At 59.1% G+C, this 115,343-nt stretch carries 102 protein-coding genes and 5 pseudogenes (1 of these 107 running past the window's edge); 27 read left to right on the forward strand and 80 right to left on the reverse strand.

All coding sequences use genetic code 11. The features are described from left to right. Window positions 1-156: 156 nt before the first annotated feature. The 25 genes from FFI89_RS23120 to FFI89_RS23240 form a co-directional block, all read right to left on the reverse strand. Entirely contained in the window at window positions 157-1,068 is a 912-nt protein-coding gene (locus FFI89_RS23120) for a hypothetical protein (protein ID WP_138829926.1), read from the reverse strand. A 99-nt stretch (window positions 1,069-1,167) separates the two neighbouring features. Further along, window positions 1,168-2,400: a glycosyltransferase family 4 protein gene (locus FFI89_RS23125; protein WP_138829927.1), complete on the reverse strand. Its 1,233-nt coding sequence runs from the start codon at window positions 2,398-2,400 to the stop codon at window positions 1,168-1,170. Window positions 2,401-2,409: 9 nt separating this feature from the next. Next, window positions 2,410-3,543: a UDP-N-acetyl glucosamine 2-epimerase gene (locus FFI89_RS23130; RefSeq protein WP_138829928.1), complete on the reverse strand. Its 1,134-nt coding sequence runs from the start codon at window positions 3,541-3,543 to the stop codon at window positions 2,410-2,412. Next, window positions 3,540-4,652, reverse strand: coding sequence for a capsular polysaccharide biosynthesis protein CapF (locus FFI89_RS23135; protein ID WP_138829929.1), 1,113 nt, complete (start codon window positions 4,650-4,652; stop codon window positions 3,540-3,542). Before FFI89_RS23135 ends, FFI89_RS23130 begins: the two co-directional genes overlap by 4 nt. Window positions 4,653-4,657: 5 nt before the next feature. Then, on the reverse strand, window positions 4,658-5,686 hold the full coding sequence (locus FFI89_RS23140) for a polysaccharide biosynthesis protein (RefSeq protein WP_138829930.1): 1,029 nt from the start codon (window positions 5,684-5,686) through the stop codon (window positions 4,658-4,660). A gap of 101 nt (window positions 5,687-5,787) precedes the next feature. Further along, window positions 5,788-6,564, reverse strand: coding sequence for an AglZ/HisF2 family acetamidino modification protein (locus FFI89_RS23145; protein WP_138829931.1), 777 nt, complete (start codon window positions 6,562-6,564; stop codon window positions 5,788-5,790). 2 nt (window positions 6,565-6,566) lie between these two features. Continuing rightward, entirely contained in the window at window positions 6,567-7,181 is a 615-nt protein-coding gene (gene hisH, locus FFI89_RS23150; RefSeq protein WP_138829932.1) for an imidazole glycerol phosphate synthase subunit HisH, read from the reverse strand. Then, window positions 7,178-8,326, reverse strand: a complete 1,149-nt coding sequence (locus FFI89_RS23155; protein ID WP_138829933.1) for an N-acetyl sugar amidotransferase — start codon at window positions 8,324-8,326, stop codon at window positions 7,178-7,180. Before FFI89_RS23155 ends, hisH (FFI89_RS23150) begins: the two co-directional genes overlap by 4 nt. A gap of 42 nt (window positions 8,327-8,368) precedes the next feature. Next, a complete protein-coding gene (locus FFI89_RS23160; protein ID WP_138829934.1) occupies window positions 8,369-9,592 on the reverse strand; it encodes a glycosyltransferase family 4 protein in 1,224 nt (407 codons plus the stop codon). Between the two features lie 56 nt (window positions 9,593-9,648). Next, window positions 9,649-10,302, reverse strand: coding sequence for an acyltransferase (locus tag FFI89_RS23165; protein ID WP_138829935.1), 654 nt, complete (start codon window positions 10,300-10,302; stop codon window positions 9,649-9,651). Between the two features lie 2 nt (window positions 10,303-10,304). Further along, entirely contained in the window at window positions 10,305-11,630 is a 1,326-nt protein-coding gene (locus FFI89_RS23170) for a hypothetical protein (RefSeq protein WP_138829936.1), read from the reverse strand. Continuing rightward, complete coding sequence (locus tag FFI89_RS23175) at window positions 11,627-12,949, reverse strand: hypothetical protein (protein ID WP_138829937.1); 1,323 nt, start codon at window positions 12,947-12,949, stop codon at window positions 11,627-11,629. The genes FFI89_RS23170 and FFI89_RS23175 overlap by 4 nt, the downstream gene beginning before the upstream one ends. A gap of 151 nt (window positions 12,950-13,100) precedes the next feature. Continuing rightward, window positions 13,101-14,066, reverse strand: a complete 966-nt coding sequence (locus FFI89_RS23180) for a Gfo/Idh/MocA family protein (RefSeq protein WP_210249021.1) — start codon at window positions 14,064-14,066, stop codon at window positions 13,101-13,103. Beyond that, window positions 14,057-15,097, reverse strand: coding sequence for a Gfo/Idh/MocA family protein (locus tag FFI89_RS23185; protein WP_138829938.1), 1,041 nt, complete (start codon window positions 15,095-15,097; stop codon window positions 14,057-14,059). The genes FFI89_RS23180 and FFI89_RS23185 overlap by 10 nt, the downstream gene beginning before the upstream one ends. A gap of 19 nt (window positions 15,098-15,116) precedes the next feature. Continuing rightward, entirely contained in the window at window positions 15,117-16,421 is a 1,305-nt protein-coding gene (locus tag FFI89_RS23190) for a lipopolysaccharide biosynthesis protein (RefSeq protein ID WP_138829939.1), read from the reverse strand. A 16-nt stretch (window positions 16,422-16,437) separates the two neighbouring features. Continuing rightward, window positions 16,438-17,064 (reverse strand): imidazole glycerol phosphate synthase subunit HisH, encoded by a 627-nt coding sequence (hisH, locus tag FFI89_RS23195; protein ID WP_138829940.1) that lies wholly within the window; start codon window positions 17,062-17,064, stop codon window positions 16,438-16,440. A gap of 3 nt (window positions 17,065-17,067) precedes the next feature. Continuing rightward, window positions 17,068-17,829 (reverse strand): imidazole glycerol phosphate synthase subunit HisF, encoded by a 762-nt coding sequence (hisF, locus tag FFI89_RS23200; protein WP_138829941.1) that lies wholly within the window; start codon window positions 17,827-17,829, stop codon window positions 17,068-17,070. Then, window positions 17,826-19,007: an N-acetyl sugar amidotransferase gene (locus FFI89_RS23205; RefSeq protein ID WP_138829942.1), complete on the reverse strand. Its 1,182-nt coding sequence runs from the start codon at window positions 19,005-19,007 to the stop codon at window positions 17,826-17,828. Before FFI89_RS23205 ends, hisF begins: the two co-directional genes overlap by 4 nt. Before the next feature lie 438 nt (window positions 19,008-19,445). Next, window positions 19,446-20,879, reverse strand: a complete 1,434-nt coding sequence (locus FFI89_RS23210) for an aminotransferase class I/II-fold pyridoxal phosphate-dependent enzyme (protein WP_138829943.1) — start codon at window positions 20,877-20,879, stop codon at window positions 19,446-19,448. 50 nt (window positions 20,880-20,929) lie between these two features. Next, window positions 20,930-21,556, reverse strand: coding sequence for an acetyltransferase (locus tag FFI89_RS23215; RefSeq protein WP_168213002.1), 627 nt, complete (start codon window positions 21,554-21,556; stop codon window positions 20,930-20,932). Then, window positions 21,546-22,682, reverse strand: coding sequence for a UDP-N-acetylglucosamine 2-epimerase (gene neuC / locus FFI89_RS23220; protein WP_138829945.1), 1,137 nt, complete (start codon window positions 22,680-22,682; stop codon window positions 21,546-21,548). The genes FFI89_RS23215 and neuC overlap by 11 nt, the downstream gene beginning before the upstream one ends. Next, on the reverse strand, window positions 22,679-23,710 hold the full coding sequence (gene neuB, locus FFI89_RS23225) for an N-acetylneuraminate synthase (RefSeq protein ID WP_138829946.1): 1,032 nt from the start codon (window positions 23,708-23,710) through the stop codon (window positions 22,679-22,681). Before neuB ends, neuC begins: the two co-directional genes overlap by 4 nt. After that, window positions 23,707-24,492 (reverse strand): cytidylyltransferase domain-containing protein, encoded by a 786-nt coding sequence (locus FFI89_RS23230; protein WP_168213003.1) that lies wholly within the window; start codon window positions 24,490-24,492, stop codon window positions 23,707-23,709. Before FFI89_RS23230 ends, neuB begins: the two co-directional genes overlap by 4 nt. A 180-nt stretch (window positions 24,493-24,672) precedes the next feature. Continuing rightward, window positions 24,673-25,119: a transcription termination/antitermination protein NusG gene (locus FFI89_RS23235; protein ID WP_246669526.1), complete on the reverse strand. Its 447-nt coding sequence runs from the start codon at window positions 25,117-25,119 to the stop codon at window positions 24,673-24,675. A 59-nt stretch (window positions 25,120-25,178) separates the two neighbouring features. After that, window positions 25,179-25,817 (reverse strand): winged helix-turn-helix transcriptional regulator, encoded by a 639-nt coding sequence (locus FFI89_RS23240; RefSeq protein WP_138829949.1) that lies wholly within the window; start codon window positions 25,815-25,817, stop codon window positions 25,179-25,181. 196 nt (window positions 25,818-26,013) lie between these two features. Here FFI89_RS23240 and FFI89_RS23245 point away from each other — a divergent pair, with 196 nt between their 5' ends. Both FFI89_RS23245 and FFI89_RS35245 read left to right on the forward strand, forming a co-directional pair. Further along, window positions 26,014-28,080, forward strand: coding sequence for an acyltransferase family protein (locus FFI89_RS23245; RefSeq protein WP_168213004.1), 2,067 nt, complete (start codon window positions 26,014-26,016; stop codon window positions 28,078-28,080). A gap of 410 nt (window positions 28,081-28,490) precedes the next feature. Beyond that, window positions 28,491-28,625: a hypothetical protein gene (locus FFI89_RS35245; protein WP_256379149.1), complete on the forward strand. Its 135-nt coding sequence runs from the start codon at window positions 28,491-28,493 to the stop codon at window positions 28,623-28,625. A gap of 23 nt (window positions 28,626-28,648) precedes the next feature. Here FFI89_RS35245 and FFI89_RS34735 read toward each other — a convergent pair whose 3' ends face one another. Further along, window positions 28,649-31,048 carry an NF038122 family metalloprotease gene (locus FFI89_RS34735; RefSeq protein ID WP_210249022.1) on the reverse strand — a complete coding sequence of 800 codons (2,400 nt, stop codon included), beginning with the start codon at window positions 31,046-31,048 and terminating at the stop codon, window positions 28,649-28,651. Window positions 31,049-31,496: 448 nt separating this feature from the next. On the opposite strand from FFI89_RS34735, the gene FFI89_RS34530 reads away from it, so the two are divergent. Then, complete coding sequence (locus tag FFI89_RS34530) at window positions 31,497-31,670, forward strand: hypothetical protein (RefSeq protein ID WP_168213005.1); 174 nt, start codon at window positions 31,497-31,499, stop codon at window positions 31,668-31,670. 110 nt (window positions 31,671-31,780) lie between these two features. Here FFI89_RS34530 and FFI89_RS35250 read toward each other — a convergent pair whose 3' ends face one another. Then, complete coding sequence (locus FFI89_RS35250) at window positions 31,781-31,912, reverse strand: hypothetical protein (protein WP_256379150.1); 132 nt, start codon at window positions 31,910-31,912, stop codon at window positions 31,781-31,783. A gap of 412 nt (window positions 31,913-32,324) precedes the next feature. Between FFI89_RS35250 and FFI89_RS23255 the strand changes: the two genes are divergently transcribed. Both FFI89_RS23255 and FFI89_RS23260 read left to right on the forward strand, forming a co-directional pair. Beyond that, window positions 32,325-32,843 (forward strand): NUDIX domain-containing protein, encoded by a 519-nt coding sequence (locus FFI89_RS23255; RefSeq protein WP_138829951.1) that lies wholly within the window; start codon window positions 32,325-32,327, stop codon window positions 32,841-32,843. 521 nt (window positions 32,844-33,364) lie between these two features. After that, on the forward strand, window positions 33,365-34,558 hold the full coding sequence (locus tag FFI89_RS23260; protein WP_138829952.1) for a CaiB/BaiF CoA-transferase family protein: 1,194 nt from the start codon (window positions 33,365-33,367) through the stop codon (window positions 34,556-34,558). A gap of 119 nt (window positions 34,559-34,677) precedes the next feature. On the opposite strand, the gene FFI89_RS23265 is transcribed toward FFI89_RS23260, so the two are convergent. Continuing rightward, a complete protein-coding gene (locus tag FFI89_RS23265) occupies window positions 34,678-34,914 on the reverse strand; it encodes a hypothetical protein (protein ID WP_138829953.1) in 237 nt (78 codons plus the stop codon). Between the two features lie 797 nt (window positions 34,915-35,711). After that, window positions 35,712-36,545: a hypothetical protein gene (locus FFI89_RS23270; protein WP_138829954.1), complete on the reverse strand. Its 834-nt coding sequence runs from the start codon at window positions 36,543-36,545 to the stop codon at window positions 35,712-35,714. Window positions 36,546-36,995: 450 nt separating this feature from the next. Here FFI89_RS23270 and FFI89_RS23275 point away from each other — a divergent pair, with 450 nt between their 5' ends. Then, window positions 36,996-39,314 carry a lysylphosphatidylglycerol synthase transmembrane domain-containing protein gene (locus FFI89_RS23275; protein WP_138829955.1) on the forward strand — a complete coding sequence of 773 codons (2,319 nt, stop codon included), beginning with the start codon at window positions 36,996-36,998 and terminating at the stop codon, window positions 39,312-39,314. 848 nt (window positions 39,315-40,162) lie between these two features. Here the strand turns inward: FFI89_RS23275 and FFI89_RS23285 are convergent. From FFI89_RS23285 to FFI89_RS23300, 4 genes are all read right to left on the reverse strand, one after another. Next, window positions 40,163-41,680, reverse strand: coding sequence for a tripartite tricarboxylate transporter permease (locus tag FFI89_RS23285; protein ID WP_138829956.1), 1,518 nt, complete (start codon window positions 41,678-41,680; stop codon window positions 40,163-40,165). Between the two features lie 21 nt (window positions 41,681-41,701). Continuing rightward, window positions 41,702-42,244 carry a tripartite tricarboxylate transporter TctB family protein gene (locus FFI89_RS23290; protein ID WP_138829957.1) on the reverse strand — a complete coding sequence of 181 codons (543 nt, stop codon included), beginning with the start codon at window positions 42,242-42,244 and terminating at the stop codon, window positions 41,702-41,704. A 72-nt stretch (window positions 42,245-42,316) separates the two neighbouring features. Further along, window positions 42,317-43,411: an S-methyl-5-thioribose-1-phosphate isomerase gene (gene mtnA / locus FFI89_RS23295; RefSeq protein ID WP_138829958.1), complete on the reverse strand. Its 1,095-nt coding sequence runs from the start codon at window positions 43,409-43,411 to the stop codon at window positions 42,317-42,319. Continuing rightward, window positions 43,408-44,295 (reverse strand): S-methyl-5'-thioadenosine phosphorylase, encoded by an 888-nt coding sequence (locus FFI89_RS23300; protein WP_138829959.1) that lies wholly within the window; start codon window positions 44,293-44,295, stop codon window positions 43,408-43,410. The genes mtnA and FFI89_RS23300 overlap by 4 nt, the downstream gene beginning before the upstream one ends. 91 nt (window positions 44,296-44,386) lie before the next feature. On the opposite strand from FFI89_RS23300, the gene FFI89_RS23305 reads away from it, so the two are divergent. Beyond that, window positions 44,387-45,037, forward strand: a complete 651-nt coding sequence (locus FFI89_RS23305; RefSeq protein WP_138829960.1) for a class II aldolase/adducin family protein — start codon at window positions 44,387-44,389, stop codon at window positions 45,035-45,037. Between the two features lie 38 nt (window positions 45,038-45,075). Here FFI89_RS23305 and FFI89_RS23310 read toward each other — a convergent pair whose 3' ends face one another. Next, on the reverse strand, window positions 45,076-46,050 hold the full coding sequence (locus tag FFI89_RS23310; protein ID WP_371722526.1) for a Bug family tripartite tricarboxylate transporter substrate binding protein: 975 nt from the start codon (window positions 46,048-46,050) through the stop codon (window positions 45,076-45,078). 222 nt (window positions 46,051-46,272) lie between these two features. Beyond that, window positions 46,273-46,407 carry a hypothetical protein gene (locus FFI89_RS35255; protein WP_256379151.1) on the reverse strand — a complete coding sequence of 45 codons (135 nt, stop codon included), beginning with the start codon at window positions 46,405-46,407 and terminating at the stop codon, window positions 46,273-46,275. Between the two features lie 845 nt (window positions 46,408-47,252). Between FFI89_RS35255 and wecB the strand changes: the two genes are divergently transcribed. After that, entirely contained in the window at window positions 47,253-48,398 is a 1,146-nt protein-coding gene (wecB, locus tag FFI89_RS23315; protein ID WP_138835595.1) for a non-hydrolyzing UDP-N-acetylglucosamine 2-epimerase, read from the forward strand. Between the two features lie 214 nt (window positions 48,399-48,612). On the opposite strand, the pseudogene FFI89_RS23320 reads toward wecB, so the two are convergent. The 3 genes and pseudogenes from FFI89_RS23320 to FFI89_RS23330 all read right to left on the reverse strand — a co-directional run bounded on the left by FFI89_RS23320 (window position 48,613) and on the right by FFI89_RS23330 (window position 50,435). After that, window positions 48,613-48,812 (reverse strand): annotated as a pseudogene (locus FFI89_RS23320) (cold-shock protein). Between the two features lie 96 nt (window positions 48,813-48,908). After that, a complete protein-coding gene (locus tag FFI89_RS23325; RefSeq protein WP_246669231.1) occupies window positions 48,909-49,814 on the reverse strand; it encodes a metallophosphoesterase in 906 nt (301 codons plus the stop codon). Window positions 49,815-50,066: 252 nt separating this feature from the next. Next, complete coding sequence (locus tag FFI89_RS23330) at window positions 50,067-50,435, reverse strand: recombinase family protein (protein WP_371722527.1); 369 nt, start codon at window positions 50,433-50,435, stop codon at window positions 50,067-50,069. A gap of 472 nt (window positions 50,436-50,907) precedes the next feature. On the opposite strand from FFI89_RS23330, the gene FFI89_RS23335 reads away from it, so the two are divergent. From FFI89_RS23335 to FFI89_RS35395, 5 genes and pseudogenes are all read left to right on the forward strand, one after another. Beyond that, window positions 50,908-52,884: an acyltransferase family protein gene (locus tag FFI89_RS23335; RefSeq protein WP_168213006.1), complete on the forward strand. Its 1,977-nt coding sequence runs from the start codon at window positions 50,908-50,910 to the stop codon at window positions 52,882-52,884. A gap of 454 nt (window positions 52,885-53,338) precedes the next feature. Then, window positions 53,339-53,926: a 3'-5' exonuclease gene (locus tag FFI89_RS23340; RefSeq protein WP_246669233.1), complete on the forward strand. Its 588-nt coding sequence runs from the start codon at window positions 53,339-53,341 to the stop codon at window positions 53,924-53,926. Between the two features lie 54 nt (window positions 53,927-53,980). Then, window positions 53,981-54,133: pseudogene (locus FFI89_RS35385) on the forward strand (glucose-1-phosphate thymidylyltransferase); the annotation flags it as partial. Window positions 54,134-54,196: 63 nt separating this feature from the next. Further along, window positions 54,197-54,637, forward strand: coding sequence for a GDP-mannose 4,6-dehydratase (locus tag FFI89_RS35390; protein WP_371722528.1), 441 nt, complete (start codon window positions 54,197-54,199; stop codon window positions 54,635-54,637). Then, window positions 54,618-55,235: pseudogene (locus tag FFI89_RS35395) on the forward strand (dTDP-glucose 4,6-dehydratase); the annotation flags it as partial. The gene FFI89_RS35390 and the pseudogene FFI89_RS35395, both read left to right, overlap by 20 nt. A gap of 269 nt (window positions 55,236-55,504) precedes the next feature. On the opposite strand, the gene FFI89_RS23350 reads toward FFI89_RS35395, so the two are convergent. The 5 genes from FFI89_RS23350 to FFI89_RS23370 all read right to left on the reverse strand — a co-directional run bounded on the left by FFI89_RS23350 (window position 55,505) and on the right by FFI89_RS23370 (window position 62,281). Beyond that, window positions 55,505-56,302: an enoyl-CoA hydratase/isomerase family protein gene (locus FFI89_RS23350; protein WP_138829963.1), complete on the reverse strand. Its 798-nt coding sequence runs from the start codon at window positions 56,300-56,302 to the stop codon at window positions 55,505-55,507. A 42-nt stretch (window positions 56,303-56,344) separates the two neighbouring features. Then, window positions 56,345-57,544 (reverse strand): alanine--glyoxylate aminotransferase family protein, encoded by a 1,200-nt coding sequence (locus FFI89_RS23355; RefSeq protein ID WP_138829964.1) that lies wholly within the window; start codon window positions 57,542-57,544, stop codon window positions 56,345-56,347. A 967-nt stretch (window positions 57,545-58,511) separates the two neighbouring features. Further along, window positions 58,512-59,585, reverse strand: a complete 1,074-nt coding sequence (locus tag FFI89_RS23360; protein WP_138829965.1) for a hypothetical protein — start codon at window positions 59,583-59,585, stop codon at window positions 58,512-58,514. 108 nt (window positions 59,586-59,693) lie between these two features. Then, a complete protein-coding gene (locus tag FFI89_RS23365) occupies window positions 59,694-60,986 on the reverse strand; it encodes an MFS transporter (protein ID WP_138829966.1) in 1,293 nt (430 codons plus the stop codon). A gap of 92 nt (window positions 60,987-61,078) precedes the next feature. Beyond that, a complete protein-coding gene (locus FFI89_RS23370) occupies window positions 61,079-62,281 on the reverse strand; it encodes an alanine--glyoxylate aminotransferase family protein (RefSeq protein ID WP_138829967.1) in 1,203 nt (400 codons plus the stop codon). Between the two features lie 119 nt (window positions 62,282-62,400). Here FFI89_RS23370 and FFI89_RS23375 point away from each other — a divergent pair, with 119 nt between their 5' ends. The 3 genes from FFI89_RS23375 (at window position 62,401) to FFI89_RS23385 (ending at window position 66,656) form a co-directional block, all read left to right on the forward strand. Then, window positions 62,401-63,123 carry a GntR family transcriptional regulator gene (locus tag FFI89_RS23375; RefSeq protein ID WP_138835598.1) on the forward strand — a complete coding sequence of 241 codons (723 nt, stop codon included), beginning with the start codon at window positions 62,401-62,403 and terminating at the stop codon, window positions 63,121-63,123. A 127-nt stretch (window positions 63,124-63,250) separates the two neighbouring features. Beyond that, on the forward strand, window positions 63,251-66,235 hold the full coding sequence (locus FFI89_RS23380; protein ID WP_138829968.1) for an FAD-binding and (Fe-S)-binding domain-containing protein: 2,985 nt from the start codon (window positions 63,251-63,253) through the stop codon (window positions 66,233-66,235). Continuing rightward, a complete protein-coding gene (locus tag FFI89_RS23385; protein ID WP_092509616.1) occupies window positions 66,228-66,656 on the forward strand; it encodes a heme-binding protein in 429 nt (142 codons plus the stop codon). Before FFI89_RS23380 ends, FFI89_RS23385 begins: the two co-directional genes overlap by 8 nt. 1,031 nt (window positions 66,657-67,687) lie before the next feature. Here the strand turns inward: FFI89_RS23385 and FFI89_RS35400 are convergent. The 11 genes and pseudogenes from FFI89_RS35400 to FFI89_RS23430 form a co-directional block, all read right to left on the reverse strand. Continuing rightward, window positions 67,688-67,831: an SDR family oxidoreductase gene (locus FFI89_RS35400; protein WP_371721617.1), complete on the reverse strand. Its 144-nt coding sequence runs from the start codon at window positions 67,829-67,831 to the stop codon at window positions 67,688-67,690. Next, window positions 67,828-68,469 (reverse strand): annotated as a pseudogene (locus tag FFI89_RS23390) (SDR family NAD(P)-dependent oxidoreductase). The gene FFI89_RS35400 and the pseudogene FFI89_RS23390 overlap by 4 nt, the downstream one beginning before the upstream one ends. After that, the gene (locus FFI89_RS23395; protein WP_256379153.1) at window positions 68,456-69,121 is read right to left on the reverse strand and encodes a phosphotransferase family protein; all 666 of its coding nucleotides are present in this window, start codon (window positions 69,119-69,121) and stop codon (window positions 68,456-68,458) included. Before FFI89_RS23395 ends, FFI89_RS23390 begins: the two are co-directional and overlap by 14 nt. Window positions 69,122-69,153: 32 nt before the next feature. Further along, window positions 69,154-69,366: a phosphotransferase gene (locus FFI89_RS35260; protein ID WP_256379154.1), complete on the reverse strand. Its 213-nt coding sequence runs from the start codon at window positions 69,364-69,366 to the stop codon at window positions 69,154-69,156. A 570-nt stretch (window positions 69,367-69,936) separates the two neighbouring features. Continuing rightward, complete coding sequence (locus tag FFI89_RS23400; protein WP_138829969.1) at window positions 69,937-71,508, reverse strand: porin; 1,572 nt, start codon at window positions 71,506-71,508, stop codon at window positions 69,937-69,939. Window positions 71,509-72,161: 653 nt separating this feature from the next. Beyond that, window positions 72,162-72,881, reverse strand: coding sequence for a Crp/Fnr family transcriptional regulator (locus tag FFI89_RS23405; protein WP_138829970.1), 720 nt, complete (start codon window positions 72,879-72,881; stop codon window positions 72,162-72,164). Window positions 72,882-73,305: 424 nt separating this feature from the next. After that, complete coding sequence (locus FFI89_RS23410; protein WP_168213007.1) at window positions 73,306-74,097, reverse strand: VOC family protein; 792 nt, start codon at window positions 74,095-74,097, stop codon at window positions 73,306-73,308. A 2-nt stretch (window positions 74,098-74,099) separates the two neighbouring features. Continuing rightward, complete coding sequence (locus FFI89_RS23415; RefSeq protein ID WP_138829972.1) at window positions 74,100-75,209, reverse strand: acyl-CoA dehydrogenase family protein; 1,110 nt, start codon at window positions 75,207-75,209, stop codon at window positions 74,100-74,102. 1 nt (window position 75,210) lies between these two features. Further along, window positions 75,211-76,419 (reverse strand): acyl-CoA dehydrogenase family protein, encoded by a 1,209-nt coding sequence (locus FFI89_RS23420; RefSeq protein ID WP_138829973.1) that lies wholly within the window; start codon window positions 76,417-76,419, stop codon window positions 75,211-75,213. A gap of 11 nt (window positions 76,420-76,430) precedes the next feature. Further along, complete coding sequence (locus tag FFI89_RS23425) at window positions 76,431-77,183, reverse strand: SDR family NAD(P)-dependent oxidoreductase (RefSeq protein WP_138829974.1); 753 nt, start codon at window positions 77,181-77,183, stop codon at window positions 76,431-76,433. A gap of 33 nt (window positions 77,184-77,216) precedes the next feature. Continuing rightward, window positions 77,217-78,770: a class I adenylate-forming enzyme family protein gene (locus FFI89_RS23430; RefSeq protein WP_210249023.1), complete on the reverse strand. Its 1,554-nt coding sequence runs from the start codon at window positions 78,768-78,770 to the stop codon at window positions 77,217-77,219. Between the two features lie 178 nt (window positions 78,771-78,948). Here FFI89_RS23430 and FFI89_RS23435 point away from each other — a divergent pair, with 178 nt between their 5' ends. Both FFI89_RS23435 and FFI89_RS23440 read left to right on the forward strand, forming a co-directional pair. Further along, complete coding sequence (locus FFI89_RS23435; protein WP_138829975.1) at window positions 78,949-79,743, forward strand: enoyl-CoA hydratase/isomerase family protein; 795 nt, start codon at window positions 78,949-78,951, stop codon at window positions 79,741-79,743. A gap of 134 nt (window positions 79,744-79,877) precedes the next feature. Continuing rightward, entirely contained in the window at window positions 79,878-80,660 is a 783-nt protein-coding gene (locus FFI89_RS23440) for an IclR family transcriptional regulator (RefSeq protein WP_138829976.1), read from the forward strand. A 24-nt stretch (window positions 80,661-80,684) separates the two neighbouring features. On the opposite strand, the gene FFI89_RS23445 is transcribed toward FFI89_RS23440, so the two are convergent. Next, entirely contained in the window at window positions 80,685-82,058 is a 1,374-nt protein-coding gene (locus FFI89_RS23445; protein ID WP_138829977.1) for an MFS transporter, read from the reverse strand. A 402-nt stretch (window positions 82,059-82,460) separates the two neighbouring features. Between FFI89_RS23445 and FFI89_RS23450 the strand changes: the two genes are divergently transcribed. From FFI89_RS23450 to FFI89_RS23460, 3 genes are all read left to right on the forward strand, one after another. Then, window positions 82,461-83,180 carry a LuxR family transcriptional regulator gene (locus FFI89_RS23450; RefSeq protein WP_138829978.1) on the forward strand — a complete coding sequence of 240 codons (720 nt, stop codon included), beginning with the start codon at window positions 82,461-82,463 and terminating at the stop codon, window positions 83,178-83,180. Window positions 83,181-83,275: 95 nt separating this feature from the next. Then, window positions 83,276-83,908, forward strand: a complete 633-nt coding sequence (locus tag FFI89_RS23455) for an acyl-homoserine-lactone synthase (protein WP_138829979.1) — start codon at window positions 83,276-83,278, stop codon at window positions 83,906-83,908. Window positions 83,909-83,995: 87 nt separating this feature from the next. Then, entirely contained in the window at window positions 83,996-84,949 is a 954-nt protein-coding gene (locus FFI89_RS23460; protein ID WP_138829980.1) for a LysR family transcriptional regulator, read from the forward strand. Here the strand turns inward: FFI89_RS23460 and FFI89_RS23465 are convergent. The 9 genes and pseudogenes from FFI89_RS23465 to FFI89_RS23510 form a co-directional block, all read right to left on the reverse strand. Next, window positions 84,916-85,161 carry a DUF2274 domain-containing protein gene (locus FFI89_RS23465; RefSeq protein ID WP_138829981.1) on the reverse strand — a complete coding sequence of 82 codons (246 nt, stop codon included), beginning with the start codon at window positions 85,159-85,161 and terminating at the stop codon, window positions 84,916-84,918. The genes FFI89_RS23460 and FFI89_RS23465 overlap by 34 nt on opposite strands. A 7-nt stretch (window positions 85,162-85,168) precedes the next feature. After that, window positions 85,169-86,389, reverse strand: coding sequence for a TrbI/VirB10 family protein (locus FFI89_RS23470; RefSeq protein ID WP_138829982.1), 1,221 nt, complete (start codon window positions 86,387-86,389; stop codon window positions 85,169-85,171). Further along, window positions 86,386-87,420, reverse strand: coding sequence for a P-type conjugative transfer protein TrbG (gene trbG, locus FFI89_RS23475; RefSeq protein WP_168213008.1), 1,035 nt, complete (start codon window positions 87,418-87,420; stop codon window positions 86,386-86,388). Before trbG ends, FFI89_RS23470 begins: the two co-directional genes overlap by 4 nt. A 5-nt stretch (window positions 87,421-87,425) precedes the next feature. Continuing rightward, window positions 87,426-87,833 (reverse strand): annotated as a pseudogene (locus tag FFI89_RS23480) (P-type conjugative transfer ATPase TrbB); the annotation flags it as partial. A 275-nt stretch (window positions 87,834-88,108) separates the two neighbouring features. Beyond that, window positions 88,109-89,416 (reverse strand): nitrate/nitrite transporter, encoded by a 1,308-nt coding sequence (locus FFI89_RS23485; protein WP_138829983.1) that lies wholly within the window; start codon window positions 89,414-89,416, stop codon window positions 88,109-88,111. An 85-nt stretch (window positions 89,417-89,501) separates the two neighbouring features. After that, on the reverse strand, window positions 89,502-90,059 hold the full coding sequence (locus tag FFI89_RS23490; RefSeq protein WP_138829984.1) for a hypothetical protein: 558 nt from the start codon (window positions 90,057-90,059) through the stop codon (window positions 89,502-89,504). Between the two features lie 1,004 nt (window positions 90,060-91,063). Further along, complete coding sequence (locus tag FFI89_RS23500) at window positions 91,064-91,492, reverse strand: CopG family transcriptional regulator (protein WP_138829985.1); 429 nt, start codon at window positions 91,490-91,492, stop codon at window positions 91,064-91,066. 6 nt (window positions 91,493-91,498) lie between these two features. Continuing rightward, window positions 91,499-93,487: a conjugal transfer protein TraG gene (locus FFI89_RS23505; RefSeq protein WP_138829986.1), complete on the reverse strand. Its 1,989-nt coding sequence runs from the start codon at window positions 93,485-93,487 to the stop codon at window positions 91,499-91,501. A gap of 40 nt (window positions 93,488-93,527) precedes the next feature. Further along, window positions 93,528-95,291 carry a DUF3363 domain-containing protein gene (locus FFI89_RS23510; protein WP_138829987.1) on the reverse strand — a complete coding sequence of 588 codons (1,764 nt, stop codon included), beginning with the start codon at window positions 95,289-95,291 and terminating at the stop codon, window positions 93,528-93,530. Window positions 95,292-95,552: 261 nt separating this feature from the next. On the opposite strand from FFI89_RS23510, the gene FFI89_RS23515 reads away from it, so the two are divergent. The 4 genes from FFI89_RS23515 (at window position 95,553) to FFI89_RS23530 (ending at window position 99,080) form a co-directional block, all read left to right on the forward strand. Then, complete coding sequence (locus FFI89_RS23515) at window positions 95,553-96,431, forward strand: transposase (RefSeq protein WP_138829988.1); 879 nt, start codon at window positions 95,553-95,555, stop codon at window positions 96,429-96,431. Next, window positions 96,425-96,778 (forward strand): IS66 family insertion sequence element accessory protein TnpB, encoded by a 354-nt coding sequence (tnpB, locus tag FFI89_RS23520; protein ID WP_138829989.1) that lies wholly within the window; start codon window positions 96,425-96,427, stop codon window positions 96,776-96,778. Before FFI89_RS23515 ends, tnpB begins: the two co-directional genes overlap by 7 nt. 69 nt (window positions 96,779-96,847) lie before the next feature. Then, complete coding sequence (locus FFI89_RS23525) at window positions 96,848-98,371, forward strand: IS66 family transposase (protein ID WP_138829990.1); 1,524 nt, start codon at window positions 96,848-96,850, stop codon at window positions 98,369-98,371. 484 nt (window positions 98,372-98,855) lie between these two features. Then, window positions 98,856-99,080 carry a hypothetical protein gene (locus tag FFI89_RS23530; RefSeq protein WP_092509690.1) on the forward strand — a complete coding sequence of 75 codons (225 nt, stop codon included), beginning with the start codon at window positions 98,856-98,858 and terminating at the stop codon, window positions 99,078-99,080. A gap of 162 nt (window positions 99,081-99,242) precedes the next feature. Here the strand turns inward: FFI89_RS23530 and FFI89_RS23535 are convergent, their stop codons facing one another. From FFI89_RS23535 to FFI89_RS35005, 8 genes are all read right to left on the reverse strand, one after another. After that, the gene (locus FFI89_RS23535; RefSeq protein ID WP_371722529.1) at window positions 99,243-99,914 is read right to left on the reverse strand and encodes a lytic transglycosylase domain-containing protein; all 672 of its coding nucleotides are present in this window, start codon (window positions 99,912-99,914) and stop codon (window positions 99,243-99,245) included. Window positions 99,915-100,138: 224 nt separating this feature from the next. Further along, on the reverse strand, window positions 100,139-100,651 hold the full coding sequence (locus tag FFI89_RS23540) for a S26 family signal peptidase (protein ID WP_138829991.1): 513 nt from the start codon (window positions 100,649-100,651) through the stop codon (window positions 100,139-100,141). Further along, on the reverse strand, window positions 100,648-101,112 hold the full coding sequence (locus FFI89_RS23545; protein WP_138829992.1) for a DUF2840 domain-containing protein: 465 nt from the start codon (window positions 101,110-101,112) through the stop codon (window positions 100,648-100,650). Before FFI89_RS23545 ends, FFI89_RS23540 begins: the two co-directional genes overlap by 4 nt. Continuing rightward, a complete protein-coding gene (locus tag FFI89_RS23550; RefSeq protein ID WP_138835607.1) occupies window positions 101,109-102,041 on the reverse strand; it encodes a replication initiator protein A in 933 nt (310 codons plus the stop codon). Before FFI89_RS23550 ends, FFI89_RS23545 begins: the two co-directional genes overlap by 4 nt. Before the next feature lie 21 nt (window positions 102,042-102,062). Beyond that, window positions 102,063-102,344 (reverse strand): AlpA family transcriptional regulator, encoded by a 282-nt coding sequence (locus FFI89_RS23555; protein ID WP_074816293.1) that lies wholly within the window; start codon window positions 102,342-102,344, stop codon window positions 102,063-102,065. 129 nt (window positions 102,345-102,473) lie between these two features. Beyond that, a complete protein-coding gene (locus FFI89_RS23560; protein ID WP_138829993.1) occupies window positions 102,474-103,106 on the reverse strand; it encodes a DUF2285 domain-containing protein in 633 nt (210 codons plus the stop codon). Next, the gene (locus FFI89_RS23565) at window positions 103,051-103,245 is read right to left on the reverse strand and encodes a transcriptional regulator domain-containing protein (protein ID WP_138829994.1); all 195 of its coding nucleotides are present in this window, start codon (window positions 103,243-103,245) and stop codon (window positions 103,051-103,053) included. Before FFI89_RS23565 ends, FFI89_RS23560 begins: the two co-directional genes overlap by 56 nt. A gap of 164 nt (window positions 103,246-103,409) precedes the next feature. Continuing rightward, window positions 103,410-103,682: a DUF2285 domain-containing protein gene (locus FFI89_RS35005; protein ID WP_138835609.1), complete on the reverse strand. Its 273-nt coding sequence runs from the start codon at window positions 103,680-103,682 to the stop codon at window positions 103,410-103,412. Window positions 103,683-103,794: 112 nt separating this feature from the next. Between FFI89_RS35005 and FFI89_RS23575 the strand changes: the two genes are divergently transcribed. After that, complete coding sequence (locus FFI89_RS23575) at window positions 103,795-104,076, forward strand: helix-turn-helix domain-containing protein (RefSeq protein ID WP_138829995.1); 282 nt, start codon at window positions 103,795-103,797, stop codon at window positions 104,074-104,076. Between the two features lie 294 nt (window positions 104,077-104,370). On the opposite strand, the gene FFI89_RS23580 is transcribed toward FFI89_RS23575, so the two are convergent. The 6 genes from FFI89_RS23580 to FFI89_RS23610 all read right to left on the reverse strand — a co-directional run bounded on the left by FFI89_RS23580 (window position 104,371) and on the right by FFI89_RS23610 (window position 111,726). After that, window positions 104,371-105,651: a type II toxin-antitoxin system HipA family toxin gene (locus FFI89_RS23580; protein ID WP_138829996.1), complete on the reverse strand. Its 1,281-nt coding sequence runs from the start codon at window positions 105,649-105,651 to the stop codon at window positions 104,371-104,373. Continuing rightward, window positions 105,641-105,976: a helix-turn-helix transcriptional regulator gene (locus tag FFI89_RS23585; protein WP_138829997.1), complete on the reverse strand. Its 336-nt coding sequence runs from the start codon at window positions 105,974-105,976 to the stop codon at window positions 105,641-105,643. Before FFI89_RS23585 ends, FFI89_RS23580 begins: the two co-directional genes overlap by 11 nt. A gap of 806 nt (window positions 105,977-106,782) precedes the next feature. Beyond that, the gene (locus FFI89_RS23590) at window positions 106,783-107,106 is read right to left on the reverse strand and encodes a DUF736 domain-containing protein (RefSeq protein ID WP_074816318.1); all 324 of its coding nucleotides are present in this window, start codon (window positions 107,104-107,106) and stop codon (window positions 106,783-106,785) included. A 1,009-nt stretch (window positions 107,107-108,115) separates the two neighbouring features. After that, on the reverse strand, window positions 108,116-109,054 hold the full coding sequence (locus FFI89_RS23600) for a DUF2493 domain-containing protein (protein ID WP_138829998.1): 939 nt from the start codon (window positions 109,052-109,054) through the stop codon (window positions 108,116-108,118). Window positions 109,055-109,395: 341 nt separating this feature from the next. Beyond that, a complete protein-coding gene (locus FFI89_RS23605; protein ID WP_138829999.1) occupies window positions 109,396-110,421 on the reverse strand; it encodes a toprim domain-containing protein in 1,026 nt (341 codons plus the stop codon). 255 nt (window positions 110,422-110,676) lie between these two features. Further along, window positions 110,677-111,726: an ArdC family protein gene (locus FFI89_RS23610; protein ID WP_138830000.1), complete on the reverse strand. Its 1,050-nt coding sequence runs from the start codon at window positions 111,724-111,726 to the stop codon at window positions 110,677-110,679. Window positions 111,727-112,951: 1,225 nt separating this feature from the next. Between FFI89_RS23610 and FFI89_RS23615 the strand changes: the two genes are divergently transcribed. Next, window positions 112,952-114,226 carry a hypothetical protein gene (locus FFI89_RS23615; RefSeq protein ID WP_138830001.1) on the forward strand — a complete coding sequence of 425 codons (1,275 nt, stop codon included), beginning with the start codon at window positions 112,952-112,954 and terminating at the stop codon, window positions 114,224-114,226. A 58-nt stretch (window positions 114,227-114,284) separates the two neighbouring features. Here the strand turns inward: FFI89_RS23615 and FFI89_RS23620 are convergent, their stop codons facing one another. Together FFI89_RS23620 and FFI89_RS23625 are read right to left on the reverse strand one after the other, a co-directional pair. Then, window positions 114,285-115,067, reverse strand: coding sequence for an enoyl-CoA hydratase/isomerase family protein (locus FFI89_RS23620; RefSeq protein WP_138830002.1), 783 nt, complete (start codon window positions 115,065-115,067; stop codon window positions 114,285-114,287). Between the two features lie 71 nt (window positions 115,068-115,138). Continuing rightward, window positions 115,139-115,343 carry the 3' portion of a molybdopterin-dependent oxidoreductase gene (locus FFI89_RS23625; protein ID WP_138830003.1) on the reverse strand. Its footprint extends 1,892 nt past the window's final position, so 205 of the gene's 2,097 nt are visible here — the last part of the coding sequence; its start codon lies off the right edge, out of view; it ends in the stop codon at window positions 115,139-115,141.

Below are 115,343 nucleotides of genomic sequence, written 5' to 3' on the forward strand. Positions count from 1 at the left end.
GAAAGAGAACTGCGCAATTATGGCCAGCACATCTTAGCCTACTGACAGAGCTGATGAACGAAGTGCTGAAATGATCCCGGCCGGGGCGAACCCAAAGCCCAGATCTTCTCCTTTATCGACGCAATCCGATCGACGAGTTTATCGACTGCTTCGTAGCTAACGAAAAGCTCTGGCGATTTCGCGAAAGCTCGGCGCATACTTGGAGCGATTGAGGACAGGCACGAGAACACCACGAAAAACGACGACAAGCAGAAGTGCGACGAATGTAATCCCTACGGCCATAAGGGCGATCTCGTATTTGGCGGGACCTACCGGCTCCGCCGGGACGATTGGTGGCACAACAACGATATCACGCCCCAATCCCGCGATGCTCGACTTAAGGTCTTCGCTTTTGACAATCCCATCTGTTCGAAGCTTGATCATATCGGCAACATTATTTGGCATGCTTCCGGACTTTATATCCGCTTTTAACAACTCCGGATGGGTCAACAACAGCGCTATTGCCTGCGACACGTCCACGGACTGAGCTTCGAATGCTTCTTGCATTCGTTGCAGAGAAGCCAACTTTTCCGGTGGAGGCTTCATCGCAGTTAGCCAAGCATCAATGATCGCACTTAACAAGCCGTGCGCGCGCGACGGCTCCGCGTCCAACACCTCCAAGACGTACAACGAGGTTAACTTTGAATCCGCCCCCTGAAGCGACCGAAACCGTATCCTTTGCGTCAAATATCTCATGCCCTCATCAGGAGTCATGGCGGGAAGCGACTTAGAAAGCTTCCTCAGCGCGGCATCAACGACTGGTGGCGACACGATAAGCGCAGAGCTTTTCCTGGCCATTTCATCATTCAGCGGACCAACATAAGCGTAGCTAATATAAGATTTCGGCAGAAGAAAGCTGCCAGCCAAGGCTATGATCCCTATGATCAACGGGCCAAAGACCAGCAGCTTCCAGTGCCGCAAACTAACAAGCAGCGCGGCAAGCAGTAATCCCCAGAAGTCCAGCTCAGCTTTATTTGGCAAATCGTCACACGACTGCGGATTTTCAGTTGATGAGATGGTCTGGTTCATATCTCGCCTTACATTCATAGACACGATATTTTGGACGGTTGGGACGCCCAAACACCAACGCCGCGATCGCCCAACTATCCCTTCCCTGCTGTCAAGAATTTACAAGGGGTTTTTCACCAGTTCGGATAAAATCTGCTCCAGCTTGCCCACCACCAATTCACGATTGAATTCGCGCGCCGCATAGGCTCGACCGCGCGTACCCATCTCGGCTCGTTCAGAAGCTGGCATTTCGATCAAGCGCCGAACTTGACGTGCCAAGCCTAATCCATCTCCGGCAGGACAAACTAACCCAGCGCCCGCTTCTTCAATGACCCTGGCTCCCTCTCCATCGAGCATGCCGAGGATCGGCACCCCCGCGGCGAGATAGCTCTGCACTTTCCCAGGAATCGTCATGCTGAAGACTGAGCCGGCCTTCAGCGAAACCAACAACGCATCGGCAGCACGAAAAAAAGATGGCATGCGTTCAATCGGGTGCTGGCCTAGCAAAGATACGACATCACCAAGGCCGCGCGCCTCGACTTCTGCGACCACCTGCGCCTTCGCACGCCCATCGCCGACGATAATCCAGCGCACGTCGATTCTATCGCGCAAAGCTTCGATTGCGGTAAGGATCGATGGAAAATCCTGAGCTTCACCAATATTACCGGCGAAAAGGATTTTCATCTTTCCGTCATTTGGTGCAAATTCGGGAACAGCGGTCGGGCTGACGCTAGTCGGATCAAACACCTGCTCCGCCCAGCCGGGTAGATAGCTCACGCGGTTGGCGTCTCCGCCATATTGCAGAACATTGGGAACAAACGCCATCGATTGCACAAAAATGCGCGCAGAACCGCGATAAATAACACCTATCAGACGTCCCACCCAACGCAATACTGACTTGGAGCGGACTGCACCCACAGCCGCAAGAGTCTCGGGCCAGAGGTCCAGCACCCAAATAGTAACAGGGATACGCTTTAAGCGACCGATCAGCAATGCCGGCAAAGCAGTAGTCATCGGCGAAACCAAATAGCAAAAAATAACATCGTAGTTCTTGCCACGCAGCCGCCAAACGCCAACGGTCGCCCCGGAAATCACGAAGCTGAGATAGTTCAAGACGAGTCGCACTTTGCTCTGGCCGCGCGAGACAAGAGGCACGCGAATGATAGAAGCGCCGCCATACTTCGAGAAATGTCGAGGATTTTGAATGTATTCCGGATAGGTTCGGCCCGAAGGATAGTTCGGCTGCCCGGTTAAAACCGTGACCTCGTGCCCTCGTGCAAAAAGCTCCATCACGAGTTCATTGATGCGAAAATTCTCTGGCCAAAAATATTGGCTGACAATCAAAATACGCAACGGCCTAACTCAATCGTATTTTCGCCAGACTACACGATTTACGTAGTCGGTATAGCTGTGAATAACACGAACAACCTTATCTGAGACGTTCGGCACGTTGTAATCGCGAACTACACCGACATTTCTTAGTGACCCTCGAACTTGCTGTTCCAGAATAGACAAACCCTGCCTTACCCGATCAATTTCAAGACCGACCATCATCACTGCCGCCTCCTCCATCGCTTCAGGACGCTCGTGAGCCTCCCGCAGATTCAAGGCCGGAAAGTTTAGAATGGAAGATTCTTCGCTGATAGTTCCGCTGTCGGAAAGCACTGCCCGAGCAGACATTTGCAATTTCACATAGTCGCTGAAGCCTAGCGGCTTGAGCAGGCTGATCCGATGATGAAATTTTGCGTCATCCTCTTCGATCCGCTTACGAGTGCGAGGATGCGTCGAGACTATCACCGGCCGACCGTAATCCTCCGCAATGCCATTAAGCAGAGCAACTAGCTTGTTGAACATGTGTGAAGTCTCAATATTTTCTTCGCGGTGCGCGCTGACTACAAAGAATCCCTCCGGGGTCAATCCCAACCGTTTCACGACATCAGAGGAATCAATTTTAGATCTATAATGCGAAAGCACCTCGAACATCGGACTGCCAGTATTTATGACCAAATCCGGCGACAGACCTTCACGTAACAAATATTCGCGCGCAATCGAACTGTAGGTAAGGTTGACGTCGGCGGTGTGATCGACGATACGACGGTTAGTTTCCTCGGGAACCCGCTGATCGAAGCAACGGTTGCCTGCCTCCATGTGGAAAATTGGAACTTTGCGACGTTTCGCTGGAATCACGGCGAGGCAGCTGTTGGTATCGCCAAGCACCAACATCGCATCGGGCTGCTCCTCTACAAGCGCCAGATCGACCTTGGCTATGAGATTGCCGATCGTCTGCGCGGCGCTGTCGCCCGCTGCTTCCAAAAATCGGTCAGGATTTCGAACTCCAAGATCCTCAAAAAAGATCGCGTTGAGTTCGTAGTCGTAATTCTGACCAGTGTGGACCAGAATCTGATGGCAATAGAGGTCCAGCTTCGCAATCACTCGCGAAAGCCGTATAATTTCCGGCCGGGTTCCAACGACCGTCATAACCTTAAGCTTCTTCACTCTACTACTTTCTTAGCTATCGTATCTGGCCGCGCACGATCGAATATCTCGTTCGCCCAAAGCATCACGATCAGTTCGTCGCCCCCGGTATTGGTAATGTCGTGCGCCCAGCCCGGGATAGTTTCGACGACGTACCCCTCGCCGCCCCGTACTACGATTTCATGAAATTCGCCAGTCTCGATCTGCCTGAAGCGAAATTTCGCGGTGCCGCGAATAACCACGAACTTTTCGGATTTAGAGTGATGATAGTGCTCGCCGCGGGTGACGCCGGGATGTGCGGTGAAATACGAGAACTGGCCGCAATCCGGCGTCTTCAGAACTTCCGCGAAGGCGCCTCGGGGATCGACATACTGCGGCACCTGGTAGGCAAACGCGGTAACCGGAAGATGGCTGACGTACGTCGCGTAAAGCGCCCTAGCCAACCCGACGCCGACCGGCGGACTCATCAGCGTGGAACGGATGGCGAGGAAGCTGCGGATGATGTCCGCGACTTCGCCGACCGTGGTCTCATAAACGGGTCCCGCCTCGATCTGGCCAGCTACCGGTCCCGGCGAGGTCAGACAGCGGATGAAGGCATCCACCACGTCGTCGATATAGACCAGCCCGAGCCTGGCAGCTGGATCGTCAACACGGATCGGAAGGCCGCGAGCGACGTTATGGCAGAAGGTTGCGATTGCCGAATTATAGTCAGGCCGCGCCCACTTGCCGAACACGTTGGTCAGCCGAAACACGAATACCGGCGCTCCGCTCTCGCGGCCGTACCGTAACAAGATCTCTTCCGCGGCACGCTTGCTTCGGCCGTAGGGATTGTCCAGCGCGGCTTGCGTCGACGAGGAAAACACCGCCGGCGTCCGGCGGCCGGCGCTGCGGAGCGCCTGGCAGAGTTGCTCGGTGAAATCCCGGTTGCCGGCGACGAATTCATCCGCCGTCTTTGGTCGGTTGACCCCGGCAAGGTGAAACACGAAATCGGCGGAGGCGAGCCCGGCGGCCAAGTCTTCGCGCGTGGAGGACCGCGTAATGCCGACGATGTCGCGATAGCCGGCTTCGCCTAGGCGAAGCCGCAGGTTCGCTCCAATGAATCCGTCTACTCCGGTAATCAGGATGCGCATCGGATTCAATCTTCTAGGGCGATCCGCTCGCCGCGCGCGACGCGCTGCACGAACTCCAGCCGAAGCAGCAATTCCTTCATGGCGGGCACGTCAAGCTGAACTGTGTTCTCCGAATTGTAGTCATGCTCCACGCTGATGCGGCGCTCGCCTTCTTCGACGAATTTCGAGTAGTTCAAATCCCGACCGTCCGGTGGTACCCTATAATAGTTACCGCGGCTCTCGGCGTGACTCATCTCCTCCCGACTGAGTAGAGTTTCGTGGAGCTTCTCGCCGTGCCGCGTCCCGATCTCCAAAATCGGGTGGTTCGGCCGCCCCATCACCTCCAGCAGGGCGCGCGCCAGCACCGCTACGGTCGCGGCCGGTGCCTTCTGGACGAAGATGTCACCGTTCTGCCCGTGAGTGAACGCGTGCAGCACCAATTCCACTGATTCGTCGAGCGTCATCATGAATCTGGTCATTGCAGGATCGGTTATAGTGATCGGCTTGCCCGCAGCGATCTGCTCGACGAACAGCGGGATCACCGAGCCTCGGGATGCCATCACATTGCCATAGCGTGTTCCGCACATCACGATACCCTGCAGATTGCGCGAAACCGCGACCAGGACCTTTTCCATCATGGCCTTGGACATCCCCATCGCGTTGACGGGATAAACAGCCTTGTCGGTGCTCAGGCACACCACGCGCTTGACATTCGCGGCAATGGCGGCTTCGAGAACGTTCTCGGTACCGAGAACGTTGGTGCGGACCGCCTCCATCGGATAGAATTCGCAGGACGGTACCTGCTTCAGCGCCGCGGCATGAAAGCAGTAGTCCACCCCGCGCATGGCCGCGGCGACACTGCGCGGTTCCCGCACGTCGCCGATATAGAATTTCAGCTTCGGATCAGGATACTTCTTCCGCAGGTCATCCTGCTTCTTCTCATCCCTGCTGAAGATTCTGACTTCGCGTACCTCCGATTTAAGGAAGCGCTTCAGCACCGCCTTGCCAAACGAACCGGTTCCGCCCGTTATCAATAAAACCCGGTCATCAAACATGCGAAATTCCGAACATCAGGCCTATCTCTCGCCTATCGCGCCCATTCCTGGCTGTGTACTTCGTCAGACCACGTTAACCGGAGCAAGTCGTCCAGCAATTCCTACCGCAAAGCAAGCTGAAAAAGCTCGTCCCTTTTTGCCGGTTCGGGATAGTTAATCAGCACCGCCCGGTACGGTCCCTTGAACACAAAAAGGCTACCGGCAGCTGCCCCGACCACGCCACACGACGCCACCAGCTCGCCGATGTGCGCGAGCGAGCCGGCGCCGCCCAGCAGCGTTACCGGAAGCTTCACGGCCTGCCGCACGGATCGCGCCAACGCCAGGTCGTAGCCCTTCATCCGGCCGTCGTTATCGATGGAATTAACCACGATTTCGCCAGCCCCGCGCGACTCGGCCTCCAGCGCCATCTCGATGACCGAGCGCCCGGAATTGCGCGTGCCGTTGTGGGTCCAGGCCAGATCGCTGCCGGTTCGCGAGTCCTTCTTCGCGTCGATCACAACGACCACGCTTTGCCCACCGATTTCCTGGGCCGCGGCCGAAACAAGCTCGGGTGTCTCGATCGCAGCCGAACTGATCGCGATCTTCTCGACCCCGAGACCGATGATACGCTTGGCCTGCGCGACCGTCTTGACGCCGCCGCCGTAACACAGCGGCATCCGGCATTCCGCTGCAAGGTTGGCAACCATCTTGAAGTCGGGCTCGGCACCGCGAGCCGTCGCGTCGATATCGAAAACCGCAAGCTCGTCCGCCTGCTTCTCGTTGAATATCTTGACGGCGTTGATCGGATCGCCGACGTATTTTGGTTCTTTGAACGCGACCGTCTTCACGAGCCCCCCGTTGTGGACCAGCAGACAGGGTATAATTCTCGGACGCAGCATGCTCAGAGCTCCGCGAAGTTTCGCAACAGACGGTTGCCGAAACCGTGGCTCTTTTCTGGATGAAACTGCACCCCATAGATGTTGGAAGACTGCACCGCGCAGACGAATTCCGTCCCGTAACTGCAAGTTGCCAGTGCATCTTCATCGCGATCGCAGCTCATGTAGTACGAATGCAGAAAATAGAATCTCGCCTTGTCGTGAAGTTCATCGAACAGCTTACCTTGCAACAGCGGCCGCACGTCGTTCCAGCCCATATGCGGCACCGGCAAGTTACTCGTGGCCTCGTTCGACTTGAACGCCCTGACTTCGCCGTCGATCCAGCCGAGGCCTGGCAGACTGCCCTCCTCGCTGGAGCGGGCAAGGATCTGCATGCCGACACACACCCCGATCACCGGCACCTTGTCCCCGAGCACCATCTCATCGAGCGCGGCGCGCATCCCCGACTCCTGGAGCAGCCGCATCGCGTGATCGAAATGCCCCACACCCGGCAGAACTAGCTTCGAGGCGCCCTTCAGGTCGGCGGCGGTTCTGGCCACCGAGACCTTGATGTTGGCCCGGTTGTAGACGCTGGCAAACGCTGCAATGTTGCCGAGCCCGTAATCGACGATGGCAATCATCGCACCATCATCTTTTGCACGCCCAACGCGCGCAGCACCTTGGTCCCGAGATTGATCAGTGGCATGCTGGACTTGTAGTTTCGGTAGCTCTTGTTCGGCCCGTTCATCAGCGCGCGCAGTTCCGCGACGGTCAGGTCGAGCTTGGTTGCGACATACTCGAACTCGTGCGCCATTGTCTCCTCGTCATAGGCGGGCCGTGCGATCCGCCGCAGCGCCTCGTCCCGCGACAGCTGCCCGGTCAGGATCAGGCTGGAAAAATGCGCGCGGCGCTTGTCGTAGCCGAATTTGACCGGGAGCCAATAGCCCTCATAGAAGCGGGTGAAGCGGGATTCGTAGTGCTTGTGGGCGTATTTTTGCCAGCCGAAACGGTCGGCCAGCTCCTGCATCGCCTCTTCCTTGATGTAGGGGAAGTTGTTGAGCGGCTTTACGATCCGCATACCCTTGACAAAGCGGTGGTAGAGCTTGTGGGTAAAGATATCGGTCAGCGGAAACGTCTTCAGTGGACGGGTGCCGAACCGGGCGTGAATGTCCTTCAACTGTCGCAGGTCGGTGGCGTGATAGTGCCACTCGAGCGGCTCGCGCACGCACTCGGTGGAATAGTTCGCACCGGTAATGACGTATTTGAAGCCGTGGCTGGCCGCAAAATTGTACAGAGCGGCGAAGAAGGCGTGATCCTGCGGCGTATCGAGATGCGGAACCTGGGCCTTAATGAAGGCGAGCTGAAGATCCTTCATCTCCTGCCAGTCGATCACCTCAGTGTGCAGGTCGAGGCCGAGACCGTCAACCATCTTCTCGATGTTGTTGACCGATTGCTGGGAATTCCACCCCGCATCGACGTGAAAGATCAGGGGGCGCAACTCGAGCTTTTCCTTGGCGAGCATGGCGACATAGGAGCTGTCGACGCCGCCGCTGACCCCGATGATGCAGTCGTGCTCGCGATCCCGACCCTCGTTGCGGATGGTTTTGGCGACCGCGAGCATCTCGCGCTCGCCGCGCGCATCCGGATGCCAGTTCGGCAGAATGTTCTGGTGGAAGTTGTTGCAGTAGTCGCACCAGCCGCGGCTATCAAAGGTGATGTTCGAGTCCGACGTATCCATAATGCAGCTGGCGCAGATCTTGTACGCGCGCTTCGAAGAATCATTCATAACGGTCTGACTTCGGTCAATGTTGGACAAAGTTGATTGATCTCAGGCGCGGGTACGGTCGAACTGCACGACCCGCGCATAGACCGCCAGCAATTTCCTAGCATTCGCCTCGGGATTGAAGTTCTTTTCCGCCAGTTTCCTGGCGTTGGCGCCCATCCGGCGGACATGCTCGGGATGATCGGCAAGATGCATGATCGCCGCAGCGAGCTTTTGAGGGTTCCGGCCCGGAATGGCAAGTCCTGTCTCACCGTCGACGAGCGTATCGGGGAACGGATTTTCCACCGCGACAATCGACGGAACCGAGGAAAACGCCGCCTCGAACACCGGCCGCCCCGGTGCATCGAAGTGCGACGGGAAGGCGATGACGTCGATCCGTTCATAGACACGCTGAATGTCAACGGTCGGACCGAGCAGGTGAAAGCTACCGGAGAGGCCCTCTTCCCCGACCCGGACCGCGAGTTCCTCCTGGACGTTTTGCGCCAACCCAGCGGCGTCCAGCAGGCGCGCTTTCAGCCCCTGATCGACGACGGTTACGCCGCCGACGATCACATACTCTACGTCGCGGCCGGCCGCCCGTACGAGCCGTGCCGCCTCCAGCAGATCGAACAACCCCTTTGAATGATGCAGGTTGCCGACGAAGCCGATCTTAAGCGACGTCGGGCGGAGCGCGTCGAGCTTGGCCTGCATCGCCTCGTCCGGCCGGGCCAGCTTCTTCGGCGTGAACGAATTCTGGATTACGTCCACATCAAGCGACGTGGGCAAGGTCGCCCGAGTCGTTTCATTGATCGCGATGATCGCGGCTGCCTTCCTGCGCAGCCGCTCGAATAGCCAACGGCACCTTATCGACTCTTCGTCCATCCGCGTCGGCGAGCGCACATGGACCACGAGCGGGGCACGGAACAGCCAGCGCGCAATCAAGCCTGGGATGATGCACAATACCTCGTTGACGTGAATGACGTCGACGGTCTTCCAGCGGGCACGCGCCCGCAAAAGGGCTAAAATGGTGAAAGGGAAATAGAACATTTCCCTGATCAAGATCAGCCAGCGCACGCCGCGATAGTAGCTGTAGCGCGTGTTGTCGAATTTCGTGAGCCCGCGCGTCACCACCATGTCTTTCGCGATCTGCGAATAGAAATTCAGCGCCGTGCCCTGCACCGCGACAAAATACGGATCGACGGCGCCGGCCGACAGCGGCCTTACCACCTCAAAAAGGCTGCGGGACGCGCCACCTAGCGGTCCATCGCTGTCCAGATACAAGACCTTCATCAGTTTTCCACTCACATTCGCAACGTCAGCGCCCCTGCCCGAAGCGGCTCCCCAAATCAAGCCTCATTGGCCAGCAGTCTCGCGAGCTTCCTGCCGGGGATATAGCGCAGGATGTCGTCAGGTCCAGGGAGTCTCGACAACTCGGTACCGTCGAGAACGTAGAGGTCACCGGTATGCTGGCATCGCCACTCACCGGATCCGGAAAGTGGGAGTTCCACCCGCTCGCCGAACGCGCTGACCCAGCCCACCTGGCGCGCGGGAGCACCGAGCATCAACGACCAGTCCTTCGCGCTCTTGGTGAGCACGGCGCCGGCACCCAGAAAGGTTCCGGTGCCGACCGTGATACCCGGAACCACAGTTGAGTTTGCCCCAAGGGTCACCCCGGTTCGGACCAGCGTCTTTTGGAATATCTCGCGCCTGTTGACGGCAGCGCGCGGGAACGAAATATGCGTGAACACCATGAACGGGGCACAGAATACGAAATCCTCGAGTTCGACATGCGAAAATACCGAGACGGAATTTCCGAGCCGGCAGGCGTTCCCCACGATAGCGCTGTTTCCGATGTAGTTGTTTTGTCCGAGGTTACAGTTCTCACCGACGACTGCGCCAGCCTCAAGGTGGGAAAAATGCCATACCGAACTGAAGGCGCCGATCTTTGCCCCCGCATCGACCACCGCGGTAGGGTGCACATAAGTCGTCGCGTTTTGCATTCTCATCCTGCCTGTAAACTATCTGGAGGCGCGCCTTTGGCCCAGTCGGATTCGCTGGTTGCAGTTTTTGCGAAGGTAAAGCCCTTGGCGCCCTTTGTCATGATCAATAGAAAAATCAAAAACATGGCATCCGATGGGTGGAACACGCTGCCCCAGGTCATCATCAGCGTGAACAATGGCGGAAAGCACGCGCACGCCCACCGATCGTCCGTCCGCGCCAGTGCTCGCAGACGCGCCACCAGGTAGACAGTAAACAGAAGGCCCGGCAGCCCGTAGACGACGAGCAGCCTGGTCGGCAACGCTTCCGATCCCTCGCTGATGATGATCGTATCGGGATTCTCTACAGTTTTCGCAACGAGCCCGTAGAAATCGGCACTCCCCCATCCCATCAGCCAACGACTAGATGCGAACAGACTCCATTGCTGGTCCCACAGCCATGGCCGATAGAGTTGGTAGGCGATCGCATCAACTGTAAGATTTTTTTCGCCGCGCAGCAGAAGCGTCGATACCCAGGAATATTCCTGGATTCTGTAGAGAATATTCGCGGATACGCCCATCGCGATGACAAAGCCAAAGGCAACGAAAAGCGCGATCCAGAACATGAGTCGTGGCCGCGGTTCCCGCCATCTGCCGAACCACAGTCGCAGGACGACATACATCAACGCGGCGATCAATGCGGCACGCACAAAGGAAAACACCAGAAAATAGCCTGCGACCGCTATTAGCACCGACCGACCACGCATTGGCTCCGCGTCCCTCGTGAGGACTAGCAGGAGCGCGAGCGACAGCATGCCGGAATAAGCGATGTTGGGGAAGAACGACACCCGCCATATCCCGAAGTCAGGTAACGCCCTTCCCGGGATGAGACTGTACGGATTCAGCGTCGCGGCGCTCAGAATAATGACACCGGTCAGAATCAGCGCGATGTAGAGCCTCGCCAAATCCCTCGTATCGAGCGCCGCGCGATCCGTAGAGACCCATGCGGTTATGAAAACCAGCAGCAAAAGTTGCGCGGCGGCACGGACATCGCCGGTGAAAATCTCCCACGATCCCGCCAGCAACAGCATAACGAACAAAGGACCGCATCGGCCAAACAGGATCCGGAAGATCTCCGGAAAGCTGACCAGCAGCGGCAGGATCGCGAGACTAACGTAAGCGAAATATTGCCAGGACCCCCGTTCGATTGCGGTGGTCTGGAGAACCGACATCGTCATGAACAGCGAAAGCGTGACATAGACCAGCATCGTGACATTGCGTCGCGGATGCTTTAGCTCCGCTGCAGGGCGATAAGGCACCGCCGGCACCTGCGAAACGAGGGTGGTCGTCATTTCGGACACTGCCTTCCCGGGCTATCACCGCAGGCAACCGGCTGATCGGAAATGCGCGATTCCGCTAGGCCGATTGCCAGCTTTCGCATATTGGCAACGAAGCCGGGCTCCGAGAACCGGTAGATATCTTCGAACCCGAAGTCGACCGGCGATGCGGCGATCGCCCAGACATCGGCGGGGTCTCGGGCGAGGAAGATCTGAGTTCCGTCAACCGCCGGGAGCAATTGTTCATGGCCCGCCAGCGGAATGACGATGGTCCGGACACCGAGCGCGGCAGCGTCGAAGTGACATGCCGAGGCAATGCTGAAATGCAGATCCGCTTTGACGAGCAGGTCGAACACGTTTGGTTGCTCGGAACCGCCGATTACCCTAATCCGCTCACTAGTCTGCAAGCCCGCAAAATCCAGATTGTCGCGATCGTAGACCGGATGGAGCTTGATCGATAGTCGCCAATCCACCTCCGGGGGAGCCACCGCGATCATTTCCTTGATCCAGCTCACCAGCCGCTTGCTATCCAGACCCTGGGTCGTCAGCACAAAATGCACCGACTTGTCGCCCGCGCGCGCGCGCCTGCGAAGCCTCGCTTCATCGATCAATTCGCTTCCCACCGCGACGGCGTGATCCCGGCCTTGGCGCGTTCCTGCCAATTGCTCGATCCAATAGCGCCCCCGGCTGGCGAGGACGTCGGGAAGTATCAGATCCGCAGCCGGGCCCGTCACCCAGGCAGGTATCGCGTCGGGGTGACTGGCGTCGAATATACCATGCTGGAGCTCGACGAAGAGCACGTTTTGCCTATGCGATGCAATCCGCAATGCATATTCGCCGGTATCCGAAACGAGCACCGCTTTCGGCCGGACTCGCGCGAGAAGCAGTCGGTAGAGCCGGACCTGCCAGTAGACCGTCGAAAGCCGCAGCCGCAGGATCGTGGGGCTGATCTCCAGCCCAAGTTCCCGCTGCAGCGTGTCGGCCAACCGCCAACAAAGCTCCTTGGCCCTGACCGGCATCAACAGGCCTAGAATGCGCCCCCAAAATGTGAACACCACGGGATCGAGTTCCGCCGGCTTCGATGCCCGAGCGGCCTGCTCGTCAAAATCCGGGCTGTTAATTTCCTCCATCTTTAGAAAGGTGCCTCCGTCCTCAAGCAGGCCGTCGAAATAGACGTCCCGGAACCGGTCACCCTCCTTGATGCGCAATCCCGAACGGCAGGTCTTCACCAGCAAGTCGCGGGCCTCGCCACGGAGCAGAACCTTGACAAGCCCGAAAGTCGCCAAAATCGCCTCGATGCTGCGTACCGCTGCCGGTCTCGCCGGCTGCGACAACGGCACATCTTCCAGCTTTCGAAACACCATGTTCCGCATCACACGCCAGGCGCACCAGCCGTCAATCCGGGACGAGAACAGATCGTTTCGCCGTTCCATGGCGACGAACGCCTGCTGCCGCGCCGTCCACGAATCATCACCGCTCACCTGATCATCTCAATCCATAGATGTCGGCGCAAAGCGCCATCGAACGTGCCGCATCCCCGACGGAGGCGAGCGTCGTCTCGCCGCTGACCAGAAAACGGACGAACTGCTCTGCCTGATGGCGAAGTCCCGGCTTGAAATCGCGGTCGATTGCGTCGATCGCGACTTCGACAAGCTGGCGCTCGCCGCGGCGCTGTACTCCCAGCTTTTCTAGCGGGCGCAATTCGAAACGCGCAGACTGGTTGGTCACCGTCACCGACCATGGCCCCGGTCCGTCCCATACCGCCTGGTAGACGCCGACGTCACCGCTTGAAAACCGGATCGTAGCCACCACGAATCTCGGCCGCCGGGAATCCCACGAAACGGCCGGCGAAACCGAGGCGATCTCGCCGCGGCCGAATGCACAGAAGTAGTCGACCAGATGAATGGAGTTGGCAAACATATAGTTGTTCACCACCCTTTCCGGCTGTCCGGAGTCGCGAACCGCGGTCAGATCCTGCTGGTCGAGAACGGAAATCAGCCGCGGACTATCGTCTTGCGCCAGTCCTTCCAGGGCATGCCGCGTCGCCGAATAGGATCGCCGATTGAGCGCGACAAACGCCCTCGCCGCCGCCGCACCGCTGGCGGCGAGAATTTGCCAAGCCTCAGCAAGATCAATTCCGATCGGTTTTTCGAGCAGGCAGGCCCACGGCTGGCGAAAGCATTCCAGGGAGACGTCCAGCATCGACAATTCGTTGACAGCGACCACGACGGCGTCGGCCTGAGTCTCCCGATACATCGCAGCGACGGTCTCGAACACCGGCGCTCGGTACTCTGCGGCGAGCGCCTCCGCCCGCGCACGGCTTCGCCCGCAGACCCCAACGATCGACACCCCTGGGAGCGATACAAAGGCCTTGGCGTGCTGGCCCGCCATGTAGCCGGCGCCAACGATGGCTATTTTCCACGTCTTCATTGGAACGGCATTCAGGCCCATTTAAACATCCGGGGGCGAGGCAGCGAAACATCGTCCAGCAGGACTTCGCTGCCGTCCTTTTCATGCGACACATGCGCCGCCACGCAGCAGGCGAGCGCCTGTGCCCCGATCATGCCGTCGGGAAACGGCCTGCCGGCGAGCATCGCAGACCACACGCCCATCGTCGGCGACACCGCGTCAGTCGGCTCCACATGCTCGACCCGCACGTCGGCAGGCATGCCGTAACGGGCGGTGGGCAACCCCCGAAACTCCGGCTTTCGCGCAGCGACGCGTATCTCGCCGCTCAGTTCGTCCATGACGACCTGCCCTTGCCGGCAGATGAAGACGATTTGCAGGCCGTACCCGGCCCTCGCCGAGAAATCGATATACATCGCCGCGTCGTCCGTACCCCGCACCAGCATTCTGCCGGAAGAATCCTCAAACTGCGAACCCCGTGGGTTGGACAGTGGATCGTTCTCGAGCCAGGCGCGCACCGAGCGAACGCCGCTGCCGCTGATGTACCGAAACATCTCGAAATAGTGGCTGGCATTCATCGCAAGGCCGAAGTTGGAACCTGCAACCAGCACGCTGACTAGGGGGCCGAGTTCATCGCCGCCGATCAGTGCCTTCACGCGCATGTAGTGTGGCATGAACTGCATTTGATGGTTAACCGCCAACAGCGCGCTAGCGCGCTCGCAAGCTGCCCGCATCGCGTCCGTCTCAGCCAAGGAGGTCGCCATCGGCTTCTCGCACAAGATATACTTTGCTCCGCATTCCGCGGCCATGACGACGAAACCGAAATGGGATTCGGCGGTTGTGGCGACGACGACTGCATCCGGCCTGACGGTACGCAACATGCCGGTCGGGTCGGTAAAGCACGCTGACGGGGAAATATCCTGTGACAGGCGCGCCGCCTCGATCGCTTGCTGGGACACATCGGCGACGCCGCAGATCGTCATTCCGAGATTCTTGGCCGCTTGGAGGTGCCGGACACCCATCCGGCCCAGCCCGATCACGGCGACCCGCAATCCTGCGGGAGATTTAGTCGACATGCCCAAGTTTCCCCAACTCTTACACCGGCTGACGGGCCGTATAACCCAAGGCCCGATGTGACCAGACCTCGATCGCCTTGCGGCCCTCGCCCCACGGTAAATCAAACGACTTCACCGCGAAGCCGCCGACGAACAGCGCAAGCAGCGCCTGGGTGAACGAGTAGCCCATTGCTGCCCCGACCACGCCATATCGGGCGACGAGTATCCAGGTAAACATGGTGCCGAGGATCGCGGACGGCAGCGTCACCGATGAAAGCAGCGCAGTTCGGCCCGAATAGAAGAACAGCACTGAGGTGCAAACGTAGACACCGGTGAACGCACCTCCCAGCATGAACCAGGGCAGCAACGGCACCGCATCCTGGAACCGCGGCCCGAGCAATATGCTGCTAGCAAAGTGCAGGATGATCCAGAGCACCGCCGCGCCGCACAGGAACGCCGGAATCATCGCGTAGATGGCCCCGACCGCGTAATGCTTGTCCACGGCCTTGGTCGAGGCCAGCTTTTCGTACATCCAGGGACCATATGCCTTGACGAAGGCGTCGGCGAGGATCGCCATCGTCATTCCAAGCTGGGCGCCGGCACCGTAGACGCCGAGCGAACCCGACCCCAGTTGGATCGAAATGATCCATCGGTCAGCGGTGCCGAGCAACACGCCCGCCAGGGTGTGGAAGATTAACGGCAGTCCGAACGCCAGCAGCATTTTGACCTGATCGCGGCGCGCCGACCAGCGGACCTCATCTCCAGCCATAAACAGGTAAATCGCCGCGCACGCCAGCAGACCCGCCGACACCGCGATGCCGGCATTGCGCCCGGCACCGCCCCAACCGAGCAGAAACACCGCGGCGAGCGACAGTCCGACGTTCAACGCGCTTGCGATCAGTTGGAGGGTAGCGCTTTGCAGCGCCTTTTGTTGGCTCTGCCACAACACCAGGCGGCACTGCAGGATGACATTGGCGCCCGCGGTCAGTGCAGCCACGATGCCCCAGACCGGCATCAGGCCGCTTCCCAGTCCGGGCCACGTCCGGAGCACGATCCCAACACCGAGCGCGACAACGGCCGTGCTCAGCAGCGCGAGAAGGAGCGCAGCTCCGACATAGGACGGCATCTCGTCCCTTGGCTGCCTGAACCAGATAACCCCGAGCGCGGCATGCGCGTTGAGGCCGGACAAGGTCAGACACAGCGTCACCAGCAACGCAAACCCGACGATATGCCCGTATTCGTCCGGACCGAGCGCGCGCGTCAAGATCGGCAGAAGCAGGAAGGGTATCGCAGCGGACAACAGATTCGCGACGACATAGATCGCGCCGCTTCGGAGGACTTTCATCGGACCCTGACGGCGCTCATTGGCGGAGAAAGGCCGCGATCATGCGCAGTCCCGCCTCTCCGCTCTTTTCAGGGTGGAACTGGCAGGCCGTCATATTGTTCAAACGAACGGCGGCCGCGATGCGGTGGCCGCCGTAGAAGCAATCAGCGAGCCGGTGGCCGGCGGCATCCGGCTCGAACTTGAACGAATGCACGAGATAGACGGAAGTCCCCTCCGGCGTGTCCTCGAAAATGGTACCGGCCCGGTCGGCCGCCGGCACTAGCTCGGCCCAGCCGATATGCGGAATCTTGTGCGGAACTCCGTCGACATCATGCGACGGGATCGGGACGACGCGCCCCGGCATTAGATTCAATCCCTCGTTCACGCCGAATTCCTCGCTGCTGGTGGCGAGCATCTGCATTCCCAAGCAGATCCCGAGAAACGGTCGTCCCGATTGCACGAAACGGCGGATCGGCTCGATCAAGCCGCGCTCGCGCAGGCTGCGCATGCCGTCCGCGAACGCACCTACTCCCGGCAGCACCAGCCGATCGGCATTCACGACCACCGCCGAATCCGCGGTCAACACGGGTTCGGCGCCGCAGTGCTCGAAGGCGCGCTGGACGCTGTGAACGTTGCCGGCGCCGTAATCGATGATCGCAATCATGCTTCACACATTTCTTGTTGCCAGTCCCGCGGCATGCGCCGCGTCGCGCATTTCAGGAATTGTCAGGCGCTTATAGTGCAGGACATCCGCCATCGCCACGGCGTCGGCCGCCCCTTCCAGCACCACTTGCCCGATGTCCTCGAGCTTACCCATGCCGCCGCTGGCTATCACGGGAACCGGCACCGCGTTCGAGACGCCGGCGACCAATTCGAGATCGAAGCCGCCACGGGTGCCCTCGCGATCGATCGACGTCAGGAGGATTTCGCCCGCACCGAGCTCCGCACCGCGCCTGGCCCACTCCACCACATCGATGCCGGTGCGTTCGCGGCCATTGTCGGTGTAGACTTCCCAACGGCCGGCGGCGACGTGCTTCGCCTCGATCGACAACACCATGCACTGGGATCCGAACTTCCGCGCGATCTCGCTGATGAGTTCGGGGCGCTTGGTCGCTGCGGTATTAACCCCTATCTTGTCGGCGCCCGAGCGAAGCAGCGTGACGACATCGTCGACGGACCTGATACCACCGGTCACGGTTAGGGGAACAAATATATCGCGCGCGGCCCGCGCGACGATGTCATGCAAACTGTTGCGGCCGTACAGGCTGGCAACGACATCGACATACAACAGTTCATCGGCTCCCTGCTCGTAGTAACGCCGCGCATGGGCTTGCGGCTCTCCGACGACACGAAGTCCCTCCAAGTGCACGCCTTTGATCAGGTTGGGTCCCTTGATGTCAAGGCGTGGTATGAGCCGTATCCGCTTCATGCCGAGCCGGTCGCCGTCTCGCGTTCATGCCAGACCGGACGCTTAAGCTCCCACCCGTTGCCGACCTTTCGCCAGAGGTGATCGGAGCGCCAGGCATCGATGACCGCGTGAAATTCCTCGTTAGTGATTCCGCAATAATCCAGAAACTCGTGATAATATTTCTGCGGAAATTCACCGTCGTAGCGCTTGACCAGCGCAACGCCTTCTTCTCGCGTAATCTTGTTGTCCCTGATCTCGTGAGCAGCGTCCGACGTCGTGCGGCCGATGCCGAATTTGATGTAGGCGAGATAATAGTGAAAGCCGTCGATGCGATCATCGAGACTGGCATATTTCGAATAGGTTCCCTCGGAATGTTCCGAGTTGGGCTGAAAGCCGGTGTGCTCACGGCAGTAGTAGAAATTCTCCTGCGGATCCCAGAATTTGTAGTAGCCGAAGAAATGGATTTCGGTCCTGTTTTTCTTGATGGATTCGAACGGCGGCGCCATGAATGGCTTGAGCTCCCCGGCGGTAATGCCGTGCTCTGTCCAGAATTCGGGGGGCAAGCCTGAGAAATAGTGCTTGTCGTGATCCGCGATTTCTCGCGTCGGCCGAAACGCGTTCTTCATGTCGCCGCCATATTCGACCTCACCGTTCTCGCCGTACATGATCAGCGGAATCTTGTGCTTCACCGAGATATGCATCGGGAAGTTGGTCTGACCGTAGATGAAGGGCTGAAAAGGATCACCGACCTCTTGGAAAGCCAGTCGGGTCAGCTTTCGGGTCGTGCTGCCATTTGGCGTCCCGAGAATGTTGTCGAAGCCCGATCGGATGAACGCGTCGAGATTCCGGCGGCCAATTTCAGTAGGGCTCAGTGGCGCCCAGGTAACGGTCAGCGGGTTCATTCCATATTTGTGCTTGAGCTGGTGGGCGACGAAGCTGCCATCCTTTCCTCCGCTGCACGGGACGATGACGTCGAATTCGCCGTCGCTCCTGCGGAATCGATTGCACAAGTCGACCAGCTCCCTCTCGCGCTCCGACCAATCAATCTTTTCGCGCTTGAAAGTTGCAAAGTTGCACGCCGAGCACACGCCGTTGTCATCGAACGCGATGCGCGGCCGCTGGTTCGATACGGTGCAAAGCTTGCAGAACCGTACGGTTCGCGGCAGGTTATACTTGGTGATGACGTCTTGTTGCTGCATTTCGGATTACCTTGAGCTTCCGTCGCCTGTTGTTGGTGTGTCGTGCATTTCGGCTATATGCCGATGCAATTGCTGGATGCCCTCGAACGTGTCGATGCCGAGCGACCGATCCGCCGGCATCGGATATCGAACCCTAGCGGAAAGAAACTTCCGGTTTTCCGAAGAAACCAGTCGCTGCTAGCCGCGTAAACCGCGCCGTCAAACGACCATACCGGGGGTAGATCGTGACGGCGTAACGGCACGCCGCCGGCAGCTCTGCTCCGGTAATTAGGACTACCGTATTCCCGATCATCGACTCTCCGCATTTTCCAATCTGCGCCGGCCTGCTCCGAATTCCGGAACAGCATCCTTCGAGATGGCCCTATGGAGGCCATGTCGTCCCGCGAGTTCGACTGTCCCGAAGTGATTGAGAGTCGAGGCATCGGCCGAGCCAAGCTGCTAGGCCAAACGCCGGCCGATTTTTAAGATAGTATCAGCAACCCTATCGACCTGGTCCATAGTCAAGTTAGAACCGGAGGGAAGGCAAACACCCTGTTTGAACAGTAGGTCGGACACAGAGCTATTTCCATGGGGAAAGTACGAGCAGTGCGCGAAGACGGGTTGGAGGTGCATTGGTTTCCAAACTGGGCGAGCCTCTACAAATTCTGCGAAGAGTTGTTGTACGAGCATCAAGCCGGTGATCCTTGATTCGGGCGCGAGAGAGACGGCCGAAATCCAGTGTGTAGAGCGGCTCCATTCCGGCTCAGGCATAGGCTGTATCCAGTTCTGGTCTCCAAATGCTTCTGAATAGCGCCGAAATATTGCGCGGCGAGCCTCAACCCGTTGGTCAAGCACCTTGAGCTGCCCGCGTCCGACCCCCGCCAAGATGTTGCTCATGCGATAATTGTAGCCGATAATGCTGTGTTGATAGTGCGGCGCCGGATCACGCGCCTGCGTTGCCAAGAAACGGGCTCGGTCAGCCAACTCCTTCTCCTCGGTAACCAACATGCCGCCGCCGGAGGTCGTGATGATCTTGTTACCGTTGAACGAGTAAATGCCGACCCTTCCGAAATTTCCTGAGGCTTTGCCCCGATAGCTTGCACCAAGCGATTCGGCCGCATCCTCAACTAACTGCACGCCGTGGCCATTGCAAAGCGAGACAATCGGATCCATGTCCGCGCTTTGGCCGTAAAGATTCACAACGATGACGGCCTTGGGAAGGCGTCCCTTCTTGCGAGCAGCCTCAAGCGCGCGTTCGAGGGCCGCCGGAGACATGTTCCAGCTTTCCGGTTCGGAATCGATCAGAACCGGCTCGGCTCCCTGATACACGATCGGATTGACGCTCGCCGCAAAGGTCAGCGAAGAACAGAACACGCTGTCTCCGGGTCCGACATCCAACAGTACCAAGGCGAGGTGGATCGCCGCCGTTCCTGAACTCAGCGCCACAGCATGTTTAGCGCCGACCTTTTCAGCCAGTTCGGTTTCAAAAGCGTCGACGTTGGGACCAAGCGGCGCAATCCAATTGGTACGAAATGCTTCTTCGATGTAGTCGCGCTCTGTCTCGCCCATGTGGGGGGTAGAGAGCAATATCTGATCGTCAATGCCTCTTCTTTCCACCAGGTCGATGACTCTTCCTGCGACATCGACCACCGGCAAATGATCGATCGTGTGCTGTTGCATTAGGGCGAGCGCTTCTCGCCTGGTATGGTTTTCAGCGATAACGATCGGACGCCTCTCTGGCAAATTTGCCAAGGTATGATCGAGCAGTGCTCCCCCTAGCAGCAGCCTCCGCAGATCACCATCGGTCACGGTGCGCTCAAGCTTGCGTTCACTGCTGACGAGCAAAAGAACTCCGAGACCGCTTCGATCCAGCAAATCCAGCGCCTCGCGCATGGTCGACTGCCGTGTTAAGCAGATTCCGGTGATATCCAAGGTATAGCCCCTCAATGGATCCTGCGAGCGGGCACGCCCACATGTGTTGCACCCGGCGGCACATCAGCAGTTACGACGGCGCCGGCGCCGATGGTCGCCGCATCTCCGATTCGGACACCGGGAAGTATATTCGCGCCAGCACCGACGAGAACGCCCGCTCCAACTCTTACGTTTCCGGCAAGGGTAGAACCCGGCGCCAAGTGACAGAAGCCACCAACAACGCATTCGTGATCAATAATTGCACCGTGATTGACGATGCAGCCTCCCCCGACTATGGCGGCGGGAGCAATGATGGCACGAGCGGCAACAAATGTCCCACTTCCGATGCTCGCGCTAGCCGCAATTGAGGCAACCGGGTGGATCACCGTTCGTGCCAGGCCGCCGGCCCCCGCCAGTTTCTTAAACAGCCTTTCCCGCGCGAGATTATCACCAATGCTGATGTGAAATTGTTCGCCGGCAACCACCATATCTGGCGAGAAATGCTGAACAGTCAAATTCAGAATTCTTTGCCCGATCCGTTTCGGGGAATCGTCAAAAATGGAAATTGAACATGGTCCAATCACACTTTTTTCAAGCGCATCGAGTACCACCATGGCATGCCCGCCTGCGCCAATGAGAAGGATACGATCAATAGACATTGGCCTTCGCCACTGATGATTCGGATAGATCAATGCTGACCAGAAGCCTCGCAATGCGCTCTCCAGACTTCCCGTCACCATAGACGTTGGAGCTTTCAGACCGAGGCAGGGCAAGGGCGCGCTCAACCGCGGCTTCGAGTCCATCGCGATCCATCGGACAATCGATAACATTGGCGTTTCGCTGGCGAAGATTCTGCCGCGATCCGACATTCACCACGGGCGTGCCAAAGGTAGCAGCCTCGATGATACCGCTGCTGGAATTTCCAACTAGGATATCGGACGCTGCAAGCCAAGACAGGTACTCCTCTCGTCGCAGATGCGTAGCGACTCGGATCTCCCCAGCAGAAGCGCGAACTTCCAATGCCGCCCGCACGTAACCGCTGCCGGCGTCGGAATTAGGCTCAAGCGCCATGACTTGAAGGCCCTTTGCCAAGACTGCATCGACTATCATCGCCACATATGACCCGGAGCGGTCGGCTTCCTGCAGCACCGGATGGTAAACCAGCAGAGCGACCGGGCGCGCGGGATCGAGTCCAACCCCGGCGCAAAGGGTTGAGCGGTTCACCCGCTTCGTTTCGCGCAAGCCGTCAATGCCAGGCGCCCCGACGACGGCGATGCGGTTTTCAGCTTCACCCATACGGACGAGTCGCGATTTGCTTTCGTCGGTGGCGACAAAATGGAAATGCGCTAGCTTAGAGATGGCATGGCGCACCGGTTCGTCAACGGTACCTGATCGCTCGCCGCCATGAATATGGACAACAGCAATGTTCAGATGAATCGCAGCCAACGCTGCCGCTAACATCTCGCCACGATCCCCTAATACCAGAACGATGTTCGGTCGAATCGTTTCGAACTCCTCGACTAGTCCGATCAGCATCCGCCCAATGTTCTTTGCCATCAAGGCCCCGCTGGGCGGGCCGTCTTGAACCGCGATTCGCGCCGTGACTGGCAGGCCGGCGGCCTCGATTTGGCGAACTGTGAGTCCGTACTTGGGCAGTAGATGCATCCCTGTCGCAATGATCGAAAGCTCCAGGAGATCGGAACGATGAATCCGCTGCAGCGTCGACTGCATCAGGCCAAAATCGGCGCGTGCCCCCGTAACGTAGCAGATCTTGCGTCTGCTCATACAATGTCCGACCAACTTATTGTTTCGCCCGCAGCAAGATGGCGAACCGATTTTCGTCCAATGACCTTTTCAAGGTCGATCGGCGGAATACCTGTTCCCGGCCGCAGCAGGGCGACGTCGTCCTTGCCAACCGTCGTGCCGGCGGCAATTGAACGCAGTGTGGTAACGCTGCGCCGAACCAGATCACGTATCGGAAGCTCAGACGCCGTGGGCGCTTTGACGGCGGACCCAAGCGCCACCTCCATGTCGCGGATCTGCTGGACAAGCGCGCCAAGTTGAGCTGGTTCGAGCGAGGCCTTGTGATCCGGACCAGGTAAGTTGGTGTCAAGGGTGAAGTGCTTTTCGATCACAGTTGCGCCCAATGCAACTGCGCCCGTCGCCACTGCGAGTCCCAACGTGTGATCGGAATACCCCACCGGTAGGCCGGTCGCGCCCGCCATAGTTCGCATGGCGCGAAGATTGACGTCCGCGATTGCTGTTGGATAGTTCGACGTACAATGGAGAATGGTGACGACGTCAGTCAACGGTTCGACAAAACCACGCGCAGCGCGAGCTGAGCCGATGATATCGACGGCAGCGACGACCTCACTTAGTTCTGCCATCCCGGTCGAGATGATAAGTGGAAGCCCCTTGCTCGCCATACGCGTGAGCAGCGGGACGTTTGTGATTTCTCCAGACGGCACCTTGATACGCTTGATGCCGAGGTCAATGAGAAAGTCGAGCGCGTCTTCATCGAACGCTGTCGACATGAATTCGATGCCAAGGTGCCGGCAATGCGCGAACAGCCGACGGTGGAGGCTCTCCGACATCTCAAGCGCCCTGAGCATACCATGCTGATCTCCGTCACCTGTTCCCTGCTTCTGATATTCGGCCTTCTCGACGCCCTTTCGCGTGAGTTTATCGGCGGAGAAAGTTTGGAACTTGACTGCATCCGCGCCACTCTTCGCGGCAGCATCGACCAGCGCCAACGCTAGGTTCTCGTCGCCATTATGGTTGACCCCGGCTTCGGCGATGACAAAAGTTTTCATGGCCGCTTGCCGTAATGTTTGGACAAGGCTTCGGCAGCGACCCAGTCATCCTCGGTGTCGATGTCGATGTCCTCGCAGGGCTGGTCACAGAGAACCCCGACAGTTCCGGGCGGGAAGAAGCTTCGGTGGCTCTTTAGCATGGACGAACGGATAAGGTACAGATTGCCGGCAATGCAGACTGCCTGCGGCAGGTCTTGTGACCGCAAATGAAGCCCTGCTGTATCCCCGAAGGGCCGCAAAGCACCCCCCTCCTCTTGGTGAAAAATATGGAACGGGTGCGTGTGTATGGGCGCAACGCCAACCACCGCGTCACAATCGCCGCTCTCGATGCGAGCGAATGCTTCTTGCCAGCGCGACATTTCACGCACTGGCGAGGTTGGTTGCAGCAGCGCGACTAGATCATAGATCCGATTACTTTCCCATTCTCGGGCCAAGATATCGAGCACAACTTCTACCGAGGTCGCCACGTCAGTCGCAAGTGCGGGTGATCGAAGGTATGGCACCTCAACGCCCGCCAACCGGCTCACATTCGCGATCTCCTCGGAATCGGTAGAGACAATCACTTTGTCGAACCTGTTCATCCTCTGCGCAAAGCGGATCGACCAGGTGATCAGAGGAACGCCAAGAAAGCTCCGCATATTCTTGCCGGGCAAGCGCCTCGAACCACCACGCGCTGGAATAATAGCCAATGTCTGCACAGGAAACCACGCTATCGCGAAAGGAATTTTTTCAGCGGCCGAACGACTTCGGTCGGGATGAAACTGAGTGGCATTCTTGACCATCGCGCTGATACGGTGACATCCATCAAGACCCGCTTGCCTTGCGATCCAATGGACGCGGCGGTCGGATCTCCAGCCGCAGCTCCCACTTGGACAATTTTTCCATGCTACCGCCATCCGGGTGAATCGGAGATCGCTCTTCCCCTCACCCGACCATTTCAGACTGGCGATCGAAGACAGGGACTAAGCCGCTTCAATCACGTTGATATTCATCACCGCCCGGACCTTGCGGCCGAGTAGGTCAAGCAATACAGCCACGCGCTCGCTATCGCCCATGGCCTCGAACATGCCGAGATGATCGGCGAAAGCGCCGCCGACGACCCTCACCTTCTCACCCGGCCTGAAAGCGCTGCGATTCAACTGGATCAGGCCGCGATCATCCTCGCGGCTGCGCAATTCAGCGACGATACCGTCGGCAAGCGGCGCAGGCCGATCGCCATGGCAAACCAGTTGCGCAACACCGACGGTCGACCGGATCACTCGCCACTGCTGCTTGGTGAGATCGATTGAGACGAAAACATACCGCGAGAACAGCGCAGCGGCCACCATGTCGACCTTGCCGGCATGGCTGCGCCGCTTGAGATAACGCGGGAAATACACATCGAATCCCTGGCGGGCCAAATGTGCCACCGCCCTGCGCTCCGAATTCGGCTGGGTCTGGACGACGAACCATTGCCGCGCGGACGCCGTCATTGCCCCACGCTTTCCTGGTTCTTCACGACGCCGAGAAGGCGGGGCAGCAGCACGCGGCTTTCGCCAAAATGCAACCTGGCGCGGTCCCAGCTCTCGTAAGTACTTTCGAGATCGGTAATCGCCACCGCATCGAAGCTCTTCGTCAGCACGTCGAACGACGAGACAATGGGGATGCCAAGAAAATGCCCCGGCACCGATTTTGGATCAACGAGCGCCACGATCTCGATCTGGCATTCCATAGCGCAAATCACTGCGATCTCGGCAAGATCGGAGCGCCCCACCAGCACGACGGATCTGAAGCCCCGTGATCTGCCCACCTCGAACAAGACTAAGCAGTCGGCCTTGGCCTCCCGGAAAAATCCAAAAGACGACGTTAGATAGTTGACCGTGAGACGAGACTTTTCGGCGAAACCCTTCGGTGTCAAATAATAGGCGTAACGTCGCGCCGGAACGTTCTGGACCTTGACCAACCCCTTACTCACACACCGCTTCAGGTAGGCGTTGACGAGGCCGAGCGCGATGCCCAGTTCCGCCGCCAGCCGGCGTTGCGAGCGCCCCCCGTCCTGTTCCACTGACTTGAGAAGCCCGAGAATAATCCCGTTATCCGCTTCCCGATCCTGAACCGTCTCCGGCACCGATTATCCCCATCGAAAGACAGTTATCAGCTACCGCGTTCATACCATGAACGTCAAGCATATCTGTTCATACGATGAACGGAACCAAGCCCCGGATCGAGGGCAAGACACAGTTTCAAGGCTTAACCGGCTGGTTTCGACCCGATACGGGATATACAGGCTGGCAGACCGAACAACCGGAGTGAGTGGAAGCTGGATGTTAAAAGCATTTTTGGACCGATTCGGGCGAGCCGGCAGGGTGAGTGCGGCAACTCTTGGCGGCATTACTTACCGACCCGAAATCGACGGTCTGCGCGCCGTCGCGGTGGTCTCGGTTCTGTTTTTCCACGCCCATCTTCGATTTGCCGGCATCGAGCCCTTCAAGGGCGGCTATCTTGGCGTCGATATCTTCTTTGTCATCTCCGGCTACCTGATCGCCGGCATCATCTTCAGCGACCTCGACGGGGAATCGTTCTCACTCGCTCGCTTCTACGAGCGTCGCGCCCGTCGCATTTTGCCGGCGTTGCTGCTCGTTATTGCAGCCAGCGCCATCGTCGGTCTGCTGTTCATGACCCCGGAGCCAATTTCCCAATTCGCGCGCAGCATCTTCGCGGTCATCTTCTTCGTCGCGAACATTTTTTTCTACCAGCGCGACAATTATTTCTCCGAGCCGAGCGATCTGACGCCGCTGCTGCACACCTGGTCACTTTCGGTCGAAGAGCAGTTCTATGTTTTTTTTCCGCTACTGATGATCCTGATGTGGAGATTTGCCCGAAGGTCGCTGGCGCTCGTTCTGATCGCCGGCGCCGCCGTCTCGTTTTCCCTAGCGCTGCACACTGACAAGACCGATCCTTCCGCGGCGTTCTATCTCCTGCAAAACCGGGCCTGGGAGATCCTGACCGGTTCGGTTCTGGCCAGAATCGAGCAGGCGCGTGCGCGGCCGACATTCGATGCGATCGCACGGATGCTGCCAGCCCTTGGGCTAGGCCTGATCTTCGCGTCTATATGTCTACTCGGGGCCCAGGAGACTTCCGTGGGGTGGAACACCGTCCTTGCGGTATCCGGCACGGCCCTGATCATCCGCTTCGGAGAGGGAGGCGACCTTGTCTCCCGGCTGCTCGCGACCCGTCCACTGGTCGGCCTCGGTCTTTTCTCCTATTCACTTTATCTCTGGCATCAGCCCGTATTCGCCTTCACGCGACTGTTTCTCATCGACGCACCCGGCAATTTCATATCCTGTGTTCTGATCTTGACGTGTCTGGTCCTGGCCTATCTGAGTTGGCGATTCGTGGAGGTGCCGTTCCGCAACCGCACCACTGTAACGCGCCGGAAGCTTGTCGTCGCGGTAATCGGCATATCGGCAGCGCTTCTGGTTCTTGCCGGGTCCAGCGAATTCACCGGGGGCTTTCCGCAGCGCTTCTCGGCCGATCAACTTGCCTTGCTCGCACTCAAACCGCAGCGCGGGACCGCCATCGCGGACGGCCGGGACTGCCGGCGGCAAAGCATCGACGACGCGTGCGTCATCGGTAGGCCGCATACCGCCCCGACATTCGCCGTCCTCGGCGACAGCCACGCAGAGACGCTCACCGGGCCGCTTAACGATTTGTTCTACGAACTATCCATCGCTGCCTACGTCTATGCCTATCCAGCATGCCCCTTCGTTGCAGGCGTCGAGACGGTGGGGAAAAAAGCGCCCTGCCTCGAGTTCCAGGAGAACGTCTTCGCGGCGCTTCGGCAGCACCGCATCACCAGTGTGATCATCAACGACCGCAGCACCGCCTATATTTCGGGTACGACCTTCGACAACGGCGAAGGTGGCATCGAACCCGGGCCTCTCGCCGCCATCCGGCCTGTCGGCTTCACCGGAAGCGAAGCCGAACGCATGAGCCGTTCGGCGGAAGCGCTGCGCGCAACACTGTTGCGCGTGCTGGAGATGGGCATTACGGTCTATTATATCTTGCCGGTACCGGAAGTGGGTTGGCACGTGCCGAGAACGCTCGTCAAGCTGATTGCGCAAAACAGACTACCGCTGACGACAAGCCTGCAACGATATCTTGAACGCAACCGGGTCGTTCTTGGGATAGCTCGCGACATCCAGGATGAAACAGGATTCGTGCCTATTTATCCTCAACGGGTGTTCTGCCGAACGGACACGGCGCGCTGCTACACCCACGACGGCGCCACCATTTTCTACACCGATACCGACCACCTCAGCCGCGAGGGCGCCGAAAAGCTAGTTGCCGTCATAGCCCCGGAAATCAAATTCCGGCTGCACGCGCCCTAGCTAAGTGGCTCGGGTAACTCGCCCAGCACCCCGGCGGACGACTTCAGAACGCGCGGATCAATTCAATCACGGTGTGCTGGTGATTCGACGTAATCCCTGCAAACATCGGCAGCGACAATATCGTGCCCTGCTGAGCGAACGCGTTGGTAAACTGCTCGGGAGGACAGTTGAGCCGGCTGTAGACCGCTAGGAACGGCAAGGCGGACGGGTAGTTGACCGCGGTCTGTACCCGATGGCCCCCAGATGCGCCGCCAGCGCATCGCGGCGGCCATGCCTGATGGTATAGAGGTGATACGGGAACGGTCCGCTCGGATCGCAGGCACCACGACGTCCTCGATCTGGTTGAGGCCAGCGTCATAGACCTTCCCGGCCTGCCGGCGCGCCTCGGTCCAGTGAGGCAATGCGGCAATTTGGCCGACAGGATCGTCGCCTCCATGGCGTCGAACCGGCTGTTGATTCCCTCGATACGCGGCCTCTGGGCGAAGCTCATGGCGCTGCTACGAATGGCGCTTTCGCTGAAGGAGATTGGCGACGACGGCGTTTGACCGATTCAGCTGGTCGCCGAGCGTCAATGCAGCAGCCAATCGGGCAAAGGTGGACTACCCGCCGCAGGTTGATAGGCGGTGTCAAAAATCAGTTGATCGATGGCCGCCGACGGCTGCGGCCCCGTGGCCGAGGCTGGTGACGCGGTAAAATGGACCGGGCTGCTCCAGGCGGTGCCATCGGACACCACCGCCCAGATTTCGTGAGCGGCGGACACTGACTGAATCGTCGCCGCGGCGAACTGCGCCTGCGTGACTTCGACCGGTGCGGCTCCCGGCGCCAGCAACATGCCATTGACCATTACCGCTCCTGTCGAATCCGAGGAAACATCCTGGATGCGCCAGTGGAACGCCTGGTCACCGTCGGCGTCGCTGTATTGTAGCTGCGCACTCAACGCAGAGGCCATCATGCCGTGCGTTTCCTGGAGATTGGACGCCGTTACCACCGGCGCATGGTTGGCGGCGGGCGCTGACACGGTAAAATGGACCGGGCTGCTCCAGGCGGTGCCATCGGACACCACCGCCCAGATTTCGTGAGCGGCGGACACTGACTGAATCGTCGCCGCGGCGAACTGCGCCTGCGTGACTTCGACCGGTGCGGCTCCCGGCGCCAGCAACATGCCATTGACCATTACCGCTCCTGTCGAATCCGAGGAAACATCCTGGATGCGCCAGTGGAACGCCTGGTCACCGTCGGCGTCGCTGTATTGTAGCTGCGCACTCAACGCAGAGGCCATCATGCCGTGCGTTTCCTGGAGATTGGACGCCGTTACCACCGGCGCATGGTTGGCGGCGGGCGCTGACACGGTAAAATGGACCGGGCTGCTCCAGGCGGTGCCATCGGACACCACCGCCCAGATTTCGTGAGCGGCGGACACTGACTGAATCGTCGCCGCGGCGAACTGCGCCTGCGTGACTTCGACCGGTGCGGCTCCCGGCGCCAGCAACATGCCATTGACCATTACCGCTCCTGTCGAATCCGAGGAAACATCCTGGATACGCCAGTGGAACGCCTGGTCACCGTCGGCGTCGCTGTATTGAAGTTGCGCGCTCAACGCAGAGGCCATCATGCCGCGCGTTTCCTGGAGATTGGACGCCGTTACCACCGGCGCATGGTTGGCGGCGGGTGCTGACACGGTAAAATGGACCGGGCTGCTCCAGGCGGTGCCATCGGATACCACCGCCCAGATTTCGTGAGCGGCGGACACTGACTGAATCGTGGCCGCGGCGAACTGCGCCTGCGTGACTTCGACTGGTGCAGCTCCCGGCGCCAGCAACACGCCATTGACCATTACCGCTCCTGTCGAATCCGAGGAAACGTCCTGGATGCGCCAGTGGAACGCCTGGTCACCGTCGGCGTCGCTGTATTGAAGTTGCGCGCTCAACGCAGAGGCCATCATGCCGTGCGTTTCCTGGAGATTGGACGCCGTTACCACCGGCGGATAGTTCACCACCGCAAGGTGGAAGCCGAGGGCATCCATAAGTGCCTTGTCGGCAGCCGTAAGCCTCTGAAGCGTACCGCCGGTATAGTATTCGTTGAACGGATCGGTGCCGCCCTGCACGCCGCTGTTGAGGAAGTCGCTCGGGTCCGAATTCTGGCCGAAGTCGGCCAGTTTCGTGTTGCCGCCATCGAGCGAAAAGTAGGCGGCCGGCGCGGTGCTGGCACCGTTGATCAGCTGCGTGCCGGAGTTCGTGAAGCGGTACAGATCGAAAATATCGGGCGAGCCGCTGTACGGCGGACCATAGGGGACCCGGCCCATCGCGTGGGTCAGTTCGTGCAGGGCAACGCCGACCAGCAGGCTCGAATTGATGTCGGTGGCAAAGGTGGCGCTCCCGTCGTCGGTGGTGGTGTCGTTGGCGCCCAGGAGCCCGAACAGCTTTAACTGCGCATTCCAGACCGCGACCTTGGATTGCCCCTGGACTGACGATCCGATCGGCAAGGCATTGAAAGTCGTGTCGCTCGGCGTTTCGCTGTTGATCAGATCGGTCCTGACCGAAGAATAGCTTTCGTACAGGCCGTTATCGGGGCCGGCGGCAGCCCCGCCGCCAGTGCCGCTGTAGTCGATCTTGATGTTGACCGTGATCTTGTCCGATATCGCTGAGGTCAAAATCGACGCCGCCTGCTGGATACCCGCCCGGAAGCTCGCAGGCGCTGCCATGGCCGCCGCATCGAATTGGAGATTGATTGTGATGCCGCCCGAGGTCAGCGAGGTCGTGGTGATGGTGCCGCTCTGGGCGCTGGAGGATTGGACGGCTTCGCTGACGAGCGCTGGGCTCGCGGCGGGAGTGTTGACCGGTCCATTCCCGGACGGGGTTCCGTGATCCTTGACGGTTGGAAGCGAGAAGAGCGCATAGATCTGGTCGCCGTCCAGATTGAGAAAGCGGTCGGAGGGATCGTCCAGGTCAGTGACGAATTTCGACCTCATCGCTTAGCCTTTGGTCTTCCACAACAATTCAGGTCGTCCAGGGGCAAGCATGTTTTCGGTACGCTAAAGTGCTCGAATGGGGTCACCGTCAGTCGCGATAGGTTAACTCTTTTATTCCGCGCCTTCCGGTGCCGATATAATAATGCTTCGCCCACATTAATTTGTGGTTTCGAACCACCGTTTAATTCGACGCGCTCGTCCCGTTCAGGCGACGGAAACGGTCCTCCAACGACGGTTAAGGGTCTCTGAACGCATCACGCCATCGCGTCAGGCCGAACCACCCCGTTTCCGGTACTCTCCTGGCAAGAAAGAATACTGAAATGCCTCTTGGCGAGAATCCCATTAAATTTGAGCTGTATTTGAACGGCCAATACTGAACCCAGATACGCCCTATCCGTCCCGGCGTTCCCAGAATGCCTTTCCTGCGCGCCTCGCAGGCCGCTTCACCGTGCTCGATCTCACCCGCGTCCCTTCCGGGCCCACCTTCGTGCTGCAAAAGGCGGACTGGAGCGCCAATGTCATCAAGATCGATGCGCTGCTGGAAGGTGCGGCTGGCGAGCAACCAGGCGGCCCGTCCCAGGGCTCGACTTTCAGAATTTGCACCGCAACAAACGCGCTATGACGCTGAACTTAACGGACCCATCGGCCTCAAAGTGTTCACGCACTAGCGAAACAGGCCGAAGTCATGGTCGAGAACTTCTGCCCTGATATCAAGCCCAAGCTCGGGATCGACTATGAAAAATGCGCCAAATCAACCTGCGGATCGTCCATGACAGCATCTCCCGCTTCGAAAGGACGGTTCTGATCGAAGCGGCCGGGCTTTGATCGGATCGCGCATGCCATGGGCGGACTGATGTCGGCCACCAGCGATCCCGGCAGAAACTCCGTAGCCGACCTCGCAGTCGCGGGCTGTTGTGCGCCAGAGACACTTCTCACCGCTGGGAACAGGGACTAGGACCAGTTGGTACAGACCTCGCTGCTGCGGGCAGGCCAAGCTTCGTGCCTTCCAGGCGGCCTGCTGGCTAACGAAAAAGGATGTGGCCAAGCAGGCCGGCAAGACCATCCGACAATATTCCAAACCAATAGCAAATCCTGTACATCTCAGCCTCCAGATCGAAGAAGCAGCTCGCAAACTTTCGACCGACTAATTTGTCTAGCAACTACTGGAACGATCGCGTGTTGCGAGACGTCCCGGTTCGCTTAGCTGTATGGTGGTGGCGCTGGGACAGCCGTAGCTGTCGCCCTAAATGCAGAGGGTGAGAAGGATCAATTGGAAATGCCAAAAAGACCTCAAGACGAACTCAATGAGATTTCGTTTAACTTAGTTTTGGACAAGTTTACTCGACGCGCCGCAACAGCACGGAAGGACGAACAACGCCAAAATCTTCGCGAGATCGCAGCCGCTGTAATCTTCGACACATCGGATCGCTTGCTCCTGCAGTTGCGAGACGATAAGCCGGATATCCTCTACCCGGGCAAGGTCGCCCTGTTTGGGGGACATCGGGAGGGAGACGAGACCTTTCTGGAATGCGTTGTTCGCGAAATTCACGAAGAGCTTGGTTACTTCATCCCTCCCGCACGGTTTGAAAAAATCGCTCAACGCTCCGGCCCGGACTTTGAGATACCTGGTGGCACATTTTGCGCAGAGTTTTTTGTCGTGCGTGACGTTCCAGCTGAGCAGCTCATTGTTACTGAAGGCACACTAAAAATCGTTGAGCTTAACGATCTTCCCGCGATTGTGGGCGAACTGACACCTTCCGCACTGTTTGCGCTGACAACTCTTGCACTCACTTGATCAATACGCACGATTCGGGATCGTCGGTAGGTTCGACCCGCGGCGAATTGAGGCGAGATCATCAACTTTAACAAAGGTATATGCGGATAGCTCGCCGGACGCCCGACATCGTCGACTTATCATATCTTTTCGTTCACTGATTTCGGCTGGCCGTATGCGCGTTATTTTGACGACAGTGTTTTATTTAAACCTCTGGGCTACCACTGCTAATGCACAGTACGCCGGTACGGTCCCCCGGGCACCAGCGCAATTCTTCCCGGGCAGAGTCAACGAAAAATGAGGCCAGAAGCACTGTCGTAAATTGGGTAAGGGGCTGCTCTCCGACGGCCGCAACCAAGTCTCGCGGTTTTTCATATGGACGATCAACTCTTCGACTTGGCAAATCGATAGCCTCGATCGATTGCGCGATCTAGAAACGTTATGGCGATTGCCCACGTGACCGCCGGTTGGAATTCAAGGCCAAACTGTATAACTCAGATGGCAGCAGATCTTGTCCGCATTCGAAAAAAGAAGGTTTCTCAATGCCTTTCCCACGCGCCTCGCAGGCCCTTACCCGCTTCACTGTGCTCGATCTCACCCGCGTTCGTTCCGGGCCGACCTGCGTGCGGCAACTGGCGGACTGGGGTGCCAATGTCATCAAGATCGATGCGCTGCTGGAAGACGCCGCTGGCGAGCAGCCAGGCGGCCCGCGCCAGGGCTCGGACTTCCAGAATTTGCACCGCAACAAGCGGGCGATGACGCTCAATCTGAAGGACCCCAAGGGCCTCGAAGTGTTCAAGCGCCTCGCCGAACAGGCCGACGTCGTCGTCGAGAACTTCCGCCCCGACGTCAAGGCCAAACTCGGGATCGACTATGAGAGCCTGCGCCAGATCAATCCGCGTATCGTCTACGGCAGCATCTCCGGCTTCGGACAGGACGGGCCCTATCACAAGCGGCCGGGCTTCGATCAGATCGCGCAGGGTATGGGCGGGCTGATGTCGGTCACCGGCGCGCCGGGCGAAGGGCCGATGCGGGTCGGCATCCCCGTTGCCGACCTTACCGCCGGGCTGTTCTGCGCCATCGGCATCCTGACCGCCCTTCTGGAGCGCGACGTCTCCGGCCAGGGCCAGTGGGTGCAGACCTCGCTGCTGCAGGCCCAGATCTTCATGCTCGACTTCCAGGCTTCGCGCTGGCTGATGGAAAAGGAAGTCGCCAGGCAGGCCGGTAACAACCACCCGACCAGCATTCCGACCGGCGTGTTCAAGACCTCCGACGGCTACATCAATATCGCCACCACCGGTGGGCGGATATGGGAGCGCTGCGCGCAAGCGATCGGCGCACCCGAACTCGTCACCGATCCCGATTACGCCACTGCGCCGTTACGCTCGAAGAATCGCGATGCGCTGAACGCAGTGATCGACAAGCTGACGCAGGAAAAATCCACGGAGACATGGGTCAATGAACTGAACGGCGCCGGCGTACCCTGCGGCCCGATCTATTCGATCGACCAGATGTTCGACGATGCCCAGGTCAAGCATCTCGGCATCGCGCAACACGTCCCCAATGACGAGAACCGGCACATCCAGTTGGTCGGCCAGCCGGTGACGCTGTCGCGCACCCCGAGTTCGATGGCCGCACGTCCGCCGGAATTGGGCGAGCAGACCGAGGAAGTGCTTGCCGAGTTCGGCTTCGGCAAGGACGAGATCGCGGAGCTCCGCCAGCGCAAGGTGGTGTGAACTGCGTTAGAATCTGGGGCGATCGATATCAATAATACCTCTCGAAAGAAATGGTATGCCTACTAATTTGATCAGGGTTCCAGGAATCCATATTGGCGACGCCGCCTTCCATTAAGTCGTCAGCCGTAATTTTTATCAAATCCGCCGGCGACGAAGTCGTACTGATCGACATCTTGCCGGGTGTCAGCACCACCTTGATGGTCCATCGCGCGTGGGGAGGCAAGGTTTGAACGTGGGGGCAACTTTGCCGTCGGTCTGGCGGCATAGCGCGATCCAGCTTTGTGATCTAAGGCGAGCGATATTGCCGGGGTGCTGATCGCATTGTCGGTGCTCTGGTCGACCTCGCTGGCGGGCATTCTCGGCGTGGAGTTCCGCGCTGCGCGAACGTCATCATCTTAGTCAGACGCGGATGGCTGCTTTACGACGCTCGCTCGTTTCCGCGACTCGAAGAATTCGATCAGCTCGCACATAGTGATCGATATCGCCGGCCGCGCTACATTGAGTATGTCAAAACCGGCTGGAAGGTCAGCTGGAAAATGGACGAGGGACATCTAAACTTTGAGATCTCGGTGTTAAAGCGCAAGTTGCGCTACCGATAGATTGACTCATAAATTGCAGGATGCCGAGTGCAGCCCCTTATCGCGGTCACCGCGGGCATCTCTTCCTGCGATGTCGCCACGCTACAGTTGTTCAAAAGCCTCGTGTGAGCACCAATGAGCGTCATCGACGCGTCGACGCTCCTGGACCTGATCGTGAATGATGTTGACGAGAAATGTCTCTGTGCCGAGCGATCGACCCGAAATGCCGGTGGCTACGGCCCTCACACATGTCGTCCATCCGCCGTATTTGGCTGGGACCGGAAATGAGACACTGATGTCGTTCGGCATTGCGGTCACCATGAAAATTTTAGAAATGCCGTCGCGCACAACGCGGTGTACATCGGGCGGCCGCTCCGTCTCTTGCGGAGGGGCCTTCTGTCGAAAGGACTCTGGTACGTAGGTCACCTGACTATCGACGGCGCCGCAGCCGAACAAAGGGACGGCTAGGCCAATCACGAAGCAAGCATGGCTAGGGCGCATCCTCGAGCCTATCGAGTTCGATCAAGACGATCTGACTTCTTTCCAGAGCGAGTGTCAGTCCGCACACCAACACGCTAAGCAACACGCAGCTCCGATAATGCACTGTTCGGTGATTTTGCGACGTTCCTATTTGCTCGCCTTTGGCGCCAAGAATGGCGAAAGATTGCGCCAAAGATCATCAACCCAACGGATCCAATCGCCAACGACAGTAGTTTCGCGAGCAAGCCTTTTGGATCTGGCTTGTTCGGAAGCGTCGGCCGAACGAGAACATCTTCAAGACTTGTTCCTTCCAGGTAATTCCTCAGCTGCCATAGCTTGCTTTTCTTCGCCGCAATATCTGAAACGAGAACCGCTAGGGCGCGCGCATACAGTTCGCCCTCGCCTCCGTCCTTCACCCGGTTTGTATTGCCGGTCAATGTCGTAGCGAGAGCCTCAAGGTCACTTTTCGCTTTCACCAACGTTTCTAGCTGCTGCAGAGCTTCCGCCCTTGCCGATCCAGTAGGTTTGGACGCCGTCAGTATCGTTTCAACGATATTGTTGAGCACGGCTTGGGCTGCCGTTGGCGATTGATCAGTAAACGTGAGTGTATACAACCCCGAGCCAGGATTAAGTTCAGACGATAGAGTGATTGCGGAAGCCAGAGATTGTCGGCGACGTTCAACGTCTAGCACCTCATCAGGTGGATTAACTTTTCGCGCCACGGGGTCAAGGATCACTTCGGTCGTAAGGATAGCTTTGCCGTGGGCCGACAGCGGCAGCACGGAATGCGAAGAATATGTTGTCGGCAGAAGTAGCAAAAGAGACGCTGTACCCACCGTAAAAAGGGTGATTGATCCAGTTAACACCAACTTCCAACACGAAAAAATCAAAGCTGCTCTATTCAAAAACCAATCAAAATCGTCTTCCATTCGCCGCCGCTCCCAATGCGCACTCGAACCTGCTCATGTACAGCTCTGATTCCAACCCAAAGTAACGCCAAATATACGCCGTTGGGCTGGATGCTCGCAATGGTATATGTGCAGGGGAACACACTACTTTCGACGCTCGAACGGAACTCTTCGGGACAGCCAAAACCTAAGCGCGAACCGAACTAGGCTCGGGCGAAAACTATCCTTTCTCCGCCTGCTCGTGTCTTCCGCCTCGAGGACGGCTTCGGCGACCGACAGCCCGCCCATTGGACGATGCTACTTAGCTCGCCTTCCCGCGATGGTTACGTGTCATCCAATGGAGCAAATGACAAATCCAACTGACTGGCACAGCCAGAAAATCCGCTTGCCAACGCTGCCGCAAGCAGAAGGGCCTGGAGTGCAGATGCGTTTCAAGCTAATGGAACTAATGACACATATTTGCATGCAAGAATGATAGCCAGAAAATCGCTCGCGATCGGGCTGCTGACCCTAATTTACCTAGGCTCGCTTGCTTACTACCTAAGCTTGGATGGCATTATCGCATCAACTATGCGAATTTCGAAGGGCGCGATACTAGCCGCGCTGGGGTTTGTAATTCTTGCACATCTTTTAGCGTTCTGGAGGTCGGCTTCCGTTCTAACCGCGCTTGGACATTCAGCGGATCGCCGAAGTCTCCTGCTCGCCTTTTCCGCAGGAAACATAACAAACCTATCGCTCAACGTATTTGGGCAAAGCGTTTCACGAGCGCTTGTTCTCGCAAAAGCTGGGGTTCCGTTCAGCGCCAGCGTTATTGGGACGTATATCGAAAGGATACTTGCCGCCGGCATCTTATTTGCGCTCAGCCTTATCGCGCTGTGGGTTTTATTTCATCAAATTTCTGTCGACTACGATGGCGGCGCGGGCGCGATCCTGTCCACCGCGATTGCGGTAGCCATCACCATGGCGGTCGTGGCCACAACTCTTTATCGGCGGCAGATCCCCTTACGTGCTGCGCAGTCAGCACGATGGTTAAAACGATTATGGTTGCCTGCAGCTATTACGATTTGCGCTCACGCAATGGGCCTGGCAGCCTATCTGACCCTGCTCTCTTCGAGCGAGCCCGCGTCGATCTCGTGGACGATCGTTGCTGCTGTCACAATCATCATGTTCATCACGAGTCTGCCGATTAGTTTTGCAGGTTTCGGATTGCGAGAGTTGAGCGCAGTGAGCACCCTTGCCTTAGTTGGTGTAAAACCGGAAATCTCCTTCGCTGTGGCGCTGCTTATTGGATTGCTCTACATCTGCGTCACTGGACTGATCAGCGCCGTTGCAATCACTATCATTGTTCGGGATCGTATGAGAGGTACTGAGCCTACGCCCACTGGTCCGGGCGTTAGGCTGTTCGAGAACACACGCGTAGATAACCACGTTATCAAAGTGCTCGCGATCGCATGTTCCGTTCTCATGTTTTTTCGAGTAAACACACAAGTCGCAAGTAGCGACGTGCTGGTGAATATCAACCTTGCTGATATCGTCGTCTGCGTTGCCCTTTCTGTAGTTACTCTCATGGTGGGGGTCGGCCGTTTAACCGCGCTGTTTCCGCGCTTGACTGCTTTCGCTTTAGCTTCGTTAACGATCGCCATCATCACCGGTCTCTTAGTCTCCTACGCGCGATCAAATTTGGGCAACTGGGCAACTTATACCAGAGGCGTTGGCTGGCTGCTCATGCTCGGATACGTCTCTTTGGGCGCTGCTTATGCCAAAGTCTCGGGTCGAGGTGGACGAGATCTAATCATCAAGGCCTTAATCCTCGCGGTAGTAACGATTTGCGTGCTGCAACTCGGATTGCTTGCTGTGACGTCATGGTTTTATCCGCTGCCAAAGTATCTTTTGTCGGTCCCCCTTCAGGGGTACGCCAACAATGAAAACGCATTCTGCTTTGAGCTCGCGAACGCTGTCCTTCTCCTCATCGTCGCTCGCTTGTTGGGAGTATTCAATCGGCAGCTGATCCTTTGTTACTTAGCTATGACGATCATAGCGCTGACCGTCTATTTCACCTCGTCGCGAACGGGGGCCATCTTTATTGTGCTCATGCTGTGCTTCGATGCAGCTTTGTGGTGGGCGCCTCTCCGAAATTCTTTTTTCCCTTGGGTAAAAGCTGCGTCTTTGACGACGCTATGTTTGGTCGTTGCGACCATTGCGCTGGTGGCATACATGCATACCCCAATAGAGAACAACACACCCTTTGCTCCATCGAGTATTCCGGCAAAAGCTGGCGTCACAAATCAACCCACAATACGAGCACTGTCAGAACGGCTTCGACTGCCCCAAGAATCCGACAACGAGCGTTGGGCTACCATTGTAGCGGGCTTCCGGTACTGGGCAGAAAACCCGCTTCTTGGTGCCGGCATCGGCGCTCAGTACGAGCAATCGAAGCGCGAGGCTCCGAAGGCGCAAGGCATCCATTCCATCTTCGTTGCTTTTCTCGGTGAAACCGGAACATTAGGCTTCTCAGCTCTAGTTCTCGCATCCGTGTGTTTAGCGATACAGGCATGGAAGTTAATTCAAGAAACTGGCGACAAGCCTTGGGGTATACTGCTATTTGGCGCCATGATGTTGATGTTAGTCGGTGGCATTGTTCAAGACTTTTTCTATCAGCGCGTTTTTTGGTTCACACTTGGCCTTGGATCTGCTGGGGGAATGCGCGGGTCATCAGACTTACTTAGCGACCGAATTTATCTCGGGTGTGTGATTTTGTTCGGGCTCGTAGTATTCGCAATTAGGTTCTAAGGTGCCCTGAGACATATCTCTTAACGTCATAGCCCGGCTCTCTAGTATATGCGTTAACAACCGTACCGAGTATGCCGACGGCAAAGCAGTAGAGAAGCCCCTGCGTCACTGTGGACAGATAACTACTAAAGAGTGAGCCAACGATACTCTGCAATACTGCCTGACCCCAGATACCGGCAAAATGGCCACCGACAAACGTGGAAAAGTGCACGGCCCACATAGCCAATCGCAAGATTGCCTCCAACGAGGCCGACCTGAATCGCAATTGCGAGAAATTGATTGTGTGGATCAGGAGTCGCCTCACTATAAGGGGACGGCCTCAACACTTTCAAGGATTGGTACAGCGATTTAGTGCTTTCGACTCCGTTACAAGGCCGGGAGTCTTGGGGCGGAGCCCGGCGGCTAAGTTGCTGAAAAAGGAAAAGAAGCCGTTGGTGCCCAGCTCAATTCGCGGATGGGGCGATCTCAGTTCTGCTGGAAGCAGGCAGCATTCGCAAGTGTTACGAACACGGCTGGACACAAGACCCGGCCGATCCGCACGCCGTGAGCGCATCTTCGAAATCGTCCGCCAGAATACACCACCTGGGGTCTCGTCCGACGCGGCCGGCATTGCGATCGAGGAAGTCCTCGACTCGATCGGCGATACCTGCCCAGAATGTCCGCCCGAAGACTAAAAGAACTGGCGAGCACAAGCGTCGGTGTCGACGTCGCTTAGGAGCGTCGGCCGACGTACAGCTCGATGTCGTGCGTGCCGCAGGGATGGCCCGCGCCGCATCGGCGCCCTCGGACCTCTGTGCCCAGTTGGCCGGCAGATAACTTCATTTTCCCAGAAAAATTTCTATGCACCCCTATCCGTGTGCCTTAGCCGGCCGCAGCATTCGCGTGACGCTACCAAACGCCTTGTCGATCACAGGCCAGAACAGCAGCACGATGGCCAGCGTCGTGATCGAGCCGACGAGGCCGTTCGACCAGAACACCTTCATGTCGCCGCCGGAGCCGATCATCGACAATCGGAACGCGTCCTCGGCGCGGTTGCCGAGCACCAGAGCCAGCGTGAACGGCGCCAGCGGAATACCAATCTTCTTGAAGGCGTAACCGACGACGCCAAAGCCGAGCATCAGCCAGATGTCGAACATCGCGTTCTGGATCGCGTAGGCGCCGATCGCGCAGGACACCACGATCATCGGGGCGACGGCGGCGAACGGCACCCGCAGAATCGAGGCAAAGATCGGCACCGTCGTCAGCACCAACACCAGTCCGACGACGTTGCCGAGATACATCGAGGCGATCAGACCCCAGACGAAGTCCTTGTGCTCGACGAACAGTAACGGCCCCGGGTTGAGACCCCACACCATCAGGCCGCCCAGCAAAATCGCCGCGGTGCCGGAGCCGGGAATGCCGAGTGCGAGCATCGGCAGCAGCGCTGCGGTGCCGGATGCATGGGCCGCGGTTTCCGGCGCGAACACGCCCTCGATGCGGCCCTTGCCAAAGCTGTCCGGGTCCTTGGAAAAACGCTTGGCGAGGTTGTACCCCATGAATGAGGCTGCGATGGCCCCGCCCGGTGTGATGCCGAGCCAGCAGCCGATGAACGACGAACGCAGCAGCGTCACCCAGTATTTCGGCAGGTCCTTCCACACCGACAGCACCACGCGAAGCGAGATCCCGGCAGCGTGGCCGCGCAGCGCCAGGCGCTCCTCCATCGTCAGCAGGATTTCGCTGATGCCGAACAGGCCGATGACCGCGACCAGGAAGTTGATGCCGCGCAGCAGTTCGGTGGAGCCGAAAGTCATGCGCAGCTGGCCGGATACGGTGTCCATGCCGATGCCTGCGAGCAGCAAGCCGAGCGACATCGAAATGACGGTCTTGTGCTTGGCCTCGCGGCCGAGGCCGACAAAGGAGCAGAAGGTGAGCAGATAAACCGCGAAGAATTCCGGCGGCCCGAATTTCAGCGCGAACGACGAGATCATCGGCGCCAGAAACGTGATCAGCAGCACCGCGACCAGCGAGCCGATGAAAGACGAGGTGAAGGCCGCCGTCAGCGCTTCCGCCGCCCTGCCCTGTTGCGCCATCGGATAGCCGTCGAAAGTGGTGGCGACCGACCAGGCTTCGCCGGGAATGTTGAACAGGATCGAGGTGATGGCGCCGCCGAACAACGCGCCCCAGTAGATGCAGGACAGCATCACGATCGCCGAGGTCGGATCCATGGTGAAGGTCAGCGGCAAAAGGATCGCCACGCCGTTGGGGCCGCCGAGGCCCGGCAGCACGCCGACGAAAATGCCGAGCACCAGCCCGACCATCATCAGCAGCAGCGTCTTCCATGTCAGGAGCACGGCAAAGCCGTGCACGAGTAGACCGAAGGCTTCCATTATTCAGGTCCTGTCGATCTGTTAGTGGCCAAAGGCCGCTTCGAGCGGCCCCTTCGGCATGATGACGTCGAAGGCGATGTCGAAGGTCAGGAACATCACTGCGGTGAAGATGACGGCGGTCAGCAGCGACTTCCACAGGGCGATCTTGCCGACCATCCGCATGAAGCCCGCAATCAGGAGGAAGCTTGCGACATAGAGCCCGAGATATTGCGTGGCGAGGCAGAACAGGAACGTCGGCACGAACACCGCCATGACCCGGCGAAGCTGTGCCCGGGTGACGAAAACTTCCGCGGCTTCCTTGCGCGACAGGAAGGCCGCCGCGAGGCCGTAGAGGCTGGCGCCGCCGAGGATCACGCAGAGATAGAACGGAAAATAGCCGGGCTGCGGACCGGTCGAATCCCAGGCAGCCCCGGTACGCCAGTTGTCCCATCCGAGCGTCACCGCGAGCGCGAGCAACAACAGCGACACCACGACGTCGACGATGCCGGTAGACGTCACCGCCAGCGAATCCGCCTCCGGCGCGGTCGGGTCATCGACGACAATTTCGATATCGGTATTGGACATGGATCACGCTTATCCCGGCAAGTATCGTTCGGCAGAGGGGATAGCGTGCTGGTATACCAAGCGTCAATGATATCAGGCGCGGTCCGGAAACGCGCTCGCAAGTGCAGCACGATCGGGCCGCAACACGCCGCGCTCGGTGATCAGGCCCGTCACCAGCCGGGCCGGCGTGACATCGAAGGCATAATTGGCGACCGGCGAACCTGCGGGCACCACGCGCACCGTTTCGATGCGGCCGTCGGCGGTACGGCCGATCATGGTGGCGACCTCGTCCGCGGCGCGCTGCTCGATCGGGATCTGCCTGATGCCATCGTCGATACTAAAGTCGATGGTCGGCGACGGCAGCGCAACATAGAACGGAACGCCATTGTCGTAGGCTGCGAGCGCCTTCAGATAAGTTCCAATCTTGTTGCAGACGTCGCCATTGGCGGTCACTCGGTCGGTTCCGACGATCGCGAGATCGACCATGGCGTGCTGCATCAGATGGCCGCCGGTGTTGTCGGCGATCACTGTGTGCGGGACGCCGTGGTGGCCGAGTTCCCAAGCAGTGAGCGAAGCGCCCTGATTGCGCGGCCGGGTTTCGTCGACCCAGACGTGAATCTTCAGGCCGCGATCATGCGCCAGATAGATCGGCGCCGTCGCGGTCCCCCAATCGACCGTCGCCAGCCATCCGGCGTTGCAATGGGTCAGGATGTTGATCGCCTCGCCCGGCGCCTTGGTGGTGGCGATCGCCTCGATCAACGCCAGACCATGCTGGCCGATATCGCGGTTGATCGCGACATCCTGTTCGGCAATTTCCGCCGCCCGAGCATAGGCGATGGGCGCGCGCTGGGAAGGCGGCGCCGGCTTGATCGCGTGCGTCATTTCATCGAGCGCCCATTTCAGATTGATGGCCGTCGGCCGCGTCGCGATCAGCAACTGGTAGGCACGGTCGATGCCGGCGTCGGAACGATCGTCGCGCATCGCCAGCGCCATGCCGTAGGCGGCGGTCGCCCCGATCAACGGCGCCCCGCGTACCAGCATGGTGCGGATCGCCTCCGCTGCAGCCTGAGCGGTCTCAAGGCGCGCAATCACGAACTCATGCGGCAGGCGCCGCTGGTCGATCGCTCCCACCGACCAGCCGTCCGGTTCCAGCCATATGCTGCGGAAATGCCGGCCGTCGACCTTCATGAGCGCAACACCCGCCCGGCCACCGCGTCGAGCTTCTTCAACAGGGCCGGATCGCGCACATCCGGCGCGGTAATCAAGGCTGAGTCAAGCGCCCGGTCGGAGCCGATCGGGCATGGCTCGTGTTGGCGTGGAAAATCGCGGGCGAGACGCGCAACCAATCCCCTGGCTTTCTCGGCATTCGAATTCAACACGCGAATGATATCCTGGACGGTAACGGCATCATGATGCGGATGCCAGCAATCGAAATCGGTGACCATCGCCACGCTGGCGTAACAGATCTCGGCCTCGCGGGCGAGTTTGGCCTCTGGCATGTTGGTCATGCCGATCACCGAATAGCCCTGCGCCTTGTAGGTCAGGCTCTCGGCGAGCGAGGAGAACTGCGGGCCTTCCATGCAGACATAGGTGCCGCCCTGCACCGCCGCGATGCCTTCGGCCTTGGCGGCCGCCGCCAGATGCATGTGCAGCCGTGGCGACACCGGATGGGCCATCGAGACATGGGCGACGCAGCCCCTGCCGAAGAAAGAGCTTTCGCGCTTGTGGGTACGGTCGACAAACTGATCGACCAGCACGAACGTGCCGGGCGGCAGTTCCTCCCTGAACGAACCGCAGGCCGAGAGCGAAACCAGGTCGGTGACCCCTGCCCGCTTCAGCACGTCGATATTGGCGCGGTAGTTGATGTCGGAGGGCGACAGTACATGTCCCTTGCCGTGCCGCGGCAGGAACACGATCGGCAAGCCCGCGATCACGCCACGCGTGAGTACCGCGGATGGCTCGCCCCAGGGGCTTTCGATTCTCTCGTCGCGGACGTCCTCCAGCCCCGGCAAGTCGTAGATGCCGGATCCGCCGATGATGCCAAGAACAGCATGGGTAACGGCACTGGTCATGGGTACTCCCGATCAACTCGTCGCAGCAGATGTTCGACTATACTGCGACGCAATAATCAAGCATTCTCCGCAGGGTACAAGGGACCTTGAAATGCCGACCACGAATGACAGGGACAAGCGCCAATCCATCATCGACGCCTGCCGCAGCATGAATGCACTGGGAATCAATCAGGGCACCTCGGGCAATATCAGCCTGCGCCATGACAGCGGCCTGCTGATCACGCCGACCAGCGTGCCCTACGAGACGATGCAGCCCGAGCAGATCGTGTTCATGAGCCTCGACGGCTCGCACGATCCCTCCCAGCGCCCGTCGAGCGAGTGGCGGTTTCATCTCGATATCCTGCGGGCGCGGCCCGAGGTCAACGCCGTGGTCCACGCGCATCCGCCCTATTCGACGATCCTGGCGATCATGAATCTCGAGATACCGCCGATCCACTACATGATTGCCTGCGCCGGCGGCGACACCATCCGCGTCGCGCCCTATGCGACCTTCGGCACGCAGGAGCTGTCGGCGCACGCGGTCGAAGCGCTCGAAGGTCGGCTCGCCTGCCTGATCGAGCATCACGGCATGATCGCGGTCGGGCCGTCGCTGTCTAAGGCGATGTGGCTTGCGGTCGAGGTCGAGGCGCTGGCGCGGCAATACCACGGCTGCCTGCAAATCGGCGCGCCGCGGTTGCTTCCGAAGGAGGAAATCAAGAACGTTCTCGGCAGGATCGCAGGATACGGTCCTGGCGACAAGTGACGTAGCCGGAAATCGGCCGGCGCGGCAGGCCGACGGCCTTACTTCGCGACGAATCCCGCTTCGTTCATCAGCGAGGCATTGAGCTTGTCGTCGTCCTCGAGGAATTGCACCATATCCTTGCCGGTCAAGAAGATCGGCTTCAGCGCCTGCTTCTCCATGTAGTCCTTGTACTCGGCCGTCTGTGTCACCTTCTGGAACAGGTCGACATAGAACGCCTGCTGTTCCGGCGTCACCTTGCCGGGCAGGAACATGGCGCGCAGCATCAGATACTGCACGTCGAGCCCTTCCTCCTTGCAGGTCGGGATGTCGTTCCAGGATTGCGTCTCGGTGACCTTGGTCTTGTAGGCGATGCGCTCCTTGTCGAACACGCAGAGCGCGCGGACCTGGCCGGCGCGCCAGACCTCGAGATTCTCAGAGGGGTTGTTGACGTTGGATTCGGTGTGATTGCCGACCAGTTGCGTCGCCGCCTCGCCGCCGGACTTGTACGGCAGGTAGGAGAATTTCGCGCCGGTCTTCTGCTCCATGAAGACGGTCAGCACGTGATCTTCGCGCTTGGAGCCGGTGCCACCCATCTTGAACGGCGAGCTCGCAGCCTTCGCGGCCGCGATGAACTCCTTCACGCTCTTCGGCCCCTCCGCGTTGTCCCACAACACGAACTGATCGAGCGCGATCACCGACACCGGGGTCAGTTCGCGCCAGTTGAAGGGAATTTTCGCCGACAACGGCAACATGTAAATCAGGGAGTACGCGATCAGCACCTTGTTTGCGTCGCCGTCGCTGGATTTCATGTACATCAGCGCTTCGGCGCCGGACGCACCACCCTTCAGCGACACCACGATCGGCTGCTTCATCAGATTGTTCTTCTGGATCGCCGCCTGCATCATGCGCGCCATCTGGTCGGAAGCGCCGCCGGCGCCCGCCGCGACCACGATTTCGACCGGCTTGATCGGCTCCCAGGCGGCAAAAGCCGGCGCGCTGGCGATTATGGCCGTCAAGGCGGCCGCGGCTCTCAGAATATGTCCCACGCGCTTCTTCCCTATGTCATTGTTCTGTTTGATAAAATTGGATCGAATTCCCACCCTATTGTGCGGGGGAATGGCGCTGAGTTCAAGCCGGACCGCAGCCGCTGCGCTATGACTTTCGCATGAGACGGCAAAGCGCGGTTCAAAAAAGCGCGGGCCCGCCTTGAGCCCGCGCGACTGGTCGAATGCTAGGTCCGGGATCCGCTCACACGATCAGGAGATCGTGTAACGATAGAGCGCGAGCTGGTCCGAGGTGCGCGGCAGGCTCTGGCCGACCATGAACTGTTCGGTGCGGAACAGTCCGATGCCGGCGTGGTCGGTGTCGTCGATGTGCGGCAGGTCGATCACGAGGCCAGCGTCAGGGTATCGCCTGCGCCGAGGAAATCGAGGTCCTTTCCTTGAACCGCCGTTCCCCGTGCCGCTCGTGGCGAACTAACGCACCGCTCGCTTGAATCGGAGGGTGTCGGCTCTGCCATGACACTATTCTCCGATGAGGGATCCGGGCTACACCCGTCTCTTCGGCGATTTCACGTACGGACATCACCGTAAAGTCCAGCGCGTCTGGTAGCCCTGAGACCGATATGATGATGGTGCACTGATCGTCCCATGCGCCGCCACGAGGCACCGCGAAATAGAGCCGGACCAGTCAGTCCCGATCGGCTCAACCTTTCGGATTTCGGTGCTCACGAATTCTGGGACGCGGCGGTTCCTATGATGCCCCCCGTTTTGTCGGCACCAACGCCGGCCGAAGCGTAGAAGATCAGGCACTCCCCGGCGTTGCGCTGGTACCAGTTCGCGACACTCACTTACCAACGGTAAGCTCAATAGTGAATCTCGCGTAAAGCTTGATATCGAAATGCAGAATTTAACGAGTCCGGTCTCTTAGAATAACAAGATTATTGTTCCTGCAGATGGACTGCGGGGACGAAATGCTTACCTTGAGCGAATTACAAATCGAAAGCTTGCATTGTCACGCGATTTGCGACGAAATTGGCGGGCGACTGAGCTTCCTCCTTCGCCCACAAATGGCCAGCTTCCAATTCGGCTTAAAATCCTGATGGATCATTTTGCTGATCAAGATCGATCGCCCGCCCCATCCTTTGTGCCCGATCTTCATGAAACAATTTGGGAGCCCTTAACAATTTCGAGGGCGGCTTGAAACGGTGAGAAAAACACGCAACATCTTGGTCTTCATGGGCACGCGCCCGGAAGCGGTAAAGCTCGCCCCCGTCGTGGCAGCGCTGCGCAGTTCCAGCGACTTTCATTGCACTGTGGTGGCGACAGGCCAGCACAAGGAGATGTTCCGTCAGGTCGCCGATACCTTCGGCTTCGCGGTCGACGCCGACCTCGACGTGATGCGACCCAACCAGACACTGGCAGGACTGACCGCCAGACTCATGACCGGCATCGACGGCTGGCTGGAAACGGCACAGCCGGATATGGCGCTGGTACAGGGCGACACCACCACCGTCCTTGCAGCATCACTCGCCTGCTTCTACCGGCGCATCCCGATCGGTCATGTCGAAGCGGGGCTGCGCACCGGCAACATCTGGTCGCCGTTCCCCGAGGAGGCGAACCGCAAGCTCGCCACGCCGCTGGTCGCGCTTCACTTCGCGCCGACCGAGGGTGCGCGCGAGGCATTGCTCCGCGAGCACGTTCCGGAAGAAATAATTTCGGTCACCGGCAACACCGTCATCGATGCCTTGCGCATCGAAGTGGCACGCCAGGCCGCCGACCCGGCGATACGCGCCGGTATCGACACTGAGCTGAGCCAGCTTCTCGGCGCCGACTGGGCGCAGGTACCGACCGTGCTCATCACCGGACACCGCCGCGAAAATTTTGGCGACGGCATCGAACAGATCTGCCGGGCGATCGTCATTCTGGCCGAGCGATTCCCGGATCATCGTTTCGTCTACCCGGTCCATCTCAACCCCAACGTCCAGACGCACGTCAACCGGCTGCTCGGCGGCCTGCCGAACGTGCGGCTGATCGCGCCGCAGGGCTATCGCAACTTCGTAGCGCTGATGGCGCGCAGCAAGCTGGTGCTGACCGACTCCGGCGGCGTTCAGGAAGAAGCACCCTCGCTGGGCAAGCCGGTGCTTGTCATGCGCGACACTACCGAACGTCCCGAGGGCGTCACGGCCGGCACCGCTCTTTTGACCGGCCCGAATGCACCCGCCATCGTCGAGCACGCGGTACGGCTGCTGACGGATGAAACGGCCTACCGGCTGATGGCTACCGCGAGAAATCCATACGGAGACGGGCACGCCGCCGAGCAGATCGTCGAGCGGATCCGCAACTATCTGGCAACCGAGCATCCACGACACCGCCGCGATTGAGAAGGGCTGGCCGTGTAAACTTGAGTCTGGCACATTCACGGCCGCGATGCGCCCAGTGAAGTAGGCAAAATTGAAACACCATGATTGCATGACGGAGGCCACGTGGGCATTACACCGCATGGCCTCAGCCGGGACTGTCCGCTCCTCGCAAGATTCCGTTTCCGCAGAAACAATTGCGGGGAACAAAAACATTTCAGCCTAAAATATGATCAACCTACCAAAGGTTCTCGGCAGAGTCTTGACCGCAATTGGCGACGACTTCATAGCTTACCTTGGCGCCCTCGTTGAGGTTGCTGAGCCCCGCTTCCTCGACGGCCGAGATGTGCACGAATACGCCCTTGCCGCCTGTATCGGGCTGAATAAATCCGAGCCCTTTGTCGGATTGAACCACTTAACTGTCGCCAACGTCGTCACTCCCTGTTTGATCTTTTTGGAGATGCTCTGGGTCTCGTTGGATGGCACCGCGCAGGATCAAATCTCTGCATTCTTCGCGTGACAGCATGTGACGGATTACGGAGCGCCGCTTGCTTGGCGGTTTTGCATCGTGATCGGGTCATGGCCGGCAACGAGTTTGGCGGCTTCATCGGTACGACGCTGCTGCGTAGGAACGTCAGGCACCACGTCGTTGAGTAGGCCGAGCGACGGCGCCTCGATCAGCCGCGCGGTGGGATCAGTCCTTAGCCCGTGCCGGCCCGACCAGCGGCTATGCTTGCATCGCACTCGGGCGCAGGCGCAGGCACCGGCCACAATGGTCGACACTCGGACAGCCATTTGCGATCGGCTGAACACGAGGATATGGCAGTCGAAGCGAGCGCCATGTCGCCATGATCCAGCGCCCATGAATCTAGGTAATGCTGCCTCCAGCTTGATCGGAATTCCACCGGGTAGGCAAAGCTGTCCTCCATGAGCCTGTCCGCATAACATGAGATCGAATCTGGCGCTCATTGCTCGATCGTAAACTTCCGGCGTGTGCGCCAACAAAATCGAAAAGGCATCTGAAGGAATTTGCGACGCGGCTTTCTCAATGTCGTCTGCCCGATAGAAATGCGGATCGTCAACGCCGGCCAGGAAAATACGTTGTCCGTCACGAACAATCGGTTCGCACTCGTTAAACAGCATGTAGATTCCCATGGCCTCCATTGAAGGGGCCATACGGATGCTGTCGTGGTTGCCGAGCACCCCATAAACTGGCCCCTTCAATTGGGCCTGCAGTTCATTGATGATTTCTAGACTTTTTTCGAATGGACCATATGTCTTGCCGCGATAGTCACCGGTTAAAACGCAAATGTCGTAGTGAAGGCCGCCGACCAAGCTAACCAGATGCTGCATCGCGCCTACACTTATATCGGCATGCAGATCGCTGATGTGAAGGATAGTGAAATTGTCAAATGCCGGAGGAAGATTGGCGAAAGCCACGCTATGTTTTTTGACAACGACGTGTCAGCGTTTCGACGCGCGCGGCCATAAAATCCAGTCAGCTTCAGCGCAGTTCTGACAATCCACGGCGCTGCGTACCAGTTTTCAAGATTGAAAAAGATCAGTCCCTGTCCAAACAGCTGGGCCTCATGCGATTTTCAGTCGCCGCCCCTTCTCCACCAAGGCCGCGAAGATATGTAGCATGAACGGGTCACCATCCTTTCCTAGCTCGGCAACAATAAAAGGCGCCCGTTAGATCATAAGGCCAGTCACAGATGCCACGTCGCGGGAAAGCCGGTCGAGTTTAGAGACCACCAGGCAGCATTTCGAAGCTTTGGCAGCAGCCAAGGCGGCGGCTAACTGAGGCCGCCTGTCGATGGCGTCGGCTCCTTTGCCGCTTTCGTACTCGACGAACTTCGCCACGATTATCGGGGACGCGGTAAAGGCGAATTGCCGGATAAGGAAACGCTGATCTTCAATTCCGAGGCCCGATCGCTGTTGACGCTGCGCAGATAGGCAATCGCACGTCGCCACGTTCGTTCGTCGATCAGCTGTTATGGAAGAAGCCGGCCAGTGGCCGACTTTTCTTGCAGGGCTCCTTATCAACCGAAGACTTGGCACTGCCAAGCGGAATGGCGTCGCCGCCCGGACTGGGCCATCAGGTCACCGACAAGCGTCACATTGCGTGAAAGACGGTCGAGATTGGCAACAACTACGCTACACGTCGTAGCCTTTGCGGCAGCCAGCTGAGGGCGCCGTTCCAGCGCGTCGACCCCCTGCCCCCTTCCCGGTTCCGGCCTCAACATAACCCGGCAGCTATCTTGAGAGATTCGGCGGCAGCAAAGCGCTCGATTGCAGATCGTTGGGCATCGATGCCAACAGCGGAGCGGTGCTGGCGCCGCGTTGAAACCCTGTTTAGCATAGTGCGCAACATGAACTCGCCGCATTGCGAAGCCCAGGACTTTGTGCAACGTGGTAACTCGTTTCGGCGGCGGTGTACTTTTCTCAGTGGAACAGCACCGAGCCTATCGGCTCGATGCGCGCAACCCGTACTTCTTCAAACTTCCAAGGCGACCGAGACACTGCGCGGAGCATGATGAAACCCTCCCTCTCCCCGCACGCAACCGACTACTACCGCCCGGACATAGATGGTCTGCGGGCGTTTGCCGTAGTTTCTGTCGTGCTGTATCACGCCTTTCCGAAGGTGGTCAGCGGCGGCTACGTCGGCGTAGACGTCTTCTTCGTCATTTCCGGTTTCCTCATCTCGAAAATCCTTTTCGCTGAGATAACCGAGCACCGCTTCTCATTCACGGCGTTCTATGAGCGGCGCATAAGGCGCATTTTCCCGGCGCTTGCTGTTTGCTTGGCCGCCGTATTGGCTTACGGCTTTGTCGCCCTGACGCCGGATGAGTTGGCGCAGCTCGGCAAGCATGTGTTTCTCGGTGCAGGCTTCCTCTCCAACATGGTGCTATGGAGCGAAAGCGGCTACTTCGATGGCGCCGCGACCTATAAGCCGCTGTTGCATCTCTGGTCCTTGGGTATCGAAGAGCAGTTCTACATCCTCTGGCCGGCCCTGCTGTGGTTGGCTTTCCGGTTGAAGCCCAAGGTGGGACGACTGCTGGCCGTGCTGTTCCTGGCCTCCTTCATAATCAACGTCGCGCTATCCATTACCGAAATCTCCGCTGACTTCTACTTACCCGTCTCACGTTTCTGGGAGCTCTTGGCCGGAGCAGGCCTGGCTTGGCGAGGCCAGTTGGTCCTTTCGCCTAATGTCCGGTCCTGGATTTCCTTTGCCGGCTTAGCCGCCATTGTGACATCGGCGGCCCTCTTCACGGCTGAGATGCGCTTTCCAGGCTGGCTTGCTCTGCTTCCGGTGGCGGGAGCCGCAGCTGTAATCCTAGCTGGCCCCGAGGCGACGGTGAACCGGCTTGTCTTTTCCAACCGCGCCGTCGTGTTCGTCGGACTGATAAGCTATCCGCTCTATCTCTGGCACTGGCCCCTAATTTCCTATGCGAATATTATTCGCCTGGGTAAGCCGCCGACCCCTCTGATGGCCTTGGGGCTCGTCGCTACTAGTTTCCTGCTTGCTTGGGCCACCTACCGTTTCATCGAGTATCCAGTTCGCTTTGGGAGGCACCGCCACCGTCGCACCCTGATCGTCGCAGCTTGCGTGGCGGCTCTCGGTGCCTGCGGATTGGCAGTGTGGATCAAGGGTGGTTTCCCGGAACGTTTTCCGTCCCTTCCCGGGATCGACATCCGGAAGGTCGGCGACGCCAGACTCGATGCGGACTTCAAGCCTACCAAGGGTATGGAGGTGTCAGACCACGGCTGGACTTTGGTGGCCCATCTTGGCTACGGCGAGCGCAAGGTGGCGTTAAGCGGCGACAGCCTGCTGTTTCACTACGGGCCTAGGGTGCAGCAACTGGCCGACGAACGGCAGCTGGCCGCCAACACCTATTTCGTGACAGGTCCGAGGTGCGCCCCGGTCCCGGGACTGATCCAGCGCGACAAATTCGCGCGCTGCGCCAATTTGCCCAGCATACTTTTTGACCTGGTACAGCGTGAGAAAGTGCAATCCGTGGTGCTTGGTGCTGCATGGAGCGGCTACATCAACGAGGACATGATGATGGAAGTAGAAGGGAGGCGTTTGCCCTTAACCGCAAAGGAGGGCGTGGACGCCTTCTACTTCAATCTTGAGCACTATGTGCGCTTGTTACAAAGCCAGCGAGCCACGGTCTATTTGGTGCTGGCCGCGCCTGCACACCCCCGCTTTAGCCCCCGCGAGATGGTAACGCGCAGCCTGACCGGCTTTCGGATCGCTCCCCACGTTGGGGAGCCAATACCCACGGCCGAACTGCAAGCTGTTTATGCCACCGTTAACGCGAAGCTGCGCGCCATCGGTGACCACACTGGAGCGACGCTACTCGATCCCGCTCCCGACATCTGCGGCAGCGGCGAGGACTGCTCGCCCTTCTTCGGAGCGGGCGAGCCGAAATTCTCAGACGACGCGCATCTACGCCCCGTCTTCGTGCGGCAGCATCTGCGCTTCCTCGATCCCTTGTTGAGGTGATCGGTGGTCGCAGGGTTGCGTGGCATTATGCCCGCGAATGGTCGGCTGAAGTTCAACACCTGCGATGTAACCGCGAACGCGTCTTACGATAAGCGGCCGACGCATGGCCTTAGCCATTTCGACTTTGTTCTAGCCGGGTTCTCGCTTAGTCATGTACCTCCTCCTTACTGAATTTCGCGACGTATTTCAGCGCTCTGATCGATGAAATCCCTGACTGAGCCAGATTAGAATGAACCATTCATCGTGTAAGCTAGTAGCCCCGCATAGCCCACCTATGGTTGAACCCTATGTCATCGGACCGCACCGATCTAGCCTTGATGGCCGAGACGCTGGCGAAATCCCCGGACTATCGAGTGCTCCGCAGACTGGCTCCTCGAACTGAATTGCGTCCTGCGATGGGCAAGCTATAAAGACCGGCATCTTACTCGACGTCGAGACCACGGCCCTCAATACGATGCAGGCCGAAGTCATTGAACCTGCCATGGTCAAGTTCACCTATCTGCCGGACGACGGAATAGCAGCCATTACCGATGTGTTTTCCGGTTTCAACGAACCCTCAATCCCAATACCGGAAGAAATTAGCGAACTCACTGGCATTACCGATGAAGAAATGGTGTCGGGTCATCGTATCGACCCAGAAGCCGTTGCGTCTTTCATCTCCGATGCAGTTCTGATCGTAGCTCACAATGCGAACTTCGACCGAAAGTTTGCGGAGCGCTATTGGCCCCAATTCGAGAGGAAGCCCTGGGCCTGTTCAGCGACAGAAGTCGAGTGGCGAAAGCACGGGTTTGACGGGTCTCGACTAGGATATCTGCTAGCCGGCCTCGGCCTCTTCCACCAAGCGCATCGAGCCATCGACGATTGTAGAGCACTAATAGAAATCTTGTCAGCAAACGTCCCGAACCTGGATCGATCCGCCTTCGCGGTCCTGCTTGAGCGAGCTCGCTGCACTATTCGCATTTGGGCAGAACAAACTCCGTTTGAGTTGAAGGACATGCTCAAGAAGCGGGGCTACGCGCCTTCAGTGCACCTGAAGAAATAGCCTCATAGGTCTTGGTGCGGCCGACGCCGGCAACGGCACACGCTTCGAGCTACCGAACGGCAGGGCTTGCGTAGCGCCTGCTCCGAAGAGATCGCGCTGCGCCAAGGTTATATTTCATTGGAAGAATTCGAGAAGGCGGCTCAACGCAGCGTGAAGAGCCGCTATGGCGAATATTTGATGTCAATTGCACAGTCATTCAATACGTAAAATTCTGATGCCGGGGCAGACGTGACACGGTTCAGGGACTTCACTGTTTTCGTAACCGGCGGCGTGGGCCTTATCGGCTCGGCGGTCGTCCGGCATTTATTGCCGCGATACCCAAGCGCGGGTCGTCAACGTCGACAAACTGACTTATGCCGCAAATTTAGACTCGCTGCCCGACGCGACCACCAATCCACGTTACGCCTTCGAGCAACAATGCATCTGCGATGGACCAGCGCTGCGGAAGTGCTTCGAGAAGTATCAACCCGCGCGGTGATGAACCTTGCGGCTGAAAGCCACGTCGATCGCTCGATCGATAGCCCCAGCAATTTCCTCCAGACCAACGTTGTAGGCACCTTCACGCTACTGCAAGAAGCTCTGCGCCATTGGCGCTCGCTATCCGGCGAGAAGCGCGCGTGTTTCCACTTCCTTCACATTTCCACGGACGAGGTGTTTTGGCTCACTCGGCGCGGACGGTCGCTTCACAGAAGCCACCGCTTATGCTCCTAGTTCACCTTATTCCGCCAGCAAGGCCTCATCGGACCATCTGGTCCGGGCTTGGCGCGAGACCTACGAGCTGCCAACTCTGGTCACCAACTGTTCGAATAATTACGGACCTTACCACTTTCCCGAAAAGTTGATCCCGCACGTGATCATCAAAAGACTCGCAGGCGCGCCCCTGCCGGTCTACGGGGATGGCAAAAACGTTCGCGATTGGCTCTAGGTCGAGAACCACGCCATAGCTCTGACCCTCGTGCTCGAACGCGGCGTGCTAGGCGAGACATACAACGTGGGTGGAGGCAACGAACGCACCAACCTGCATGTGGTAGAGACTATTTGCGATCTGCTGGATGAGCTTTCGCCGAGCGCGACCGGCTCACGTAGGCACCTGATCACCTTTGTGGCCGACCGTCCTGGTCATGACAAACGCTATGCCGTTGATGCCTCGAAGCTGGAGCGTGAGCTGGGTTGGCGCTCGGAAGAAAACTTTGAAAAAGGAATAGCAAAGACGGTGGACTGGTATATCGACCACGAACCATGGTGGCGACCTATATTAGAGCGGGGCTACACCGCGAGCCGCCTAGGATTAGGCCAATCGTTCATATGAGGGAAGCAGTAGAGTTCTAGGGTATCGCAAGGCGGCGGATGTGGCTTGTAAGTCCGAAATCCAGTGGCCTCACGACTGCGATTGTCATCGTGGCGCCGGACGCCGTGAAGCCGAAAGCCCGCAACGGGAGTTGCGGCGCAGGGTGATGGGTATGGGCGTGTTTGTGGGTCGCGTGCCATGCACGCGATCAGCCCAATTATGGCGTTTGGATTTGCGTCCTTCATGGCTCGGTCGCCGGCTGACGGCGCGCGCAAACACCAATGCTTGAGCTATTGGCCTTTCCAGTTCGGCGTACGCTTGTTGAGGAAGGCATCCATCCCCTCGCGGAAATCCTCGCTCATGTAGGCACGCAGAATCAGATCCCGGCCTTCCTCGCGCGACAGTGTGCGGCGGAGACGGAGCACCGCTTCCTTGGCGGTTTCCATCGTGATCGGCGCATGGCCGGCAACGAGCTTGGCGGTTTCATCGGTGCGGCGTTGCAGCGCCGGCACGTCAGGCACCACTTCGTTGAGCAGACCGAGCGACAGCGCCTCGGGCGCCTCGATCAGCCGCGCGGTGAAAATCAGGTCCTTGGTCCGTGCCGGCCCGACCAGCGCGACGACCCGGCTGATGTTGGACATCGACAGGCAGTTGCCCAGCGTGCGCGCGATCGGAAAGCCGATGCGCGTCGCCGCAGTGCCGATCCGGATATCGCAACAGGCGGCAATCCCCGCACCGCCGCCGGTGCAGGCGCCGGCAATCGCCGCAATCGTCGGCACCCGGACCTTTTCGAGCGTGCCGAGCACACGATCGATCCGCTCCTCGTATTCGAGCGCGTCTTCCGCGGTCTTGAAGGCGCGGAACTGCGAAATATCGGTCCCCGACGCGAACGCCTTGTCTCCCGCGCCGGTCAGGATCATCACCTTGATCGAGCGGTCCTTGTTGACGGCCTCACAGATCGAAGCCATCTGCTCGTACATCGCAAACGTCAGCGCGTTGCGTGCCTGCGGACGGTTGAACGTCAGCCGGGCAATGCCGTCCTCGACGGAATAGATCAGGTCTTCGGTCGCAGCTACCGGGGCGTTCATCGCAGCTCTTTCTGTTCTTGTGTTGTTGGGTCGAGGACCTGCTCAGGCGACGGCGGATTTCGGCATCGGCACGATGTCGCGTCCTTTAAGAACTTCCATCGCCGCCAGCACGCCACCGCCGCGATGCGGCACCTTGGCGAGATCGAGACCCATCTCGACGCCCGACAGCGTTCCCATCAGCATCAGATCGTTGAAATGACCGATATGGCCGATCCGGAACACCTTGCCCTTGATCTTGTTCAGGCCGGTGCCGAGCGACATGTCGAAGTTTTCCAGCACGACCTTGCGGAAGGCGTCGGCATCATGGCCTTCCGGCATCACCACGCCGGTCAGTGCGGGCGAATGCGCGCCCTGCTCCTGACACTGGGTTTCCAGACCCCAGGCCTTGGCGGCCGCGCGGGTCGCGGCGCTGTGACGCTTGTGGCGGGCAAAGACGTTCTCCAGCCCCTCTTCCTCGAGCATCTTGACCGCCTCGCGCAACCCGAACAGCAGGTTGGTCGCGGGCGTATAGGGCCAGGTGCCCGCCTTGTTGATCGCGATGACTTCCTGCCAATCCCAATAGGAGCGCATCGCCGGGTTGGCCTTCGCCACCGCGATTGCCTTTTCTGAGACGGCATTGAAGCCAAGGCCCGGCGGCAGCATCAGGCCCTTTTGCGAGCCGGCCACCGAAACGTCGATGCCCCAAGCATCGTGCTCATATTCCAGCGAACCGAGACCGGAGATGGTGTCGACCATGAACAGCGCCGGATGCTTGACGCGATCAAGGATGTTGCGGACTTCGAGCGGATGGGTGACGCAGCCGGTCGAGGTCTCGTTGTGCACGATCATGACGGCCTTGATCTTGTGCTGGCGATCGGCCGTCAGGTGCGCTTCAAGCTGCTCGAGATCGGCGCCATGGCGCCAGTCGCCCGGCAGGAAATCGACGTCGAGCTTGAATTTGGCGGCAATGCCGCGCCACAGCACGGCAAACTGCCCGGTCTCGGCCATCAGCACCTTGTCGCCGGGCTGCAGCGTATTGACGATGGCCGCCTCCCAGGCGCCGGTACCGGACGACGGATAGATGATGACCGGCTGCTTGGTGCGGAACACCCGCTGCATGGCGCCCAACACCGCATGACCGATCTCGGCGAATTCAGGACCCCGGTGGTCCATGGTCGGCATGTCCATGGCGCGCAGCACCCGGTCCGGCACGTTGGTCGGTCCCGGAATCTGCAGAAAATGCCTTCCAGTATGCACGGTCATGGGCGTCCTTCCCGGTATTCCCTAGTTTCGCGAGACGCTCGAATATCACTATTTGGCGGGCTTGTCCCCCGCCCGGCGGAGGCCATCAATGCGCCCGAAGCAGGGCTGGACATGCCCCCCTTGGGGGTCGCAGGGGGATCGTCATGCATGTCCCTTAATGAGCCCGATCCATTCCGAACACCGCTTTGCCAAGTCGATGGCACCGCCAGGCAAAGATCTCACTTCATCGCTTGTGTCATGAACGCGATCGACCAGGACGACACTTCGGGACGACACTTGCAGGCACGGATCGTCCACGTCCTGCACTGGAAGCCCGGCGGACATGCCCTGACAAAACCTTCCCGCCTGGATTTTTTGGATTAGCCAAGCCGGCACAATGGTTTAGGTTGGCCTGATCCGCCAGCGCGCCGGTCTGGCCTCGCCAACAATCTCAAACGCCCCTGACATGTTTCTTGAGTGCCAAAAGAATCGGCCCCAGCGCCGGGGGGAAGGCTGGGGCCGAAGTACAATGTGCCGGGAGGGAGGAGAAAGCCGACACGCTGCTGATATTGGTCGTTGGCCGCCAATTTCCCATCTATATTATGGTTTAGGAAGCACCTCAGTTGGTATGTAGCCGCCACTTCGCCGGGCGCGCCTCGCCAACTATCTCAACACCTTTCCCCTCATGGTTCTTGAGGCCGTGCTGTACAGCCAAGGCGATGCTCTGAGCGTTCGCCGTGGTGGCCTCTAGGCCCTCCGCCTTGAGGTTGGCTTCGGCCACCGGGCGAGCGGTCAGACAGCAGGCGAAGTCGTCGCCTTCCTGCCGACAGACGTTCAACGGCAGCTCTAACGATTTGGCCTAACCGTCAATATTGCGCACGAAGTCATACCGACAGCCCCTCCTCTGTCTTCTTCCGCATTATTTAAGCAGGTGGTCGTATCACTCACGATTCGAATCGCTTCGAATCCGTTGTCGACCATTGATCTGTCAGGCCGCCGCCGCCTTCCTGCGGTTTGCAGCGATTCTTTCATCCACCAGGATAACAATGGCGTCGAGCAGGGGATGGCTCATGCCTTGTTGTTGGGCGACGAGTTGCACCAGCTTGTCGGCACGTTCGATATTAATCGCGCCATTGTTGAGCGCGCGCGCAGCCGAAGCCGGACGCGACAGGCTTTCCGCGGCCGCAGCATATTTCTCGAATGGTACAAGTTCATCGCGCGAGGCACCAAGCTTGACGCACACGTCCAGGACGAACTCGTATATCGAACGCGAATCCTCGAGATTGGCATGCACCGCTTCCTGTGCGGTTCGCATGCCGTCCTGGGTGATACACCTGTAATTGCCGGCCAGAAGCATCGCCCATTTGGCCAGTGGCACGAAAAGCGAGTCGTGAACACGCAATTTTACCGGCAGTTCGATCCTGCCTTCCGGTGCATCGAAACGAACGGCATCGATATCCTTCTCGATGTTGCGAAGGATCTCGTTGCTCTTCTCGTTGTCAAAGCGTGCAACCTTGAAGTTGGTCGGCAAAGTTACTTGCAATATGTTGACCTTCTCCTCCGGAGGCCGGACCGCCTGCGGATCCGGGCTGCACAATGTCAACGTGCCGGGATCGAAGCTGTCCCATACCGCAGGCATGGCGTATGCTGGCCCGAGCAATTCGCTGTTCACATTGCGTATACGCTTCATGTAAGGCAGCGGCGGCATGTTCATAATCGACATGCACGGCACACGCGACTTCGCCACGGCATCGAGCAATTCGCGCACACCGGGCGAGCCGTATTGCGGCTCCTGCATCGCCAGCCCGATCAGGTCATAGTCTTTAGGATTTATATCGGCCGGACCGGAAGCAGACACCTTGCCCGGCAACTTGCGGGAATCGATCTCGATCTGCTCCTTGCGGCCCCGGATCGGCATCCGCACGCGAAAGCCTTCGGAATTGATAAGGTCAGCCTCAGCCGGCAAACAAACAAGTTTCACGCTGTGGCCGCCGAACATCATTTTGGACGCAAGAAGCGAACCATACGACGCACCGAGAATAAGAATCTTGTAGTTGGGCATGGTTTGGCTCCGGTGTTGAATAGATATCGACAAGGCTGGACGTGCAGGCGCTCTCACAACCTGAAAATGATCCGATAGGAGCTGACCGCCTCGGCCGCGGTAGAGAGGTCATTTTAGCTCTTGAGCGAGTACACCTCGCTTGACCGGATTCACTTCCGCAAGTTCTTCAAAGGGCTTTTCAGGATGCATCAGGAACGCCGAAAACCCGCCAAGCAGGAGCAATCCCATCGACATCAGGAACGGCAAGTACCAGTTGCCCGTCACGTCGATCACATAACCGGCGACCAAAGGCGAAACGATCGCCGCCAGCGCCGACCCGGTATTCATCAGGCCGGCGGCCGTCCCCGAATATTTCGGCGCTATATCCATCGGCACCGACCACATCGGCCCGATGGTGATCTCGGCAAAGAAGAAGCCGCCTGACAGACACAGGGCGACCACCGTGATGTCGTGGATGAACAGGATCGGAAGCAGCGACAAAAGAGCTCCGGCGAAACCCGCGACGGTGACACTCAGCCGCGCCAAGCGGACGTTGCCCGTTCGCTTGAGAATGCGATCGGACAGAATGCCGCCGAGGCTGTCGCCGACGACGCCGGCAAAGAACACGCCGGAAGCAAACAGCGCCGAATTCTTGATATCCAGGCTGTAGTTGTTCTTGAAGAACAGCGGCAGCCAATTGAGATATAGCCAGAGCGTCCAGCCGTAACAGAAGTAGGTGAGCGTGACCGGCCACATCCGGCGCAACAGCGGTCCCCACGGCACCTGCGGTCGCTGGTCGAGGGGGCGCGGCGGCAGCGACGCCAGTTCGGCCTCGGTGATTCCGGGGTGATCCTTCGGTTCATTGCGGAAATACAGCGCCCACACTACGCCCCACACCAGGCTGACCAGACCCAGCGCGACGAACGAGCCACGCCAGGTCAGCCAGACCATCAGCGTTGCGATCAACGGCGGCGTCGCGGCGTTTCCGAGCCGCGCGAATGCGTGGGTGAGGCCTTGGGCGAAGCCACGCCGGTTGGCGGGCGTCCAGTACTGCATGGCGCGCGTCGCCGTCGGAAAGGTTGCTCCTTCGCCGAAACCAAGCGCGACGCGCGCAATGAACAGCGTCAGCAGGCTGGTCACGAAGCCGGTCGCGATGGTGGCGAGCGCCCAGATCAGCCCGCACCAGAACAGGGTCTTGCGCGGCCCAAAGCGGTCTCCGACCCAGCCGCCGATTACCTGGAACAGCAAATAGGGATAGGCAAAGGCCGAGAATACCAACCCGAGCTCCGTGTTGCTCAGACCGAGTTCTTTCTGGATTTCACTGGCCGCCGTGCCGATGTTGACCCGGTCGACATAGGTGATGAAGTACATGACGCACAACATCGCCAGCACGACATGCGTGGCCTTGAACCGAAGCCGCATATTTCCCTCCCGTTTCGCTTTTTATTTATTGTATTGCTTCAACGGCTGCGCCGAACCGATGGCGCTAACCGTCCTGATGGTCTGCGACCCGGTCAGGTTTGAACCACCTTCAGGTGCGCCGGAGAATTTGACTGCGTCCGCTCTTCCAGCGATTTCATCGCAGCTTCGACGCCGCCGGCCCGATGCGGCACGCCCGCAGCGGAGAGACCCATCTCGACGCCGGACAGGGCCCCAATCAACGTCAGTTCGTTGCACTCGCCGAGGTGACCAATGCGAAACACCTTGCCGGCGAGCTTGCTCAGACCGGAGCCGAGCGACATGTTGTAGGTATCGAGCACGGTCTTGCGGAACTTGTCGGCGTCGTGCCCCGGCGGCATCAGCACAGCCGTCAGCACCGGTGAAAATTCAGCCGGTTCGAGGCACAGCACTTCAAGGCCCCAATGCGCGACGGCAGCGCGGGTAGCCGCCGCCAGACGGTGGTGTCGAGCGAACACCGCGTCCAGCCCTTCCTCGAGCAGCATCGCAATGGCTTCGCGCAACCCGTAGAGCAAGTTGGTCGCCGGCGTGTAGGGGAAGAATCCCGCCGCATTGGGCTTCAGCATCTCTTCCCAATCCCAATACGACCGCGGCATCCTGTTGGTCTTCGCAGCGGCGCGGGCTTTCTCGGAGATGGCGTTGAAGCCGAGCCCCGGCGGCAGCATGAATCCCTTTTGCGAACAGCTGACGGTGACGTCGACTTTCCACTCGTCATGCCGGTAATCGACCGAGCCCAGCGAGGAAATCGTATCCACCAGCAGCAGCGCCGGATGGCCCACCTTGTCCATGACGGCGCGAATGTCGCCGATCCGGCTGGTGACGCCGGTGGAAGTCTCGTTATGCACCACCATCACCGCCTTGATGGCATGCGTGATGTCCTGCGCCAGCGCGACTCCAATCGCCGTGGGATCGGCGCCATGGCGCCAGTCGCCCGGCACAAAATCGACCTCGATGCCCCAGCGCGCCGCCATCTGCCGCCACAGCGTGGCAAAATGGCCGGTTTCGACCATCAGGACCTTATCGCCCGGCGAAAGCGTATTGACGATCGCCGCTTCCCAGGCCCCCGTCCCCGACGAAGGAAAGATGATGACCGGTCCGTTGGTCTTGAAGATTTTTCGGCAGCCGTCGAACACCGCCTTGCCGAGTTCGGCAAATTCGGAACTCCGATGGTCAATGACCGGCATGTCCATGGCGCGGAGCACACGATCGGGCACCGGGCTTGGCCCGGGAATTTGCAGGAAATGGCGTCCTTGGGGCATGGATTCCTCGTTTCGGACCAAAGCTGCCGAAATATTGCATTCATTTTTTTGGATATCAACCTAAAAATTGTTCACAACAATGCATCGACGGCTCCCAATTCAAAGCCTATGTTTCGCTTATGAAGCCCTTGATTCCCCATGATGCCGGTTCGACGGCCCTTGCAACCGCGGCGGATGCCAGCCGTGAAGACCAGTCCCTGCATGGCGAGACCTTAACGCGGCTGCGGGACCATATCGTCGAAGGCAACATCCCGGACGGTGGCCGCGTTCCTGAGCGTCAGCTTTGCGAGATGATGGGCATTTCGCGCACGCCGCTGCGCGAGGCCCTGAAGGTACTGGCTTCTGAAGGGCTGGTGGAACTGCTACCCAACCGTGGCGCGCGCATTCGGCAATTGAGCGAGCGCGATCTTGCCGAACTGTTCGACGTCATGGGCGGGCTCGAAAGCCTGGCCGGCCGCCTCGCCTGCGAAAACATCACCGACGCCGAAATCGCCGAGATCGAGCGGCTGCATTACGAGATGTACGGCTTCTACCTGAACCGCGACATGCACGGCTATTTCCGCGTCAATCAGTTGATCCACCACAAGATCGTCGAAGCCTCGCGCAACACAACGCTGCGAAACACTTACGCCAACTTCGCCGGCCGCATTCGGCGGGTCCGCTACTCCGCCAATTTTGCCCGCAAGCGCGAGCGATGGGGGGAAGCCATGCGCGAACACGAGACCATCCTGGACGCGCTGCGTCGCCGCGCCGGCAGCGAACTCAGCGACATCCTGTTTATACATTTGCGCAACAAGCGGACGGCCGCGGTCGAACATCTGAAAGACGGCGTCGACGCCTAGGTCAGGCGAGGCGCCGCCCACGCCTTGGTCGTTTTGAATTCAAAACTAAACATAATACGAAATCGTTGCATTTATTTTTCCACCCAAGTACGAGCGAGCGATGTTTGCCGGTAGCAGCGGGGGTGGAATGTCCAACAAAGGCTCAGTGACGCTCGAAAACAGGTTGGCCCGCGAGATCAAGGGCGACGTTTTCTTCGATGCCTTCAACCGCGGCCGCTATGCGACCGACGCCTCTTTCTACCAGATCGTGCCGCTCGGCGTGGTGGTTCCCCGGACCATGGACGAGGCACTTCGTACGCTCGCCATCGTCAGGGATGAGGGCCGGATCGTCACCCCCCGCGGCGGCGGCACCTCGCAGTGCGGCCAGACCGTCAATGATGGCGTAGTCGTCGACTTTTCGAAGCATCTGAACCACCTCCTTTCGCTCGATGTCGCCAACCGGACCTGCGTGGTCGAACCCGGCATCGTGCTGGATGATCTCAACCGCCAGCTTAGAAAGCACGGGCTGTGGTTTCCGGTCGACGTTTCCACCGCCTCCCGCGCCACCATCGGCGGCATGGCCGGCAATAATTCCTGCGGCGGACGCTCGCTGCGCTACGGCACCATGCGCGACAACACGCTGTCGATGGATGCGGCGCTGGCCGACGGCACGCTGCTGCATTTCGGCGAGGTGCCGCGCGATCTCGCGCAGGTCAACTCGCCCGACACTGGCCTTGCGCTGTTCCGCGATATGCTCGATCTCGGCGAGCGGGAGGCAGGCGAGATCGCCGAGCGGTTTCCGAAAGTGCAGCGCCGCGTCGGCGGCTACAACCTCGATGCGCTGGTGCCGCGCAATGCGCCCAACAATATGGCGCATCTGCTGGTCGGCTCCGAAGGCACACTGGCCTTCACCACGCAGGTCGAGCTGAAGCTCTGGCCTGTGATCCGCAACAAGGTGCTGGGCGTCTGCCACTTCGGAAGCTTCTATGAGGCGATGGATGCGGCGCAGCATCTGGTGAAGCTGCGCCCCATTGCAGTCGAGCTGGTCGACCGCACCATGATTGCGCTCGGCCGCGATATCGCGATGTTCCAGCCCATTATCAGTACCGCCGTGCGCGGCGATCCCGACGCGGTGCTGATCGTGGAATTCGCCGAGGAAGACCAGGCCGAAAACCTGCAACGCCTGAAGCAGCTTGGCGAACTGATGGGCGATCTCGGATTCGGCTGGGACCAGCCGCAGCGCAAATGGGGCGGCGTGGTCGAAATCACCAAGCCCGCCCTTCAGGCCAGCATCGCCGATTTCCGCGCCGCCGGGCTCAACGTCATGATGTCGATGAAGCAGGAGGGCAAGCCGGTCTCCTTTGTCGAGGATTGCGCGGTGCCGCTGCCACACCTGGCCGACTATACCGAACGGCTCAACGCCATCTTCGCCAGGCACGGCACCCGCGGCACCATGTACGCGCACGCCTCCGAAGGCTGCCTGCACGTACGCCCGGTGCTCAACTTAAAACTCGAAAAAGACGTCAAGGCGATGCGCGCCATCGCCGAAGAAACGTTCGAGGTGGTGCGCGAATACAAGGGTTCGCATTCCGGCGAGCATGGCGACGGCCTGGTTCGCTCGGAATTTCATGAGACGATGTTCGGCTCCCGCATCGTTGCCGACTTCCGCGAGATCAAGGCGCGCTTCGACCCGGAAAACATCCTCAATCCAGGCAAGATCGTCGATCCACCCAAAATGGACGATCGTTCGCTGTTTCGCTATCCGCCGGAGTATCGCGTCACGGAGTTCAAGACCGCGCTCGACTGGTCGGCCTATCCCGGCGCCGGCGGCGGCTTTCAGGGCGCGGTGGAGATGTGCAACAACAACGGCGCCTGCCGGAAGCTCGAAGGCGGCGTGATGTGCCCGTCCTACCGCGCCACCCGCAACGAGAAGGATGTCACCCGCGGCCGCGCCAACACGCTGCGGCTCGCAATGTCAGGCCAGTTGGGCCCGGATGCGCTGGCTTCCGACGAGATGATGGACACGCTCAAACTCTGCGTGTCCTGCAAGGCGTGCCGCCACGAGTGCCCGACCGGCGTCGACATGGCCAAGATGAAGGTCGAGGTACTGGCCGCGCGCGCAGCCAAGCACGGACTGTCGCTGCGCGACCGGCTGGTCGGTTATCTCCCGCATTACGCTGGGCTTGCATCCCGGCTCGCTCCGCTCGCCAACTGGCGCAACCGCAGCCCGGTGCTGCGCGCGCTGTTCGAAAAATTCGCAGGCATCAGCGCGCAACGCGCTTTGCCCGCGTTCCGGCGCGACGTGTTCAGACCCGATGCCGAGGCCTTCGGCCCCGTCGACGGCCGCGAGGTCGTGCTGTTCGCCGACACCTTCAACCGCGCCTATGAGCGGGAAAATCTCGATGCTGCGCTGCGTGTGCTGGTCGAAGGCGGATACCGCGTCCATGTTCCCAAGGCCGCCGATCGCGGCCGGCCGCTCTGCTGCGGACGCACTTTCCTTTCGGCGGGCCTGGTCGATCAGGCGCGCAGCGAACTGGACCGGCTGGTCGCGACCTACTCACCCTTCGCCGCGCGCGGCGTGCCGATCGTGGGGCTGGAGCCGAGCTGCCTCCTGACGCTCCGCGACGAACTGCTTTCGCTGCGCTCCGACAACGATGCCAGAAACGTCAGCGCGCATGCGCTGTTGTTCGAGGAGTTTCTGGTTCGCGAGGCGGAGGCTGGCCGGCTTAAACTTCCGGTTGGCTCTATCCCTGAGAAGGCGCTGGTGCACGGCCACTGCCACCAGAAATCATTCGGCGCGTTCAAGCCGGTCGAGAAGATCCTGCGCCTGATCCCCGACCTCAACGTCGAGATCATCGAGTCCAGTTGCTGCGGCATGGCCGGCGCCTTCGGTTATGGCGCCGACACCTATCAAGCTTCGATCGATATGGCCGAACTCTCGCTGCTGCCGGCGGTGCGCGGTGCCGACGCGGCCGCGCTGATCGTCGCCGACGGCACCTCGTGCCGGCATCAGATCAAGGACGGCACGAAGCGTACAGCGCTTCACGTCGCACAGGTGCTGGCGATGAGCCTCGACAGCGCCAAAACCCATTCAGACCCCTCCCCTGTCACAAAGGAACAGAATAATGGCTGAACTCACCCTCGACGTTGCCCGCAAGATTCTCGATGCCGCGCTTGCCAAGGGCGTCGAAAAGAAATTCAAGCCGCTGGTCATCACCATTCTCGACGCCCGCGGCTGCGTCAAAGTCACGGCGGCACAGGACGGCACCAGCCTGATGCGAGCCGAAATCGCCCATGGCAAGGCCTATGGCGCGCTGGCGATGGGCATGGGATCGCGGGCGCTGTTCCAGCGCGCGCAGGAGCAGGCCTATTTCATCGACGCCGTGAACACGATGGCGCAGGGCCGGCTGGTGCCGGTGCCCGGCGGCGTGCTGATCATGGGCGATGGCGGCTTGCTCGGCGCGGTCGGCGTCAGCGGCGACACCTCGGACAATGACGAGATTTGCGCCCTCGCCGGCATCGAGGCCGCCGGACTGAAGGCGAACGCCGGATAATGCACGGCAATCAAGCAACGGCTTGATGCTTTCGATTCTAAGCTATTGATTTTTTCTCGCTGCCGCACAAGGTTCCGCCACGTTTTGTTCACGGTGGTCTCACCCAATTCGTTGCGGCGTTCTCAGGGAGAGCTTTAATAGCTGCCTCGGGTCTAGTGAGTGATGCTCCACCGGAGCTGCTCTCTGTACAAATCGCTCGCCCAGTTCGGCCGGCCGGCTGTGCGCCACAGGTTCACACCCCGGACACGCTACCACCGATACCGACATTCGCTTCATGTCGCGATTTGAAACGCCCGGAGAGTTTCATCGCGACATCCCTCCTCCAACCCCGCGCTCAGAAGCTACGGTTTGCGCGGCTACTGAGGGTAACATCGCGGAACTAGCCGCGACAGCCTTTGTCGCGCCACTCATTGTCTTGCTGTCGATTTGAACGATCGGATACAGAGGAGAACAGTGCAGTGGCGGAGAGAGTGTCAGTCAATCCCCATTGAAAGATAAAGCTTTTCGACCTTGCTAGACCGAAACCCACCATTTGAGCTACGAGCGGAAAATGGAGTTCTGCAAGGCGAGAAGCTGTGCGGTTAGATCCTTTTCTCCAATGAGACATCTGAGAACCTCCCCCTTCGAGCAAAAGACATTGCGTGTGCCCTAAGAAGGCTCTCGGCCATCGCGCACTCATCGCGATGCTATCTCTGAAAGAAGAGGTCGCGCTTCGCCAGGGAAGCGCGACCCCAGTCAGGGAGGAAACGCCCCACATGGGGCGAGTGATGGGCAAGTGAGTGGACTCACCCAACCTCGATGGATAGCAAGAGCGGCGAACAAACGATCCGCAGTGCGATCCTAAGGAATAAGTATGGGGCGGATGGCGGACGCGATAGAAAGCCTCGCAACGCGGGCCCACTCATGCCAACCCATACTGAAAAGCGTGCAACAACGATCGAAGAAACTATGAACCTCATGGTCGAAGAAGTCTTTCTTCGGCCTTGGCCGCCGTTGCCTTCGTTCACTGACAGGTTCATCCTATCCCTCCATCAAAGGGGCGAGACCAATTGGCCACCATCCACCGACAGCGAGGCGCCTGTCATCCACGCCGAGGCTTCGGAGGCCATGAGCAGGAATGCACCGTTGAGATCATCAAGATTGCCCAGACGCCGCATCGGGATTCGATCGATCATCCGGCGTCCAGCATCGGTCGCGAACAACTCCCGATGTAGCCGGGGCAAAGCGCATTTACGCGAATGCCGTTAAGCGCCCATTCAAGTGCAAGCAATTTCATCATCTGGATCAGGCCGGCCTTGGAGATCGAATAGGGAGCGACGCCGTTCCCTGGTCGCATCCCTAGTACGGATGCAATATCCACTATCGTTCCCGGACGACCACCGGCGCGCCAGGCTCGTGCCGCGACAGTTCAGATGAGCCACGCTCCACGCAGGTTGGTGTTGAGAACCCGGTCGAATTTCTCCGAACTAACGAAAATGGCCGGCTCGGAGCTTGCGATACCTGGTTTGTTCACCAATACGTCCAACGGAGGCGCCGACCCGCGCTCGACATGAGACAGGATGCGCGATACGGACCCCTCATCCGCGACGTCGACTACAACCTCGAAGACGGAGGGCGCACCGGCATCCTTGAGCTCCGCAGCGAGCATAGAAAGCCGGTCTCGACGTCTTGCAGCTATCGAAAGATTCGCTCCGCAACCGGCAAGCAGCCGGACAAAATGTTCACCCAAACCACCCGATGCCCCCGTAATCAGGACGTGCTTTCCGGCCAACAACGCTCCGAGATTCATCGTCGGCCCTTCAGTCGACCGCATCTGGAGCCGAATGCTCCCAATGTGCGTCACCGGACGCCGTCATCTCCAGCGCACGCCTTGCAAATTTCTTGGCAAGCCGTCCTGTATCTGCTGCTCCAGCGTCCGACGCTGTGCCGGCTCGAGCGCGATCCGCAATGCCGATAAAAATTACAGCGAATCGAAAGAGCGCGAACACGACGTTAAACCGTTTGAGACGACCAGAAGGTCGTTTCAATCCGTCGTATCGCGCGACAAATTCATCGACAGTCGGAATTCCCAGGACGCCAAAATCAAGGCCTTTGATACCGGCGTATTCGTCCGGTCCGATAAACCAGGTCATGCAACAGAAGCCGAGGTCCGCGAGTGGGTCGCCCAGCGTAGCCAGCTCCCAATCTAAAATACCGACCACTCGAGGCTCGACCGCATGAAAGATCAAATTGCCGATCCGATAATCGCCATGGGTGATCGATAGCGCTCCCTCTTCGTCCGGCAGTCGCTTTTGAAGCCAGGCGATTACAGCATCGATCTCAGGAATCCCACGCGTAGGAGAGTCTGACCACTGCCTGATCCAACGCGTCAGTTGCCGCGCGAAGTAATTGCCACTGCGGCCGAAATCTGAGAGGCCCACGCTGCTCGGGTCGACACGATGCAAGGCTGCAAGGGTGTCCGCCATCGAGAGATAAATCTGACGGCGCTCGTCAAGTCCTACTCCTGGAAGGGAACTATCGTGGAATACGCGGCTTGCAGACGCTCCATTAGATAGAACGGGGTTCCGACGATATCGCTGCTCTCCCGAAACAGGATCGGTCGTGGTGTCGGGACCGTGGTATCCGCAAGAGCTTTTAAGACCCTGAACTCACGATCGATAGCATGAGCAGATGCCAAAGTTATGCCGTTCGGACGCTTGCGAAGGACCATCTCGCGTCCGCCGGCACTAACAAAATAGGTAGGATTCGATTGACCACCACTGTCCGACTGAGATCCATCTCGCCCGTTTCGTGGAGCTCATGCGACAGAAATTCGGCTAGATGCGCAGGATCGAAATCGAGCGGCCCAACAATCCGACCTACCTGCAACGCATTGGCGGCGCTCATCGCAGACTCTCTATTATCGCTGACCGGTTGAACGCGCGCGCTCTCATCGTTCACCGGAGAACGCTAAATCGTACCTCAATGAACATGGACGTCTCCTATCGTCACTATCTAATCGTCGACTTAACCCGACTAGTTCTTACCGCCGGAATCTGCAGCCATCCATCGCGCAATTCGAGGAGTCTTCGCGAGCGTTGCGCTGGGACTGCCACGGATCCCGTTCATCTTGCGTCCTGCGAATGTCCTGCACAGGAGCCTCGACCACCGCGGCATTCACCGGGCTTGATCTCGTGGCCTCGGTCCCCGCGATCGAAACTGCGTCGAGCGCAAAAAAGGCCTCCGGTGGGCATACCAGAGGCCTTCCTTGGAGATTAGACAGCCCAACGGTTATCCGCGATTACCAGACACGCTGAGCACGGAGGAGCAGGCTCGCAGAATTCTGATCCTTTAGCTCATACGTAGCTGCTGGCTTTGCCACAGCGCCAGCAGCAGTGGTCGGCGTAAACGTGCCAACGTACTTCTGGTCGAGGTGGGTCCAGAGGACGTCCGCGGAGAACGTCAGGTTCCTCACCGGGGTCCAGCGGGTGATCAAGCCGAGCTGAGCCACGTTGAAGTCCGGATTGCAGGTCGTGATACCTGCAGTAGCAGCACCCAATCCTGCGATTGCGCCGCAGATCAGAGCCTCGCCGCCATTGCCATATTTCAGCTGGGCATAGGCTCCATAAATTGCGGTGTTCCAGGACGGATCCCAATTGTGAGTGTAGGCGCCACGCATACCCCAGGTCTGCACCGAGGAGATGCCTGCACCGTTCGCAAATACGCCGTCCGCCGCACCAGCAAGGCCAACACTCTGATAAGCGAGCGGATTGCCGGAGCCGCCGAACATGGCAAAATTCTGCGAAGCCAAGCTCTGGAAGTTGTAGCGCGTAGCACCGTCGGTGTAGACCGCCTGCACGTTAATCGTATCGTCTACGCCGGTTGGAATGTTCTTAATAGACAGGGCCGCCTGCACAGCCCAGCCCCACTTATCGTTAGGATGGCCAGCCAGCTCCGTACCAGCAATCGCCGGCACCGCCCCGCTGTAGTAAGCTGCGTGATTGTCATGTGCTGCAGCCGATAACTGGAACAGCCCCCACGCCTGGTCGACGCGGACACTACCCTGGATGTCAGGAGCCCTAGTCCCACCGAGAGCACTGAGGCCGTAGCCACCCACGCCCAAGCCCGCAACAGATGCAGCGCTGACATTGTACAAATTGCTTTGGTAATAAGCCGTCGGATCCACCGCTGACACCGAAGCCGAGATGCCGCGACCGAATTCAGCGGTGTAGCTGAATTGATTCACACCTGTGACCGTACCGCCACCACCATTCAGACCATCGAAGTTATTACCCGGATAGTTGTTCCATGGAGCATCGAACTGCGCCACCGCCTTACCCATCGTGAAGCCGGCGAACTGGATGAAAGCGTAGTATACACCCACAGTACCGTTCGCAATCGCACCCGCGTTGGCATTGGCCGGCGCGCCAACTCCCGTTGCACCAAGCTGCGAGTAGACCGTGGCGCCAGGAGCAGTACCACTCCCGGTGTAATTGTCTGTCGTCCAGCTGAAGGCAGAATCAAAGAACGTGCGAACCACGCCGTACTCGGTAGCGGTACGCGTGTCGACGTTCAGATCTTCGCGGGAGCGAGTGTAGTAGTAGTTCGTCAGGCGATTCTGCGCGCCAGCAACGCTGCTGTAAGCTCCGGTGTAACTACCGCCCGCATTGAGAGCAATCTCAGCGCGGAGGTAGCCGCCCAGTTTGATGCACGTATTAGTCCCCGGAATATAATAGAATCCTGCACCATACAGAGAGCAAACCTTCACGTACTCGACCGCTTTGGCCTTGACGGGCAGATCGGCCGCCTGAGCTCCGCCAGCTGCGGTGAGAGCAGCCGCTGAGCCTAGAATGAGGCTCTTAATCATCTTCATGCTTAATCTCCAAGTTGCTCTATCTCGGGAGCGATTTATCTGCCCGTTCGTGCGAGCCGATGACCACCACCCGCGTCCCCAAAACTCGCACTCGATCATGAGCGCATGTACCCGCTCGATCGCACTGCGTTGCGGATGATTCCGCGCTTCGCTTGATAAACTTGGCAGATCGCGCGTCGAAGGGGAGGGCGGACATTGTCTGAAACGGACACACGGTAGGGGTTGAAACGTCACCGTGCTCAATTTGCGCCACAAGTGTCTGTTTTAGACAAATGGGTCTGGCGATTAATCGTTGATGCGTCCTCGCGGTTCGCGCGCGATCCGCGACATGGGCGAGACGAACATCAACGCATGATGCCTTAACAGGCGCAATCACAGTCTGCTTGCCGAGCACTGTCGAACACAAGCGCTGACACCAATCGCTTCGATCGCTACCAAGCGTAAGAGACGCCAAGTCCTTTCGCTCAACGCCCGCACCCGAGGCTGCTCACTGTTGCTACAGACGTGGCCTCGGCTAGGAAGTCGAATCGTCTCTGCGCAACGCACAACCCACTTGCAACAATCATATCCCTCAATCGGGTCGAACATCCCGCGCAGGTGCTGTTCCTGAGGGGCGCTCTTCTGCGAGCGGCGAAGACATCAATCTACTGCCGTCAAGCCACCAGTCCTGGGACGGGAGCATATGCGTTTGATATTATGCCGTAACAGTTACAAGCGTTTTGCTCGAGCCGTTTTCGTTCATCCACTTGCACGACGCCTCGTGCTTTACGAATTAGGCCCTGTCCCTCGAATCGAAGAAGCGTCTCAGTTACGCCGGATCGACGTATCGCCAGCATGGTCGAAAGATACTCATGTGTAATGGGAAGGGTGCAACCATCTAATGCGTCGCACACCAGACAGATCCAACATGCCAAACGTTGCTTTAGGTCGTGCCGAACACCGCAAAGACCCGTTTGAGCAGAATGGACGGCGAGTGTTCGTGAATATTGCCGCACCCGTTTTTGCACTTCAGGGCGCTCGTTCATGAGACGACTTAGATCGTCGACGCGTATCCTGAGTGAGCTGCCGGGAAAGAGCACGACCGATTGATGAGTGGGCAAGTACCCTCCCAAAAAGTCCGCCGCCCCGACCGCACCAGTATATCCCACGACAGCCGTTTCCAGGACGCTGTCCGCCGAGACAATTCTTTGCGATACGACACCAGATTCAATGAAATAGACGTACTCGGATCGCCTTTTTGGCTCTTGCAGAATCATGCGCCCCTTAAGGAAGATTGGCTCAACGCACTTGCCCACCGCCAAGAGGTCATCGACAGGAAGACTTGCGAGAATCGCGTTCTTCACAAAAGACCGCTTGTTGGCTTGAACGAGCATCAACCTTTCCTCCGAGGGAACAATTCTTCGACAACCTCGTTACTAACGCGTGCTTGCTTTGTCCGACGAACAGACTTCCGGTAGTACAGCCTTCAACGGTCGACTTGGCGGCGACACCACCCAGTAGGCATCTTCTCACTGCGAGGGCAGCGCGCCGATATTGATGCTCGCTTCTTACCTGTGCTACGAGTTCATCGCTGCGTGATGGTCGCGCTTCGGACTGGAATCCCAATTGCACTAAGGCCCACTGAGACGACGGCCGGCGAGTTCTCGAGAGTGATTCTGCGAAGAGAGCGAAGACTGCAGATTGCACGATATCGGTTTGCTCGATCATGCGTCACAAATAGATTCGAGCGAGAATAGATTTCTGAAGCTGAACAAATGGCGGCTGACAGCTTGAAAGCCGAGATTACCGCGACGCTGGTCATAGTGCGTTCTCGGCTCGGCCATGCCGAGCCTCCAAATCGAATCTCATGCCCAAAGCATCTATTGAATCGTTCGTTACTTTGAGGCCGAGGGTGGTCGCAGCAGCAAGACACGCGCCCACGTTAACCCCGCGAAGCTTGACTTTCGTCATAAACTCGCCCGCATCCGAGGGCCCCGGGCCAAATGCAATATCAGTAGCATCTGAGAGCTCAATGCTCCGCGCCTCGGCCGTCTTCTTGACGGCGCGATCTAGAACCTGCCCCCAGCGCACAGCCAGGCGGTGCGGCGCGGGGCTCTGCAACTGGACGCCGCCGATCCCGCTAACGCGTGCGGTTCTTGCACAGCTTTTCCAGTTCGGCCCCGCTGGAAGCCAACACCCGTCGCCCGGGGTTCCGTCGGCATCAATCGACAGAAGAACACCTCCGACAGACTTCGGATGAATTTGTCGGAAATGATAGCTGCCGTCCGCACTCTCGCGCACGACGACAGCGTCGACTGCCGCGAGATGATCCTTCCATCCGTCGAAATCATCGGTCTCTAGAATTAGCATATATCCCCTGTCGCCGCCTGCGTGTTCCAGATACCGACCGACCGCCGTTCCTTCACGCGCCGGCGCGATCAATTCGATGAACGATGATCCAAAGGGCACTACGGCATTTCGTAAGCCATGCCGCGCCACGTGCAGATCATCCCTGAGACAGCACTCGACATCGAACAACGTCGACAGCGTCCTGATGGCTGGCTCGAGGTCGCGGACAGCAATGCAAACCTGGCGCAGACCGAGATACATCGTCAGCCTCCACTGACGTCTGCGGACGCCCATCGCTCCATAACTCGACGAAGTTGGGTCGAACTGTCACCAAACATTTTTTCCAGCATCAGTACGCGCCGAAGATAGTGGCCCACCGGATATTCGGTGGTTACGCCCATGCCACCGTGCTGGTGGACGCACTCACCGCACACGAATCGTGCGGCATCCAGAATCTTAAACTTGGCACCCGCCGTCCCGAACCCCGCGTCAGCACTTGAAAGAGTTGAAAGGCCATAGAGCAGCATTGAACGGGCCTGATCCGCCTGCACGAACAGATTGGCCAAGCGATGCTGCGTCACCTGAAATTCGGCAAGCGTCTTGCCAAACTGGCTACGCACCTTCACGTACTCGATGGTGGTAGCCAGCGCTCCAGTTAGACAGCCTAATGCCTCCGCACAGACGGCCATGGTTGCGTGGTTCAGCATTTCATCCAGGATTGCGACTGCCCTGCCACCAGCCGCAATCAACTGCGCTGGCGTGTTGCAGAGGTCTATGTCGGCGCAGCGATGATCATCGAAAGTCCGGTATTTGCGCGTTGCCAGTCCTTGGGTCCCATCGATCCAAAAGAGCCCAAGCTCGCCGCCGTTCCTTGCGCACACGATGTAGGCCGAAGATTCTCCACCGAGAACAAGCCGCTTCGATCCGGAAACGCGCCATTCGTTTCCATTGCGACTTGCCGTTGTCGTTGGCTCAAGGCAATCGAACCGCGTTGCGGACTCCGAAAGCGCTATACCGATGCGCAGGTCTCCGGCAACCATCTCCCGAAGTCGTTCCGCTGCGAAAGGCACGTCGGTCGCCGCGAGGATATTTGCGGCGACGACTGCCGTAGCCAGGTATGGCTCTGTAACGAGCCCGCGGCCCAGTTCCTCCATTATCAAGGCCGTTTCCACGGGTCCGCAGCCCAATCCTCCTGCCTTTTCGGGAATATTGAGTGCAAGCCAACCCATCTCTGCGAATGAACGCCAGATGGTCTCTGACGGCGCCTCCGAGACAATGGATCGCGTGCGCTTATCGAAGTCGTGATTCTCCGCAACAAAACGTCGTGCGGTTTGGCGGAGCATCGTTTGCATATCGTCAAGCTGGAGGTCCATGTCAGTCGAGTCCTCCGACGATGCTATTCCAAATGATTTGACGCTGGATGTCGTTGCTTCCGCCAAATATTGTCGAGGCGCGCCAATACAGATATTGGGCGGTTAGTCCAGGCGCCGCAGGTAGCGCGCCACGTGTCTTACTGTCATACTCGGCATCCCAGACAGGTGGATAAAGCGGCATGGAGTCTTGTCCAACTACTTCCATCAGGATTTGGGAGGCTTGCAACAAGAGCTCCGAGCCGACGATCTTTAGAGAAGAAGCCGCGGCCATTTGGATGCCGCCGGGTTTACCGGACCGATCCGAAAGCACGCGTAACACCGACCAGCGTAGCGCTTCGACCTCCAACCATAGCCGCGCGTATCTGACGCGGAACTCCTCCGTAACAATGCGCTGGCCGGTGCGCCTCTCTTCCTCTGCCGCGATGGTGAGGATGCGCCGGCAATAGCGGACGAGTTCGGGCAGGTGGGCGTTATAGGTACGCTCGTTACTCAGCAAGAACTTCGCGTAAGTCCATCCCAAATTCGCATCACCGATCAACTCGTTGGCCGGCACCCGCACGTCGTCGAGATAAATCTCATTCACGGTATGCTGACCGTCGATGGTACGAATTGGCCGCACGGTCACCCCGGGGCGGCGCATGTCGACCATGATCATAGAGAGGCCTGCTTGGGGCTTCGCCGTGGGATCTGTGCGACAAAGGCAGATGAGGACATCAGCTTCGTGTGCGCCGGTGGTCCAGATCTTTTGGCCGTTGATCACCCATTCGTCCCCCTTGCGCTCAGCGCGCGTTCGAACGGACGCGAGGTCGGAGCCCGCTTGCGGTTCGGAAAACCCTTGCGCGCTGTAGATATCGCCGTTCAGCAACCCTGGAAGGTAGCGAGCCTTGATGTCGACGTCGCCAAATTTGGCAATCACAGGACCGACCATGATTTGGCTCGCACCGATTTCAGGTGCGTCCGCTAGGCCGCACTCGAGCTCCCAGATGTGGTGTTGGATTGGTGTCCAATCGCAGCCGCCATGCTCCACCGGCCAACGCGGAGCGCCCCATCCCCTGGCGCTCGTAAGTCGCTGCCAGATCGTTTGGTCCGCGCGCGTGTCGTGAAATCCCTGCCCCTTGCGACGCGCGACGTCCTTCGGCAACGTCTCCGCAATGAACGACCGAACTTCCTGGCGGAAGTTTTCGTCTTCTGGAGTGAGGTTGAAGTCCATTAGTTTTTCGCTCAGTTGAAGATACGGCCGCCGTTTACAAGAAGGCTCTGCCCCGTGATGAAGCGAGCCCGGTCGCTAGCGAGGAATCCGACGGCATTGGCGATATCGTCAGGCTCGTTGAACCGACCCATCGGAACTTTCTTCAGGTTTTCCTCGATGAACTCTTTCGGAACGCGCTCGGTAGCGCGCGTGATAGTTCCGCCAGGGAGAACGGCGTTGACGGTAACTTGAAATGGACCGAGCTCGCGAGCCAGAGAGCGAGTGAAGCCGATCACTCCAGCCTTCGCAGCGGCGTAGTCTGCGATCGTTGCATCACCGGCGAGCGCGGATTCGGACGAGATGTTGACGATCTTACCCGACCGGCGCTCGCGCATTCCTGCGACGACCTGCCGTGTACAATTGAGAGTCGTCTTCAGCGAAACATTGATAACGAAATCCCACACCTCCGGGCTCGACTCGTGGAATTCGCTGATGCGCTCGCGCGCGGTCTGGCCGACGTTGTTTATCAGGATATCAATCCGGCCGGCGTCAGCGCGAATGCGCGCGAAGGTTTTTTTAACCAACGCATAGTCCGTCAAATCCAAGGCATAGGCAGTTACCCTGCGACCAAGCTTGACAATTTCTGCGGCAACCTGGTCGAGCGGACCAGTCTCGATGTCCAGGATTACCACATCGGCGCCATTTCGCGCCATGTGCAAGGCGCACGCTCGACCGATCCCGTTCCCAGCGCCAGTGATGACTGCTACGAGGCCTTCGAATTCCATTTCAGAGACTCCTATAAATTGATCGAATTGGATTTAAGAGGAAGATCGCGCTCGAAGGCTGGCGCGGATCGCTGCCTTGTTTACCTTACCGCTCGCCAAGCGTGGGAGCGCTTCAGCGAACTCCACGGTCTTGGGAAGCTTGTAGCGCGCAAGCTGCTTGCCGCACCGATTGATGATGTCGGCTTCTGTTGTCCTTGCACCGGGGGCGAGCACTATTAAGGCGTGAACGGCCTCTCCCCAACGGGGATGCGGCACGCCGATCACAGCCGCCTCTTGAACGAGGGAATTCTCAAGAAGAGCGTCTTCGACTTCACGAGAATAGACGTTTTCGCCGCCGGAGATGATCATGTCTTTCTTGCGATCGACAAGGTAGATGAATCTCTCGACATCCATCGTTCCAAGATCGCCTGTGTGGTACCATTCCTCGCGCAGAGCCTCGATTGTCGCGACGTTGTTGTTCCAATAGCTGCAAAATACCGCTGGGCTGCGAACGCAAATCTCACCAACGACGTCGGGGCCGCACACGTTACCCTCTTCGTCCTTGATACAGATGTCGACGCCCGGATAGCTCTGCCCTACCGACTGCAGACGCTTGAGCGAAGCACGACCGTTGTCGAGCGGATGCTGATGAGGGTGTAGCGCAGTATTAGCGCCGCCCTCAGTGCTGCCGTAGCAATTCAGGAAGATTGGACCGAGTAACGCAATCCCGCGTTGCAGGATTGGCAACGGCATGGGAGCAGCCGCATAGCAGAACACGCGCAAACTTGAGAGATCGAAGCCGGCAATTTCCGGCGCAGCCAGCATGTCAGCGACCATCGTCGGCGCCATGTGGATTACCTCGACACGCTCCTTCTCAATCGATCGGAGGATCGCAACCGGGTCAAAGACACGATGAAGTATTACCGTGCCTCCAGCCCAGTGCTGCGCCCTAGATTCGCCTTGGCCGCCGACGTGGAAGAGCGGCATTGAGATCAACGTCCTGCCACCCGGGAGCATCTGCAGCCCCGCCGCCGACTTTTCGGCATTGAATAGCTCGGCCGCGTGCGTACGAACAACGCCTTTGGGCCGACCGGTCGTGCCGCTCGTGTGAAAGATGTCAATGATGTCGTCGGACCGAGAGCGGCAAGGAGGGCCCTTGGAATCTCCACTCGCGAGGAATTTCTCGTAGTCAGCGAAGCCTTCCGCCTTGTCGAGGCAAATAAAGAAAGGGATGTCCGGCAGCGCAGTTTGCAAGCCGGGAATCATCGCGGCGTATTGCTGCTCGAAGAACAATAGCTTTGGCTTCACATTACCGAGGACGAACGCAATCTCAGTCTCAGTCAAGCGGAAGTTCACTGGCGCCGCTATGAAGGCCGCCAAGTGACAGGCAGCGAGGACCTCGAACCATTTACCCGAGTTCATCGACAGGATCGCCACGCGATCCTGTCGGCGAAGGCCGGCACCGTACATCGCCGACCCGAGGAGTTGGGCACGGGCGAGCAACGCACCATACGTCACCCGCTCATCGCCAAAAACGTAGGCAACCTGATCGGGAATCCGCTGGGCTTGCGTCTCCCACAATTCTCCAACGGTGCGTAGTTGGCTCACCTGCCCACCTCGATTTCGCCTTCGGGGATCACCTCTCCTCTGCACAGGAAAGTCCACTGGTAGCGCACTCGAAGCCTCCCATATTTCACTTTTAGTGTATATATTCACTATTGACAAATATCCGACCAAAGATGGATGCTGTCAACTGAAAGTTTGGCAGTGAACATAGGAGGGGACTGTGATTCCATTTCAGTTCCGAGAGATCCGACTCGAGCAGCGCGGTAAGGCGCTGGTGGCAACGATCAACCGGCCCGAGGTCCGAAATGCGGTGAACGCGAGGCTCGATCACGAGCTGTTTCAGCTTTTCACGGCGTTCGATGCGGACGAGGAAAGCCAGGTGCTCGTGCTCACAGGCGCCGGCGATTGCTTCTGCGCGGGCGGCGATTTTGCCGAGATGCTGCCCAACCGGGGTGACGCCGCCTATGGCCACAAGGTCGCAGCAGCTGGCAAGCGGCTGCTGACCGCAATGCTGGACTGTCAGAAACCGGTGATCGCCCGCGTCAACGGAGATGCTCTCGGGTTAGGCTGTACCCTTGCGCTGTTCTGCGACATCATCATCGCGGATTCGAAGGCGCGGTTTTCCGACCAGCACGTCAAAATTGGGTTGGCAGCGGGCGACGGCGGCGCGGCAATCTGGCCGCAACTGGTCGGCTATGCACGCGCCAAACGATACCTGCTCACCGGAGATGCTATCTCGGCCGACGATGCACAGGCGATCGGGCTGATCAACTTCTCCGTGCCATCCGAGCGCCTTGATGAAACCGTCTGGCAATGGGCAGACAAGTTCGCGAATGGACCCAGTTGGGCAATTCGCATGTCCAAACTGATCGTAAATGCCTCGCTGAAGCATTCCTTTGTGCAGTCAGTGGACGTCGGTTTCGGACACGAGACGCTGACGGCGCTGACCGCCGATCACGCCGAGGCGATCGACGCATTTCTCGAGAAAAGGCGCCCGCAATTCCAGGGCCGCTGAACATCGTGTAGGACGGGCCGACGCCACTTCCTTCGACATTTCGGATCTGCCTATCGGCGGGCTAAGAGCGGGTCACGCTTTACCACCGCCTCGCTATCCCGCTATAGGTGCTGGGTGCAATAGTGCGGGGATCTATGAAGGACGAAGAAGCCAGGCCGACTGACGCCGCTTCCAAACAGAAGGGGGTGCAGTCCGTCGAAGTTGCGGCAAAAGTGCTCGAAGTATTGCGCAAGGCCCCGGGCCCGCTGGCGCTATCAGCGATCGCGCGCCAGTGTGGATATTCTCCCAGCCAAACGCACGCACATCTTGTTAGTCTCACACGCGCAGGCTTTGTCGAGCAGCGCAAGGCAAGCGGACTCTATGATTTGGGGCCGTTTGCGCGAAGCTTGGGGTTGACCGCGCTCGCCAGGTTCGACCGCTTCGACATCATGCGCGACGTCGCGGAGACATTGAACCGGGACACAGGACTTACAGTCGCAGTCAACGTCTGGTCGGATAACGGCCCACTCGTTGCACTCTGGCTGCGAAGTTCACCGCCGCTCGCGACCAACATCAACGTTGGCTCCTTCACGCCCATTACTTTCTCGGCTGCCGGTCTCATCTTTTGCGGGCATCTCCCGAGGGATTTGGTTCGCCCCCAATTTGAACGCGAGAAGGCATCAAGCAGGCGTCCAATAGACCTCGACGCGTTCGAACGTGCGGCGGTAGAGGCGCGGACCCGGGGCTATTCGACCATGTCGGACACTCTTTTCCCGGGCATTCGGGTTGCCGCGGCGCCGCTACTGCGTCAGCACGGCGAACTCGTGGCGGTGGTTTCACTGGTTGGCTCCGCCATGCCGTTCCAACGCGATATCGAGAAGAAGGATATCGAATTGTTACTCGATACGCTCAGCCAAGCGACAATCGTCGACGGCTGAGCGTCTCCGCGCAAGGAACTGCAGTCAAGCATGTTCCGGGACTGCCACGGCCTTAGCCATAACCGGTTCGGCACGTTCCGTACCGGCGAGTGCTTGACCGTCGATGGTTTCTCGTATCGCTCGCCGAGCGAGTGCCAGTATCAATCCGCTGCAAATCAAGGCAACCGTAATCGTTGTGGCTACTGCAGACGCGAGACCGGTTTTGCCCGCAAAAACGTGATCGCTGAGCAAGCCCACTACGAGTGGACCCAGCCCTATACCAAACAAATTCACGCACAGAAGATAGAAGGCCATTATCCGACCGCGCATGTGCGCTGGTGTCAGCAACTGAAGCGTAGCGCCTGGCAAGCCAGCATAGACGGAATTTGCAGCAAAACCGATGGCCAACATCGTGAAGGCGAGTTGCCGATCGGAAACAGTGAACGCGAGTGCTAAAGTTGGAATCTGAGCGATAACGGACCAGAATACGACGCGCACCGGAGCGTCTGAATTACCGCGCCGAGAAAGGTAATCCGACATAAGCCCGCCTCCAATCATCCCGAGCGTGCCGGGGAACATGACGATCAGACCCAGCGTGAGACCGATTTCCTGTGGTTGAACCTGGTGAACTCGCATGAACAAAGCGGGGGCCCAAAGTATGGTCGCGTAGCTCGCAACCGCAGCGCAGGAATAGCCAATAAAGACCGCAGCGAATGTAGCCTTGCGCTGGGTGAGATGGCGGACGAATTCGCCAAACGTGATAGTGTCGGTTGCCGCGCCTGTGCGCGGCGCCTCACGGACCGTTAGCCAAACAAACAGCGTCATTGGCAACCCAAGTACCCCGGCCAAAAACATGGCGAGTCGCCAGCCGTTGATCGCCCCGAGAAGCGGCAGGTGTAAGGTCGTTTCGCTTGCCACGTGAACGATGTAGCCGCCGAAAATCATCGCGAGCCCCGAACCGATAACGATGCCAGAGTTATAGATGCTGGCAGCCAAGCCAAATTGCTCTCGGGGAAAGCGATCACCAATCGTCGAAATTGCCGCCGGGGAGAGCGTCGCCTCACCCACGCCTACCAACGCTCGCGTCGCAAGAAGACCGACGAATCCGGCGGCGACGCCGGCGGCGCTTGTCGCGGCACTCCAGCCCAGCAATCCGATCAAAATGAGATTGCGCCGGTTCATGCGATCGGCGAGCGCGCCGAACGGCAACCCCATCGCGGAATAAAACAAAACAAATCCGAAGCCGATAAGTAGACCGACCTGCGTGTCTGTCAGCCCGAACTCCTGCTTTATTGGCGCGAGTAGAAGGCTGATCAGCACGCGATCCAAGAAGGATAGCATGTACACCAGCATCAGCACGACGATGACGAAGTAAGCGTACCGCAACCCGCCGGCGCCAGATTTATTGGTTCTAATCACTAGTCCTCCTCCTCTCGGTTTCCTTTACCGTCCAGACTTGAGGTTGAGGTTTTGCTCGCGCACTCGCCAAAGCCCTCGTCCAGATCGCAATCCCAGATTCGGACTGCCCCGGATCTTCCCCACTCGACCGCGCGCCAGGATAGGGCTGGCCATCGCGCCAGCGCTGCATTAACACTATAGGTGAATGTATTCAACCCTGGAAAAAATTACCCCTCTTCCGCGGTCGAATGCAACGATGCGCGCAGACTCCGCATGTTGATGTCGCGGAGGCCAGCGTTATGGCTGTCCGGGTCCTACGGGCTTCGTCACGGAAGCCGCTCACCGTCAACTAGGGGTAGAAACGTGGACGGCCGGCAGGCCGGCTCCTTCAGAGTATGAGACTTTGGGGTGGAAAAATAAGCGATGCACCGGGTTTTTCAGAAATTTATAGATCTCCTTTCGTGCGCCAGAGATGCTGATGCGTTCGCCGAAGCAATGGCGATCACCGCGACGTCGCTCGACCTATCTTGCTTCGCGTACCTCGCGCTACCCGACCAGTTGCACAAACAACCGCTTGTCATTTCAACATATCCGGTGAATTGGGTCGCTCACTACGTGCACAATCACTATGAACGATTCGACCCTGTTATCACGCAAGCTCTTCAAAAGCCGGAACCCTTCCGGTGGGGCGCTGGCCTACCCGCCATGCACATGTCATCGATGCAACGAGAATTGCTGAACGAAGCTTCCCAATTCGGAATCCGGTTCGGATTTACCGTCCCTATCCACGACGGCCGGGGTCCGATCGCAGCATTGACCTTTGCTACTGATCAGCAACAACCGCCGTTTGAAAAATGTATTGAGTCGAACGCCCGAGTGCTTCAACTCATGGCAATGTACTTTCATGCTCACGTCCAACGTAAGCTATCTGAAGGTCGCAATATTGACGGCGTCCTGCTATCTCCCCGGGAATTTGAATGCTTAGATTGGGCTGCACAGGGCAAGAGTGCCTGGGAGATCGGACGAATTCTCGGTATCTCACGCTATACGGCCGCCTCCTATTTGAGTAGCGCGAAGAAAAAGCTAGGAGTGCGAACGGTTGTGCAGGCGGCAATCCGCCTGGCGACTGCCAAGAAAGAGTAGCCGAATGAGGGCAGGCTACCCCCACAACTACAGGTGATGCATTCCTCCCAATTTTCCTCCATTTGGTTCTTACCGGAAGACCATGGAGGGACTTCATGATTCAGCTTATCACTCAGCCTTGTTACGGCGACTTTTCCAGGTTGCTGGTTGGGATGCACCAGTTACGCTATCGTGTGTTTAAGACACGGATGCAATGGGATGTTCAAATCAGTGGTGAATTGGAAGTCGACGGATTCGATTCGTTACATCCGGCTTATCTGACGCAGATCTCTGAGGAGGGCAGCATACAGGGTGCGGTGCGATTACTTCCAACCCTTGGTCCGACGATGCTGCGAGACGTCTTTCCGTTGCTTCTTGCGAACCGGCCGGCACCGTCAAGCCCGCATATTTGGGAAAGCAGTCGATTTGCCGTCGATGTACCACCTGACGCGCCAAAGGGCCGGCATGGAATTGCTCGGGCGACATACGAACTGTTTGCCGGAATGGTCGAGTTTGGGCTCTCTCGGCAGCTTACAGACATAGTCACGGTGACCGACGTTCGAATGGAAAGGATTCTTAAGCGCGCGGGCTGGCCCTTACGTCGCATTGGAGATGTCCATAGTATTGGAAACACTTCGGCTGTTGGCGGCTACCTAGAAACTTCGATTGAAGTCCTTACAAGACTTCGAACTGCCGGCGAGTTGACCGGGCCGGTTCTTTGGGCACCGGTGATGTCCACGGCTGCCTAGGACGTCCAACATTCTCCGGCAGCGTGGACAGTGGGCTCTGTCGAGGCAGAGCCCACTCATCTTGTAATTCGCTAACGAGCTACAGAAATGAGTGAGTCTGTCAACACGGCCAGCCAGCGTCGAACATTCGCGATTGATCTGCAGCATCTGCGATTTGCAGTCGTTGCCTCCGATTGCGGAAGCCTCCGTAGAGCAGCGGAATTGCTATCTGTTGGACATTCCTCGCTAAGTCGCTCGATTGGCCAGTTCGAACATCTCGTTGGGACCACATTATTCGAGCGCTCGAGCGGAGGAGTGAAACCCACGTTAGCGGGGCGAGGAGTTCTCAGTATTGCAAGACTGATTCTGGAGCAGCTTGATTCGCTTGTTGAGACTGGACGCTCAATTGGTGGCGGCGAGACTGGTCGCATTTCGATAGGTTTTTGTACATCGATCTCTGCCGGAAACTTACGCGCCACCCTCGTCGAGTTCAAAAAACGCTTTCCTTCCGTCGACTTAAGAACTGTGGAGCGCTCACGAATTTACCTAGCGAACGCGCTTCGAAACGGAACAATTGACGTCGCCATCAGCCCTGGGCCACTTCAGCTAGTGGACTGCAATATCCTCATATTGTGGAACGAACGCATTCTAATCTCTCTTCCTGAACATCATGCGTTAGCCGAACGGGAAGTAGTGTATTGGACGGATCTGCGCAAGGAGACAATTCTACTGAGCAAGCATGACCCTGGTGAACTGGAAGATCTCCTCGTGTCCAAGCTTCTGCGCATTGAAGATCGCCCAACGATCCAAAGGCATGATGTCAGTGGAGGAATCTTGAAAGCTCTTACGAGCATGGGCTTCGGCATGGCGCTGACACTGGAATCCGACATTGGGGCAAATATTGCTGGCCTGGTCGATCGCGAATTGCAGGACGGAACTGGACCTAGTCGCATCAGCTTTCTTGCACATTGGCGTCATGACAACGTAAACCCGGCATTGGGACGTTTTCTCAAGCTCTTGGATGAACGCTATCCATCCGCTTCACTGCCCTTTGGCAAATGACTGCTGCGCTGGACTTTTGTGAATCCTCTATCGGTAGCCATGAATCGCGCGATCATGGGCGTGATCAACTTCCCAGGGTCTACGGCTTGACCTGTCTGTCGTGCCAACGCTTCAGCGTAAGCGACGAGATCTCTATGAACCGCCGCGGGCAACTCGATAGTCACCTTTACCGGTTTGTCGTCTTGAAGCGCCGCGATTTTCAGCTTTGCCATCGGACAGTCATCCTCCGTACGGCTCAAGAACGAGATCACGATTGACGATAACGCGTACCGGAAATCCCGGGCGGATAGTCAGCGTCGGCTGAATATTCAGACTACGGCGGACAACCTGCTGGCCAGTTTGATTCAGTGAGTCCCCTGCCCCGTGCCGCAAAGCCTGGATGATGGCACTGTCGTTACTGTTGGTGTCGGAGCCCGTGCCGAGCTCGGTGCCGACAGCAAGAAGCGTCGAAAGGGCCGCGGCTTTGAGCAATTCGCCCCAATGGTTATCGACTTCGTCTTCGAGGCCGGCATATCCTGCCGCGTCTGCACCCGGCTGCCGCTCGAGAACAATCGAACGACCGTTCGGCATGATAAGGCGAGTCCAAACCAGTAGGACGCGAGACTGGCCGAACGCGACCTGGCTGTCGTAAACACCGATCAAGCGCGCTCCCTGCGGGATGAGCAGAAGGCACCCGGTCGGAGAATCGAAAACGCTCTCTGTCACCTGTGCGGTGATCTGGCCGGGAAGGTCCGATCGGATGCCGGTGATCAGGGCTCCCGGAATGACAGTTCCAGCCTGCACGATATACGGTGAAGCCGGCCTGGTGACGCGGTCGGGGCTTACTGTACGGCGATCCACGGATGCGTTGACGAAGGCGAGCTTCCCGTCCTGGCCGTTCTGCGTGGATCCTTCGTCGCTATTGGTGGTCGAGATCGATGGAGCATTGCGGTCGCTCCCCTGAGCCGCGGCAGCAGGCGGTCGCACTTCTCTCCCATTCGTCGAAGCGAACACATGGCTCACGCGGGCGGCCTCGGTTTCCTGGTCCCGACGCTGCTGTTCCATATCTGGAGCCGTCACTCCGATCGTCGGAGACTGGCCTTGTGCAGCAAGGATTGGCCGTCCAAGGTCTCCAGGGAGGGGCGGACCAAGCTGCGGGATGGCTTGGCGCGGCACGGCTGCGTAATCCCTCGGCAGCACCGTAAGGCCGTCGGCGACGTTGTGATGGTCGGTGCTATAGAGTTCATCGGCCGCCTGGTTTCGGGAGCGATTGCTCTGCAACGACCACAACACAGCTCCGCCGATAACAAGCAAGGCAACCGCGCTCCCTCCCGCCAAAAGCTTCCGCGACAACCGTGTCACGCGCGGATGCTCTGCTCTCAACCGGAAGCTCGTAGACTGCTCGTCCTGTGTTTGCGGCGGAATCGCCTGCTCGTGGTCGTTTCCATTCTGGGCAGTCATGACGAGGGCCTCCCGTCAGTCCTGACAATTCTGACCTTCTGCTGGTGCTCGCCACCGAGCCGCAGTTCTGCGGCTGCAAACAGCCGATCTACGATCAACACATTGCCGTAGGCGCGATAGTTGACGAGTTGGGTCTTGCCGTCAGGGCCGATGACGAAGAGTGGCGGCATCTCGCCCTGGACGATCCCTTGCGGGAATTCGACATAGACTTTGCGTCCATCATCATACGCGGCAAGCGGGCGCCAGGGTGGGCTATCCCCTTCAATTGCGTAACGAAAGACACGATGGGGCGAATCGGGAAGAACGGGTCTTAGCGTGGCCGATCGCGATCGTTCGCGAACGGTTTCCGGATAGTACCAGGCAACGGAGGGCATGTATGGCTGCTCGCGGGAGCGGAGCTCGATGAGGTACGTGCGCCGGTCGGTATTGACGACAAGGTTGGTTTCGATCGAAGCGCGGGTCGGCTTCACCATGATATGGACGCGCCGCGTGTCGCCACTACCGCTCTCGGTATCGCCCACCACCCAGCGCACGGTGTCTCCGGCCGCGATTGGACCTGATCCCGTCAATTGCTCTCCCTCTTCGAGCGCAATATCCGTGATCTGTCCGGGAGCGGCGTAAACCTGGTAGAGCGCACCCGGGCTGTAAGCATAAATTTGCGCCGCGTTGAAGTATCCTCTCTTGCGCGGCTCAACTCGCGCAGCGCTGTTTGCAGTCTCAACTCGGCTCACAGGTTCGGCGTCTTCCTTCCCACCCGGCTTGCCGCCCAGAACAGGTTTCCAGAGCGGTGGAACGTGAAGCGGCTGCAGTCTGTCGTCGACCGGCATCGGAGGCGCCGGCAATGGCGGGACTTCGGTGTCATAACTGATCTCTGGCGGAATGTAGGTCGCGCACCCTCCGAGAGCCGACGTACATAGAAGAAGGGCGGACAAGAGCGACCGCTTCGAGGCCAAGAACTTGAACCAACTCGATTTGAGCCAACGTTGCTGGATGGGATGTTTCGAAAAAGCGTCAAGCGTCGATTTGCTCACTGACCCAACTCCTTTGACCAGTTGACGGCGCGGACGTAGACGCCAAGGGGATCCGACGTCATGGTTCCCGCGGCGACGTAGTCGTCGAGTGTGAACACGGCGACCGCGGGCTTGCGGATAGCGAAGGCAGGAGCTGCAACGACGGGAGGCAAGAGACCTTCGAAACGCTCTCCGGTCCCGGGTAGTTCGGCCGAGACGCGTGGTGAGCCAGCATGCACCTCCGCGCCGACGTGGTGCGCTACCAGACGAACGATGCGCTCGCTGTCCGCTGCCGACAGGGTTTCGCCGGTATCAATGAGGCCACTCGACAGCCGGTCAATCCACAACCGTCCATCTGGATTGAGCATGACCTCGATGATCGATTCATCTTCGAGGTAGCTCGCGATCGCCGTACCCAGTGCGCTACGCAGCATTCGCGCACCGCGCGAATTTGCCTCCGATTGAAAGGAATGGATTACCACCGTCGTCCCCACCGAATGAGGACGTCTTAGACCGTCCTCAGATGCGATGATTAGAGAACTCACCGACCACTTGGCGCAACAAGCGCTTGCAGAGATCGTAGACCGGCGTAGAAAAAGAAAGACTGCGAACGGAATTTTGACGTCTACCGGATCGCATTAGTTCGGTGGCGATGAATATTGATCAGTGCTGGTCGCGAAGAACGACCGGTAAAGTTGCGGGTCGCTACTCACCACTCCGCATCGTCATCCGCGGGCATCAGTACGACCGTTTGCTCGTACGAAATGTCGGGTTCGACTACGTCGGAAACGCTTACCGGCATGAATAGTGGAATTGAACCAATCCACCCGGTGAAGTATCGGAGCCAAGGTAGCGCGAACCAGACCAACGCCGCGATCTGCACTGCTACGTTAAGACCGAACGCGACTTGATAGGCCAGGATGGACCTATGGCCATCCTCCGTGGACCACTTCTCCAGAATCAGACCTGTCGCGTATTGGGCCAGAAATGCCCAACCGAAGTGCAAAACGTTCAAGGCGCCGTTGGCACGACCGGCAAGCTCTGGCGAAAAGTAGTCAGCTATGACCGCGAAGCTGACCACAGTTGCCGCTCCGGCAATTGCTACAACGGACCATAGCCAAATGGACGGCAAAGGCACGCGCAGGATCAAGGCAAGCTCGGCTGCGATGAACAGCACCGCGACAACAGCCAATATTGTCTCCGCCCCGAATCCTCTTCGTCTGATGCAATGGACCGTCGTACCGAACAACCAGGCACCGGCGCTTAGTACGATCGACATGATGAACAGCTGTCCGACGAGACTCGCGCGATCAAGTCCCTCCACGTCCGTCAGCCACGGCGAAGCCCACAATCCCTGCAGAGACCAGGCCGACCCCACGCAAGTCGCTGACAACGGGGAAATTCGCCAGAAACGCCTATCGCCAAAAACTGAATTAAGGGTGACGGGGATTGATGCTGTTGAAGGGATGATGACGCGCTCAGGAACCACGAAATAGATGAGCACGGCCGTGGCACCGGTCGTGGCCGCCAGGATTTCAAAGAGCTGTTGCCATCCCATCCAGGCGAGTAGGTGCTCGGCGGGAGCCGTGGCGGTCACCGCTCCTAGCGACCCCAGCATGATCATGTAGCCGTTCAGCAAGGCCACTCGTTCCCTGGGAAACCAGAGAACGATGGACTTCAGTCCGGCCGTCAGCGCCGCCGCCACGCCAAGCCCGATCATTGCACGCGCGATCAAAAGTGACAGCAATCCGGTAGAAATCGAGAACAATCCAGCGCCCGCCGCGGCGATCAGGAGCAATGCACTCTGGACGCGGCGCGGGCCAAAGCGGTCCAACAATATGCCGACGGGGATCTGGGCCGCCGCGAAGACCAGGAAATAGACTGACGTAAGCAACCCGAGGTCTGCAGTACCCAACCCGGTATCCGAACTGAGACGACCAGAGATCAGAGCGTTGATCGTTCGGAACAGATATGAAAGATAGTATCCGGCAGCAAACGGAAGGAAAACGCACGCCATGAGCTGCCAGGACTCTGCCTTTCGCTCCCTCGATATGCGCCCATTTCTCGCCGCGAGAGGATCCGGTGCCCACTCACTGACTCGATTAGCAGAACGGGTTTTGTAACCTGGTGCGAAAGTTACCATTGCCGTCGCCCTCCTGGGCGACAGCGGCTAGCTCGGGCTCGGCTTTTACGACGGCTGCAGCGTCTTGGTCTGGCTTAGACACGGCGGAAGTGGTGCAGATTTCAACGTCATCTCCGGAGCTATCGCGTCCGGTCGTACTGAGTCGATTAATCGTCTCCTGTAAGAGCGGTTGATCCTGCGCGGCTCGTCTGCCCACCTGCTCGGCAAACACTTCAAACCGTGCGAAGCCGATCTGGCATGCGGCCCGCTGCTCTGATTGAGCCAAGGGTGGCGAAACTGTGAGATGATATCGGACATGCAGTGCGGCAACTTCACTCACAATCTTCAGGTTATGTTCAACCCGATTGAGTTGGTTCTCGATCGAATTGAGGCGCTTCAATAGCGGGTCTTCGTCGACGGAACCGCCATTCAGGCATAGAAAACGATCAAGCGCCTGCTCTACGATTTGGGCGTTATGTACTCCCTTGAGGCGGGAAAAAGCCTCCAGCCGCTCGGTCAGCTCAATTGAAATCTGCATGCCGCCTTCTCTTGCTCGCTCTGCTCGTTCCGAGCCGATAGCGCACCCAGCTTTCGTCGGCTTGGCTAAATTGCTGCGGTCGTAGGCTGGCGTAGAAAACGGAGGAGGACTGGCATGAGATTGCCGAGCTGGTAAAGGCTAGCGGGGTTTCGACCTGGCACCCTGAAGATGTCGTCAGACTTAAGCGCGGAATGCCCGCAAAGATCAGCTACATGTTTGTCCAAAAGCGGCTTGAGCGGCTCGACGTTGTCGAGCGTGGGAAGCGGCAATAAAAGCGGCAAAGAAAGCGGCGACGGCTTTATAAAACTATTGATATTGTTATATATTTTGGCAGAAATGAAAGCGGCAAAAAAATGGACGTATCCGCAATGGAACTCCTCCTGCCAGATGATCGGCAGGAACTCGAAGATTTGGCTACGGACCTAGTGGCCAAAACCAACACGCTGGCTGGACGCCTACACCCTGTTATGCAGGCTTCGGTAGGCGACCTCGTGTGTTCAATGAACTGCTATTAGCCTCGCCAAAAAAACGCTCAATGTGTTGTTAGGTGAAGATACGCCGACCTGGACTGTGCCTTTACGGAGTGCTTGGTCACGTTTCGTAACCGGCCTGATATTTCGAAATCCAGAGCGCGTTAGGGAAACCAGGAAGTCTTTTGGCTTCGTGACTACGACAACCGCGTGGACGAGTACAATCGCGCGAAGAAGCCTAGCGAGCCTGGTCACGTCGATTACATCGCATCATCCTCGGAACGGGTTGGTCTGAAGCCGAATCAATGAGCTGGAGTGGTGGACAATTGATGTTACCAAGGTCGGGCGCAAGCTGCTTACGTCAGACAGACCCGTCATCCTCGAACATGGACTTGCCCGCCCACACTCTCACCTTTTGCTACCGACCGCGTGGACACCGGCCTCGTAGATTGTCGTAGGCAAAGAAAGAAACGGCCAGGTGGCTGGACAGAGCGCACGTTTCTCGACGGCAAGCTCGATGTAAAGAACAGTGTTTCAACTACCGGGTTCGTCGACCTTCGTATGGATGATATCGTGGGGAATCTCCCGCAGAAAGCTCTGGCCCTTTTGCAAACGGCGGCCCAGCGCTTCGACAAATCCTTCAAAGCGCTCCCGCCCCTTGAGTTGCGCGACCGCCTGCGCGTCGTTCGGCAACGGTGGCGTAATCGTCAACCAGAAGCGAATGAAGAGAGCCAGGGTTTCAGCCGACAAGCCGACGTCTCGTTCCAGCCTCTGCATCTGACGCGATAGCCGGTCGAGGCGACGGGTAAATGCTGCCTCCTGCCTGTCCGCTCCGTCCGGTGACAGAAATGAAGCGACTGCCGCTTCCACGATCGCAGACCGGGAAAGCCTCTTGCGATCGGCAAGGTCTGTGATCTGCTTTAGAAGCTCGGGCGGGAAATACACGTTCATCCGGTCGCGCATGTTGCCTCACAGTTCCATACCGTCATTCGGGTCCATGGCGGCCTGACTGGCGACGCCGCGCATTTGCTGACGAAGAAATCGAGACTGGCGGACCGCGTCCTCATCGTCGTCAAGAACGACCGCAAATTCTTCTGTAGGCGTCGGCTCGATCGCCTCCTTGACGATGGCGAGATGATCGGGGAGTTCGGGCTCACGGCGAAGACCGCTGTTGGCCGTGTCTTCTCCTGCTTGCTCCGCTCGGTCGGTTGGAAGCGCCGCCGGCATGAGCGTTCCAAGAGTAGACCATCCATCGGTGCGCGATGACCGGCCGGAGGCCGCAGGATCGGGCGGCGGCAAGACCCGCTCGCTAAACCGCCGATCCTCGTAGTAGCGAACCTTCTTCGCTCGGATCGGCGGCGTGCCCGCCACCATGACGATTTCCTCTCCGGGCGGAAGCTGCATGACCTCACCTGGGGTAAGCAGCGGCCTCGCGGTTTCCTGCCGCGAGACCATCAGGTGCCCGAGCCAGGGGTTCAACCTGTGCCCGGCATAGTTCTTCATCGCTCGCATCTCGGTCGCCGTACCGAGCGCGTCGGACACCCGCTTGGCGGTCCGCTCGTCATTGGTCGCAAAGCTGACGCGAACGTGGCAATTATCGAGAATTGCATTGTTGGGCCCATAGGCCTTCTCGATCTGATTGAGGGACTGCGCGATCAGGAAGCCCTTGATCCCATAACCCGCCATGAACGCGAGCGCTGACTCGAAGAAATCGAGACGCCCCAGCGCCGGGAACTCGTCGAGCATCATCAGGACACGGTGACGACGGTCGCTCGCGTGCAAATCCTCCGTCAAGCGCCGGCCGATCTGGTTCAGTACAAGACGGATCAACGGTTTGGTCCGTGAGATGTCGGAAGGTGGCACCACGAGATACAGTGTCGTCGGTCTGACATCGGCGGTCAGGTCTGCGATCCGCCAGTCGCAATGGCGCGTCACCCGGGCCACTACGGGATCGCGGTAAAGGCCGAGAAACGACATAGCGGTGGATAGGACGCCAGAGCGTTCATTCTCGGATTTGTTGAGAAGTTCACGCGCCGTTGAGGCTACGACGGGATGGGCGCCCCACTCGCCGAGGTGCGATGTAGTCATCATCGCCTTCAACGTCACCTCAATCGGCCGCTTCGGATCGGACAGGAAGGCGGCGACGCCGGCCAAGGTCTTGTCCGCCTCCGCATAGAGGACGTGGAGGATGGCGCCGACCAAGAGCGAATGACTGGTCTTCTCCCAATGGTTCCGCCTATCGAGGGAACCTTCGGGGTCGACTAGGACGTCGGCGACATTCTGGACGTCACGCACCTCCCACTCCCCGCGCCGGACCTCGAGCAGCGGATTGTAGGCCGACGACTTTGGGTTGGTTGGGTCGAACAAGAGGACGCGGCCATGCCGTGAACGGAAGCCGGCTGTCAGTTGCCAGTTCTCACCCTTGATGTCGTGAACGATGGCCGAACCAGGCCACGCGAGAAGCGAGGGGACGACGAGGCCGACACCCTTGCCGGACCGGGTGGGCGCGAAACACAACACGTGCTCCGGTCCGTCATGTCGAAGGTAGTTGCGGTCAAGCTTGCCCAGCACCACGCCATCCAGACCGAGAAGTCCAGCCGCTTGAACCTCCCGTTCATCGGCCCAGCGCGCCGAGCCATAGGTCTCGACATTCTTGGCCTCGCGCGCCCGCCAGACCGACATGCCGATCGCCACCGCAATTGAAACGAAGGTCCCCGACGCAGCAATGAAGGCGCCCTCGACAAAGACCTGCGGCGCATAGGCGTCGTAGACGAGCCACCACCAGAAGAAGATTGGCGGGTAATAGACCTTCCAGCCCGACAATTCGAACCAAGGGCGTCCGAGCTCCGGCTGGTAGGCGAGCCGCCAGGCCGTCCACTCGGTCGCTCCCCAGATGGCGAGCAAAACGATCAGGCCGACAACGATCACCTGTCCCCAGAGGATTTTGGTTCCGGACATCCCAAACGTCCTTCGTGCAATTGAATTTGGCGAGTTCAAGCTAGAGGCCTAGGTCGCGCTTGCGACCAAAACCCCATTCAATGCCGCCGCCGTCCTTCACGACGCCGGTGACGTGCTGGCCAAGCTTCTTTTCGAGCTCGGGAGACCAGGGCACGAGCTGGAAGCCAAGTCCGCCATCGATCATGGCGAAACGCCCCGACGCCAGCGTCAGCCGCTGGCGATACGTGCCTGCCACGTGCTCGCCGGAAGCGGCCTTCACGTGAGGCAGACCGGTGTCGGCCGAGACTCTTGCTGCCACCTCGTCCAGTTCGCGTCGGCGCAGCGTGTTCAGGAGGTCGCGTTGCAGGATAATGCGTTGGCCCTGCCGCCGCGCCAGACCTTCCTGGATCAGATGCTCGGTCCGGGCTTCCATGGCGTCGCGGGTCTCGCGACCGAATCCCCCCATGGCGAGTGGCATAGGGTCCCGCTCGACCAGGCGGTGGTCGAGCCAGGTCGCACCTCTCGCGGTGACCTGCGCACTGAGATCGAGATCGGAACGGGTCGCAAGCATCACGGTGGGGCTCGGCTCACCGGCTTGATCGAAGCGTCGCACTTCGACGATCCCGCCGGCCTGCGGTACATGTTCGAAGGCCTCGATCCCCCGGAAGCGGACGTGGTGCGCGCGTCCATCTGTTCCGTCGATCACGGCGTAGGCCTCGCCAGTCAGTTCGTCATGCAGTCCCCGATCAATCAAGCGTCCGACGATCCGGGATGTCGGCGGTCCACCTTCGATGACGTAGTCGGAAACGCCGCGCGCTTCCCCGCGCTCCGTGAAAGCGCGGCGCATGGTCATGATGATTTCGCCGCGCATGCCGAGGTCGCGGAGATTACGCTCAGTCTCTAGCCCGACCATCCACTCCCCTGGCGCAGCTGGTGCGGCAAGGCCCATCTTCTCCAGGTGCTGGAGCCGACCAACCATCAGGCGCCGGGTCTCGGGATCCGAACTGCCCGAATGATCGGGGCGAAGATCGATATAGCCGGTTTCATCAGCTGCCAGCCGGATCTCATGATCGAGCCGCGTCCATCGCTCTGCCGTGACTTCCCTTTCCAACGAATTGCGGATCTCATGCTCTGGTTTGGGACCCAGTTCGATGGCGGCCAGGTCCTCAGCGCGGGAACGCAGGCCCCGGCTGATGTAGTCGCGGGAGATCACGAGATCGGCCCCTTCCTCATCGATTCCCCGAACGAGAAGATGGATGTGAGGGTTGTCCGTGTTCCAGTGATCGACAGCTACCCAATCGAGCCGCGTGCCGAGGTCGATCTCCATCTGCCTGGCCAGGTCGCGGGTGAAAGCCCTGAGGTCGGTCATCTCGGCGGCCTCCTCGGGCGAGACGATGAACCGGAAATGATGCCGGTCGTCCTGGCACCGTTCCGCGAAAGCCGCACCGTCGGCACGGTCACCGCCGGCATCGAACATCTCGGCCCGCTCGCCGCTCCGGGTCACGCCATCGCGCTTCAGGTATGAAAGATGAGCCGTCAATGGTGCTGAACGGAAAGCTCGCCCTTTATGACGAACCACGCGCACCTTCACCACCACGCGCCGTATGGTGCTGAACAACCGGCTGCGGCCAAAGGCGAGCCGGCCACGGCCGAACGTCGAGCGCCCGTAGACCGCGGAACGCTTGCCAGCCGCAGCTTGACCCGAGGTATGTCCAGCTTTCTTCGCGGCACGCAGCACCTGGTTGATGAAGCTCATCGGTTTCGGCGCGCGGGTGTTGCGAATGCGCCCGGGTCGAATACGCAGATCGCTGTCGCCCACCGTCATGACCGGGCCTCAAGAGGCGCGAGAGCACCTACAGTGCCGAAAATGTCCTTGATTGCATCGCTCAAAATACATGGCGCGGCACCCGCCCCGACCGACCGGCACGCCAGAGCCCAAGCCATGCCAATGACTTGCGGTTCGACCGGCGAGCCCCTTTTATCTCGCCGCCCTACTGTCGTGTTGTAAGCGTCCGAGTCCTGCACCACTCTTCGATAGTGTGTTCTCGTTCCATTTCGAGTTCTCTGCTGCATTGGAGAATCTCCGGTGGGTCCAAAACATTTCCAGAACAAAGCCAGGCGCGAATGGTGGTCGATTCACATCGAGGCCTGGCAGCGTAGCGGCGTTTCGCGCAAGGCGTATTGCCGTCAACATCGATTGGACGAGGGGACGTTCGCGCGTTGGCTCAAGGCGCTTGCTGGCGAGGAAGCTGCATGCAAGCTCACGGAATATCAGGCGGAATTGCGCCGTGAAAAGCGCCGTGAAAAGCGAGAAAAAGGGCTGCGACGACGCTTTAGCGTGAGCACGGACGTGCGCAATCGCGCCATGCAAGCGTTCTGGGCGATGCACGTGGAGGCGATGAACTGGAGCGGAATGGGCGTACGCGAATATGCTGCGGCGCTGTCTCTGTCGCCCTATGCGCTTCGCAAATGGCGTGACCGGCTCGACGACGGCGAGGTCGAAATCGACTGGCGTGCGCATCTTCACCCCTCCGCCCGCCCCGTCGTTAGCACTAGTGCTAAGGAATCGACCTCCGAAAGCAGCTTGACAGGCGCTTTGAACGACGCTCCAGCGACGCCGGCCCGGCGCTTCTTCAGCGACGAACAGAAGCTGGCGATCGTGATGGAAACCGAGCAGCCGGGTGTGACGGTCTCCGGCGTTGCCCGCAAGCATGGGATCGTCGCGGGGCTGCTGTTCCGCTGGCGAGTAGAGTTCGGCGTGGCGCAGAAGAAGCGCGCGAAGCTTGTGCCCGTCGCGCTCGCCGACGGCATGGCGGCAACGCACTTTCTTCGTGAACTTGTGCAACCGCCGGAAGGAATGATGGGCGTTGACTTGGCCGACGGACGGCGTGTCTTTGCTCCCATCGGCAGCGATCCCGATGCCGTGCGGGTGCGCGTTGAGAGCGGAGAGATCGCACCATGCTGATCGTTCCTGCGGGCGTGAAAGTGCACCTGGCGCTCGGCTATACCGACATGCGGAAGGGCATGGATGGGCTTGCCATGCTGGCACAGGAGATGCTGAAGAAGGACCCGTTCTCGGGTCACCTGTTTGCCTTCCGCGGCAAGAAGGCGTCGATGCTGAAGATCCTTTTCTGGGACGGCAATGGTCTTTGCTTGTTCACCAAACGGATCGACCAGGGCCGCTTTGCCTGGCCGGTAATGGCGGGCTATGACGGCTCGATCACATTGACGCCGGCACAGCTTGCGATGCTGATCGAAGGCATCGACTGGCGCGCACCCGAGCGCGTGTGGAAGCCGGCGATCGCAGGCTGAATCGCAAAAACCCGCATAGAATATGGCGACGTTGCTTCTTCGAATCAGCGTGTTCGAGTAGAATCGGACATGCAGCTCGATCTCAACAATCTGCCATCCGATACGGCGCTGTTGCACCGTCTGGTGCGAGAGATGGCCGTTGTCGTCGACAGCCGCGACGGTGAGATCGAGCGCCTCCAACTCATCATCAAGAAGTTGCAGCGAGCGCAGTTCGGGCGTCGCTCCGAACGCCTGGATGCCGATCAACTGGCGCTCGCGCTTGAAGACCTCGACGGCGACATTGCCGGCACCCGGGAGAGCCGCCCGATAGTCATCGCCGAGACCGACAACGGACGCCCGAAACGCAAACCGCTGCCCGATCATCTGCCGCGCGAGGACGTTGTGCTCGCGATCGCCGGTGATACCTGCGGCTGTTGTGGTGGCGCGCTCCATGCGATCGGCGAAAGCGTCAGTGAGATGCTGGACTGGGTGCCGGCGCAGCTTCGTGTGGTGCGCATCACTCGCCCGAAATACGCCTGTCGCGCCTGCAACGAAGTCGTGCAAGCGGCGGCGCCGGAGCGGCTGATCGCTGGTGGATTGGCCACACCGGCGCTGCTCGCGCAGGTGATGGTCAGTAAATATTGTGATCACACACCACTTTATCGGCAGTCGCAGATCTTCGCCCGCCACGGCGTCGATCTCGGACGCTCGACGCTGGCCGGATGGGTTGGCGGCGCATGCTGGTGGCTGGAAGCCCTGCATGAGCGATTGTGCAAAAGCGTGTTCGCCTCCGACCATCTGTTTGCGGACGACACGCCGATCCCGGTGCTCGATCCGGGCCGTGGACGAACGAAAACAGGACGGCTCCGGGTCTATGCTCGCGAACAACGCCCCTGGAATGGACCGGAACCGCCGGCGGCGGTCTATCTGTTTGCGCCGGACCGGAAAGCGGAGCGACCGGTGGCGCATCTCGAACGGTTCAAGGGCGTCCTGCACGTAGATGGTTACGCGGGATTCGAGCGGTTGACCGGCAATGGAGATATCGTGCTCGCCGCCTGCTGGGCGCATACAAGACGCAAGTTCTACGAGGTCGCCGAGGCGACCGGCTCGCCGGTGGCAGCCGAGGCGTTGCGCCGGATCGGCGAACTCTATGCCATCGAAGCGCGCGTGCGTGGGCAGTCGTCCGCTCATCGGCTTGCCGAGCGGCGCTCCTTCTCCAGACCGATCGTTCAAGCGCTGCACACCTGGCTGGAAGCGCAGCTTCCCCGCGTCGCCGGCCGCAGCACGCTTGCCGAGGCGATCCGTTACGCGCTCTCGCGCTGGGAAGGCCTGACGCGCTTCCTGCATGATGGACGCATCGAACTCGACACCAACCCGGTCGAGCGCGCAATCCGCCCGGTGGCGCTCGGTCGCAAGAACCATCTGTTCGCCGGCAGCGATGGCGGCGGGCATCGCTGGGCGGTCGCCTGTTCCCTGGTCGAAACCTGCAAGCTCAACGACGTCGAACCCTACGCCTACCTGCGTGACGTGTTGCAGCGTATGGTCGACGGACATCCCGTGAACCGTCTCGACGAACTGCTGCCGTGGAACTGGAAATCCGCAGAGCCCTTGTGATTTGAACCTGCGCCGCACGGATCTGCCAGCTTGCCCGTCATGCCAACGGCCACGGGCATCAGCTGCACTAGCCAAATATAGCGCGAAATGCCATCCTAGAGGCACTAGCGGCCGTGAAGGGCCATACGGGCGACAACGCCCGAATAATATCGAGGCTATCAAATGGTCACTAAACGACATCAACCAAAGTTGTTCGAACGTCGTGGGGACGCACGTATCATAGATCGCAGTGATATCTCTCACTTCCTCGGCAAATGCGAGCTGTGCGGAAAGGAGGATGAGCTTCGGCCGTACGGCCCAAACCACGAAAATATCTGTTTCAAGTGCGGCATGAAAAGTAAGGAATTGACTAAGAAGCGGTTCACCGAAATGCTGAAGGGTACTGGGCACTGAGGGCTGAATATCGGACATCGCGAAGACGGAGGCTGCAATAGCTGAGGCCTCTCCAGATGGCTCATCTTTGCGATGTGACAGGGATAAAGAGGTGACGCAGTCTTCCCGAAACGCAGCAGACGCAGGACTGCTTTCCGAAGCCATTGCCGCGCTTAGTGAGCTGGTCTCGCGCGCGCAGGAAGTCCACGATCGATCGTTCGACGATGGCCATTCCGTTGATACATGGCAGAGCGATGAACTCCGTGCCGCGATAAAGCGTGCCGAAGCGGTGATCGCGAAAGCGGAAGCTGCCATAGCTGAGCCCCGTACAAAGTAGGAGCTCCCCGAGTCGGTGCTTTGCCACCCAAGGCCGCTAGGCTCGTCAAGACCCGACGTCATGTGCAGCCTCCGGACGCATACGTCGTGTTTCCCCACTGCCCTCGCGTATCCGCCCATTCTTCCCCAGGGCACGCTAATGCATACGAGCTTGCACATTCGGTCATCGCAAACCTCCCACATCAGATCTCGCGACGAAGAGCCCAGTGGCTTGAGGCACGATGGCCGAGATATCGCGAGCGGAGTCGGCCGTCGGAGTTCGGTTCGGTAGGCGAATAGGCTGCACCCAGACAAAGGTATTTGAGTTATCGGACCGCACAACGAAGAGCGCCGCTGCCGATGGCCGCAGACTCGCGACTGCGCTGGAAACGGCAATATCGCTGCCGACCACTGACGTAAGCTTGTCCAAATAGGCTTGGGTCTCGGCTGGCAATGGACGACCAGCAAGATGTTCTTCGTAGCGAGCAGGTCCCGCGTTGTAGGCTGCAAGGAAGCCCGGCGAACCGTACTGGTCGTGCAGTTTACGAAGGTACGCAGTACCTGCAAGAATGTTGTCCCGGGCATCGTAAGGATCGTTGCCGAGGCCGTACCGCAGGCGCAAGTCCGTCCAGGTATTCGGCATGATTTGCATCAGCCCCAAGGCGCCTTTCGGGGACCTGGCGCGAACATCTCCCGCGCTTTCCGCGCCTAAGACCGAGCGTATCCATTGCACGGGTACGCCGAAGCGACGCGAGGCATCGTCAATGAAACCCGCGAGGGGATCGCTAGTTCGGGAACTCGCTGTATGCGTTGCGGCTCGTGTCTCCCCTGCAGCAGAAAAGTCGCACACAGTCAGGAGAAAGAACAACGGTACGACGACGCGAACGCTCCTCCCGAACGACCGCAAGCATGCCGTCGTGCTCGCGCCCGTCCAGGGTAAAGCCGCTTCGCGCCGGCCTTTCGGCCGCCCTGGATCGCCGCTGCGCGCGACGGCTGCGCGGTTGTTGGTCGAGATGAAGAAATGGTGCCGCACTCGGTCGAACAGAGGAATGGCAGATCTAATTCCCAACACGCGCACGATCAGTCCTCCCAGGTCCACACAGGGAACGCTCGGCCAATCACGGCTGATGTCGGCAAGAACCCGAAATAGCGGCCATCCAGCGAGTTGACGGACTGCCAGTTCATGACAAAGAACTCGCCCTCGCCGACGACGCGGCAGCCCTGCCATTTGGGGAGCGGCCGGCCGCGGCCATCGCGATCTCGCGCTTCGCCCATTTCGATCGCATCGACAGACACCGTGAGCCCGCTTCGGCAGACGGTCTGCCCCGGAAGCGCCAGCACGCGTTTGAGCATCGGCACGCCGGCGGGCAGATAGCCGCTCAAGTCGAGGAAGGTCGCAAGCGGTTCCGGCGGCTGAACGACAATCAACTCAGTGACGAACAGGTTGTCCGCCGGTCGCAAGCGATAGAGGCCGATCGGTACACTGTCGGACGGATTCCAGACGTAGAGCGGTGTCGTCTCCAGAACGGTCGGCGCGATGAGGGCGGCCGCGCCGGCAAGCATCGCGGTCCACGTCTTCAAGCAGTTTTTCATCGCATGATCCTCTGCCGGCGAAGCCACGCCTGGTGTCGCGCTTTCGTGTAAGGACGCGGGTTCTCGTTGACAGACAGGCGGTTATGAACGTGATGCCAATAGTCGGGCGCAGCGTCCGCCGGATCGACGCCGAGCGCTTCGACCGCATCGATCAGCTGAAGCACCCGTTCGACCTTGGGCCAGCCAGGCAAACGCAGAAGAATCTCACCGCCCGGCTTCACATACGGCACCGTCGAGCACCGCTGTCCCGGTGCGACCGCCCGCAGGATGTCGATCCGCGAGATCGCCGTTCCGAAGTCGCTCGACGTCCAGCGAACGAAAGCAAAGATGCTACCTGGCGCAAATGACAGGAGCCGTCGGCGAGGGTCGAGGATCTTTTCCTCGACGGCACGTCCGAACCGAATGCGGTTCTCGATGCGCTTCTCGAGCCAAAGGAGTTCGACTTCCGTGACATCGGTCATGGGGCACTCCGAGCTTTGGTAGGCTGCTGGTTGCCGAGCTGGAGTGCGATGACGAGAGCGCATCGTCGAAATATTGACCAACCGCGCGCGGCTGAGCAGGCGGACCGCTTTCGACGGTTATCCCCAGCAAAGCGAAGGACGCTGTCCTGGGGGTCGCGCGTGAGCACGAGTTGGTAGCCGGGCAATGTCTGCGGCTGCACGATCTGGCGTACTTCGCATGCAAAATGCTTGAGCGGTGACAAGCTCCCGGACTTTGCATTGAGATGCACAAGGTTAAAACTCCAGCCGCCATCTTGTCGGCCGCCATGCTTGCGCACGAGGCGGTAAAGCCAGCGCTCAAGTCCGCTCGTCACATCGAAATACGCTCGCTCAATGGTGAGCACGAGCGCGTCATCGATCACGCCGGCATAGCACCAATCAGGTAAGATCAGCTCAGGCCCGATGGGGCGTCCGTTTGCGTCAGCCGTTTCCCTCCACTCGTTGATGCAGGAGAAACGATACCGCCGCCGTTCTGCGGGCTGGTCGATCGAAGTAAGCACCGTCGTCGATTGCAATCTGTCGGGTCCCGCTTTCAGCCGATCGTAGTCGCGCGCGCACGTGCCATGGCCGACGAATGTCAGATTCTCGCACGGAGTTGCAGCCATCAGGCGCGAGGTCTTCAGGCCCGCGTCTCGCGCTTCGACGACTCGCGATGCAGCCCAGATCAGAACATCGGCGTCCCAGATGGTTGCGATGCCATGTTCCGGAACGGCCTCGACGCGAATAGATATCGGCCCAGCACGAAAGTTGATGGGAACGACACGTTTGGTCTTTGCGAGGGAAAAGAATGGATAGGACATCTGATCTCGCGCGTCGCGCGGCGCCAAATCGCCGGGTAACGCACGAAAGAGCTCAAGCTGATCGAGCTCGGACAGGTATTTGCACCGCATCGCCATTGTTCCTCTTGGCAATTAGCGGCGTTCCTGGCCCGCATACGGGCGCAGGGTCGGATGTTTCTTGGCGGGCAGTACCGTGCCCTTGCCGGGATCTGATGTCGATTTCTTGGCACCAAGATCAGCCCAGGCCTTCAGATCATCCAGCCCGTAGACGACGCGACCGCCGATCTTCCGATAGATCGGTCCTGTGCCGTACGTGCGGTGCTTTTCAAGGGTGCGGCCGGAAAGGCCCAGATATCGTGCAGCCTCTGGCGTGCGCAGAAATCGCGGCGGTAAGCCGGCCATTGGATCGGGCATTTGAAAACTCTTTGATGACGACGCGTACCGGCGGTGGCGCCGGCGGGTGTGCGGTCATCATGGAGGGGCAGGCCCGCGCAGGGGATGCCGATGATCAAGGGGCTGATTTTCGATACCCCCGAAGAGGCACTACTTGTCTCTGCGCTTGGGGCGCAGAAGGTCGCGATAGCCGCCGCGCATCAATGCGAGACCGCCTTGCACGAGACGGATGGTTCGATTGCGCAGATCGTGCGTTTTCCAGGCGCGATACGGGATTCGCTTTTTGCCGAAGTAGACCTCGGCGATCGCACGATAAGTGCTACCAGCCCCGCGCGCATCGAGCGCGCGAATGGCGGCGCTGAGCCGTTCGCGTCTCTGTTTGGATAGCTGGTGAAAAGCAGGTCCTGGAGGGCGCCCATTGATTGCGCGCCAAAGCCTTCGGGCAGCATAGGCGCGTGCGTCGAAATCGCTGTCAAACGGCAACTCCGCCACATAGTTGGTACCGATAGCGGGCGGCTCTTTTAGCCAGACACGATGCTCCACGCCGCCGACACGAAGGATGGCGTGCCAACCATCGGAGGCGCGCCGCACCCGACCGGCCGCAAGATCGAGCAGTGGCTGAGGCGTGTCCCCCTTAAGCCGCGACGTGGTTGCTGCAACTGGAACGACAGTCGGCAGAACCTCTGGCGCCCAAAAGATTACTTGCTTGCCACAAGACTCTTGCGGGTCATGAGCGAAAGCAGATACCCCACCTCCTCCGGAATTCCGGGGTTGCCTCGCCATCAGGACTGTTGGCGATCATCGCTTCGTAGTCGCGTCGGTAATCCACGTTGCGACGAAGACATTCCCAGGCGATGTCGGCGATCTCTGCCTCCTGAAGACTCTTGTAGGATTCCGGCGACCGCCAGTCGAACTCAGGCATTGCTTCCGCCCCATTCACAAAGCTAACGAGGATTGCGGCGCAATAATTCTGATCGATTGGGTTGTGGGAAGACCCTAGTTTGGCACCACGTGGTGCGCCGGGATGACCACGAATGAGTCGAAGAAAATTGTGCTGACGACGGATATAGGGTCGGTAGATTTCTTCTAATTCGAGCCGGCACCGCGCAAGAGGCGTCCCCGCTCTGTAACCCACTTAGCGCGCGCAAGATGAGTCAGGTATGCATTGTGCGCGCGGTCGGGTTCTCGCTCTGGATCGATATGTAACACTATTCGTGTAACTTCTCGCCAGTCGGCCCCCTCGCTCTCGGCCTGCAAAAGGCGCGTGTAGGTCACGACATGCTGCTCATCATAGGGCGTCAGCGCCGATTCATTTGGCGCTGCATCAGCGACGTCGGGGTCGAGCGGCGGTCTATTCACGTAAGTATACAGCACTTCATTAAATCCTCACGCCTTTCTTAAGGACCAGCCTATCGGAATAGGTTGGTTATAGCCAGTGGTTTGATGGTCAACCGAATGGCTGCTTTTGCGCATGAAAGCTCGTGCGCTTGTGGCCTGGAATGTCCGCCGAATCCGCGTGGCTCGCGGTATTCCGCAAGAACAACTGGCATACGATGCCGGGATCGATCGCTCATATATGGGCGGCCTTGAACGGCAATCGGAGAACCCAACGATTGATCTGCTCGACCGGCTAGCCGAAACGCTTGGTGTTCAGTTATCGGAATTCTTTCTTCAGCCGCCCAAAGGAGCGACAACGCCCAAGACGTTACCCAAGGGTCGAAAGCCAATCCGACCAAATCGCAAGAACAAGTAACAGTGCTTACGTCTAAGCGATCTAATGCCAAACGGACGTACCGGATCGGCGGCGACGCATAGGCTACCGGGAAATAGCCGCGAACCGATCCCGAGATTGCGCGGCTCGCCCCTCAGATTGCACGTTCCATCAAGTGCTTAGCCTTCCCATCCGGTTCAAGCCTCGCGTCGTGATGCGATTGATCCAGGCACGCCGTAATCCACTGCACGCCCAGAACGGTTTCGATGATTTTCGAGGTCTCGGATTTGGTAACGTCGGCTCGCGTCTGGCGTAACTTGCGGTTGAGATGCCCTTCTAATCGATCAGCTTTGTTACAGCTTCCGGTGCTTCCAGGAAGGCATACGGATTCAAAAATTGACGATGCCAGAGGAAATTCCGATCTACCTTGCTGAGCTTCGCCTCATCGCATACCGCTGGCCAGCGCTGCTTGATCGTTTTGACCTGTTTGGTGGCGAGCAGGATTGCCTCGGCGTTGTTCATCAAAAACAGCGGCGCCGCTTTCAGCCACAGAGCAATTTGGCTTGCGCGCTCCTGGCCCATAATCAGCATGGCTTGGGTGGCTTCTCCACCTGTCCGATTTTGCGGACAGATGTCATATGCAGGGGTCAATGACAATTCCTTACCGTTCCAGAAAGCGGCGTGATTGCGCGCGTGGTCATCGGTATTTCCACAGAGAATGTTGAACAGCATTCGAGCAAAGAGCTCTTTGAGCGTCTCCCTTGGCGCCTGAAATCGGTGCCGGATGATGGTCGCGAGTTGCTCATAGCTGGCATAGCGGGCCATGAGTTCGTCGAGCTCAAGCAGCGTGAGGGCGGAAACCATGGCTTTCCGGCTCCAACCTCCTTCCATTTTCACGCGATCAAAGCGTTCGATAAGAAGGACGTCCTTTCCCGCTGCGCGTTTAAGGCTCACCGGGGCAACGGTCAGGCCGACTTCGGCGGCCAGACGCATGGCGATGTACTCGGCCTTGACGACGCCGTAGAGGTCGTTCTGCGATGAGAATTTCGCAACAAACTTCTTGCCGCCCGACGTGATCATCGCCTTGGGGCGTGCACCTCCGATCGAAGTTCCATGGAGAAGAACTTGGTCGAGTTCGGCCGGGAGCGGAACTCCCTTTTCAACCAGCGCTGCGGCGTTCAGGAGCTCGTGGAGGGAGACTTCAGCTCCTTCTCGCGCCAGGTAATTCGCTGAGGATGTCTGAAAATCCAATGCGCCGATGCGGTCTGAACCGGATTCCAACAGATAGGTGAACTCATCGACGCTACCCGGATCGACATTCCTGCTTTGCACTCCGAATTTTCGATTGATGATAATGCGGCGGCCCCATGCGTCGGGAGCCGCGTCGCGAATGCAGTTCGGCATGCTCAACCCCGCCATAAGCGGCAGGATTCCGCTCCGCAGCGGCAATTCCGGTTCATAGAGGGGAATGGCATCCTTGCGCGCGAGGTAACTTCGCCCGTAGTTGAATACGAGTTGCTTGCCACTTGCCGACAGAAGGCCGGCGACGACAGGTTCTGTTTGATCTGGGAGCCAAACCCAGACAAAAGCCTGGGTGTTTTTGGCGTCAGAAGTCATCGTCGGCCTCGATACGTGGACTGCGAACCGATTTCGGCAGCAGCGCCATTATTTCGCGATTGGTCTCGACGGCCCTGGATAGTGCTGTCTGATCGGTATCGAACAGTCGCACGCCGACAATTGTCGAGACCTCGAACACCGCGCCGATCGTGCATCCGGGATCGCCCGTCTCGATGCGCCGCAGGAGACCACGCGAGATCCCTGCCCGGTCGGTCACATCGACGGCCTTGAGCTTGCGTTCGATGCGCGCCTTGCGAATGAGCTGGCCAAGAAGGGCCACCGCGTCAGCGGCATGGGGGGAGAGAGGGCGTTGGGTTTTCGACATCGGAAGTCCATAAATAGTGCATATTAGCTTCTGCGCTCCTCTTATAGCTCATTACGCTTTGACGGTCAATAAAACTGCATCATAAACATACCATTTTCATCTATATGGATCATATATAGATCATATCAGTTCTGCTAAGCACGCCTGAACCGTCCCCGGGACCCAAACGGGACGTGCGGCTCTATGATGATAACCGGCGGATTTATCCTCCAATTTTCGTCCGCCACCGCAGACCGACGAGGTCGTGCCGAAGCGAAGCGCAGGCTGGAGAAAGAGGCAGCCGCAGGAGCGTCAGCATAGCGCCGACGCTGAAAGCGGCGGGACGCGGGACCGACTGCAGTCGCGAGACCGGTTAACAAGGCACCCGCATAGGGGCAGTGATAGCGACGCCGGAATGAAATGACGGCGGGACCCGAAGGCGAGTGCCTCCGGCGAGCGACCCATGATCGCGCGAGGGATCAAAGCCGGATGGCCGAGACGCCTTGCGGCTCGGTGCACGAGAGCCCGGTCCGCGGCCAGCGGACGCGCCCAACGCTGAAGACCGGTACACCATCACTTGAATGCATCATTGAGCACTTGAGCGAGGCGAATGCCGGCAAGGACAATTGCGCATCGATTACAGGCGTAAACTCCTTCGCATAATCCTCACCAACAACGTCGTTTGGGGGGGCGAACGCGTTGAAGCCTATCGCGCGCGATGCGCGCGCCCAAGCCCACGGCATCCACATCAAGGTATGTGACTGCCGTGAGCGGACTTTAAAGCAAAAAAGCCCCGCCCCAGGAACTCGGGCGGGGCGAAATGAGCCTCAGTCGCCATTCGGCTTGCGGCTGCGGGACCAGATGAGGGTGAAGGTCTCGGCGTCTTCGTCGTCGAAGAGGTTGGCGTAGATCGGAGCGTTGAAGCTCGGATCGTCCAGCTTGACCGAGAGATAATCGCGGCCTTCGGTGGAGCGCTTCGACCAGGCAGCCCCGATCTCGGCGCGACCGACATAGACCCGGTGGCTAGGCGCGTTGTCGTTGGTCCTGTCAGTCTCGGGGACGATGCGGACGCCCCTGGTCTGAAGGCTCAGGGTGACGATCTCGCCCTGGAATTCCTGGCCGGATTTCTTGAATGAGCCGATGTTAGCCATGTCACTTCTCCTTGCTGTTTTCGAGCTCCGCGACCACCGCGGCCTCGATGGCGATCTGAAAGCTGAAGGCGATCGACGCCGCACCCCAAGGCCGAAGCGCAGCGGAGGATGGCGGCGGTGAGACTTTCTTGCCTCGCGAGGAATGGGCGAAGCCCAGGGGAAGAAAGTCTCGCCGCCGCCATTGCGGTTCAGGCGATCGAGGCGCAGCCGGCCTTCGGCCAGATCAAGCCAATGAGAGGCTAGGTGCTCGCGGGCGCCAAACAGCATTTCGGAGACGTGCCAGCGGACAATCGGCTCACACAAGAAGCCCCGCCTTCCCGGCGAAGGAAAAGGAAGCCTGGCGTGCAGAAAGGCGGCCCGTTGCTACCGAGCAGACAGAAGTCGGCGCATGTGCCGGTGACCGCAGGGCTGCAATCGGCCGAAGAGATCATCCGGCTCAATCGAAGTGAGCGAGAGCACCGCGATGTCGCGATCGGCAACGACGACCAGATATCACCGTCATGCCAGCCGAGAGACGACAGACATGCATAGTCACCCGCCCCGATCGGAGAGCGCGCGATCGAGAAGGCGTACTGCCCGACCGCGAGTGTGAACTGGCCCTGGCGAAGCTAACGACGATGGCACCGAACGGACCTGCTCCGGCTTGAAATGAATGGATCCTCACGGACATACCGAGGAAGAACGGCAATGCATGGGTTGCGAGCGCGAACAGTGCCAGCAGAAAATGCCGAGCCCAACGACATCAAGAAGAACGGCGATGATGAGCAGGGTGATGGCTCCCCGTGACAAAGGTTGCAAGGGTCGCGCCTTCCACCACCGCCACGGCGCGGTCCCAAGAATAGCCAATACTGTCCGCGTTTGGAATCCCTTGCGGCCGGGCTGGCGAGCCAAGTTTCGGCCGGAATAGGCGGGCCGAACACGTGCGGTCCAGTTCGCTATAACCAGCAGAGCGGTTATTGCCAGCTCTGCTGGTTCGATGGATAGCAGCTCAAACTGGAGACGGTGGCACTCACGCGCCGCCGTTGCCGAATCTACAGACGGGGATGCCGAGCTTCCGTGCCTTATCAGCCAGGTTCTCCTGAATACCGGTGCCGGGGAAGACGATGACACCGATCGGCAGCACGTCGAGCATCTCATCGTTGCGCTTGAAAGGTGCTGCCTTGGCGTGTCTGGTCCAGTCGGGTTTGAATGCGATTTGCGGAACCTTGCGGTGGTCGGCCCAGCGGGCGGCGATACGTTCGGCGCCCTTCGGTGAACCGCCGTGCAAGAGAACCATATCCGGATGTTTGGCGTGGACCTGATCGAGCTTGTCCCAGATTAGGCGATGATCATTGCAGTCCAGGCCGCCGGTGAAGGCGATCTTCGGCCCGGCGGGCAATAGCACCTCGGTCTCGGCCCGGCGTTTAGCGGCGAGGAAGTCACGACTGTCGATGACAGCCGAAGTCATGGCGCGGTGGTTCACCAACGAACCGCTGCGCGGATGCCAGTGCGATCCGGTATGACGTGCAAAGTGATCGGCCGCCTGGTCGCGGAAGTACTCCATGCTGTTACGCCGCTCGATCAGCGTCATGCCCTCGGCCGTGAGACGCTCCAGTTCGACCGAACGGATTTCGGAGCCGTCCTGATCGCGTTGGCTGCGCTTCTGCGCCTGTTCGTTGTCGTCGAGTTCGCGTTCGATGCGCTCGTTGGCGCGGTGGAAGAGATTGACGGTCGACCACAACAGGTCCTCAAGGTCAGGTTCGAGGCGTGTTTCGCTCAAGCTCGCGATGAAGGCATCGAAAATGTCAGCGACGGCGGCCACGACGATACGGGCTTCGGGCAGCGGTCTCGGGTCCGGCTCGTCCTGGAACGGGCGATAGCCGTGAAGTTGAAGTTCGGTAAGGACGTGATCAGTCGCTGATATGGCGTATGGCTGCTCGTTGTCGGTCTCGACGCGCTCGATCGTCATGGCGGTTCTCCTTGGTCGGATCGGCCGCGCTCATCGCGGCCTTCATGGCGACAAACGGCGGCGGGCGGACCGGACCTGCACCGCCGAGCGCAGCGACAGCGGCCGCAGCGAAGCGAAGGATGGCGGGAGCCGGCTATTTTGCCTCGCGATGTAAAGCGCCCTTTAGGGCGCGACGGAAAATAGCCGGCTCCCGCCATTGCGTGGCCGGGCTGCTTGCCGCAGGGTCGCCCTCTCAAGAAGGCCGTAAGCGTGGCCTTGTTCGAAAAGGAGGCGCTTCAGCAATTGACGACGCACCGTCAGAGCCCGGCACCAGCTTCGTCGGCTTATGTCCATCCAGACCCTCATATCAAGAATCGGGCCACATCTTCAGGGGCGAGTTGAATGCGCAACGCTGCACTCAGGGCGTCGATGCCGGAATTCCGCAGGTCGTCGTTGAAGTCTTTCGACTGCGGCGACAGCACGATTGCCTCAACGCCGGCCGCCTCTGCGCGCCGCGTTAGAACTGTAACCGCCGCATCTCCGGCTGCATCCCTATCGCGAGCGACATAGAGCCGGCGCAGCGTGCGCGGGAACAACATGGCGCCCAGGTGACTTGCTGAAAGTGCGGCGGCCATTGGCAATGCCGGTAAAGGGCAGCGCAACGACAACACGGTTTCGATGCCTTCGCCGGCAGCAAGCACATCGTCCGCCTGATCAAAGCGGACTGCGTTGCCGAGCAGATTGCCCATCGCTCGCCTGGGCGTGTCGATCGGCGCCTTACAGATGCGCTCCGGATCAAGCCAAGTGCGGTGCACGCCGGTGATTCGGCCGTCGAGATCCGTGACGCACGCGACCATCGCCGGCCAGATTTCGGGCGGCGAGTCTTCGGCGGACCGATGGTAGCAGCGCGGATGGAAGCGCAAGCTACCTTCATGGCGCACGTTCGAGATGGCACGACGACTCAAATACGCCTCCACGATCGTCCCGAAGATCGACCGAGACATGGCGAACAGCCGCCGCGCCGCTTCGGGTGCCCCGCTCCGGGCTGCGGTGCGAGCGATCCCCGATTCCGGCTCGAGATCGGGGCGAGGCTGATTCAGGAACCGGCGGGCTTCGTCCGCGACGTCGCGGAAATCAAGGAGACCGCAGCTTTGACGGATGATGTCGAGCAGATCGCCGTGCTCGCCCGTCGCAGCGTCTGTCCATTTTCCGGCTGGTCGTTGCGGGGATTCCCTTAGCCGGACGAACATGGAGCGGCCCGGTGTGTTTCTGACATCGCCAACCAGCCAGTAACTCCCCTGCCGCCTTCCATTCGAAAGATAGTAGCGACACACCGCCTCGGCATCACGCGCGAGACGGTGTACAAGTTCGGAGGCCTCGCGCTGCATCACGTGACCTCCCACACGATGCGAACGCACAGCAGTCCCCTGATCGGGACACCAACGTCGGCTACGCAGCCCTCCATAGCCACTGCGCAAACATTGAAACTCTGAAGTAACGTATGCCGCGTGTTGCTCTCAGCCAGTTGTCCGATCGAATCATCCGCGGTCGCCCGGTGGATGGTCGATGGGTTCAGCGCCGGCTTGTTGAAGGAAATTTCGCAAGAGGACGACAAACTGATCCTTTGGATAGTCCTGGTCATCTCAGATCTCCATAACAGGCGGCCGCAGGCCTCTCTCGGCCTTCGGCTCGTCACAGAAACCCGTTTGCCCTCTCACTCTCTCTGCAAGCACCGGATCCACATCGCACCCGTCGTGATCGGCAGCCAAGGTCGTCGAGCCCGCCGCGAGATCGGGTAGAAATCCAAGGAGAAAGTTGGCGGCCCGGCTGGCTTGCGAAGCGGCCCGCACGATCGCGCGATTATCCTCGCGCAGCACCTCGAGCCATGAGCCGATATAGTCCGCGTGCCGCACCGTGGGCAAAATGCCGAGCGACGCACAGCAAAACGCGGCCGAAATCTCGGCGATGATCTCCTCGAAGGCGTATTTTGGAGTACCGTAAGCGCCCGACAAATCCCGGTTGAGCCGAGACGAATGCCCGCTGGCATGCGCCAGTTCATGCAGAGCGGTCCGGTGCCAATTGATCGGCTCGAAGAAAGCAGCTGGAGGCGGCAACTGAACGTAGTCTTCAGGCGGACAGTAGAAGGCACGGTCGCCGCCGATGCGGAAGTCGATGCCGGTCGCACGGATCAGCGCTTCGACCTGCGGCTCGACTGCATAAGGCGGAGGCGCAATGCTCGAGAGGTTACTGGGCAGGCCGTCACACTGATCGGTGTTGAAGATCGTAAAGCGCTTAAGGAATGGAAGCGCTTGAGCTTCTTCACCCAGCAATCTCGCCCGCTTCAACTCTTCGGCGGGCACGAAGCGGTCAGCATAGACAATGGACGTACCGCGTTCACCTTTGCGGACGCAGCCACCGAGCAACAATGCCTGACGGAAGGTGAGCCAGCTCTGGCCTGAAAACCCCCGTTCCGCCACAGCGCCCCAAAGAATCAGGACGTTGATACCATTATATCGCCGACGCGACGCAGCGTTATGAGGCATCGCAAACGGCGCGTTGGCCGCAGCCGTTCTCCAGGGCCGGACCCAGGGCACGCGCCCAACCTCCAGTTCGGCAATAATTTTACGGGTGACGTCGTCATAGAAACTAGTCCGGTCGGTGCCGGTCCGGGCCTTCAAAGCATGTCTGGGCATCGCGGTTCTCCGCGACGGGCGCCGCAAGCCTCTCTCGCGGCCATGAACCCGTCACGGCTAACCCGGCCGTCCCTCTTACTCTTCCATCGCGCCGCGGGAACCAAGGCAGCCGCCGGGTCGATCCGCTCATCAATGCCCCCAGAAATCCCTCTCTGAGAGCCACCAAACACAAAGACGACGGGACAAGCGGTTTGCGTCGGACAAGTCGAGACATACGCCGGCCGCGATACCAAAGAGGCAGTCGCTGGAACCTCCTTGCAGCATCGCATTCAAGCGGGTCCAGGATCCGACTGCGGTTGCGACCGGCCAACAACACTACAGGAGGGCTGCCTGCCATTCCGACAAGGAGAACACCTATCGCGGTCTCGATGTAAGGCGAGCAACAGATCTGTCGGATTGATCGTTGATAGTCTTCCAAGAGCAGATGACTCTCCCCCAGCGGGCAGACATGAGCGCTTAGAAATGTACCCGCGATCTAGTCCCTGCCCCTTTGCGATCGACGGTCCTGTCAATGGTGACCCTCGGTCGTCCAAAGTGGACCGAGCGATATATTGATCAGCATTGTGCTTCGCCCATCGCAAAGCTGGTGCCACTGAAGTCGGCGTTAGCCGTCGGTGCGACCGTGCGGGTGAGCCGCGACCGCCCCTCTTTGTACCCATCCTATTTGCACTCCAGATCACGCGATTTCCGCCCCGGCTTCTGGGAGCCTAAATTTCGCGGAGGTCTTCTCGCTCTCTAGGTCGGAAGGGCCGATTGGCTAAAGCGGCAAACACGCATGCAAGCAAGAACTGCGGCAGAGAGAGCGAACCAAATGCCTGGGCTCGTTCTTCTACGACCGCGCACCGGCGACTATGCGCAAAAAGAATATGCGATTTCGTCGGTGATACGAATGAGACAACTGATCCATTGACGCACGAGCCGACCCTCATGACACGTCGCCTCGCCCTTCCGGCCCGCTATCCACCGACCGGTACGTGGCCTGCGCTCATGCGCGCCGATATGGCCGCAGCCTACCTGGATTACCGCGATACAGCTGAACTCGCGCGCGCTGTGGGCCGCGGGGAAGCACCACCGCCAATCGGCTATCACGGCGTTGGGCGCGCCAGAGAGCCGGTCTGGTCGAAGGCAACGATCGATAAACTAACAGCGCGAGCCTTGGCTGCGAGTCCTGACCATCCAGAAGGACAAGACTTAGCCACGCTCGTATAAAGCGACCTCCACCACAATGAAGCTTCCCCGCTACTGCCGACGCAAGCCATTAAGGGGTGGTCAATGGGCATACTTCTTTGAGCCGCCCAGTTGGGCACGCAAGCAGGGCTGCCACGTCCAGGCCGCGGCGCTCGGACAGGAACATGCGGCCGCCGTAGATCGAGCCAATAATGTGCTCCTACCCGCCTTTGACAGCTGGCGTTCAAGAGGACTGACCGACATGATCCCGGCCTCTCCAGTTCCTGGAAGTTTTGATTGGCTGGTCAGCATCTTCAAAACGAATCGCAAATGGGGCGAAATTGACCATAACACCCAGCGCTTTTACGAACGAGGGCTCGCGCTCTTTGCCAACCAAAAGCTGAAAGATGGCAGCCGTGCCGGCTCGAAGCAGATTTCTGACTTCACAAAACGATTTGTCGACGCGATTTACGCCAAGCTGCTCGTTGTGAAGGACCAAGACGCGGACGGCAACATCGTGACGCGTGAACGTCGCCGTGCTGCAAATGCATCCATGACCGCTTGCCGGCGAGCCTGGTTTGTTGGTCAACGCGCTCAGGAAGAGGAAGTACCGACAGTCAATCCATTCTCACGCATGGGCCTTAAAACACGCCCTCGTGGCCGGCCAGTACGTGAGACACCGACGGCAACTTGGGATGAACTCGTTGCGTTTAGATTGGCCGCCAACAGGCTCGGATATCGCTCGGTCGCGACGGCTGCGTTGTTGACCTGGGAATGGTTGCAGCGGCAAGAGCACGTGTTTGGAGCTTTTGAAGTCTCGCACTATCGGCCTAAAGAGCGGCCGAACAGCGTGAAAATCGTGCATCCGAAGAATGGCGAAGAAGCCTGGTGGCCCCTGTTTGATGAAACCGGCGAACCCCTTTTCCCCGAATTAATGGCGGAGCTCGATGCCATCAAGGCAACGACGGCTTCGGGCTTGGTCTTTCGGCGCGATCACGAGCATCGCAGGTCACGCGATCAACTTCCTTGGATCACGGAACGCAAGGACCTTCGTTACCTGCGGAGGGTCGTAAAAAAGATAGTCGTGTCAGCTCAGCTACGAGGCGAACTCTCGTTTACTTCCTTCCGTCATGGCGGCTTTACTGAAGGCGCGGATAGCGACCTTACAGATGCCGAATTGCGCACGGCGGCTCGCCATCGTTCCTCACATCAACTGCCAACCTATGCCAAACGCACGCGCAAGCAATTGATTGCTGGCTCCAAGAAGCGTCGTGAAGAGCGAACAAAAGCGACTCATTGTCGTACCTTGGAACGACCGCCCAACGTGACCTAAATGATTGATTCACCTGGCGGGCCTGAAAGGCTCAGCTACGAACTGCTGGTTACACAGGCTATTTGCCCGGCCACGACGGCTTTCGCTTTTCGCTGAATGCTTTTAAGCCTTCCTTGGCGTCTTCCGTCATCGCCAGCAACGCGATCTGGCTTTCGGTATAGGCGATGCTTTCGTCGAACGACATCGAGGCGATGGCCCGCATGGCGTATTTGCCGCGGCGGATCGCGGTCGGCGACTTGTCGACGATGCGGCCGATCAGCCAGTCGACCTTGGCGTCGAGCTCGGCCGCGGGCACCACATAGTTCAGGAGTCCGGCAGCCTGGGCTGCATGGGCGTCGAACGGCTCGCCGGTCAGCGACCATTCGTTGACGAGACGTTTTGGCGCGATCGTCTGCAACAGGCTGAGAACCTGCATCGGGAACACGCCGACCTTGACCTCGGGTAGTCCAAAGATGACGTGATCGGCTGATACCGCCATGTCGGTCATGCACAGCAGGCCCATACCGCCGGCCATGCAGACGCCGCCGACGCGCGCGATCGCCGGCTTGGTGGCATTCTGCGACAGCCGCAACAGATCCGCGTAGTCGACATTCGGCCGGGAAAAATCCATTGCAAAAGCGGCGCCGCTGTTCTGCAGGTCGGCGCCGGCGCAAAACGCCTTGTCGCCCGCCCCCGTCAGCACGATGACGCGGACCTCCTTGTCGTCATGGGCGTCGCGATAACCGCGGGCGATGCCGGCGACGACGTCGGCATTGATGGCGTTGCGCTTGTCGGGCCGGTTGATGGTTATCCAGAGCGCCTGCCCGCGCTTCTCGCGTATCACGCTGTTCGTATCGGTCATTGTCCCACTCACTTGTTCGCTATTGGTTGGCGAACATTTGCGGCAGGATGGCGGTGGACTGCAAGCGGGATTTATCCCGCGAGCGCGGCCTTCTTCACCCAAACCTTGTTGTCGTGGAACGCCGCCCCGCCGACCGGTGCCACTTCCTCGGCCCCGGTCAGCATATTGATGCCGCGGCCGCCGATATGGGCCTTGTTGGGCTGAATGGATTCGGCGATCAGTACGCCGCGGCGCACGCCGTCGAACAATTTGGCGGTCAGCGTCGTTTCGCCGCGC

Origin of the sequence: Bradyrhizobium sp. KBS0727 (genome assembly GCF_005937885.2) — a bacterium.
Taxonomy (GTDB): Bacteria; Pseudomonadota; Alphaproteobacteria; order Rhizobiales; family Xanthobacteraceae; genus Bradyrhizobium.

Excerpts from the sequence above, each read along its gene's own strand:
- FFI89_RS23120 (WP_138829926.1), bottom strand. The coding sequence starts at position 1,068 with ATGAACCAGACCATCTCATCAACTGAAAATCCGCAGTCGTGTGACGAT.
- FFI89_RS23135 (WP_138829929.1), bottom strand. The coding sequence starts at position 4,652 with ATGCGCATCCTGATTACCGGAGTAGACGGATTCATTGGAGCGAACCTG.
- FFI89_RS23140 (WP_138829930.1), bottom strand. The coding sequence starts at position 5,686 with ATGTTTGATGACCGGGTTTTATTGATAACGGGCGGAACCGGTTCGTTT.
- FFI89_RS23145 (WP_138829931.1), bottom strand. The coding sequence starts at position 6,564 with ATGCTGCGTCCGAGAATTATACCCTGTCTGCTGGTCCACAACGGGGGG.
- hisH (WP_138829932.1), bottom strand. The coding sequence starts at position 7,181 with ATGATTGCCATCGTCGATTACGGGCTCGGCAACATTGCAGCGTTTGCC.
- FFI89_RS23155 (WP_138829933.1), bottom strand. The coding sequence starts at position 8,326 with ATGAATGATTCTTCGAAGCGCGCGTACAAGATCTGCGCCAGCTGCATT.
- FFI89_RS23160 (WP_138829934.1), bottom strand. The coding sequence starts at position 9,592 with ATGAAGGTCTTGTATCTGGACAGCGATGGACCGCTAGGTGGCGCGTCC.
- FFI89_RS23165 (WP_138829935.1), bottom strand. The coding sequence starts at position 10,302 with ATGCAAAACGCGACGACTTATGTGCACCCTACCGCGGTGGTCGATGCG.
- FFI89_RS23170 (WP_138829936.1), bottom strand. The coding sequence starts at position 11,630 with ATGACGACCACCCTCGTTTCGCAGGTGCCGGCGGTGCCTTATCGCCCT.
- FFI89_RS23180 (WP_210249021.1), bottom strand. The coding sequence starts at position 14,066 with ATGGGCCTGAATGCCGTTCCAATGAAGACGTGGAAAATAGCCATCGTT.
- FFI89_RS23185 (WP_138829938.1), bottom strand. The coding sequence starts at position 15,097 with ATGTCGACTAAATCTCCCGCAGGATTGCGGGTCGCCGTGATCGGGCTG.
- FFI89_RS23190 (WP_138829939.1), bottom strand. The coding sequence starts at position 16,421 with ATGAAAGTCCTCCGAAGCGGCGCGATCTATGTCGTCGCGAATCTGTTG.
- hisH (WP_138829940.1), bottom strand. The coding sequence starts at position 17,064 with ATGATTGCGATCATCGATTACGGCGCCGGCAACGTTCACAGCGTCCAG.
- hisF (WP_138829941.1), bottom strand. The coding sequence starts at position 17,829 with ATGAAGCGGATACGGCTCATACCACGCCTTGACATCAAGGGACCCAAC.
- FFI89_RS23205 (WP_138829942.1), bottom strand. The coding sequence starts at position 19,007 with ATGCAGCAACAAGACGTCATCACCAAGTATAACCTGCCGCGAACCGTA.
- FFI89_RS23210 (WP_138829943.1), bottom strand. The coding sequence starts at position 20,879 with ATGCGCGAGGCGCTGGATTTGCTGGATCGAAGCGGTCTCGGAGTTCTT.
- FFI89_RS23215 (WP_168213002.1), bottom strand. The coding sequence starts at position 21,556 with ATGTCTATTGATCGTATCCTTCTCATTGGCGCAGGCGGGCATGCCATG.
- neuC (WP_138829945.1), bottom strand. The coding sequence starts at position 22,682 with ATGAGCAGACGCAAGATCTGCTACGTTACGGGGGCACGCGCCGATTTT.
- neuB (WP_138829946.1), bottom strand. The coding sequence starts at position 23,710 with ATGAAAACTTTTGTCATCGCCGAAGCCGGGGTCAACCATAATGGCGAC.
- FFI89_RS23230 (WP_168213003.1), bottom strand. The coding sequence starts at position 24,492 with ATGGTCAAGAATGCCACTCAGTTTCATCCCGACCGAAGTCGTTCGGCC.
- FFI89_RS23245 (WP_168213004.1), top strand. The coding sequence starts at position 26,014 with ATGTTAAAAGCATTTTTGGACCGATTCGGGCGAGCCGGCAGGGTGAGT.
- FFI89_RS34735 (WP_210249022.1), bottom strand. The coding sequence starts at position 31,048 with ATGAGGTCGAAATTCGTCACTGACCTGGACGATCCCTCCGACCGCTTT.
- FFI89_RS23255 (WP_138829951.1), top strand. The coding sequence starts at position 32,325 with ATGCCAAAAAGACCTCAAGACGAACTCAATGAGATTTCGTTTAACTTA.
- FFI89_RS23260 (WP_138829952.1), top strand. The coding sequence starts at position 33,365 with ATGCCTTTCCCACGCGCCTCGCAGGCCCTTACCCGCTTCACTGTGCTC.
- FFI89_RS23265 (WP_138829953.1), bottom strand. The coding sequence starts at position 34,914 with ATGCCCGCCAGCGAGGTCGACCAGAGCACCGACAATGCGATCAGCACC.
- FFI89_RS23270 (WP_138829954.1), bottom strand. The coding sequence starts at position 36,545 with ATGGAAGACGATTTTGATTGGTTTTTGAATAGAGCAGCTTTGATTTTT.
- FFI89_RS23275 (WP_138829955.1), top strand. The coding sequence starts at position 36,996 with ATGATAGCCAGAAAATCGCTCGCGATCGGGCTGCTGACCCTAATTTAC.
- FFI89_RS23285 (WP_138829956.1), bottom strand. The coding sequence starts at position 41,680 with ATGGAAGCCTTCGGTCTACTCGTGCACGGCTTTGCCGTGCTCCTGACA.
- FFI89_RS23290 (WP_138829957.1), bottom strand. The coding sequence starts at position 42,244 with ATGTCCAATACCGATATCGAAATTGTCGTCGATGACCCGACCGCGCCG.
- mtnA (WP_138829958.1), bottom strand. The coding sequence starts at position 43,411 with ATGAAGGTCGACGGCCGGCATTTCCGCAGCATATGGCTGGAACCGGAC.
- FFI89_RS23300 (WP_138829959.1), bottom strand. The coding sequence starts at position 44,295 with ATGACCAGTGCCGTTACCCATGCTGTTCTTGGCATCATCGGCGGATCC.
- FFI89_RS23305 (WP_138829960.1), top strand. The coding sequence starts at position 44,387 with ATGCCGACCACGAATGACAGGGACAAGCGCCAATCCATCATCGACGCC.
- wecB (WP_138835595.1), top strand. The coding sequence starts at position 47,253 with ATGGGCACGCGCCCGGAAGCGGTAAAGCTCGCCCCCGTCGTGGCAGCG.
- FFI89_RS23335 (WP_168213006.1), top strand. The coding sequence starts at position 50,908 with ATGATGAAACCCTCCCTCTCCCCGCACGCAACCGACTACTACCGCCCG.
- FFI89_RS23340 (WP_246669233.1), top strand. The coding sequence starts at position 53,339 with ATGCAGGCCGAAGTCATTGAACCTGCCATGGTCAAGTTCACCTATCTG.
- FFI89_RS23350 (WP_138829963.1), bottom strand. The coding sequence starts at position 56,302 with ATGAACGCCCCGGTAGCTGCGACCGAAGACCTGATCTATTCCGTCGAG.
- FFI89_RS23355 (WP_138829964.1), bottom strand. The coding sequence starts at position 57,544 with ATGACCGTGCATACTGGAAGGCATTTTCTGCAGATTCCGGGACCGACC.
- FFI89_RS23360 (WP_138829965.1), bottom strand. The coding sequence starts at position 59,585 with ATGCCCAACTACAAGATTCTTATTCTCGGTGCGTCGTATGGTTCGCTT.
- FFI89_RS23365 (WP_138829966.1), bottom strand. The coding sequence starts at position 60,986 with ATGCGGCTTCGGTTCAAGGCCACGCATGTCGTGCTGGCGATGTTGTGC.
- FFI89_RS23370 (WP_138829967.1), bottom strand. The coding sequence starts at position 62,281 with ATGCCCCAAGGACGCCATTTCCTGCAAATTCCCGGGCCAAGCCCGGTG.
- FFI89_RS23375 (WP_138835598.1), top strand. The coding sequence starts at position 62,401 with ATGAAGCCCTTGATTCCCCATGATGCCGGTTCGACGGCCCTTGCAACC.
- FFI89_RS23380 (WP_138829968.1), top strand. The coding sequence starts at position 63,251 with ATGTCCAACAAAGGCTCAGTGACGCTCGAAAACAGGTTGGCCCGCGAG.
- FFI89_RS23385 (WP_092509616.1), top strand. The coding sequence starts at position 66,228 with ATGGCTGAACTCACCCTCGACGTTGCCCGCAAGATTCTCGATGCCGCG.
- FFI89_RS35400 (WP_371721617.1), bottom strand. The coding sequence starts at position 67,831 with ATGATCGATCGAATCCCGATGCGGCGTCTGGGCAATCTTGATGATCTC.
- FFI89_RS23395 (WP_256379153.1), bottom strand. The coding sequence starts at position 69,121 with ATGGCGGACACCCTTGCAGCCTTGCATCGTGTCGACCCGAGCAGCGTG.
- FFI89_RS35260 (WP_256379154.1), bottom strand. The coding sequence starts at position 69,366 with ATGGTCCTTCGCAAGCGTCCGAACGGCATAACTTTGGCATCTGCTCAT.
- FFI89_RS23400 (WP_138829969.1), bottom strand. The coding sequence starts at position 71,508 with ATGAAGATGATTAAGAGCCTCATTCTAGGCTCAGCGGCTGCTCTCACC.
- FFI89_RS23405 (WP_138829970.1), bottom strand. The coding sequence starts at position 72,881 with ATGCTCGTTCAAGCCAACAAGCGGTCTTTTGTGAAGAACGCGATTCTC.
- FFI89_RS23410 (WP_168213007.1), bottom strand. The coding sequence starts at position 74,097 with ATGTATCTCGGTCTGCGCCAGGTTTGCATTGCTGTCCGCGACCTCGAG.
- FFI89_RS23415 (WP_138829972.1), bottom strand. The coding sequence starts at position 75,209 with ATGGACCTCCAGCTTGACGATATGCAAACGATGCTCCGCCAAACCGCA.
- FFI89_RS23420 (WP_138829973.1), bottom strand. The coding sequence starts at position 76,419 with ATGGACTTCAACCTCACTCCAGAAGACGAAAACTTCCGCCAGGAAGTT.
- FFI89_RS23425 (WP_138829974.1), bottom strand. The coding sequence starts at position 77,183 with ATGGAATTCGAAGGCCTCGTAGCAGTCATCACTGGCGCTGGGAACGGG.
- FFI89_RS23440 (WP_138829976.1), top strand. The coding sequence starts at position 79,878 with ATGAAGGACGAAGAAGCCAGGCCGACTGACGCCGCTTCCAAACAGAAG.
- FFI89_RS23450 (WP_138829978.1), top strand. The coding sequence starts at position 82,461 with ATGCACCGGGTTTTTCAGAAATTTATAGATCTCCTTTCGTGCGCCAGA.
- FFI89_RS23455 (WP_138829979.1), top strand. The coding sequence starts at position 83,276 with ATGATTCAGCTTATCACTCAGCCTTGTTACGGCGACTTTTCCAGGTTG.
- FFI89_RS23460 (WP_138829980.1), top strand. The coding sequence starts at position 83,996 with ATGAGTGAGTCTGTCAACACGGCCAGCCAGCGTCGAACATTCGCGATT.
- FFI89_RS23465 (WP_138829981.1), bottom strand. The coding sequence starts at position 85,161 with ATGGCAAAGCTGAAAATCGCGGCGCTTCAAGACGACAAACCGGTAAAG.
- FFI89_RS23470 (WP_138829982.1), bottom strand. The coding sequence starts at position 86,389 with ATGACTGCCCAGAATGGAAACGACCACGAGCAGGCGATTCCGCCGCAA.
- FFI89_RS23485 (WP_138829983.1), bottom strand. The coding sequence starts at position 89,416 with ATGGCGTGCGTTTTCCTTCCGTTTGCTGCCGGATACTATCTTTCATAT.
- FFI89_RS23490 (WP_138829984.1), bottom strand. The coding sequence starts at position 90,059 with ATGCAGATTTCAATTGAGCTGACCGAGCGGCTGGAGGCTTTTTCCCGC.
- FFI89_RS23500 (WP_138829985.1), bottom strand. The coding sequence starts at position 91,492 with ATGCGCGACCGGATGAACGTGTATTTCCCGCCCGAGCTTCTAAAGCAG.
- FFI89_RS23505 (WP_138829986.1), bottom strand. The coding sequence starts at position 93,487 with ATGTCCGGAACCAAAATCCTCTGGGGACAGGTGATCGTTGTCGGCCTG.
- FFI89_RS23510 (WP_138829987.1), bottom strand. The coding sequence starts at position 95,291 with ATGACGGTGGGCGACAGCGATCTGCGTATTCGACCCGGGCGCATTCGC.
- tnpB (WP_138829989.1), top strand. The coding sequence starts at position 96,425 with ATGCTGATCGTTCCTGCGGGCGTGAAAGTGCACCTGGCGCTCGGCTAT.
- FFI89_RS23525 (WP_138829990.1), top strand. The coding sequence starts at position 96,848 with ATGCAGCTCGATCTCAACAATCTGCCATCCGATACGGCGCTGTTGCAC.
- FFI89_RS23540 (WP_138829991.1), bottom strand. The coding sequence starts at position 100,651 with ATGAAAAACTGCTTGAAGACGTGGACCGCGATGCTTGCCGGCGCGGCC.
- FFI89_RS23545 (WP_138829992.1), bottom strand. The coding sequence starts at position 101,112 with ATGACCGATGTCACGGAAGTCGAACTCCTTTGGCTCGAGAAGCGCATC.
- FFI89_RS23550 (WP_138835607.1), bottom strand. The coding sequence starts at position 102,041 with ATGCGGTGCAAATACCTGTCCGAGCTCGATCAGCTTGAGCTCTTTCGT.
- FFI89_RS23555 (WP_074816293.1), bottom strand. The coding sequence starts at position 102,344 with ATGCCCGATCCAATGGCCGGCTTACCGCCGCGATTTCTGCGCACGCCA.
- FFI89_RS23560 (WP_138829993.1), bottom strand. The coding sequence starts at position 103,106 with ATGGCGAGGCAACCCCGGAATTCCGGAGGAGGTGGGGTATCTGCTTTC.
- FFI89_RS23565 (WP_138829994.1), bottom strand. The coding sequence starts at position 103,245 with ATGCCTGAGTTCGACTGGCGGTCGCCGGAATCCTACAAGAGTCTTCAG.
- FFI89_RS23575 (WP_138829995.1), top strand. The coding sequence starts at position 103,795 with ATGAAAGCTCGTGCGCTTGTGGCCTGGAATGTCCGCCGAATCCGCGTG.
- FFI89_RS23580 (WP_138829996.1), bottom strand. The coding sequence starts at position 105,651 with ATGACTTCTGACGCCAAAAACACCCAGGCTTTTGTCTGGGTTTGGCTC.
- FFI89_RS23585 (WP_138829997.1), bottom strand. The coding sequence starts at position 105,976 with ATGTCGAAAACCCAACGCCCTCTCTCCCCCCATGCCGCTGACGCGGTG.
- FFI89_RS23590 (WP_074816318.1), bottom strand. The coding sequence starts at position 107,106 with ATGGCTAACATCGGCTCATTCAAGAAATCCGGCCAGGAATTCCAGGGC.
- FFI89_RS23600 (WP_138829998.1), bottom strand. The coding sequence starts at position 109,054 with ATGACGATCGAGCGCGTCGAGACCGACAACGAGCAGCCATACGCCATA.
- FFI89_RS23605 (WP_138829999.1), bottom strand. The coding sequence starts at position 110,421 with ATGCAGCGCGAGGCCTCCGAACTTGTACACCGTCTCGCGCGTGATGCC.
- FFI89_RS23610 (WP_138830000.1), bottom strand. The coding sequence starts at position 111,726 with ATGCCCAGACATGCTTTGAAGGCCCGGACCGGCACCGACCGGACTAGT.
- FFI89_RS23615 (WP_138830001.1), top strand. The coding sequence starts at position 112,952 with ATGAAGCTTCCCCGCTACTGCCGACGCAAGCCATTAAGGGGTGGTCAA.
- FFI89_RS23620 (WP_138830002.1), bottom strand. The coding sequence starts at position 115,067 with ATGACCGATACGAACAGCGTGATACGCGAGAAGCGCGGGCAGGCGCTC.